Source organism: Pontibacter locisalis (assembly GCF_042684605.1).
Lineage (GTDB): Bacteria > Bacteroidota > Bacteroidia > Cytophagales > Hymenobacteraceae > Pontibacter > Pontibacter locisalis.
On the sequence record NZ_JBHULU010000002.1, the window covers coordinates 1 to 115,343 of the forward strand.

Annotated in this window: 104 protein-coding genes (1 of these 104 running past the window's edge); 64 read left to right on the top strand and 40 right to left on the bottom strand. The window is 45.5% G+C overall.

Annotated elements, in window-relative coordinates; all coding sequences use genetic code 11:
• Positions 1–148: 148 nt before the first annotated feature.
• Positions 149–1,264, bottom strand: coding sequence for an NAD(P)/FAD-dependent oxidoreductase (locus ACFSRY_RS01050; protein ID WP_377502519.1), 1,116 nt, complete (start codon positions 1,262–1,264; stop codon positions 149–151).
• A gap of 610 nt (positions 1,265–1,874) precedes the next feature.
• On the opposite strand from ACFSRY_RS01050, the gene ACFSRY_RS01055 reads away from it, so the two are divergent.
• From ACFSRY_RS01055 to ACFSRY_RS01070, 4 genes are all read left to right on the top strand, one after another.
• Positions 1,875–2,942 carry a DUF5700 domain-containing putative Zn-dependent protease gene (locus ACFSRY_RS01055; protein WP_377502521.1) on the top strand — a complete coding sequence of 356 codons (1,068 nt, stop codon included), beginning with the start codon at positions 1,875–1,877 and terminating at the stop codon, positions 2,940–2,942.
• A gap of 88 nt (positions 2,943–3,030) precedes the next feature.
• Entirely contained in the window at positions 3,031–3,639 is a 609-nt protein-coding gene (locus tag ACFSRY_RS01060) for a hypothetical protein (protein ID WP_377502523.1), read from the top strand.
• A gap of 840 nt (positions 3,640–4,479) precedes the next feature.
• Positions 4,480–5,901: a hypothetical protein gene (locus ACFSRY_RS01065; protein WP_377502525.1), complete on the top strand. Its 1,422-nt coding sequence runs from the start codon at positions 4,480–4,482 to the stop codon at positions 5,899–5,901.
• A gap of 126 nt (positions 5,902–6,027) precedes the next feature.
• Positions 6,028–6,171 (top strand): hypothetical protein, encoded by a 144-nt coding sequence (locus ACFSRY_RS01070; protein WP_377502527.1) that lies wholly within the window; start codon positions 6,028–6,030, stop codon positions 6,169–6,171.
• Between the two features lie 8 nt (positions 6,172–6,179).
• Here the strand turns inward: ACFSRY_RS01070 and ACFSRY_RS01075 are convergent, their stop codons facing one another.
• The gene (locus ACFSRY_RS01075; protein ID WP_377502529.1) at positions 6,180–7,076 is read right to left on the bottom strand and encodes a gamma-glutamyl-gamma-aminobutyrate hydrolase family protein; all 897 of its coding nucleotides are present in this window, start codon (positions 7,074–7,076) and stop codon (positions 6,180–6,182) included.
• Complete coding sequence (locus ACFSRY_RS01080) at positions 7,076–8,080, bottom strand: amidoligase family protein (RefSeq protein ID WP_377502531.1); 1,005 nt, start codon at positions 8,078–8,080, stop codon at positions 7,076–7,078. Before ACFSRY_RS01080 ends, ACFSRY_RS01075 begins: the two co-directional genes overlap by 1 nt.
• An 86-nt stretch (positions 8,081–8,166) precedes the next feature.
• Here ACFSRY_RS01080 and ggt point away from each other — a divergent pair, with 86 nt between their 5' ends.
• Positions 8,167–9,879: a gamma-glutamyltransferase gene (gene ggt / locus ACFSRY_RS01085; RefSeq protein ID WP_377502533.1), complete on the top strand. Its 1,713-nt coding sequence runs from the start codon at positions 8,167–8,169 to the stop codon at positions 9,877–9,879.
• Here the strand turns inward: ggt and ACFSRY_RS01090 are convergent.
• From ACFSRY_RS01090 to ACFSRY_RS01110, 5 genes are all read right to left on the bottom strand, one after another.
• A complete protein-coding gene (locus ACFSRY_RS01090) occupies positions 9,876–10,136 on the bottom strand; it encodes a hypothetical protein (protein WP_377502536.1) in 261 nt (86 codons plus the stop codon). The genes ggt and ACFSRY_RS01090 overlap by 4 nt on opposite strands.
• A gap of 25 nt (positions 10,137–10,161) precedes the next feature.
• Positions 10,162–11,016 carry a metallophosphoesterase gene (locus tag ACFSRY_RS01095; RefSeq protein WP_377502538.1) on the bottom strand — a complete coding sequence of 285 codons (855 nt, stop codon included), beginning with the start codon at positions 11,014–11,016 and terminating at the stop codon, positions 10,162–10,164.
• Positions 11,017–11,492: 476 nt separating this feature from the next.
• Entirely contained in the window at positions 11,493–11,816 is a 324-nt protein-coding gene (locus ACFSRY_RS01100; RefSeq protein WP_377502540.1) for a hypothetical protein, read from the bottom strand.
• A gap of 243 nt (positions 11,817–12,059) precedes the next feature.
• Positions 12,060–13,079 (bottom strand): SDR family oxidoreductase, encoded by a 1,020-nt coding sequence (locus ACFSRY_RS01105; RefSeq protein ID WP_377502542.1) that lies wholly within the window; start codon positions 13,077–13,079, stop codon positions 12,060–12,062.
• 191 nt (positions 13,080–13,270) lie between these two features.
• Positions 13,271–13,822 (bottom strand): NUDIX domain-containing protein, encoded by a 552-nt coding sequence (locus ACFSRY_RS01110; protein ID WP_377502544.1) that lies wholly within the window; start codon positions 13,820–13,822, stop codon positions 13,271–13,273.
• A gap of 2 nt (positions 13,823–13,824) precedes the next feature.
• Here ACFSRY_RS01110 and ACFSRY_RS01115 point away from each other — a divergent pair, with 2 nt between their 5' ends.
• On the top strand, positions 13,825–13,956 hold the full coding sequence (locus ACFSRY_RS01115; protein ID WP_377502546.1) for a hypothetical protein: 132 nt from the start codon (positions 13,825–13,827) through the stop codon (positions 13,954–13,956).
• 9 nt (positions 13,957–13,965) lie between these two features.
• Here ACFSRY_RS01115 and ACFSRY_RS01120 read toward each other — a convergent pair whose 3' ends face one another.
• From ACFSRY_RS01120 to cphA, 4 genes are all read right to left on the bottom strand, one after another.
• Positions 13,966–14,256 carry a hypothetical protein gene (locus tag ACFSRY_RS01120; protein WP_377502548.1) on the bottom strand — a complete coding sequence of 97 codons (291 nt, stop codon included), beginning with the start codon at positions 14,254–14,256 and terminating at the stop codon, positions 13,966–13,968.
• 408 nt (positions 14,257–14,664) lie between these two features.
• Positions 14,665–15,282: an OmpA family protein gene (locus ACFSRY_RS01125; RefSeq protein WP_377502550.1), complete on the bottom strand. Its 618-nt coding sequence runs from the start codon at positions 15,280–15,282 to the stop codon at positions 14,665–14,667.
• Positions 15,283–15,448: 166 nt separating this feature from the next.
• Entirely contained in the window at positions 15,449–15,640 is a 192-nt protein-coding gene (locus ACFSRY_RS01130) for a hypothetical protein (RefSeq protein ID WP_377502552.1), read from the bottom strand.
• A gap of 45 nt (positions 15,641–15,685) precedes the next feature.
• Positions 15,686–18,319 (bottom strand): cyanophycin synthetase, encoded by a 2,634-nt coding sequence (gene cphA / locus ACFSRY_RS01135; RefSeq protein ID WP_377502554.1) that lies wholly within the window; start codon positions 18,317–18,319, stop codon positions 15,686–15,688.
• Between the two features lie 476 nt (positions 18,320–18,795).
• Between cphA and ACFSRY_RS01140 the strand changes: the two genes are divergently transcribed.
• The 9 genes from ACFSRY_RS01140 (at position 18,796) to ACFSRY_RS01180 (ending at position 26,625) form a co-directional block, all read left to right on the top strand.
• A complete protein-coding gene (locus tag ACFSRY_RS01140; RefSeq protein WP_377502556.1) occupies positions 18,796–19,152 on the top strand; it encodes a hypothetical protein in 357 nt (118 codons plus the stop codon).
• Between the two features lie 463 nt (positions 19,153–19,615).
• Complete coding sequence (locus ACFSRY_RS01145) at positions 19,616–20,467, top strand: TIGR02587 family membrane protein (RefSeq protein ID WP_377502558.1); 852 nt, start codon at positions 19,616–19,618, stop codon at positions 20,465–20,467.
• 9 nt (positions 20,468–20,476) lie between these two features.
• Positions 20,477–20,905, top strand: coding sequence for a hypothetical protein (locus ACFSRY_RS01150; protein ID WP_377502560.1), 429 nt, complete (start codon positions 20,477–20,479; stop codon positions 20,903–20,905).
• A gap of 33 nt (positions 20,906–20,938) precedes the next feature.
• Entirely contained in the window at positions 20,939–21,832 is an 894-nt protein-coding gene (locus tag ACFSRY_RS01155) for a cyanophycinase (protein ID WP_377502562.1), read from the top strand.
• Between the two features lie 276 nt (positions 21,833–22,108).
• Entirely contained in the window at positions 22,109–23,050 is a 942-nt protein-coding gene (locus ACFSRY_RS01160; protein ID WP_377502564.1) for a manganese catalase family protein, read from the top strand.
• Positions 23,051–23,074: 24 nt separating this feature from the next.
• Positions 23,075–23,893 carry a DsbA family protein gene (locus tag ACFSRY_RS01165; protein ID WP_377502566.1) on the top strand — a complete coding sequence of 273 codons (819 nt, stop codon included), beginning with the start codon at positions 23,075–23,077 and terminating at the stop codon, positions 23,891–23,893.
• A gap of 19 nt (positions 23,894–23,912) precedes the next feature.
• A complete protein-coding gene (locus ACFSRY_RS01170) occupies positions 23,913–24,218 on the top strand; it encodes a hypothetical protein (RefSeq protein WP_377502568.1) in 306 nt (101 codons plus the stop codon).
• Positions 24,219–24,276: 58 nt separating this feature from the next.
• A complete protein-coding gene (locus ACFSRY_RS01175; protein WP_377502570.1) occupies positions 24,277–25,650 on the top strand; it encodes a PQQ-dependent sugar dehydrogenase in 1,374 nt (457 codons plus the stop codon).
• 114 nt (positions 25,651–25,764) lie between these two features.
• Positions 25,765–26,625: a formate/nitrite transporter family protein gene (locus ACFSRY_RS01180; protein ID WP_377502572.1), complete on the top strand. Its 861-nt coding sequence runs from the start codon at positions 25,765–25,767 to the stop codon at positions 26,623–26,625.
• Between the two features lie 13 nt (positions 26,626–26,638).
• On the opposite strand, the gene ACFSRY_RS01185 is transcribed toward ACFSRY_RS01180, so the two are convergent.
• Positions 26,639–26,860 carry an SHOCT domain-containing protein gene (locus ACFSRY_RS01185; RefSeq protein ID WP_377502575.1) on the bottom strand — a complete coding sequence of 74 codons (222 nt, stop codon included), beginning with the start codon at positions 26,858–26,860 and terminating at the stop codon, positions 26,639–26,641.
• Positions 26,861–26,953: 93 nt separating this feature from the next.
• Positions 26,954–27,955 (bottom strand): potassium channel family protein, encoded by a 1,002-nt coding sequence (locus ACFSRY_RS01190; protein WP_377502577.1) that lies wholly within the window; start codon positions 27,953–27,955, stop codon positions 26,954–26,956.
• Between the two features lie 286 nt (positions 27,956–28,241).
• Here ACFSRY_RS01190 and ACFSRY_RS01195 point away from each other — a divergent pair, with 286 nt between their 5' ends.
• From ACFSRY_RS01195 to ACFSRY_RS01215, 5 genes are all read left to right on the top strand, one after another.
• The gene (locus ACFSRY_RS01195; protein WP_377502997.1) at positions 28,242–30,704 is read left to right on the top strand and encodes a multicopper oxidase domain-containing protein; all 2,463 of its coding nucleotides are present in this window, start codon (positions 28,242–28,244) and stop codon (positions 30,702–30,704) included.
• 68 nt (positions 30,705–30,772) lie between these two features.
• Positions 30,773–31,141, top strand: coding sequence for a nuclear transport factor 2 family protein (locus ACFSRY_RS01200; protein WP_377502579.1), 369 nt, complete (start codon positions 30,773–30,775; stop codon positions 31,139–31,141).
• A 110-nt stretch (positions 31,142–31,251) separates the two neighbouring features.
• Positions 31,252–31,470, top strand: coding sequence for a hypothetical protein (locus ACFSRY_RS01205; protein WP_377502581.1), 219 nt, complete (start codon positions 31,252–31,254; stop codon positions 31,468–31,470).
• A gap of 257 nt (positions 31,471–31,727) precedes the next feature.
• Positions 31,728–32,534 (top strand): PepSY domain-containing protein, encoded by an 807-nt coding sequence (locus tag ACFSRY_RS01210; RefSeq protein ID WP_377502583.1) that lies wholly within the window; start codon positions 31,728–31,730, stop codon positions 32,532–32,534.
• Positions 32,535–32,574: 40 nt separating this feature from the next.
• Entirely contained in the window at positions 32,575–33,189 is a 615-nt protein-coding gene (locus ACFSRY_RS01215; protein WP_377502585.1) for a DUF2911 domain-containing protein, read from the top strand.
• A 47-nt stretch (positions 33,190–33,236) separates the two neighbouring features.
• Here ACFSRY_RS01215 and ACFSRY_RS01220 read toward each other — a convergent pair whose 3' ends face one another.
• From ACFSRY_RS01220 to ACFSRY_RS01240, 5 genes are all read right to left on the bottom strand, one after another.
• On the bottom strand, positions 33,237–34,595 hold the full coding sequence (locus tag ACFSRY_RS01220) for a hypothetical protein (protein ID WP_377502587.1): 1,359 nt from the start codon (positions 34,593–34,595) through the stop codon (positions 33,237–33,239).
• Positions 34,596–34,654: 59 nt separating this feature from the next.
• Positions 34,655–35,125, bottom strand: coding sequence for a hypothetical protein (locus tag ACFSRY_RS01225; protein ID WP_377502590.1), 471 nt, complete (start codon positions 35,123–35,125; stop codon positions 34,655–34,657).
• A gap of 79 nt (positions 35,126–35,204) precedes the next feature.
• The gene (locus tag ACFSRY_RS01230; protein WP_377502592.1) at positions 35,205–35,669 is read right to left on the bottom strand and encodes a hypothetical protein; all 465 of its coding nucleotides are present in this window, start codon (positions 35,667–35,669) and stop codon (positions 35,205–35,207) included.
• 26 nt (positions 35,670–35,695) lie between these two features.
• On the bottom strand, positions 35,696–37,828 hold the full coding sequence (locus ACFSRY_RS01235) for a copper-translocating P-type ATPase (RefSeq protein ID WP_377502594.1): 2,133 nt from the start codon (positions 37,826–37,828) through the stop codon (positions 35,696–35,698).
• Positions 37,829–37,980: 152 nt separating this feature from the next.
• Positions 37,981–38,670 (bottom strand): DUF2231 domain-containing protein, encoded by a 690-nt coding sequence (locus ACFSRY_RS01240; protein ID WP_377502596.1) that lies wholly within the window; start codon positions 38,668–38,670, stop codon positions 37,981–37,983.
• Positions 38,671–39,146: 476 nt separating this feature from the next.
• On the opposite strand from ACFSRY_RS01240, the gene ACFSRY_RS01245 reads away from it, so the two are divergent.
• The 14 genes from ACFSRY_RS01245 (at position 39,147) to ACFSRY_RS01310 (ending at position 53,988) form a co-directional block, all read left to right on the top strand.
• On the top strand, positions 39,147–39,692 hold the full coding sequence (locus ACFSRY_RS01245) for an RNA polymerase sigma factor (protein ID WP_377502598.1): 546 nt from the start codon (positions 39,147–39,149) through the stop codon (positions 39,690–39,692).
• Positions 39,692–40,240 carry a hypothetical protein gene (locus ACFSRY_RS01250; protein WP_377502600.1) on the top strand — a complete coding sequence of 183 codons (549 nt, stop codon included), beginning with the start codon at positions 39,692–39,694 and terminating at the stop codon, positions 40,238–40,240. Before ACFSRY_RS01245 ends, ACFSRY_RS01250 begins: the two co-directional genes overlap by 1 nt.
• Positions 40,233–40,694 carry a Spy/CpxP family protein refolding chaperone gene (locus ACFSRY_RS01255; protein ID WP_377502602.1) on the top strand — a complete coding sequence of 154 codons (462 nt, stop codon included), beginning with the start codon at positions 40,233–40,235 and terminating at the stop codon, positions 40,692–40,694. Before ACFSRY_RS01250 ends, ACFSRY_RS01255 begins: the two co-directional genes overlap by 8 nt.
• 131 nt (positions 40,695–40,825) lie before the next feature.
• Positions 40,826–41,704 carry an alpha/beta fold hydrolase gene (locus ACFSRY_RS01260; protein WP_377502605.1) on the top strand — a complete coding sequence of 293 codons (879 nt, stop codon included), beginning with the start codon at positions 40,826–40,828 and terminating at the stop codon, positions 41,702–41,704.
• Between the two features lie 26 nt (positions 41,705–41,730).
• Positions 41,731–43,188, top strand: a complete 1,458-nt coding sequence (hemN, locus tag ACFSRY_RS01265) for an oxygen-independent coproporphyrinogen III oxidase (protein ID WP_377502607.1) — start codon at positions 41,731–41,733, stop codon at positions 43,186–43,188.
• Between the two features lie 453 nt (positions 43,189–43,641).
• Positions 43,642–46,044, top strand: coding sequence for a heavy metal translocating P-type ATPase (locus tag ACFSRY_RS01270; protein WP_377502609.1), 2,403 nt, complete (start codon positions 43,642–43,644; stop codon positions 46,042–46,044).
• 36 nt (positions 46,045–46,080) lie between these two features.
• Positions 46,081–46,257, top strand: coding sequence for a cbb3-type cytochrome oxidase assembly protein CcoS (gene ccoS, locus ACFSRY_RS01275; protein WP_377502611.1), 177 nt, complete (start codon positions 46,081–46,083; stop codon positions 46,255–46,257).
• 148 nt (positions 46,258–46,405) lie between these two features.
• Complete coding sequence (ccoN, locus tag ACFSRY_RS01280; protein WP_377502614.1) at positions 46,406–48,598, top strand: cytochrome-c oxidase, cbb3-type subunit I; 2,193 nt, start codon at positions 46,406–46,408, stop codon at positions 48,596–48,598.
• 87 nt (positions 48,599–48,685) lie between these two features.
• A complete protein-coding gene (locus ACFSRY_RS01285) occupies positions 48,686–48,880 on the top strand; it encodes a hypothetical protein (RefSeq protein WP_377502616.1) in 195 nt (64 codons plus the stop codon).
• Complete coding sequence (locus ACFSRY_RS01290) at positions 48,877–50,082, top strand: c-type cytochrome (RefSeq protein WP_377502618.1); 1,206 nt, start codon at positions 48,877–48,879, stop codon at positions 50,080–50,082. The genes ACFSRY_RS01285 and ACFSRY_RS01290 overlap by 4 nt, the downstream gene beginning before the upstream one ends.
• A gap of 277 nt (positions 50,083–50,359) precedes the next feature.
• On the top strand, positions 50,360–51,766 hold the full coding sequence (gene ccoG, locus ACFSRY_RS01295) for a cytochrome c oxidase accessory protein CcoG (RefSeq protein ID WP_377502620.1): 1,407 nt from the start codon (positions 50,360–50,362) through the stop codon (positions 51,764–51,766).
• A 46-nt stretch (positions 51,767–51,812) separates the two neighbouring features.
• Positions 51,813–52,283 carry a FixH family protein gene (locus ACFSRY_RS01300; protein ID WP_377502622.1) on the top strand — a complete coding sequence of 157 codons (471 nt, stop codon included), beginning with the start codon at positions 51,813–51,815 and terminating at the stop codon, positions 52,281–52,283.
• Between the two features lie 2 nt (positions 52,284–52,285).
• Positions 52,286–53,017 carry a sulfite exporter TauE/SafE family protein gene (locus ACFSRY_RS01305; RefSeq protein ID WP_377502624.1) on the top strand — a complete coding sequence of 244 codons (732 nt, stop codon included), beginning with the start codon at positions 52,286–52,288 and terminating at the stop codon, positions 53,015–53,017.
• 56 nt (positions 53,018–53,073) lie between these two features.
• Complete coding sequence (locus tag ACFSRY_RS01310) at positions 53,074–53,988, top strand: universal stress protein (protein WP_377502626.1); 915 nt, start codon at positions 53,074–53,076, stop codon at positions 53,986–53,988.
• A gap of 32 nt (positions 53,989–54,020) precedes the next feature.
• On the opposite strand, the gene ACFSRY_RS01315 is transcribed toward ACFSRY_RS01310, so the two are convergent.
• Positions 54,021–54,530, bottom strand: a complete 510-nt coding sequence (locus ACFSRY_RS01315; protein ID WP_377502628.1) for a universal stress protein — start codon at positions 54,528–54,530, stop codon at positions 54,021–54,023.
• A gap of 238 nt (positions 54,531–54,768) precedes the next feature.
• On the opposite strand from ACFSRY_RS01315, the gene ACFSRY_RS01320 reads away from it, so the two are divergent.
• The 6 genes from ACFSRY_RS01320 to ACFSRY_RS01345 all read left to right on the top strand — a co-directional run bounded on the left by ACFSRY_RS01320 (position 54,769) and on the right by ACFSRY_RS01345 (position 62,143).
• Positions 54,769–56,316, top strand: coding sequence for a PAS domain S-box protein (locus tag ACFSRY_RS01320; RefSeq protein WP_377502630.1), 1,548 nt, complete (start codon positions 54,769–54,771; stop codon positions 56,314–56,316).
• A gap of 10 nt (positions 56,317–56,326) precedes the next feature.
• Complete coding sequence (locus ACFSRY_RS01325) at positions 56,327–56,773, top strand: response regulator (RefSeq protein ID WP_377502632.1); 447 nt, start codon at positions 56,327–56,329, stop codon at positions 56,771–56,773.
• Positions 56,774–56,787: 14 nt separating this feature from the next.
• Positions 56,788–58,011 carry a hybrid sensor histidine kinase/response regulator gene (locus tag ACFSRY_RS01330; RefSeq protein ID WP_377502634.1) on the top strand — a complete coding sequence of 408 codons (1,224 nt, stop codon included), beginning with the start codon at positions 56,788–56,790 and terminating at the stop codon, positions 58,009–58,011.
• 69 nt (positions 58,012–58,080) lie between these two features.
• Entirely contained in the window at positions 58,081–59,145 is a 1,065-nt protein-coding gene (locus tag ACFSRY_RS01335; RefSeq protein ID WP_377502636.1) for a response regulator, read from the top strand.
• A 200-nt stretch (positions 59,146–59,345) separates the two neighbouring features.
• Positions 59,346–60,623 (top strand): glutamyl-tRNA reductase, encoded by a 1,278-nt coding sequence (gene hemA / locus ACFSRY_RS01340; protein WP_377502638.1) that lies wholly within the window; start codon positions 59,346–59,348, stop codon positions 60,621–60,623.
• A 230-nt stretch (positions 60,624–60,853) separates the two neighbouring features.
• Positions 60,854–62,143 (top strand): acetyl-CoA hydrolase/transferase family protein, encoded by a 1,290-nt coding sequence (locus ACFSRY_RS01345; RefSeq protein WP_377502640.1) that lies wholly within the window; start codon positions 60,854–60,856, stop codon positions 62,141–62,143.
• Positions 62,144–62,236: 93 nt separating this feature from the next.
• Here ACFSRY_RS01345 and ACFSRY_RS01350 read toward each other — a convergent pair whose 3' ends face one another.
• Complete coding sequence (locus ACFSRY_RS01350) at positions 62,237–64,543, bottom strand: nitric-oxide reductase large subunit (protein ID WP_377502642.1); 2,307 nt, start codon at positions 64,541–64,543, stop codon at positions 62,237–62,239.
• Positions 64,544–64,855: 312 nt separating this feature from the next.
• Here ACFSRY_RS01350 and ACFSRY_RS01355 point away from each other — a divergent pair, with 312 nt between their 5' ends.
• The 7 genes from ACFSRY_RS01355 to ACFSRY_RS01385 all read left to right on the top strand — a co-directional run bounded on the left by ACFSRY_RS01355 (position 64,856) and on the right by ACFSRY_RS01385 (position 71,332).
• The gene (locus ACFSRY_RS01355) at positions 64,856–65,392 is read left to right on the top strand and encodes a c-type cytochrome (RefSeq protein ID WP_377502644.1); all 537 of its coding nucleotides are present in this window, start codon (positions 64,856–64,858) and stop codon (positions 65,390–65,392) included.
• 28 nt (positions 65,393–65,420) lie between these two features.
• Positions 65,421–67,463, top strand: a complete 2,043-nt coding sequence (gene nosZ / locus ACFSRY_RS01360; protein WP_377502646.1) for a Sec-dependent nitrous-oxide reductase — start codon at positions 65,421–65,423, stop codon at positions 67,461–67,463.
• A 77-nt stretch (positions 67,464–67,540) separates the two neighbouring features.
• Positions 67,541–68,152, top strand: coding sequence for a hypothetical protein (locus ACFSRY_RS01365; protein WP_377502648.1), 612 nt, complete (start codon positions 67,541–67,543; stop codon positions 68,150–68,152).
• Positions 68,149–68,610: a nitrous oxide reductase accessory protein NosL gene (locus tag ACFSRY_RS01370; protein WP_377502650.1), complete on the top strand. Its 462-nt coding sequence runs from the start codon at positions 68,149–68,151 to the stop codon at positions 68,608–68,610. The genes ACFSRY_RS01365 and ACFSRY_RS01370 overlap by 4 nt, the downstream gene beginning before the upstream one ends.
• A 112-nt stretch (positions 68,611–68,722) precedes the next feature.
• Positions 68,723–69,892, top strand: coding sequence for a nitrous oxide reductase family maturation protein NosD (locus tag ACFSRY_RS01375; protein WP_377502652.1), 1,170 nt, complete (start codon positions 68,723–68,725; stop codon positions 69,890–69,892).
• Positions 69,855–70,562 (top strand): ABC transporter ATP-binding protein, encoded by a 708-nt coding sequence (locus ACFSRY_RS01380; RefSeq protein ID WP_377502654.1) that lies wholly within the window; start codon positions 69,855–69,857, stop codon positions 70,560–70,562. The genes ACFSRY_RS01375 and ACFSRY_RS01380 overlap by 38 nt, the downstream gene beginning before the upstream one ends.
• Positions 70,563–70,564: 2 nt before the next feature.
• On the top strand, positions 70,565–71,332 hold the full coding sequence (locus ACFSRY_RS01385) for an ABC transporter permease subunit (RefSeq protein ID WP_377502656.1): 768 nt from the start codon (positions 70,565–70,567) through the stop codon (positions 71,330–71,332).
• A gap of 508 nt (positions 71,333–71,840) precedes the next feature.
• On the opposite strand, the gene ACFSRY_RS01390 is transcribed toward ACFSRY_RS01385, so the two are convergent.
• From ACFSRY_RS01390 to ACFSRY_RS01400, 3 genes are all read right to left on the bottom strand, one after another.
• The gene (locus ACFSRY_RS01390) at positions 71,841–73,640 is read right to left on the bottom strand and encodes an FG-GAP-like repeat-containing protein (protein ID WP_377502658.1); all 1,800 of its coding nucleotides are present in this window, start codon (positions 73,638–73,640) and stop codon (positions 71,841–71,843) included.
• A 407-nt stretch (positions 73,641–74,047) separates the two neighbouring features.
• Positions 74,048–74,497: a 6-pyruvoyl trahydropterin synthase family protein gene (locus ACFSRY_RS01395; RefSeq protein WP_377502660.1), complete on the bottom strand. Its 450-nt coding sequence runs from the start codon at positions 74,495–74,497 to the stop codon at positions 74,048–74,050.
• 3 nt (positions 74,498–74,500) lie between these two features.
• Positions 74,501–76,315 carry a hypothetical protein gene (locus tag ACFSRY_RS01400; protein ID WP_377502662.1) on the bottom strand — a complete coding sequence of 605 codons (1,815 nt, stop codon included), beginning with the start codon at positions 76,313–76,315 and terminating at the stop codon, positions 74,501–74,503.
• Positions 76,316–76,694: 379 nt separating this feature from the next.
• On the opposite strand from ACFSRY_RS01400, the gene ACFSRY_RS01405 reads away from it, so the two are divergent.
• The gene (locus ACFSRY_RS01405) at positions 76,695–78,047 is read left to right on the top strand and encodes a hypothetical protein (RefSeq protein WP_377502664.1); all 1,353 of its coding nucleotides are present in this window, start codon (positions 76,695–76,697) and stop codon (positions 78,045–78,047) included.
• Here the strand turns inward: ACFSRY_RS01405 and ACFSRY_RS01410 are convergent.
• Together ACFSRY_RS01410 and ACFSRY_RS01415 are read right to left on the bottom strand one after the other, a co-directional pair.
• Positions 78,037–78,429 (bottom strand): group III truncated hemoglobin, encoded by a 393-nt coding sequence (locus ACFSRY_RS01410; protein WP_377502666.1) that lies wholly within the window; start codon positions 78,427–78,429, stop codon positions 78,037–78,039. The genes ACFSRY_RS01405 and ACFSRY_RS01410 overlap by 11 nt on opposite strands.
• A 130-nt stretch (positions 78,430–78,559) precedes the next feature.
• The gene (locus ACFSRY_RS01415) at positions 78,560–81,841 is read right to left on the bottom strand and encodes a vitamin B12-dependent ribonucleotide reductase (protein WP_377502668.1); all 3,282 of its coding nucleotides are present in this window, start codon (positions 81,839–81,841) and stop codon (positions 78,560–78,562) included.
• Positions 81,842–82,044: 203 nt separating this feature from the next.
• On the opposite strand from ACFSRY_RS01415, the gene ric reads away from it, so the two are divergent.
• The 6 genes from ric (at position 82,045) to ACFSRY_RS01445 (ending at position 86,510) form a co-directional block, all read left to right on the top strand.
• Positions 82,045–83,004, top strand: a complete 960-nt coding sequence (gene ric, locus ACFSRY_RS01420; RefSeq protein WP_377502670.1) for an iron-sulfur cluster repair di-iron protein — start codon at positions 82,045–82,047, stop codon at positions 83,002–83,004.
• A 76-nt stretch (positions 83,005–83,080) separates the two neighbouring features.
• A complete protein-coding gene (locus ACFSRY_RS01425; RefSeq protein ID WP_377502672.1) occupies positions 83,081–83,575 on the top strand; it encodes a hemerythrin domain-containing protein in 495 nt (164 codons plus the stop codon).
• Positions 83,576–83,590: 15 nt separating this feature from the next.
• A complete protein-coding gene (locus ACFSRY_RS01430; RefSeq protein ID WP_377502674.1) occupies positions 83,591–84,403 on the top strand; it encodes a DUF2249 domain-containing protein in 813 nt (270 codons plus the stop codon).
• Positions 84,404–84,405: 2 nt separating this feature from the next.
• Positions 84,406–85,713, top strand: coding sequence for a hypothetical protein (locus ACFSRY_RS01435; RefSeq protein ID WP_377502676.1), 1,308 nt, complete (start codon positions 84,406–84,408; stop codon positions 85,711–85,713).
• On the top strand, positions 85,694–86,008 hold the full coding sequence (locus ACFSRY_RS01440) for a metal-sulfur cluster assembly factor (protein WP_377502679.1): 315 nt from the start codon (positions 85,694–85,696) through the stop codon (positions 86,006–86,008). Before ACFSRY_RS01435 ends, ACFSRY_RS01440 begins: the two co-directional genes overlap by 20 nt.
• Positions 86,009–86,039: 31 nt before the next feature.
• Complete coding sequence (locus ACFSRY_RS01445; RefSeq protein WP_377502681.1) at positions 86,040–86,510, top strand: RrF2 family transcriptional regulator; 471 nt, start codon at positions 86,040–86,042, stop codon at positions 86,508–86,510.
• Between the two features lie 111 nt (positions 86,511–86,621).
• Here ACFSRY_RS01445 and ACFSRY_RS01450 read toward each other — a convergent pair whose 3' ends face one another.
• A complete protein-coding gene (locus ACFSRY_RS01450; RefSeq protein WP_377502683.1) occupies positions 86,622–86,912 on the bottom strand; it encodes a hypothetical protein in 291 nt (96 codons plus the stop codon).
• A gap of 266 nt (positions 86,913–87,178) precedes the next feature.
• On the opposite strand from ACFSRY_RS01450, the gene ACFSRY_RS01455 reads away from it, so the two are divergent.
• Entirely contained in the window at positions 87,179–87,559 is a 381-nt protein-coding gene (locus ACFSRY_RS01455; protein ID WP_377502685.1) for a hypothetical protein, read from the top strand.
• Positions 87,560–87,675: 116 nt separating this feature from the next.
• On the opposite strand, the gene ACFSRY_RS01460 is transcribed toward ACFSRY_RS01455, so the two are convergent.
• The 5 genes from ACFSRY_RS01460 to ACFSRY_RS01480 form a co-directional block, all read right to left on the bottom strand.
• The gene (locus tag ACFSRY_RS01460; protein ID WP_377502687.1) at positions 87,676–87,936 is read right to left on the bottom strand and encodes a hypothetical protein; all 261 of its coding nucleotides are present in this window, start codon (positions 87,934–87,936) and stop codon (positions 87,676–87,678) included.
• A gap of 241 nt (positions 87,937–88,177) precedes the next feature.
• Positions 88,178–89,269: an ABC transporter permease gene (locus tag ACFSRY_RS01465; RefSeq protein ID WP_377502689.1), complete on the bottom strand. Its 1,092-nt coding sequence runs from the start codon at positions 89,267–89,269 to the stop codon at positions 88,178–88,180.
• A complete protein-coding gene (locus ACFSRY_RS01470) occupies positions 89,266–90,648 on the bottom strand; it encodes an ABC transporter permease (protein WP_377502692.1) in 1,383 nt (460 codons plus the stop codon). Before ACFSRY_RS01470 ends, ACFSRY_RS01465 begins: the two co-directional genes overlap by 4 nt.
• A 9-nt stretch (positions 90,649–90,657) precedes the next feature.
• Positions 90,658–92,274, bottom strand: a complete 1,617-nt coding sequence (locus ACFSRY_RS01475; RefSeq protein WP_377502694.1) for an ABC transporter substrate-binding protein — start codon at positions 92,272–92,274, stop codon at positions 90,658–90,660.
• A 166-nt stretch (positions 92,275–92,440) separates the two neighbouring features.
• Positions 92,441–92,620 (bottom strand): hypothetical protein, encoded by a 180-nt coding sequence (locus tag ACFSRY_RS01480; protein WP_377502697.1) that lies wholly within the window; start codon positions 92,618–92,620, stop codon positions 92,441–92,443.
• 385 nt (positions 92,621–93,005) lie between these two features.
• Between ACFSRY_RS01480 and ACFSRY_RS01485 the strand changes: the two genes are divergently transcribed.
• The 3 genes from ACFSRY_RS01485 to ACFSRY_RS01495 are packed head-to-tail and all read left to right on the top strand — an operon-like array spanning position 93,006 to position 97,320.
• Complete coding sequence (locus ACFSRY_RS01485; protein ID WP_377502699.1) at positions 93,006–94,409, top strand: hypothetical protein; 1,404 nt, start codon at positions 93,006–93,008, stop codon at positions 94,407–94,409.
• Between the two features lie 29 nt (positions 94,410–94,438).
• The gene (locus tag ACFSRY_RS01490; protein WP_377502701.1) at positions 94,439–95,938 is read left to right on the top strand and encodes a hypothetical protein; all 1,500 of its coding nucleotides are present in this window, start codon (positions 94,439–94,441) and stop codon (positions 95,936–95,938) included.
• 53 nt (positions 95,939–95,991) lie between these two features.
• Complete coding sequence (locus ACFSRY_RS01495) at positions 95,992–97,320, top strand: MFS transporter (RefSeq protein WP_377502703.1); 1,329 nt, start codon at positions 95,992–95,994, stop codon at positions 97,318–97,320.
• A gap of 75 nt (positions 97,321–97,395) precedes the next feature.
• Here the strand turns inward: ACFSRY_RS01495 and ACFSRY_RS01500 are convergent, their stop codons facing one another.
• A complete protein-coding gene (locus tag ACFSRY_RS01500) occupies positions 97,396–99,057 on the bottom strand; it encodes an amidohydrolase (RefSeq protein ID WP_377502705.1) in 1,662 nt (553 codons plus the stop codon).
• Positions 99,058–99,068: 11 nt separating this feature from the next.
• Complete coding sequence (locus ACFSRY_RS01505) at positions 99,069–99,842, bottom strand: AMP nucleosidase (protein ID WP_377502707.1); 774 nt, start codon at positions 99,840–99,842, stop codon at positions 99,069–99,071.
• Between the two features lie 88 nt (positions 99,843–99,930).
• Between ACFSRY_RS01505 and ACFSRY_RS01510 the strand changes: the two genes are divergently transcribed.
• On the top strand, positions 99,931–100,377 hold the full coding sequence (locus ACFSRY_RS01510) for a type I restriction enzyme HsdR N-terminal domain-containing protein (protein ID WP_377502709.1): 447 nt from the start codon (positions 99,931–99,933) through the stop codon (positions 100,375–100,377).
• Positions 100,378–100,379: 2 nt separating this feature from the next.
• Here the strand turns inward: ACFSRY_RS01510 and ACFSRY_RS01515 are convergent, their stop codons facing one another.
• From ACFSRY_RS01515 to ACFSRY_RS01525, 3 genes are all read right to left on the bottom strand, one after another.
• Positions 100,380–102,296: an LTA synthase family protein gene (locus ACFSRY_RS01515; protein ID WP_377502711.1), complete on the bottom strand. Its 1,917-nt coding sequence runs from the start codon at positions 102,294–102,296 to the stop codon at positions 100,380–100,382.
• Positions 102,297–102,394: 98 nt separating this feature from the next.
• A complete protein-coding gene (ald, locus tag ACFSRY_RS01520) occupies positions 102,395–103,507 on the bottom strand; it encodes an alanine dehydrogenase (RefSeq protein WP_377502713.1) in 1,113 nt (370 codons plus the stop codon).
• Positions 103,508–103,746: 239 nt separating this feature from the next.
• Complete coding sequence (locus tag ACFSRY_RS01525) at positions 103,747–104,529, bottom strand: DUF1573 domain-containing protein (RefSeq protein WP_377502715.1); 783 nt, start codon at positions 104,527–104,529, stop codon at positions 103,747–103,749.
• A 205-nt stretch (positions 104,530–104,734) separates the two neighbouring features.
• Between ACFSRY_RS01525 and ACFSRY_RS01530 the strand changes: the two genes are divergently transcribed.
• A complete protein-coding gene (locus ACFSRY_RS01530) occupies positions 104,735–107,143 on the top strand; it encodes an alpha-ketoacid dehydrogenase subunit alpha/beta (protein WP_377502718.1) in 2,409 nt (802 codons plus the stop codon).
• An 82-nt stretch (positions 107,144–107,225) separates the two neighbouring features.
• Here the strand turns inward: ACFSRY_RS01530 and ACFSRY_RS01535 are convergent, their stop codons facing one another.
• The gene (locus ACFSRY_RS01535) at positions 107,226–107,834 is read right to left on the bottom strand and encodes a hypothetical protein (RefSeq protein ID WP_377502720.1); all 609 of its coding nucleotides are present in this window, start codon (positions 107,832–107,834) and stop codon (positions 107,226–107,228) included.
• A 76-nt stretch (positions 107,835–107,910) separates the two neighbouring features.
• On the opposite strand from ACFSRY_RS01535, the gene ACFSRY_RS01540 reads away from it, so the two are divergent.
• Positions 107,911–108,906 (top strand): acyl transferase, encoded by a 996-nt coding sequence (locus ACFSRY_RS01540; RefSeq protein WP_377502722.1) that lies wholly within the window; start codon positions 107,911–107,913, stop codon positions 108,904–108,906.
• 33 nt (positions 108,907–108,939) lie between these two features.
• Positions 108,940–109,857 (top strand): zinc-dependent peptidase, encoded by a 918-nt coding sequence (locus ACFSRY_RS01545; protein WP_377502725.1) that lies wholly within the window; start codon positions 108,940–108,942, stop codon positions 109,855–109,857.
• Positions 109,858–109,917: 60 nt separating this feature from the next.
• Here the strand turns inward: ACFSRY_RS01545 and ACFSRY_RS01550 are convergent, their stop codons facing one another.
• The gene (locus tag ACFSRY_RS01550; protein ID WP_377502727.1) at positions 109,918–111,084 is read right to left on the bottom strand and encodes a sigma-54-dependent transcriptional regulator; all 1,167 of its coding nucleotides are present in this window, start codon (positions 111,082–111,084) and stop codon (positions 109,918–109,920) included.
• Positions 111,085–111,370: 286 nt separating this feature from the next.
• Here ACFSRY_RS01550 and ACFSRY_RS01555 point away from each other — a divergent pair, with 286 nt between their 5' ends.
• Positions 111,371–112,024 (top strand): 7-carboxy-7-deazaguanine synthase QueE, encoded by a 654-nt coding sequence (locus tag ACFSRY_RS01555; protein WP_377502730.1) that lies wholly within the window; start codon positions 111,371–111,373, stop codon positions 112,022–112,024.
• 7 nt (positions 112,025–112,031) lie between these two features.
• Positions 112,032–113,960 carry an OmpA family protein gene (locus ACFSRY_RS01560; RefSeq protein WP_377502732.1) on the top strand — a complete coding sequence of 643 codons (1,929 nt, stop codon included), beginning with the start codon at positions 112,032–112,034 and terminating at the stop codon, positions 113,958–113,960.
• A gap of 158 nt (positions 113,961–114,118) precedes the next feature.
• Here the strand turns inward: ACFSRY_RS01560 and ACFSRY_RS01565 are convergent, their stop codons facing one another.
• A protein-coding gene (locus tag ACFSRY_RS01565) for a citrate synthase (protein WP_377502734.1) crosses the window boundary here: on the bottom strand, positions 114,119–115,343 show its 3' portion. It continues 62 nt past the right edge of the window; the window shows 1,225 of its 1,287 coding nt (coding positions 63–1,287); the start codon falls outside the window, past its right edge — the gene reads right to left on this strand; it ends in the stop codon at positions 114,119–114,121.

The window sequence follows — 115,343 nt, forward strand, 5'->3', positions numbered from 1 at the left end:
GCACCGACAGCAGGAACTGGAAATAAAACAGTGGAAAAAGAAAACCTCCAACACAAACGCATTGGAGGTCTCAGTTTAAAGAGTAATTTCGTCTAAAATCCGTCAACTTATTTCAGGACGAGACATATTGACTTCTAAGTTGAAGGCATTAAAACGGCTGTCCGTGGGTCTGCCGCATCACACCCCATGTAGCAAAAGGGAGATACTTAAGAGTGCTGACAGCAATCTCTGATAATACTGTGCTGCCAAAGAGCTGCTGAACGGTTCGCCCAACAGTCATACGGTTGGCAAATTTCTTTTTCCAGGCGAGGGTGTAATTTATTTCCATTTCCTGACGGTTGCGGCCATTGCTGAAGTAGGCCAGCACATGATCTGTTGCGATTTTACCAGAGTGTATAGCCATTGCCATTCCATTGCCACAAAGCGGGGTGATCATGCCGGCCGCATCTCCGCACATCAGCATGTGGTTTTCAACTGCGGTTTTTGTAGCAAAGTTTATTTCGTTTATCACTTCAGGCTGTTCATACAGAAACTCCGCCTCTTCAAAAATCTTTCGCAGGTGCGGGTTCTTGTACAGGATTGCCTGTTCCATAGCTGGTATGCTCCTGTGCCTTTTCAGGTTCTCACGGGTTGTCAGGTAGCAGAGGCAGTAGCGATCATCTTCTATAGCTGAAGTACCGGCATAACCGTCAGCAAAGTTGTGTAAGGCAATCAGGTCCTTTGGGAAATCATGTTTGATATGGTACTTAATGCCGATGTAGGGGGAGCGTTTCTTAAAAAACTGCCGGTTTAACTGGCGGTCCAGGTTCGTGCGCTTTCCGTATGCCCCTAAGACAACTGCAGTGCGCAGGCTTTCCCCGCCAGATAACGCAACATCAAACCCATCGCCATCGAAGGTAACATCCTGCACCTGACGCTCCAGAATAAACTGTACTCCCTGTTGCTGTGCAAGCTGGTACAGATAATGGTCAAAAGTATAGCGGCTGACACCAAATCCACCTAAGTCTAATTTTGCCTCCAATGTTTTGCCTTTAGGCGAGGAAAGTAGAAAGCGGCTGATGTTAGCAGGTTTGAGGGAACTGATATCAACCCCCAGGCTTCTCAGGTAAGGTAGGACCTCATTAGAAACATACTCGCCACAAACTTTGTGAAAAGGGTAAGCTTTTTTCTCAACCAGCGTTACCTGTAAGCCAGCCTTTGCCAGGCCCAGTGCGCTTACCAGGCCAGCAAGACCACCTCCTATAATTACTACATCCTTTGCCAACGTTACTTAATAAGTGTGTTAAGTGATACTGATTTTATATTTTTCAGTAGCCACTCCCTACTTACGATAAGGCTTGTAGTTAGGGCTGCCTTTCCTGTACTCTTTCTTAAGGTTCTTCGTTTGCCTTCCGTTTCAGGGGGCTCTGCAAACGCAAACCACCTATTTACTTTTCGCCTGGCCTGATCAAACAATTATGGCGAAAGTGTCCTGGTAAGTTTTCTTTGTATGTTTAAGAATCCAACAAATGATTCTCGCTATGGTTTTCTATCTGTTTAGTAATGGCTTCTACTATTCTCTGAGTAGGTTTGGTAGAAGTGGGTGGGTTGAGAGGGCCACCAAATATAATTGCTTCTAACACCACTCGCTCCTTAAATAACCTTAAAAAGCACCAAATGTAGAGATATCTGTAGTCCCCAATATTCTACTTGATAATCTGCAAATAGTACCTATATTAGCTAAAGAATATACTATAGAGCATGGAAGAAACGGCTTATCGGAAATTTTGGTACTGTAAAAAGGAGTTTTTACAACTTCATTCAAAGTGCCAATAACCGGAACAGCTCCTTATACACTATAGTTAGCAGAAATAACTAAAATTAATTAACAATACATGAAAACACTCTTTACACTTATTTTCTTTCTTACATGTGGCCATTTCATACAGGCACAAACCATAGATGCAACAGCCGCAGTCCGCTACTTTGAACTAACCGACAGCCTTCGCCAAGGAAAGCCAGTTAGCGATGAGTTATGGAAAAGCTTTCTAAGTCTAGAAGGTAACGCTCAGTACATCCAGAACCAAGTATACAATGAGAAGTACCTGAACCGTTTCCGGAAAGACCTTGAAGTGGTGTACATGCCGCAGCACGACAGCCTCCTACTTGAGCGCCTGAAAGACCCTCGGCAGCACTATAATACTTATCTAATACACTTTTACAAAGCCAACGAACCACAGTTGCGTGAGTACCTGCAAAACATACTGGCCGATAAGGATGCATACTTGGCTTCGCTTTATGCCGAAACGTATACCATGTTGCCTAAGCGGATGCACCATACCAAACCAGAAGCTACTTTATACTTTAATGCCTTAGGTAACGACGCGCTGGCAAACAAAGGTAATGTGGTGCTCACGCTGTGGGCGACTTATATGTATGACAAAGTGAAGTATGGCATTTTAGGCGGCCACGAACTTCACCACCTAGTATGGCAAATGAAAAAATATAATGTGCAGGAGAAAGATAAAAGCCTACTCCTGATGTTGGGACTGCTGCTAAATGAAGGTGCTCCTGACCTAATTGACAAATACTATACTATGGCGGAAAGCATGCCCGAAGATATGAAGTTTGGCAGTTACATGCTACAACTTGGTGAAGCGCAGATGCCAAAAGTGGACGAAGCCATACGGTACATAGCATCAGACACCAAAACTTATACAAGCCAGGAAATTAAGCAGCAAGTTATTGGAATGAGCGGGCATATACCAGGTTTTTATATGGCTGATGTGATTGAGCGTAACGGCCTAAAGAAAAAGCTAATCACCAACATCGACAATCCTTTTCAGTTTGTTTACCTCTATAACAAAGCTGCAAAAAAAGACAAGGCAAAACCCTTCCTTTTCTCAAATGAAGCCATTGCTTACCTTAAGAAAGTAGAGTCAAGCGCAAGAGTAAAGGACTAATCCTGCCAACGGATCGGACAGGCTCCATTCTCGGCTACGCCTCGTTCGCAGCCTGTCCGATCCGTTATAGCCAATTTTAAATATTAAAATGAAATCAAACTTTTTCCTCTTAGCCTTATCAATGTTTAGTTTTAGTGCGCTTGCACAGTCGAACGAGCCAGTTCAATCAACAGAATTGGTAAGTATGACAAAGCTTGAAGTCGGACTCCACGGAATTGGGGTAGGCTATGAAGTGCCCTTTAGCCATAAGTGGTCTGTAAACCTGAGTGCTGGTTTGGGTGGTGGATACTCCATTGATAAGAACAGCTATGCCAATGGATTCAAAAGCACTTTCATCGTGAACGAACCTGTCGCTTATGTTAGGTCTGAGTTCAGGTATATCTATAACCGAAACAAAAGAAGTATTAAGTCAAAGTCTCTACTTAACAACGCAGGTAATTACATTGCCTTTCAGACCAAGTATACCACAGGTAGAGTTTTCGAAAGCGACGAGTGGAGCCAGATAAACAATCCACTTAATAGAACTCTTCTAAATGAAGTACATTGGGGTATGCAAAGGCCTCTCGGTCAGAAGTTTCTTTACAACCTTCACCTAGGTTTGGGTTATGCCGCAGACTTTGATTTTAAGAATAGCCAGTTTTATCCAGCAGTGGGTCTTCAGTTTGCCTACGTGATTTCTAAGAATCAAAGGTTATAACCCACCTACACGGTAGCTATGCCACCATATTGCCCAGTCCGTTGGCGAAAGCTCAAAAAAGCACGTGGATAAAAAGTGCAGCCTAGTTGCAATAGGCTAAATGTCTATCTTCTATAATTACCTAGGTTGGTATTATTTGCTTGTAGGAGATAGCTTTTCCTTTTGAAAGGAGAGTGAGTATTGGAGTGATTTTACTGATTGTAAAGTATTAAACTCAAGGCTACACAAATGTACCGTACTCTGAAATTAGCATTCATCAAGATAGTTTTAATGGGTTGTCTAAAAACATCGGATGCTTTGATCTGGTTTTCCTTCCTCTTTCAGGACGATGGATTTAGACACAAATCCTATTGATCTATATGGCATAGCCCCGGACGTTTACTTTGATAAAAAGGTGGATGTATTAGCCTATGCTATTGCTCATATGAAGTAGGTAGTTAAAAATATGAGTATCATAAAGTTAGATTGACAACAAAGACCGAGAAGCGCCAGCTGCCAACCGCATATACCACTAGGCTAAATCTAGAGCTTAGGCGATATTAACCGTCTTCCTTTTCGCGTAGTTTCTTTAAATTAAAGGCCGCTTCTTTTGAGGTGGCCTTTTAGCTATTTTTAAACTACCTTCCAATCTCCTCCTCATACACCGAGGAAAACCTGTAACAAATACGCACACATGTATCGCAGAGAAGTGTAACAGAAGCGGACACTGTAAAGTAATGCGAATTGTTTATCTATTGATACTCATAGTGATAGGTGTTTGGCATAAACATTTCTTATGCGTTGTAGAGCAGCAGCATTATTTTGCTCTACCAGATGATAAAAACACCTAACACACACTCTATGAAATTTCCTTTACTCTCTGTTTTGCTACTACTTATAGTATCACTTAATGTATGCTACGCGCAACAACCTACCTTAAAAGGAGAAATAAACTTCTCCGTAAAAAAAGGCACGTTCGAAGCAGACCTTGTCCTGACGGATATTCCTAAAATAGAAGACTATGAAATTCTGATAAACTCCGGGTTGAACATCAGATACTTCCGCAACATAGAGGATGATTATAGCTATAACTACAAGAGAAAATACGACAGTAAGGTATCTTATGAGAGTTTCCTCTATTCTCTTCCGGATAATACCGGTAAAGCGAAGTTTTTGCCCGAAGGGCTGAGGCTTAGCTATGTCGGCTCTTTTCCTGTAATCTCAGATACATCTAAAGCGGCAAACGCAGGAGACTGGAAAGGGAACATTGCCTTCAACGGAAAAACAATCAGAACTGACGGAAGGCAGACAGCCTGGTACCCGATCCTGTATGACGTAAAGCAGGATAAGAAGTATGACAGGGTTAAGTATGATATTAAAATCAACTGCGACGACTGTGAATCTATTTACCTGAATGGCAATGTGCCTGTCAGAGGCAAGACTGCACAATTCAAAAGCGACAAACCTACCGAACTGGCGTTATTTGCAGGGGATTACCAGTTTACACAAATAGATAATTCTTACTTCCTTAACCCGGATATTTCAGAGGAACAAATCAAGGAGTTTGGAGAGATGACCAGGGATTATAAAAAGTTCTATGAGAAGAAGACTGGGATTGCCTATAAGGATAATATTACTTACATAGCAACAACACCCATCAGCAAAAGAAATGCTTGGTTCTTTGTTTCCTATCCTACTATCGTTAGTATCGGGCATGGAGAAGATGGTTTGAAAGGGCTGTTTAGTGATGAGCGAAAGAACTTGTTTAAACCCTTCATCGCACACGAGCTCGGGCACTACTACTTTGGGTCAATCACAGAATTTAATTCTGAACTGGGTGATATGATCTCTGAAACATTTACAGAGTATATGGCCTGTAAGTTAACAGAGGCTTATTTTGATAAAGCTGTTTACCAGGAGAAGATCAATACCAAGATCAGGAACCTCAAAGAGTTTAAGGCTGTCCCTTTTGCCAAGGTTACATCAGAAGCCGACTATGGCAGCAGGGAGCGCTATGTTTACAACTATGGTCCTATTATCCTAATGGCAATAGAAAAGGAAATAGGAGAAAAGCATATGTGGAGGTGGATAAGAACGCTGTTGGAAACCAAGGCAGATTTTACAGACTACGCTTTTCTGGAAAGCACTTTGAGAAGCGTGGTTAAGGATGAAAAGAAACTAAAGTCTGTTAAAGAAAAATACTTTGAGTCTGAGAACTCATTAGAAAATGCAGTTACAGCAGTAGCAGGAAAACAAGTGTATGTTTCCAGTGTAAAACAGTAACTAGCTTAAAAATTTACTTATAAAGCTGACGGTTAGCAGTCTTTAAATTAATTTGCTGCTGTTTGTTTATTAAGCCCCTGGAAGTGTAATACTTGCAGGGGCTTAAGTTTTTGTACTTCTGAACTAATGATTAAGATCATTATTACTGATGACCATAAAATTATCAGGGAAGGACTGATGTCGCTACTTAAGCAGGAAAGTAAAATAAATGTGGTTGATGATGCTTTATTTTTGCCACTGCCATCCGGTCTAGGCTTTCATGAGTGTTAAGTAGGCATCTAAGGTTCCTCTGTTGCCTTTAGTACCTCTGCCTTAGGTTGGGAGAGAGCTTCCTGCATGTCTTTGTCTTCTATCTGAACCTGTACCTGGCATGCCTGCTTTACCAGGGCCTGGAAAAGCCGGCGCTGCGGCTCAAACTGAGGCAGATACTCGGGGTGCCACTGAATCCCAACCATAAAATCGTGCCTGGTGCTTTCAATACCCTGTACTACTTCATTCTGTTCACGGGCTACAATTCTTATGTCTTTGCCAGGTTCTTTTACAGCCTGATTATGCAAGGCGTTTACCTCAAGGTGCTGCGTGCCCAGTGCTTCAGCCAGTTTGCTGCCGGGTTCTATGAAAACCTCCTTAACCGGAAATATACTGGAGGGATTAGGCTCTTCAAGGTAAAAAGTGCTGATACTTTTATAGAGTGTGCCGCGGAAGTATACATTCATCAGTTGGGAGCCACGGCAAATCCCCAGCACAGGCAGGTTCTTTTTTGCGGCCTGGTCTATCAACTGAAATTCAAGGTGGTCCCGGTCGTGGTCAAGGCCGAAGGTAAGCTTCCGGCTAAAAAGTTTTCTGATAAAGAACAGGGCAGGGTAGTAGACCCAGCGGGTAAAACGGCCAATTCTCTGGAAGATATTTTTCCTGGGGTGGTTCAGGGTTTTGGCCAGGTATTCATCAATCACATGCTCCTGTTCGTACGTAGTGGGATCTACATCTGCACCACCACCGATTATGAGTGCCTGAAGACCATCTGCTGTACGGGGTCTAGAAGGAGTAATTCTGACTGGTTTTCCGCCGGCAATCCAGACGCCAAGTGCCGTAAAAAACCAGGCCGCACCCCCACCTTTATCGGGTCCGGTAATACCAATGGTTGGCCTGTTACGATTTATTTTATACCTCTTCATCAGCTAAGCCATTTTCCTGTTCTTTTAGCCCATTGTGCCTCGAAGCCAATCAGGGTGTTGTCTTTTAACTCAAGATACGCTTCGCTCATTTTCTTCAGTCGCAACCGGTCGTTTGCCAGTTCTTCTACCGCTACCCAGTTGTTCCATTCCTCCGCCAACGACCACTCCGGTTGTGAAATAGAACTGTTTGGCAAACGGTAATGGAAAGTTTCCCGGGCTTTCACTTTTCCTATCTCAGTGTATTGCTCCTGCATCCCTTCCTTAAGCGCAGCAAACAAAGGATACATGTCTAGGGGGCGGTTTCGATCCGGGTTGAACTTGTGGTAATCTTCAATGAGTTCTTCCATGGATGGCTGATAGCCCGGACTCAGTAAAAGCGCTGCATAGCCGGAAGGGTAGGGGTCAATAAAAGGGCTTACCCTACGTGCAAAATCAGTCTGACCCACCTGGAGCAGCCAGGGGTAGAGCAGTATCAACGCACGTAAATAACGAATGATAGTTTCCGGCTCTACATCCGGCACTTCTATGTTTATGTGTGTGCCAAAGGCATTTTTTAAGGAGGCCTTGGTACCTTCTGCATGGTGCTCATATAAAGCCTGTCGCAGCTTTTCAAAATGATCTATTTGAGTGCAGGGCACCGGGGGCGTGGCTATCTCATAAGGAAACACAATACCGGTGATCCCCTCCAAAAGCGTTTCTACTTCATCCTCCAGGGTGTTTTTACCTACCCTGATATCGGCCAGGCGAATGTTGTACTTGTCAAAGGCTTTTTTATAATTCTTTTCAGTTAGTAGGGTCAGGTCGAATTCTATGTTGAAGTCACCCAGGGCAGTGCCCACTACTTTTTTCGAAAATCGGTTTTCCGGTTGTACTTCTCCTCCATAAAGATCTTGTATGATTTTCACAGCCTCATCTATCCCAAGATTTGAGAACTCCAGTTCAAAGCCAACTGTGCGGAGTTTCCCATGCCTGTTATAGCGTACCGGAAGTGGTTTGTATTGCATAGTTTATGTTTAATACCATTAGTTAAAACGTAGAAAGCCCGAAGCCGTTTAGGTTCTAAAACGGATTATACCAAAAACTAAAAGGAATGATTGGTCTGAGACCCAAGGTAAACAGTGCTATATACTTACTTCTTATACTAATCACAGCAAACAGCTGCGTAGAGCGGGACCTGTACGAAACAGGACTTATCACGAATAAAGCAATGGTAGTTACAGCCCATCCACTTGCCTCCGCAGTGGGGGCCGAGATAATGCAACGGGGAGGCAATGCAGTGGATGCAGCGGTAGCTGTAGAATTTGCCCTGGCTGTAGTATACCCGGATGCGGGGAACATTGGCGGCGGCGGCTTCATGGTGCTGCGCATGCACGATGGCAGTACGGATGCCCTGGATTACAGAGAAAAAGCACCGGCAGCAGCTTACGCCGATATGTACCTGAACGAAGAAGGAGAAGTGATAGAAGGGTTAAGTGAGAAAGGACATTTAGCGGCAGGTGTTCCTGGTACAGTGGCAGGCATGGTGAAGGTACATGAAAGATATGGCACCATGCCCTGGGCAGAACTGGTGGCGCCAGCCATTGCGCTGGCAGCCGAAGGTTTTCCTTTAACGGAAAAGGAGGCTGAGAAATTCAACAGGTACAGGGGGGAGTTTATCAAGTACAATACCATCAGGCCCGAATTTGTACTAAAAGACAGGTGGAGGCCCGGTGATACGCTGCGGCTACCGGACCTGGCTACTACGCTGGAGCTGATCCGGGATAAAGGTAGAGCCGGGTTCTACGAAGGCCCAACAGCAGAAAACGTTGTAGCAGAAATGCAACGGGGTGGCGGCATAATTTCCCGGGAAGACCTTGAAGCCTATGAAGCAGTATGGCGGGAGCCGGTGACAGGCGACTACAAAGACTACAAGATCATTTCCATGCCGCCGCCATCCAGTGGGGGGATTGCACTTATTCAGCTATTGAACCTGACAGAAGAATACCCTGTGGCTGAGTGGGGGTGGAACACTGCAAAAACAGCGCACCTCATGATCGAGGCAGAAAAGAGGGTATATGCGGACAGAGCCATGCATCTTGGTGATCCGGGATATTATGATGTTCCGGTGGCGGGTTTGTTAGACACCGCTTACATACAAAGCAGGATGGACGATTTTTCCCTTAGCAAAGCGACAGATAGTGATGATGTTTACGCCGGTGATCCTGCTCCCAAAGAGAGTAACCAAACCACGCACTACTCTATTGTAGATCCGGCTGGAAGCGCAGTGTCTGCTACCACAACCCTAAATGCTACTTTCGGATCAAAGGTGTTTGTGGCTGGATCAGGCTTTCTGTTGAATAACGAAATGGACGACTTTAGCATGAAGCCAGGAGCTCCAAACATGTACGGGTTGATAGGTGGCGAGGCAAACGCCATAGAGCCCGGAAAGCGGATGTTAAGTTCTATGACGCCAACCATACTGGAGCAGGACGGAGAACTGTTCATGGTTGTAGGAAGTATGGGGGGATCTACGATCATTACTACTGTTTACCAGATCATACTAAATGTTATTGAGCATAACTTTCCGATGCAGGGTGCGGTTAACGCAGGCAGGTTCCACCATCAATGGAGGCCTGACTGGGTGCTGTCGGAGTGGGGGGCTTTAGGTGCAGGCACAGGCCTGCGGTTGTGGTTGAAGGGGCACGAAATAGCACCCAAAGTTTCTGGTGGCATCGGCAGAGCGGCTGCCATACTCGTTTTGCCAGATGGCAGGCTGGAAGGAGGGGCTGATCCGCGTGGCGACGACGCAGCGGCTGGTTTTTAACCTCTCGTTACTTTGCCCTTTAAGTCCCAGTGGCTCCTCAGAATTTCATTGCTTTCTGGCTTCCTGACAATCTTGCGTACATAGCGTTCTCCGGCTATATCCCCGTCTTCGCGGCGCTTGCCGATATAGAGGGTCACCGGTTCTCCCAGTTCATTGGTGATGTAGCTGATATCCTTGCCGAGGAGTTTTGTGTCATACCTTTCCTGCGGTGCACATACTTTATTGAGCAGCTTCTCGATCTTGGGACTCAGGGGCATGGGTGTTAATTGATTTATGGTTTATTTACACATAGTAGTTAAAAAGCGTTACCTCAGAATTTGCAAAGAAGCGAAGAGGTATAGAGGAAGTGCCAAAGCCTTTAGAGACGTACAGGTACGGAGCACTGGTGTTGTACCAACCATTCACATAGTCACCCGATTTATCTGGAAGTACCGGAACGTAACCGGGTAGCCGTACCTGCCCACCATGAGTGTGGCCGGCAAAAATATAACTGATGTTGAGCTTATTGCCCTCACTTCTTTCGTTGTTTAGCTTTTCTATTTGATTCTTTGCGTTTTCCTGTTGAAGGGGACTATGTACAAGCAGGAGGTGATGCTCTTCTCTTCCGACTCCCTTCACTGCATCAGTAAAGCAACTATCGCCCTCCAGAAGATCATCCAAACCTGTTACCATTACTCTTGTTCCTTTTATGTCGAAGGGCTTTGATTCGTTTACAAGAAATTCACAGTTATGTGTTTCCAGCACCTCCTTTAGTTTACCTATACTTGGGCTTGCTTTATAGTCATTGTTACCTGCTATAGCCACTTTCTTAATCTGGTGGTCAAGCATCGCAAAGAAGTTCTCTACAGGTGCCATCTCTCCGGTTGAGTCAAGGGTGTCGCCGGTGATCAGGAGCAGGTCTGGCTGCATTTTATTTAATGTATTTGCCAGCTTTTTGTGATGCGGAAGAACAAGTTCTTTAAAATGAAGGTCAGTTATCAGAACAAGCTTCAGCTTTTTTCTGCTGCCCTTATTCCCAATATCGAACTGCTTTATGTCAAAAAAATATTTCTCCAGGACCAGCGCATCCAGCAGAATTCCTGCTGCGCCTGCAACAGCCAGGCCCGTACCAATCCATAATATGTTTTTTCGTTTCATTTAGTTTGGGTGCTTATGAAAAGGTATATACTACGCTCTTTGATGGCATGTTTCTGATGAAGCACTTTCTGTGCAAACCAAGCTAAGTAAAAGGATTAGGAAGTGCATGAGCTCTATTAATTTCGAAGGGTTGTAAGTGTATACACTGATGGTTGCGTAAAGACTGTATTCTTATGAATTACATGGTATATCTGCGTGTGATGCTGGATGGCGCAACCTGTTTGGCGTATACTAGTGTAGCCAGGCTACTGCAACCAACACTGTTTAAACTTTTGCGTTTTCCTGGTTTTTAAAAGATCAGGAGTGACCATTCCTTTTCGGGTGCTAAGGCTGTGGTCCTCCTGTTTCTTTTTGCTCACCTAACAACGTTGTCTCAAAAATCGGATCCTTAGCATTATTGAAATTCATGGCAACAACAATAAGATAGCTTCAAATTCATGGAGCTGAAGAGAGATCCTATAGCGATTTTATTTCCTTCAACTATGGAGAAGTACAGGAGAGGTAGCAGAAATAGTGGTCCAGTAGGAGACAAGTGCACCCTCTGCCAGATAGGAGGCTTTTCCTTTGAGTGTAACAAATCCCAGTACCTGTAGTAGCAACATTGTCAGGGCTGAGGCGGCCAGTAATGCACCGTAGCCTTTTAAAGTATCTGTCACACCTCTTTTCCAGGCAACATTGTCTGTTATGATTCCCAAGGGGATGCGCACTATCGGCTCAAAGCCTGGGGCAACAACCATGGCTCCAACTACCAGGTGCAATGCGTTCGTACTAATACCTACTGCGGCAATGATGCCAGCCATAACCATAATCTGAAATTTACAATTGGTAAGACGAGAATTAATAGCGGGAGTTGTTGTAAAAATACAACTCAGGTACTGTGCGTTAGTAGGGGCTGACAAGTGGTGTTACCTCAGTACCATTAGCTGGATCTCATACTATTCAGCTACCATGCCAATGGTGAAATAGGTGCACAAAAAGTGTGGCCTCTGGTCAGGAAAGATCGCTGGTCAGAGGCCACGCCTTCTTTGATTTTTTCTAAAAAGTCACGACCTGTTATTGTTACGGCGTTTACTGCCAAGGTAAGCAATGGCAGCGGCACTGGCCGCTGCTACTACTGCACCTGTAACAACGGGGTGCATAGTGGCACGTGTGTAAAGACTTTTCTTTCTCACATAGCCTTTATGATTGCCATGCACGTGGCCATCCTCGCCAGGTTCATGTAGTGAACCTTCATGATGACGTGCTGCTGTATCGCGCACCTGCATACCGGTCATAAATTTTTTGTTTACCCAGTCTACAAGCCCCGGAGCAAACTTGTTGAGGCTGCTCATCATTTTTGAAGCACCCCCAACATAGATTTCACGCTCCGGATGAGTAGCGGCATGTAAAATGGCATTGGCCACTTCCTCTGGCTCATAAACCGGAGGAGGAAGTGTAAGCTCATGCTCAGTATAGTTTTTGGCGTGGTCAGGATATGGGGTGTTTATACCCGCTGGTTTTATGAGTGTCACTGATACAGGGGCTTCATCTTCCATTAACTCCATTCGTAAAGAGTCCGTGAATCCCTTCACAGCATGCTTGCTGGCAGAATACATCCCTTGCAGCGGAATAGCTACATCAGACAGTTCACTGCCCAGATTAATGATGGCACCGCCATGTTTACGAAGATAGTCTGCGGCTATCAGGGAGCCGGATACTACGCCCCAAAAGTTTGTGTCGAAAAGGCGACGGTTGTCTTCTTCGCTAATATCAGCCAGTTTGCCATACATAGAGATTCCTGCGTCATTGATCCAGGTATCGAAGTGCCCGAAGCGGTCGATCGTGGTCTTTGCGATGCGCTGTACATCCTCTCGATTGCCCACATCAGCTACCACATGTATTACTTCTGCTCCTTCCTGCTTTAGCTCCTGCTCAATTTGAGTAAGTGCTTCACCATTACGTGAAGCCAATACCAGCTTAGCGCCTTCTTTAGCGGCGGCACGTGCTGTTGCCAGTCCAATACCACTGGAGGCACCAGTGATAACAATTACCTGCTCGTGAAGAGGTTTAAGTGAAATTGCCATAGAAATTAAGTTTGTTTTGAAATGCTCAATAGTTATATGTATTAAGCACATACGAAAACTTTTTTGCTACCAGCTATTTTGCTTCTGATAATCCGTAAACAGGTGGCATGGGCTAGGGTGTGGCTGTGGTTAAGTGGCGCAGTGTAAAAAGGGAGCGCCTGGTAGATAGTTCCAGGCGCTTGAAGTAGCTATCATTGGCTCTTGGTCCAGGTAGGCAGGTGACTTGATTTTTTTCCCAGTTTTGCCACTAACCATTGCACTGCAATAATGGTTTTTGCATCACGGTATCGTTGGCCCACGAGTTCATCTTCTGTAAGGGCTTTGATTTCTATCTTTTCATGCTCTTTATCTTTGCCGCCACCTTCCGCTTTTTTTCGACTTACTTCGGCATAAAATAAATACACTACCTCCGTGCAGGCTCCTGGCGAGGTATAGAAATCCCACACATGTTCCAGGTTATCTACTGCATAACCGATCTCTTCCTCGATCTCTTTACGAATAGTTTTCTCCGGATTATTTTCCTCCAGCACACCACCTACTATTTCTAACAGGTCTTGTTCGGCACTGTAACGGAACTGCTTTACAAATAAGTAGTGCTGTTTGGCGGTATCATATACCAGGGCTGCTGCAGCTCCGCCACTGTCAAACTGTTCCCGCTCAATAGTCTCTCCTTTGTCCTCTAAGAGAACTTTCCTGAAAGTATAAAAGCCGTCGTATATAATTTCCTTCCCTTTTATTTTCATAGGTGAGTGTTGACTTCCTTCTGCTGAGCCCTGACCTTAATAGCCGATTGGTTGCTGCAGGAGTAGACCGTGAGTTTAGAGGTTGGGAAAAGACAATTGATTATGCTCCGGTGTGGGTTGAGCTGGATATTTAGAGCTGATTTTTATTCACTTACCTTCTCGCCCAGCATTTTATCGAGCATTGTTCGTGCGTTAATAAAGCTTTTAAGGCTGACGTAATCATGAGTTCTGTACTCGATTCGTTCAATCTCCTGGAAGAATGCCGCAAGAGATTCGCACAAATCTTTCCCTAAGGGTACTATCCGTTCAATAGGGCTGTGTGCGGCTTTTATCCGGAGACGATTGCTATGGACTGTAACCCAGAACAGGTCTATCTTACCTTCTTTTACGAACTTTTCGAAATCATCCAGTGCCTGTGTTACATTTTCTGCCATTTGCTTTCTCCTTATTCTTCAGGCTTGATTGTATCCATAAAGGTAACATAAGCTTTTTTATAACCAAAATGTTATAAATACTCAATTTTATATGTATTTATACTGTATTACAGGCATTCATCCTCAAGTTGTATAGCTTACAGGCTATCGGGCACGTCGGAGCCATTGTCTGCGTGAAATTTGGGCATTTCTCTCAGTAAATAAATGAGGCTTCTGTTAGTGCTGATAATTTCAAATTATTGGAGTTTGTTGCAAAATAGTTCTTCAAGGTTGTATAGAAGCTGTAGGGGGAAGGAGCGAGAACAACAAGCACGACTCCAAGAGTGAAGAAATATCACTGCTTAAAGTCGTGCCTATTACCTAAGATATCTGGAAATATTTTATGGTCTTGATACTTCCAGCTATTCTCTATTTTTCTACGACTACTATTTCAACGCGGCGGTTCTGCTGCCTTCCGCGAGCCGTCTCATTGGTTGCCTCAAACAGGTGCTCGCCTACCGGTACTAGCTTCATTCGGGCCGTATCCAACCCACTGTTCTTACGTAACCAGTCTTCCACAGACCTGGCCCGCTCAAGTGCCAGTTGCTTGTTGTAAGACTCACTTGCCAGAGAGTCTGTAAAACCATACACCCTGATCAAGCCCTGTGAGTTTCTTTCCTTTATTGCCTTAGAAATTTCCTGTAGCTTCTGCTCACCGCTTGGTCGAATTTTAGCTTTATCAAGATCAAACATTACATCTTCTCCCACAGAATAAATACGATATCCTTCAACTCCCCGAACCTCTATGTCGGCAGCTTGTAAAGATGGTTCTCTTAGCACTGGCGCATCGAAATTTACTTCCTTAAATTCCATCTCGTCAGCTTCAAGAGCATTACCAATTGCGTCTTCACGGTACATTACAGCTGTGTCTTCTGAAGCGATCGCACTTAATTCTGCTGCACTGTCTATTTTTTCTTCTTTTACTTCATTGCAGCTCATCAGCATACCGACGGCAGCGAATACTGTTAATGTGAGATTTGATTTCATTTTTACGGGTCTTTAGTTTACCTAACAGTACGTGCCCACGAAATCATCGTTACCTTTCTAAAGTGGCAGAAGCTATCAATGTAGCTGACCTTCTAATTGTTTAACTGTAAAATGACACCATGCTGATTTTTTGCTGTCCGGTGCGGGAAGTTGAATTCCTCTTTCGTCATATCTCTGAGGTCCGGGTTTTCACCTTTAGAGCCTTTGCCACTCTTATCTTGATGGTACTGCTTCTCGCGCTACCTTTAACACCGAACCCCTTCACGTGGTACTCCACTTTGTCTGCTTTAACTTCCTCATCGGTAGGTATTGCCTTCTTTTTATCATCACGCTCAGTAGGAAGCCCTTGTGGCAGCACCTGGCGCTCTTTCAGGACAGACCATAGGTGGACCTATAATCCGCTTTAACTCTGATCAGAGGCAGACTTTCTGTGCTGAATAACCCGGAAGTTCTCCACCAGTTTTACCGCCCCAGGAATGTCCTCAGAAAAAAGCGCAATAAATGATCCTTCAGGAGCATACTCAAGTGCATGTGCCAGGGCTTTTATTTCCTGGTTTATTTCTTTCGGTTCCAGTTCTGGTTTTACAGAGAAAATACCTTCTTTGATCAGTTTGTTAAGTTCCTTGCCGCTACGCCCACGTAGGTCTTTGTCCTGCCTTATTATAATATCATCAAACACTTCAGCCGCAATCCTGCCAATTTGCTTGGTATCCTCATCCCGTCGGTCGCCAATGCCTGCTATTATGCCAATTTTGTAAGAGGCTTCTGTATTGTTGATAAAATCACTGATTGCCTCCATACTGGCAATGTTATGTGCATAGTCAACCAGCACGTCATACTGCGGCAGCTTAAACAGGTTCATTCGGCCTGGCGTGGTTTCCGGAGATGGTATAAATGTGCGGAGAGCGGTTTTAATCTCGTTTATTTCCATATGGGAAACATACCCTGCCAGCGTTGCAGCCAACACGTTGTAAATATTGAATTTTGCCTTACCTCCAAAAGTCAGAGGGATGTCTGCCACACGGTCTACCCGTATTTTATAAGTGTTCTTAAAAATTGAAACGAAGCCATCCTCAAACACAGCTGCCAGTCCACCTTTTGAGATATGTTCTGTTATGCGGGGGTTGTCTTCGTTCAGGCTAAAGAAGGCTACTTTACAATGCAAGCCGGCAGCCATATCAAATACCAGGTCATCATCTGCATTCAGAATGGCAAAGCCTTCGGAACAAACAGTTTTGGGAATAATGGCCTTAACCCTGGCCATGTCTTCTACCGAATGGATATCCCCCAGCCCGAGGTGGTCTTCCGAAACATTCATCACTACCCCGATATCACATTGCGTAAAGGCAAGGCCGGAGCGAAGCATGCCTCCCCGCGCGCATTCCAGAACGGCAAAATCCACGGTAGGGTCTTTTAATACAAACTCACTGCTAAAGGAGCCGGTGGTATCGCCTTTGATGATTTTTTTGTCCTGAATATAGATGCCGTCGGTTGTGGTGTAACCTACTTTTTTCCCTGTGAACCTTAAAAGGTGAGCAATAAGCCGGGTAGTGGTGGTTTTACCGTTTGTACCCGTTATGGCTGCGATCGGTATTCTGGAAGGGCAGTTGTGCGGGAACAACATACTTATAATCGGGTCGGCTACATTACGTGGAAGTCCCTCGGTAGGGGAGATGTGCATCCTTAGCCCTGGTGCAGCATTTACTTCAATCACTGCGCCCCTTGTCTCCGGAAGTGGAATAGCTATGTCTGAGGTCATTACATCTATGCCGCAGATATCCAGCCCGATTATTCCTGCCACGCGCTCCGCCATTAACACATTATAAGGATGTACAAGGTCAGTAACATCTGTGGCAGTACCACCAGTGCTTAGGTTAGCAGTGCGCTTCAGGTAAAGTGTCTCTCCGGCCGGGAGAATTGACTGTAGCGTGAGTTCTTTCTCACGCAGAATAGCCCTGGTAATCTTATCAACTTTAATGTGTGTAAGCGCCTTTTCGTGACCGATACCGCGTCTGGGGTCCTTGTTCACCTGGTTAATGAGTTGCCGTATAGTAGAGTTGCCATCTCCTACAACAAGAGCAGGCGTACGTTTGGCAGCGGCTGTGAATTTGCCATCTATCACCAGTATTCTATAGTCAAAACCTTCGATAAGCTGCTCTACCATCACTTCCGGGGAGTACCGGTGGGCCTCGGCCAGACCCTTTAAGGCATCCTTCCAGTTCTGGATGTTTATACTTGCGCCTTTTCCCTGATTTCCGAAAAGTGGCTTTGTCACAATGGGGTAATCCAGCGCCTCAATAGCCTCCTCCAATTCACGGGAGTTGTGAATAATCTTACCCCTTGGTACTGGTACCCCTGCCTCTTCCAGGATGAGCTTTGTTTTATTTTTATCTCCGGCGTTCTCGACAGCAAAGAAGGAGGTGCTACTGCTCATAGCGGCTTGAATATGCTTTTGGTAAATGCCATAACCCAACTGAATAACCTCAGCCTGCCGGTTCTGAATGTAAGGGATGTTCCGGTTCATGGCCTCCCATACAATGGCTTCAGTACTTGGCCCAAAATACTCATCTTCCCGTATCTGGTGCAGCCTGGCCACATCCTGCACTATGTTCACCTTTTCTCCTCTGCCAAGAGCTTCTGTTATGCGTACTGCCGCGTGTGCGGCATACTCTCCTGCACGTTCCTGTTGGTAAGAGAAGATAACGAAGTCAATACCTTCCTGATCAGAAGCATAACACCTTCCGTACCCGCTTTCCATACCCCCCATTGTCTGTAGTTCAAGAGCTATGTGTTGTACTACTTTGCTGAATGTGGTGCCCAGTTTCACGAGCCTAAGGAAGCCTCCTTCCAGACCTTCAGAAGAACGATGATTCTGAAGACCGGGCATTAACTTCTGAAGTCGTTGCGTAAGGTTTTCCACCTCGTTTGTCTGCACATCATACAAATCCAGCTGATCCAGCTTCAGTACAATTACCTTAGGGTGCTTAATGGACCAGTAGTTTGGCCCGCGCATGATCTTAAGTTCTTTTATTTTCATGCTTTTATCCTAATCCCTGCTCTGTAAAATGATACTGGCAGGTTTATTTGTAGAAAATTTATAGAGTGGTGCTTCTATGAGCTATACGATTTACCAGGAATAGTGTCTGCTGCATTGTTCAGATAAGAGCACTAAATACCGTACATGCACCCGAAAGGACGGCAAAGGGAAATTGTAATGAAGGTGATTCTTTCGGGTTTGTTTAACGAGGTGCCAGTACGCGGCTAATCCTGGAGTATCAGAACCTGTCCTAAGTATAAATACTTAGTAATTGCTTATAAAGCGCGAAAAGTTGGTATTTAGGTGCAACAAAATACCATATAGGTGTAAAGTTATAGCCATTCGCTTCTGTCAGAACGTTAAACTAATATGAACTCCGGTGGCAGTACATAGTGCTGTATTTCCGGGTTGTAAGGTGTAGGAGTGACCATACCTATTTCGGGTGCTGAGGATGGTCCTCCTGCTTTCCTATCACTTTGGGAGGAAACCTCAATGAAGTAGCCAGTCAGTTGATTTTAACTTTAAATAGGATGGTAAAAGTGGTGAGATTGGTAGGTGTCCTGGAGGAGGACAAGGTAACTTCGCATCGCTCTGGTTTGCGGTATGATAGAAGCATTCACTCCAAAGCTGTTGGAAGCGGATGTATGCGGGGCAATGACACTTATAGTTGCAATGGCAGTGCATCGGCAGGTATTTATTCCGTACATCAGGAGCCAGACCATAATATGGAAAGCTACAGTGAATTTATAGCCTTTAACTATGGGCAAATAAACGAGCGACAGTATGATTCCTCTGTCAGAAAGAAATATAAAAGGTACTTAAGACAGGAATAAGAAAGAAGTAAAGAACAAAATGTTATCATAGTTAATGTTGTTAAAAAGGAAAGCGCTGGTGTATTTACTGGCGCTTTCCTTTTGTATGGAGCTTAAGGTTTTTTTTCAGGAACAGTACTTTATGATTTTCAGGTCAGCTTCTGATGGATCGTTTATACCCTTTTTGTCGAGAATTAATTTCCTTCAAGGATAGCTGGGAAAGTGAGCTTCAACATCTTTTGATAAGCACTTGTTAACCTGAATCTACAATATTAGTTCCTTTGATTATGCTCAAACCTATGATAAAATTTACATGTATAAATATTTTAGTTTAAAAAGCTTTCTGAAGCGTAAAAGGTAAAGAAACGGGGATTTTGGTTTCTGTAAACCTACCTATAACCGAACACAAATAAGTTTAAAAGAGTAACGATTTTGTGCCTAACTCTGCCATCTTATGTAGAGCTCCAGGCATTTTTATAAAAGTATGGCAACAGAAAGAAATGGAAGGCCAGTCCGGAAATCACTTAAGGAGTATGCCCGTGGTATTGCAGGCGGACTGCTGTTCAGCTTCCCGCTGCTGTATACTATGGAAGTATGGTGGGCGGGCTTTATTGCAGAGCCACTTGAGCTTCTGATACTGGTCTTGGTTACTTACCTTCTTCTGCTTGGCTATAACCGCTTTGCCGGAATGCACCCTGACGCTTCCTGGCCTAATGTTTTTATTGATTCCGTGGAAGAAATGGGGCTGGGGCTTCTGATATCCTTTGGTGTGCTCCTGATGCTGAATAGGATAGATCTTTATGGCATGGGGCTGGACGAGTTGATGGGGAAGGTAATCATAGAGGCGATGGCCGTATCGATAGGAGTTTCTATTGGCACGGCCCAGTTAGGAGCAGGCGGACAGGAGGATAAGGAAAAGAAGGAAAAAGAATCTAAAAGACGCAACTCCAAGCTAGGGATGTTCGTGCTAGGCCTCTGCGGTGCCATTGTAGTGGGCGGCAACGTGGCGCCAACGGAAGAGATCCTGGTGATTGGAGTAGAGGCTAAGCCGGCACATATCCTGGCTATGGCTATTTTCTCGCTGGTGCAAAGTGTGGTGGTTTTGTATTTTAGCAATTTCAGAGGCACAGCAGGAGGTAAGAGTGACAACATATTCTTTGACATAACTTTTGATACATGTATGACCTACCTCACAGCGCTGGGAGCCTCTGCTTTTGTACTGTGGTTTTTTGGTAGGTTTGATGGTGTTAGCTTTTGGATAGCCTTTTCACAAGTCATAGTATTGGGGGTACTTTCCTCGCTCGGAGCCTCGGCAGGGCGCTTGTTAATTAAGTAAATCATCGAAATGGAAAACGATAACAAACAGGAAGATCAACTGGAAGAGGGGGAGCACAAGGAAAAAAAGAACTGGCTGGAATGGACAATCTTTGGTATCGGCTTGATTCTACTGCTGGCTATATTAGGCTATCTCGGCTACCAGACCTACACCCATGAACCGACCTCACCCGATTTGCATGTGCAAAGCTGGCCTGACCCTTCAACAGGATCTCCCAATCGTTACCACGTTTTAGTGCGGAACAAAGGCGGTGCCACAGCAGAGGAGGTGCTGATAGAACTGGCACTCATGAAGAACGGTAAAGAGCTGGAGAAGGCGCAACTACAGATTCCTTTTGCTCCTCAAGAGTCAAAACGGGAAGGGTGGGTTGCCTTTACCAATAATCCGGGTAAGGCCGATACAGTGTTAACAAGAGTAGTAAGCTATAAGAAACCTTAGTTCTATAATTAACTATTTACAGGTCAAAGTAAAATGGCAAAAAAGAAAGTGTCAAATAAGCATAAAGGCCATCAGGAGGCTCCAATACCAAAGGGTCGCCTACTGGCTATAGGTGGCCACGAGAGCAAGGGAGAAGGGGATAAGAATAAGGAACAGGAACGCAACAAAGAGTTCGAGAGCGAGGAAATCCTCAAGTTCTTCGTGTCTAAGCTGAGCGGTGAGAAACCTATGGTGGTCGTTATACCTACCGCCTCTAACATTCCCGAGGAAATGGCTAAGGACTATGTAAAGGTGCTAAAAGAGCTGGGTGTGGAGAAGGTGGAGGTGCTCGACATCCGGAATCGGGAGGAGGCAAAGGACCCTAAGAACCTGAAGGTAGTGGAGCGGGCTTCCGGTTTCTTCTTTACCGGCGGCAACCAGCTGCGGCTGACCTCTATACTTGGAGGGACAGACATGCTGCAGCTGATGCGGGAGCGCTACACCTATGAGGATATTCTCATAGCAGGAACCAGTGCCGGGGCCGTGGCTCTTTCCACGCCTATGATATACGAAGTTATGACCCACGGAGGCTTTATAAAGGGGGACGTGCGTGTTACCACCGGCCTGGAGTTCATGAAGGATGTGGCAATTGATACTCATTTCATTCAAAGAGGACGAATGGTGCGCATGGCCCAGTGTATTGTAACAAACCCCGGCTGTATCGGCATTGGTTTGGAAGAAGATACGGCAGCCTATGTAACGGAAGGGCGGGAGATGCTGGTGATTGGCAGCGGGCTTATGACCGTGGTGGATGGGATGGATCTGACTAGTACAGACATCTACAAGATCGGCACGGGAGACCCCTTCTCCGTCCGGGGCCTGAAAGTGCACTTGTTGGCAAAGGATGAGACATACTCCGTTCCTACCTATGATCAACTGCACTTATAAGCCAGACCTATGGCTTTGTTTCTTACAAGGTCAGGCACAGACTTGGTTGCTGTCTTACAGGGACTCTTCTGGTTACCCTCTATGTCCACTCGTTTCTGCTGCGGTAGGTCTTCTTACCATTATTTACTTACCAGCAGCCAACGTCCTCTTACCACTAATAAACAGAAACTGACTGTAGTTTCTCACCTCATTCACCCTTTACAAGAAACTGCTGCTCAGTCACCTCGTTTTTAAGAGTTGCAACTCTGATTGTTACACTTTTAGAAAGGAGGACAAATGTTTTATCACGTAAAGGAATTACAATTTAACGCCCGAGTGTCTAAACCAGATCCGGCTTTTGCCAGCTTGCTACTGGAGCAGTTTGGTGGCGCCAACGGTGAGCTGAAGGCAGCGATGCAATACTTTACCCAGGCTTTCGCCATGCGGCAACCGCATCCGGACAAGTATGATCTGTTAATGGACATTGCTACGGAGGAATTCAGCCATTTGGAGATAGTGGGGGCCACTATTCAAATGCTGCTGGGTCCGATAAACGGAGAGCTGAAGAACGCGGCCGAAGAATCCGAGATCATGCAGCTGCTGGATGGTAAGGCGAAGAAGGAGGAATTCATTCATAATGCTATGATGAACCCGCAGTTCTTTGTGCTGAGCGGTGGCGGACCAACCTTAACCAACAGCCAGGGCGTTCCCTGGAATGCGGCTTATGTAACTGCCAACGGAGACCCGACGGTGGACCTTCGCTCCAATATCGCGGCAGAGTCCAGGGCAAAGATTGTATATGAGTACCTGATGCAGTTCACGACAGACCCTTACGTGAAAGAAACGCTCAACTTCCTGATGACCCGTGAGGTAGCGCACTACCAGATGTTTGAGGCGGCCCTTGAAACCATACAACCTAACTTTCCGCCGGGTGTGCTGCAGGGAGATCCGCGTTATAGCAACAGCTACTTTAACATGAGTAACGGTGCCGATGCCAAAGGACCCTGGAACGAGGGTAAAAGCCCTGGCCTGGGAGAAACCTGGCAATACTACCATGAGCCGTTCGAGCACGTGGTGGAAACAAATGGTATGCTTGACCACAAAATAACCGGCACAGACCGCACCAGGAAATCTGTGGAGGCCAAAGACAAAGCATTAAGCCAGGAACGCAGCAAAAAGGTAAAAGCTGCCGTACCTAGTGGGGAGAACCACTGGTGTGAATATCCGCATAACTGCTAGCAGTGAGCGGGTTAAAAATAACGTATGACTGAAAAAGGAAATAAACTTAAGAACATTGTAGAACAAGAAGCAGGGTCGGTGGAGGTAGAATACTTCACCGACCCTCTTTGTTGCTGGAGCTGGGCCATGGAGCCGCAGTGGCGCAGGCTACGCTTTGAGTACAAGGGCAGGATTAAGTGGCGCTATCGTATGGGTGGGCTCATACCAAACTGGGAAAATTTCAATGATCCCATGAATTCCGTAGCCCGTCCGCTGCAGATGGGGCCGCTCTGGATGGAGGCAAAGCATGTATCGGGTATGCCCATTCAGGACAGGGTCTGGTACGAGAACCCTCCTGCATCCTCTTATCCTGCCTGCATCGCGGTTAAGGCTGCGGAGCAACAGTCGCCGATAGCGGCAGAGAACTACCTGCGTAGAGTGCGTGAGGCGGTAATGTTGCACGGACAGAACATTGCGGAACGTGACGTTTTGCTACAGACAGGTATAAAACTAGCCGAAGCATTACCAGGTGTTTTCGATGCAGAAGCCTTTAGGGAGGCCTTGGGTGGAGAAGAGGCTCACAAAGCTTTTAAGAAGGACCTTGTGCAGGTACGGCTACATGGAATCAGCCGTTTCCCAACCTTAACAATGCGACAGGAGGGTGAGGAGAAGGGAGTAATGATAGTGGGATACCGACCATACGAGGCACTTGAGCAGGCTTTGTTGCAGGTGGCGCCAGGCCTGGAGCCAATACAGCATACCACCGATGAAATAGAGTACAGGAGGTACTGGGGGAGTGCTACAGAACGTGAGGTGAGTGAAGCTTTGAGACAAGAAAGAGCAGAATCCCGTAAGCCTGAATAACCATACTTAAACGAGACCCATGAAAACGATAGAGCTTACCGAAACAAATGCTACGCTGAGACTGGACGGAAGTGAAGCCACCAGAAGCATGGACATAAAGAATATTACCATCAAAAAATGGCCTGCTACAGGAGGCCACATCAAAATGATTGTGCTGGATGAGAAAGACGTTCCTATTTATAGCCAAGTGCTTGAACTGTCGGAGGCGATGGAGAATGGTGCTGTTGCAGTTAATAAGCGGTTTGTCTTCTATGATCACCTCTCTGTTCAGTTCATGACGGAAACCGGTGAAGGCTCCTTTAATCTGGTTGTGAACTTTGAATGATAGCAGCTTCGAAAACTTTGAACGAATCAAAAAGCTACTTTAAATACAAACTTGAACTATGAGAAACAGAGAACTATCATACATATACATTTTAGCAGGGCTATTGCTATGCTACTCCTGTACCTCAACACCGGTTTCTGAAGAAACTGCCAACACAACAGCCACAGCTGCTAATGAAAAGGTAACTGTAGACTCCGTTAGTTTGCAGTTAATAGCGTCTGACCTGGTTTCACCTGTCTTCCTGACGCAGCCACCTAATGATGACAGACTCTTTATTGTGGACCAGATTGGAGAAGTGAGGGTAGTGAAAGACGGGAAACTTCAACCAGAGCCTTTTTTAGATATAAAGAGTAAAGTAATTAACCTCAAACCGAAACACGAAGAACGGGGGCTGCTTGGCCTGGCGTTTCACCCGGACTTCCAGAACAACGGAAGGTTTTTTGTGTACTACAGCGCTCCGCTCCGCCAGGAAGCGCCTGACAACTTTGATCATACTACTACAATAGCAGAGTACCGTGCCACAGGAAATAACCGGGAGAAGGCTGACCCGACTTCTGAAAAAGTTTTAATGTATGTGGCACAGCCGCAGTCTAATCACAATGCAGGAACACTTATGTTCGGTCCGGATGGCTACTTGTATATCAGTATTGGTGACGGTGGAAACAAAAACGATATTGGCACTGGCCACGTGGCAGACTGGTACAACGAGAATGATGGCGGCAACGGTCAGGACATTAAGCAAAATCTTCTGGGCAGCATCCTGCGCATCGATGTAAACAGTGGATCTCCGTATGGTATTCCTTCCGATAATCCTTTTGCAGCTAACCAGGGTGGCATGAAAGAAATATTTGCTTACGGACTTCGTAATCCTTACCGCTTCTCCATTGATAAAGAGACAGGGATGATTATAGCGGGTGATGCGGGACAGGTGCTGCGCGAGGAAATTAACGTGATTCAGAAAGGCTCCAACTACGGGTGGAATGTAAAAGAGGGAACCCTTTGCTTTAACGCTGCAAACAATGAAAACCCGCTGCCAGATTGCCCGGACCAGGATAGCCTTGGTAATAAGTTTATCAATCCTGTGATTGAGTTTAAGAACAGTATGTCGTACCCGGAAGAGGGTTTGGGTATTGTAGGAATCGGTGGCTATGTGTACAGGGGTGATAAACGCGCTGCATTGAATGGCCACTACCTTTTTGGCGTCTGGACACAGCATCATGATAAACCGGCCGGAGCTGTGTTTGCCGCTGAGGTTGCAGGAGAAGAGGGGCCCTGGCAGTACAGAAAACTACATTTCCAAAACAGGCAAAACAACGATCTTGGGCATTACCTCCTGAGCTTTGGGCAGGATAACACCGGAGAAACTTACGTATTGACAACAGATGAACATGGCCCTGTTGGAAAGACAGGAAAAGTATACCGGATTGAGTAGAGCTAAGAAAAAAGGAATCTAAAGCTTCCTGTACCTGCGTTTTAGCTTAAACAATGCCCAATACTAGAAGTTGTAGTAGGATAGCATTTTTTGTGAGTGCAGGTAAGCTTGTGCGTGAGCAAAAAGGATGTTGCAGAATGGCATAAGGAACAATATATGACTGATACCAGGCACTCAAATAAAGAAGAAGAGGAGAAGAAAATAGACCGGTCTCCCTCTGCTAAGGCTATTCATGATGTTATTTTCGAGGAAGCTGAATCAGAACTCGCACGTCCATCGGCAAACCTTTTTTGGTCCGGATTGGCCGCAGGTCTTTCTATGGGTTTTTCCATGTTCACGGAAGGAATGCTGGAATCATACATGCCTGAGGAGAATTGGACGATTCTGGTTTCCAGCTTTGGGTACAGTGTTGGTTTTGTAATTGTTATACTTGGTAAACAGCAACTCTTTACGGAGAATACCCTTACACCTATTCTGCCGCTCCTGCACGATAAGACCCTTAAGAAGTTTTGGAATGTAATGCGGCTTTGGGGAGTAGTGCTTTTTGCCAATTTATTAGGAGCCTTGATCGTTGGTTTAGTAACGGCACATACTCCAGCCTTTACGCCCAATGAGTTAAAAGCTTTTGCAAAAATCGGACATACGGCCTTGGAGCCCGGATTTGCGACTGTTCTGTTGCGTGGGATTTTTGCCGGCTGGCTTATCGCGCTGATGGTATGGCTCCTGCCCTCTGCAGGAAAAGCACGCATCTTGATCATCATACTGATCACTTATGTTGTTGGTATCGGGCACTTCAGTCATGTGATTGCAGGTGCTGTAGAGATGTTTACGCTTGCCGCAATGGAAGAGAGGTCATGGGGAGATGTAATTATATATTATATCATTCCATCGCTTATTGGAAATATTTTGGGCGGTGTAATTCTGGTAGCAGCCATCAATCACGCACAGATAAAGTCTGGTAAAAAAGAGGTGTAGCTTTCAGCCGTTGCTACCTGCGTCTCTCCAGCTCTCGCCTCTTGGCTTTATATTCCTCTGTGTCGATCTCCCCGGCGGCGTACCTTCTTTCCAGTATGTCGAGGGGCGTTTCCGAATTTTTTCGGGTGCGCCGGATAAACCAGAAAAGAGCAAAGATCACCAACGCTACTATAATCCAAACTATCCACCAGAACCAGTGCATTTGCCAGTGGTACTCATCGTGCATGGGCCACATGTGCTAGCATTTTAGGTATAACATGTATTATTTTACGACAACAGAAAATCTGTGGGCGCTTCACATGCACTCAATCCGTGGATAGATGGTAAATTAGGGTTTATACACTTCTTTCCACGTCCAACCGTCTTTCTCCAATAGTGCAGTCAGCAGTTGGCGATGTTCCTGCAGCTCTTGCTCAAACACCTGCTTTACCTGCTCTGGTTCTTTGACTGGTATTCCTGCCTTATATAGCTGTGTAAGGTCTGGTGTAGGTGCCGCTCCATGGGCTTTGGCGTTTTTAAGAAAGCTCTCCTTCATCGTTTCCTTGTACGTCTTCAGCGTAGTCTGGAGCATCTCTATCTTTAGCTTATCTTTTGCACCGGTAAGCTCCAGAAGGTGATAGGATTCGTCAAGCAACACGATGGCTGGTGCAATAGCCAGTTTAACTTTACTGTTGTGAAAGTAGTGAATCACAGGGTAGGAGTGGTGGTTCATGGTGTGCTGCATCAGCATCTGGCAAAGGTCAGACACATTGTCATAGAAAGAAGAAAAGTCTTTCCCATTCCAGCTGTTGAGCAGGAGCTGCTGCGGCGTTTTACCCATACTGCTGATGTATAAACTTAGTTTGCTCTGTAAACCTACCGCAGAGAGCACGGGAACAAAGTAAGTAATGGAAGCAGTAATGAAGGCCAGTCCGGAAAAAGCCACCAGGCTGGTTACGATGCGCCAGGCATCGGTAGTAGCCTTATAGTCTCCCACGCCCAGTGTCGAGAGCGTGAAGCCGGCGTAGTATAACTTTTCAAGAGGTGAGGTAGCTGTGAGGGTGCTGCTGTTCACGATGGAGTCTTTATCAGAAAGCAGCATGAGAAACAGTCCGGACCAAAGGCCGATGATCCAGACCAGGAGGATGGAGATCAGCACAGCAGGGCCAGCGTAACTGAGCAGCTTTGGTCTGCCGTTTTTTCCTGAAGCAACGAAGAACAGTTTCCAGACCCCTTTGGAGACCGCACCGGTTATTTTGCCGCCGCCGTTGGAGGAGAAAGTTGTCTTGATCAGGTCCATCACAGTCAGTACAAAAAGAAGGATGCCCAGAATCAGGTATAGGTAGTTCATGTAGTAAAACTTGTTCTTGTCAGGTAAACGGGAGGAAAGGCTTAGGAGTTGAGAGAGCTGAAATGGGACTGTGCCAGAGCTACAGAAGTAGAGCTTTAAATGTAGCCTCAGCCATATTTTGTTTTATTCATAACATGGGGTTAGCCCCATGAGTATAACTATGTAAGCTGATTTGGGAAATTGTACCTGAGGGGTGCCGAAATTTTGCCCTAAACAGTTTGATGTTTAGAAGTTATAGGAGGCACATATTGTGAAAAGTTCATACACTTACATCCTGGTCTTTATCATGATCGCCCTTTTTTCATTTTCTCCCAAAGATGTCGCAGCACAATCCGATACTGTTGTCTACAACCTGACCATTGACCAGGAGCAGGTGAAGATAGCCGGGAAGAAAAGTATGGGCATGACCATCAACGGTTCCATCCCCGGCCCGACCCTGCGGTTTAAGCTGGGCGACTATGCTGTCTTGAATGTTACCAACAAGATGGATAAAGAGACCTCTATCCACTGGCACGGCATTCTGCTACCTAACTTTTATGACGGGGTTCCTTACCTGACCACACCACCCGTTGCGCCAGGCACCACCTTCAGGTATGAGTTTGAGATGACGCACACCGGTACCTATTGGTACCACTCGCATACCGGCTTACAGGAGCAGTCGGGTGTGTACGGCTCTATTGTGGTGGAGGACCGGGAGCAAAAGCTGGGCTACCACTCAGACCTGGTGATCGTGCTGTCGGACTGGACCTATGAAAAGCCAACAAATGTTTTGAAGACACTGAAACGCGGGCTGGAAATATACGACATCCAGAAGGGTACTTCTGTGCCGCTGAACAGGGTAATCGCCAGGGGAGCGCTTGGTGCCCAGCTAAACTTCTGGAAACAGCGCATGGAGGGTGCCGACATCGCAGATATTTATTACCCGGCCTTTCTGAGTAACGGACAGCCTGTGCGGGAGTACCCGGAGTATGAACCAGGGCAAAAGGTAAGGCTGCGGGTGATCAACGCTGCTGCCTCCAGCCAGTTCTGGCTCACCTTCGGAGGTGACACGCCGCTACTGGTTGCCGCCGATGGCCCGGATGTGGTACCTGTGAAGCGCGATAAAACCTTTATTGCGGTAGCCGAAACCTACGATTTTATAGTAATTATTCCCCAGAACGGAAAGCTGGAAATGAAGGCCACCGCGCAAGACGGCTCTGGCTATTCTTCTACCTTACTTGGCCAGGGCCCTGTTATACCTGCACCCGATGTGCCCCGACCTGATAAGATAGCCATGATGCAACAGATGGCAGCCATGGATATGAAAATGGGCGCTCCGGCCATCAAGTTCAACCCCAGCGAGGTGGAGCCTTACGAGATGATGAAGGAGTGGGGGATGCAGATGGACGGTGACATGCAGATGAAAGAGGGCAAGCACATGGACCACGGGAAAAGCATGGAGCATAAGCCGAAACCTGACGAGCAGAAGAAGCCCATGCATCAGCATGAGATGGAGATGAAGCAGGATACGGCGGGTGCTAAAAAGATGAACCATTCTAAAATGGATCACTCAAAAATGCAGCATCAACAAGCACAGAAAGACACAGCTGCTGCCATGGGAATGGATCATTCAAAAATGGACCACAGCAAACATGGTAAAGCTGCCGATAAAGCACAGATGAATCAGCCGGACGTCAGTAAAGGGATAGGGATGCAGCATGAGGGAATGCCCGGCATGGATATGTTTGCGGAGTACAACTATAACTATTTAAAAGCCCCCAAGCCTACGGACTTTGCTGAAGGAAAGCCTGTGAGGGAGATACTACTGAACCTTACCGGAAACATGGTACGCTATATCTGGAGTATGAACGGGGTTCCGCTGAAAGAGGCAGACAAGATCAAAATTTTGCAGGGGGAGGTTGTTCGCATAACACTCAACAACCTGACCATGATGCACCACCCGATGCACCTGCACGGACACTTCTTCCGGGTGATAAACGAGCATGGGGAGTACTCTCCGCTCAAGCACACCGTTAACGTGGCGCCGATGCAGAAGGTGGTGATCGAGTTTGATGCCAACGAGTACGGCGACTGGTTTTTCCATTGCCATATCCTCTACCACCTCGATTCCGGTATGGCCCGTATTTTCAGCTACGACACGGTCCGCGACCCGCGGCTGAAAGGCTATCCGCTCCGCATCCTGACAAACAAGAGCAATCATTTCTTCTTCTGGGGTGCAGTTGACGCAGCCTCTCATATGGGGGAGACAAGAATGGTGCTGTCAAATTTGCGCAACCAGTTTACCTTGTCGGCAGAGTATGGCTGGAACAGGAACATGGAGGCTGAATTTACCTACGGCAGGTTCCTGTACGATTACCTTAATGTTTTTGTGGGTGTAAACGCGGAGAACGAGGAGGAGGATAGTATGGATAAGATTGAAACGACCGCCATTGCCGGCATCCGGTACCTCACGCCCTACCTGTTTAACCTGGACCTGCGGGTAGACAACAAACTGCGCCCGGAGGTAAGGATAGGCCGGGAAGTGCTTATTTTCCCGCGCACTTTCCTGTTTGGCGAGTATGAGTACCAGGCAGATTTTGGCTGGGTGAACGACTTTGAACCGGAGGAAGGCACGGGTAAAGTAGATAGCTACAGAAGCGAAACAACCTGGAACGTGGGGCTTGAGTACCTCGTGTCCAAGACTTTTTCGCTGATGGGCAGCTACGACAACCGCTTTGGGGCGGGCGGCGGCCTGACAGTGAGGTTTTAATTTTAGCCTTGTCTCAATGGTTTACTCAGGTGTTGGTTCACAGCCGAACTTTATACCTTATTCACAATATGAGCAACGATACTATGCGAACCCCCAGACAAGTGCTTGAAGACCACCTTGAAAAATCGAAAACAGGCTCCGTGGAAGAAGATCTGAAGCTTAACTTCGCTAAAGACGTTGTGATGCTGACAACATTTGGGGTCTACAGAGGGCATGAAGGAATGCGGGAACTGGCCAAACTCCTGCAGGAACAGCTGCCAGAGATGACCTTTGACTATGAGAATTTTCAAGTGGAGGGAGAAGTTGGTTTTCTGGAATGGTCGGCAGATTCTAAAAACGCCTTTGTTAAGGACGGGGCTGACTCCTATGTGGTGCGCGATGGCCTGATTGTGGCGCAGACGATACACTATACTGTTCTTAACAAGGATCAGGAGTAGGTCAATTTGCCTTTTTTGCGCTCATGCTATGCCTTAGTAGTTTTAGTGCTTTAACCTTGTGCAGTACTTTCATAAACAATGCTGAGGCCAAACAAGATTTAATAGAAAGTATGGAAACAAAGACTGAAACTACAAAAGAAACTTTAGAAGGATATGTGGTTGACATCGCCTGTCTCCGAACGATTCCATCGGTTCGGTTAGGAGAAGCAGCCAAAGAGCATACCACAGAATGCTCTTTGATGGGCCACTGTATGGAGAGCGGCTACGGGCTTGTAGAAAAGATGGTAAAACCACACTCCTTGACTCGAAGGCTACAAAGCATGTGGTAGAGGCCCTGATGAAGACCTCAAGAGAAAAAGGCGCCCGTTTGCGGGTAGAGCGAGAGGGAAACAGTAGTGAAATGGAGACAGTGTCTGTGTCGGAGGTTCTTAATAAATAAGCTCCCTTACCCTGAACTGCTCCAATACTGAATTTTGCTTACGCTCGGTTTCATTTCACCAGAAGGAACGAACACTTTAGCGGCGATAGCATCACTCATAGGTTACGTAACACGAGGCAATTGTGGATTTAGTGTTATATTAGCCTTATGAAGCTAAAAAGTAAACAGTACTATATCCGCAAATCTCACCGCTACCTGGGCCTTATCCTGGGTGTTCAGTTTCTTTTCTGGACAATTGGGGGGCTTTACTTCAGCTGGAACGACATAGACGAAGTGCACGGGGATCATCTTCGGAGCGAGAAGAAGCATTTCCCCGCCTCCATGAACATGGTATCGCCGCAGCTGGTGCTGGAGAACCTGCAAGCAAAAAGCCAGGTGGACTCTGTACTTTCTGTTCAGCTTATTGAGGTTGCCGGTGTGCCCACTTACCAGGTACGCTACTTCTCGGGAGGCATGGACCATGCAGCCCATGAGGCGGGCGGACATATGCCGGCTCACTCAGGCAATGTAAAAGTACAACTGGCGAATGCAGAGACAGGAGAATTCATTTCACCCCTTTCTGAAGATGTGGCTGTAGTCGTTGCCAAAAACCAGATGGCTAATCCCATCAAGGTGGAGAATGTGGAGTACCTGACAGAGGTCGGTTCGCACCATGAATATCGCGGCAGACCTTTACCTGCATGGGCTGTTACCTTTAGCCAACCGGATAACTGCACGGCGTATGTGTCGGCAGAATTGGGTACTTTCCAGACGATTCGCCACAACCAATGGCGCGTGTTCGACTTCTTCTGGATGCTGCACACCATGGACTACGAAGGGCGTGATAACTTTGGGAATATTTTACTCAGAGCTTTTTCTATCTTTGGCTTGTTTACCGTACTTTCCGGTTTCGTGCTATACTTTGTTTCATCACCGTCGGTGAGAAAGGTAAAGAAGCGAGTACAGAAAGCTTAGTGTTACATAGTAAATCCTTATCTAAAGAATTAATTTTAACGTGAAAAAAAAGACATTCCTTTTAGGGGCTGCAATCGTGACTGCAGCGTTTACAACAAGTTGCACAGGTACAATGGAGGAAAACCAGCAGGAGCAGGTTGCCTCAACTGAAGTAGAAGTAGCAACTGAAGTTGAGCCGCAGGTTGCCCAGCAGGATACCATCAAGGGCAGCATTCCATCCGAGGCTACCGGGCAGGTAGGCGCTGCCAGCCTGAGGATCAACTACCACGCGCCGGGGGTAAAAGGGCGTGTTATCTGGGGTGGGTTAGTGCCTTACGATCAGGTATGGGTGACGGGGGCGCATATGGCCACTACGCTCGAGACTGACAAAGACCTAGTGATTGGAGGAAAGGAAGTGCCAGCCGGCAAGTATGCCTTATTTACCATACCTGGTAGGGAGGAGTGGACATTTATCATCAATAAGAACTGGAAACAGCACCTTGCCGATGACTACGATGCCAAGGAGGATCTGGTGCGGGTACAGGTAAAGCCTGAAGAACTGAAGCAGCACCAGGAGCGACTGAAGTACGAGATTGTTGAAGAGGCTGATACGGAGGGAGCCATCCAGGTAGCATGGGATAAGGTGGGTATCACAGTGCCAGTGGAAACAAAATAGTAATGAGCAAAAAAGGGGCGGTTAAGATATCTTTACCGCCCCTTTTTTTACTTATAAGGAAACATTGCGGCCGGGAACACGCGAAGATACACCTGTGCACTTACTGGCAGTTCACCATAGTACGGGTGCAGGGCATTCTCGGTCCTGAACACATTTACCTGTGCCCCCAGGTTAAAATTGACAGTCCCGATTTCCAATATCTGTCTGTTTGCCCCAACAGTCAGCGCATTTACATTAAAGAGCTCATCGTGCCCGAAGGCGTCCTCTTCAAAGCCCAACTCCTCCGACGACTTCTGAACAAACTCGTAGCGCCCATAAACGGAAAACTTGTCGCTTTGGAGGTTAGACTCCAGCAGGAAAGAATGCTCCTTATGGTGCTCATCCACATAGTTGTAGCCCCAGTTCAAAGAGCCGGTCAGGAAGCGGTTATCGCCAGTGAGTTTCTTGCCGTAGAGCGCGGAGGCGGTAGTGCGGTAAACGTCTTCGTCTGGTTCTGACACCTCAGGACTCTTAACGAATGCATGGGAGGCCTGCAGGCTCCAGTTATCTGATGGGTTGTAGGTCAGGCGAGCGGAGCGGGAGTCGAAGCGGGGCTTATCAAAATCGTAGCGCTCCTCGTCCGGCTCACGACCCGTGAAGGAGGATCCTTCCAGTTTCCAGTTACGGTAGCGGAAACCAAGAGTGGCCACCCCAAAGGAAATGTGGGTGGCGTCCTGCCAGTGGTGGCCGAGGGGTGAGTCGGGGTTGTTGAGCGCCGAAGGCCTGTGCATGAACGCCACATTGCTTAATGCCGGCTCACCTGGGTAACCTAGGTACACGAACACGTCTGCTTCCTCAGAAAGCAGGTGTGTATAACCAACTGATAGCTCACTGAACAGGTCGTGCGGATGCTGGCGGTCTATGAGCGGCTCATCCTCAAATGTCTCACCAGTCTGGAACAGCAAAGGGTAGCCGTCGCCGCCCACCGTGAGCGGGTCCAGCGAAACCATGGTGCTGAAGCGGAACAGCCCCTTCTCGCCCACAAAGCGCTGGCCCATCAGCATGACCCAGTTAGGCGCATCAAACTGTCTGTCGCCCCGGTTTCCGTCCTCAAACACATCCTGGTTGTTATAGCGCAAAAAGAGGTTGTAGTGCAGCATGAGCATCCAATCTCCGGTATGAAACATGTTGCCGTACATGGGCGAGGCATCCGGAAGCCATCCCGTACCGGACCCATTGCGGTTCATGGGCAGGTTCCGGGAGAAAGCATGTGACATGGGCATCGTCCCGTGCTGCATGCCCATGTGCTGCATGTGCATTTTAGCTGTGTCTTGCTTTGGCTGGTGGTGCTCATGCTCCTGTGCCGCCGCTGGCCATGCAAGGAGCAGTGGCAGTACAAGAAATAAAATTGGTTTAACTGTTTTCATAGCTCTATGTATACTTACTATTAAGTTTACATAGAGCTAAAACTTTATGTTCGGGAAAACTACCGCTGCTGATTCTTCATGTTCTGCATCATTTGCTCATAGCAGGCGTCATCCATCATGTTCTGCTGGCGCATTTGCTGCATCATCTGCTGCATCATCTGGCGGTGGTTCATCATCATCTGCGACATCATGTTGCAGTTGGCAGAGTCCTCGGCGCAGGCAGCCATCATCTGCTGCATCATGTCGCGCATCTGCTGGCGGTCCATGCGGCCCATCATGCGGGCACTGTCGCCCATCATCATCTGCCCCTGACCCATCATGTGGCCCTGCCCCATCATCATGCCACCGTCCGGGTGCTCGCGCATCATCTGCATCATCTCCTGGCGCATCTCCGGGTTATCCATGATAGTGGAGTACACTTCTTTGCGTTGCTCCTCCGTGTCCATCACCTCCTGCACGGTGGCTTCCCGCTGACAGGCCGCTACGGCCAACAGGAGAAGAAACAATGTTGCCAATTTTATATTTCTCATAATTTCATGGAAGTTTATTGGGATAAAACTTATGTTTTATTGTACGCTTGGTATCAGGTAAGGTGGTGTAGTTTACCTTTTATCTGGCCAGGTTTGCCCGCGCCACATGCATGCTAACCCAAAAAGTAGCGAAAGGGAGAAACATTAACTGCAGAACAGGAAGTAACCCTATATCAAGTATGGGGATGATGGGCATGGCTTCTGCATAACCCCACTGTTCCACATTCAAAGCCCACTTCTCAAACCACACAGCTAGCAAAACTCCGGCAATAACCAAAAGCAAACGCTGCCAAAAACCTGCAGCTAAGGGCCAGTACAAGTGCTGGCTGTAAACCAAGAACAGCAGGTAAAGCAGCAGGATGACCAGCGCATCAACCACAGCGGCTACAAAGCAGAGCCAGAAGTGACCGTAGAACCCCTTGTACCCTTCGTATAGCGGTGCCTGCGCATTCTCCCAGATCAGGTTTAGCAGAAACCCCACTACAAGCACAAGGCTACTTACTCTAAGAATGTCCTGAATGCCGGCAGCATGCTGTTTCTCCATGAGCAGCTTCTTTATAAATCCATCGTTTACTTTATCTCCCGGCGCAGCAGCTGTGCATTTATGGCGACAATCACGGTGCTCAGGCTCATCAGGGCAGCCCCAACGGCAGGCGACACCATGATGCCCTGTTGGTAGAGCACGCCTGCCGCCAGCGGTAGCGCTATAACGTTATAGCCCGTTGCCCAGATCAGGTTCTGAATCATCTTTCTATAAGTAGCCTTACCAAAGAGAATGAGGGAGGCGATGTCCTGCGGGTTGCTGTTCACAAGAATAATGTCGGCAGTCTCGGCGGCCACATCGGTACCGGAACCTACGGCAATGCCTACGTCTGCCTGGGCAAGGGCAGGTGCATCGTTCACACCGTCGCCGGTCATGGCTACAAACTCTCCCTGCGCCTGCAACTCCTTCACTTTCTCCTGTTTCTGGTGAGGCAGCACATTGGCCATGTAGCCGTCCATCACCAACTTGTCGCTCACGCTTTTGGCCACGCGCTCATTGTCGCCGGTGAGCAGCAGGTTTTTGATACCGTTCTCCTTCAGCACCTTTATGGCGCCGGCAGACTCTTCGCGAATCTGGTCGCGCATGGTGATGTAGCCAATCGGCTGCCCGTCCACGAGCACGTAGACTACTGTTTCCACGCCTTCCTCTGCTTCGCTGGCAGGTACTTTAATGTTGTACTCCCTGATGTAGTTTGGCCCGACTACCTTCACTTCCTTGCCTTCCACCACGCCTTCCAGACCTTTGCCCGGCAGGTAGTTGAAGTTTTCGGAAGGGGGTACGCTGATGTTTTCGGACTTTGCTTTCCTGAGGATGCCCTGTGAGATAAAGTGTTCTGAGTTTTGCTCCACACCTGCCGCCAGCCGCAGCATCTCCCGCTCGTCTGTAGTATCTGAAAAGGTGATCAGGGAGGCAATTTCGTGGGAGCCTTGCGTCAGAGTACCGGTCTTGTCGAAAATGACTGTGGTGATCTTGCGGGAGTTCTCGAAGGCCGTCCGGTTACGGATAAGCAAACCATTGTTGGCTGAAACAGCTGTAGAGATGGCCACCACCAGTGGGATAGCCAGGCCTAGCGCATGAGGGCAGGAGATGACCATCACCGTCACCATGCGCTCCAGGGCAAACGCAAACTCCTGACCAAGCAGTAGCCATACGGCAAGTGTTCCAAATCCTGCAGTGAGTGCAATGTATGTGAGCCATTTAGCGGCACGGTCAGCCAATCGTTGTGTTTCAGACTTCGTTTTTTGCGCCTCCTGCACCAGGTTGATGACCTTGTTCAGGTAGCTGTCCTTGCCTGTGCTGGTAACCCGTACCTGCAGGGATCCGTTGCCGTTGATGGAACCACCAATTACTTTGTCATCCTTCTTTTTCTGCACGGGCTTGCTCTCTCCGGTCAGCATGCTTTCGTTCAGGTAGCTTTCCCCTTGGGCCACGACCCCGTCGGCAGGTACTTTTTCACCGGGTCTTATCAGTATCAAGTCCTCCGGCTGCAGCTCTTCCACCTTTACTGTTACTGTTTCTCCGCCTCTGACTACCTGAGCCTCAGAGGGCATCATGCTTACCAGGAGCTCCAGTGCCTTGGAGGCACCGAGCACAGAGCGCATCTCGATCCAGTGCCCCAGCAGCATGATTACAATCAGGGTGGCCAACTCCCAGAAAAAGTCCATGCCGGGCAAACCAAAAGCAACTGCAGAGCTATAGAGGTATGCCACGGTGATGGCTACCCCGATCAATGTCATCATACCCGGCGCGCCCTTTTTTACCTCCTCCACCAGCCCCGTCAGGAAAGGCCATCCGCCATAGAAGAAGATGATGCTGGACAGGGCGAAGGCGATGTACATATTGTAAGGGATATGGAGCGAGTATCCTACAATATCCTGTATCATTGGACTGATGATAATAACAGGGATTGATAACACCAGTGATACCCAAAACTTCTTCTTGAAATCGGCAATCATCATGCGGTGATGGTCGTGGTGACCTCCAGTATCATGATCTGAATGTGTTTCGTGGGGAGGATGGCCGGAAGTGTCTTTGTGCATGGCTTCTGTATGGCCGTGCAGCGTCTTCTCTTCCAGTCTTTCTTCAGTGCCTTCTACTTTCTTTTCAGCATTCCCCTTGGCTCCGTGGTGAGGGTGTTGGTGTTTATCCTTATTCTTCATGTTGCATTAAGGTTGAGTAGCTATAGCCTATTTTTGCTTCCTAATAGTATTCCGGGTTTACCTGTATGTCTCTGGTGCCTAAGTCCACACCTCTAAACGAAACGAGGCGCAGTAAAGATTACTGCGCCTCGTTTCGTTTACGTTAAACAAGTTTAATGGGAGTGGGCAGAATCAAGGTATTTGCCTTGAGGGCCTATGCCTTCCAAGTACACGAGTTGTGCTCCATAATGACCTGCCATCGAAACAGAATAAGCCGCAACAGCCAGAATTATTGCCACCACGGCAATACTCCACCGCCTGCCTTTAAGCAGGAATTGGTTAAGGAACTGAGCAGCAAGAGCTGCACCTGCGAGATAGATAGTCCAGATAGCATACAGGTCATGCTGTTCCAGTACCAGTTTAGCATGTTCCGTTAGCCCATCAGTGTGTGGGTGATCGATAAACGTAACGTAGTAGGCAGAAACGAAGCTGATAAGAACTGTAAAGGTTGTTATCCAGTCCAGTTCTTTTCGGACAAAGAAAACATTTGCCATTTGAACAGCAGCGGCCACTAACAGGAGCACAATTGGAAAGTGAACGAACAGCGGGTGCTGGTTAGGGAAATCAGCCAGATCAGCGTGTACGGAGGAAGGTTTCTGTACGTGTTGAACATGTTCTTCTTCCGTTAGGTTTTGCTGTGTGGGTGCCACCGTGTCGTGAATCATTGCTGCAGCTTCCTCTGATTTTAACGCCTCTGTTTTCGACTTTTTACCGTGCTTTTCCCCACCATGGGCAAATGAATCGCTGCAGGGTATCAGGATAGAAAACAGTGTAATTATTGAAAGAATAATGTTCTTCTTCATTGGTAGTGTCAAATTCTCAGGGAGCTTTTATTTATTTGAGGGATAAATATAGGTAAATATTTAAAGTTTTAATTTTTCGGCCTTTCAGTGAAAGCATAATAAATTAGAAGCAGGAGAAAGAAATATTACTGTAAAAGAGGTAGGGTTTAAGGCGATGTTAGTACGGGCACCAGGACCTCCGTGCAGCATTATGACTGTTTCCTTATCTGGATTTAAATAAATGGTAGTAATAAGCCTGGTGTTATCATCTTTTTATAAAACATCCATCTTCTTTTTACGGCAATAATGCCCTTCCAGTACTGCCTGTTCTAGGCTTGGCAGAAATCAAGCTTTTGTTATATTGTTTTGACTAGCTCAGATCTTTTCTAACCACACTTTTAAAATAAAATAAGGAAAATATTCAGGTAAGTCATTTAACTTTTAACCTAATTGTGCCTCTAAGAAATGAGAGAATAATTTAATAGCAACAGGACTGAATGGTAGAGACAACAGACGAAGAGATTTTGTCGATGTTTCGTGAGCAGACCACAAAAAGCAGAAGCTTTACCCTGTTAATGGACGCGTACAACGAAAGAATTTACTGGCATATCAGGCGCCTGGTGGTGTCGCATGAGGATGCCCAGGATGTTCTTCAGGAAACGTTCATTAATGTATATAACAACCTGGACAAGTTTGCCGGAAAAAGCAAGATTTATACCTGGCTCTATCGGATCGCTACAAACGAATGCATCAGGTTGTTACGGAACAGGCAAAAGTTTCTGTCGTCTTACGACGAAGTCAGTGAAAAGCTGATTAGTCAGCTTCACGACAACAGTATAGAGGAAAGTGATAAGATTTTGATAAAATTTCAGGAGGCAATTCTCAGCTTACCTGAAAAACAAAGACTGGTTTTTAATCTTCGCTATTACGATGAGTTAAGCTACGAGGAAATCAGCCAGGTGCTGGACAGTTCGGTTGCCACACTCAAAACCAACTATCACTATGCAAGCAACAAGATCAAAGACTATATGATTAATGCGTGATGGAAAAGGAATTTGATTTTAAAAAAGTTGGAAAACGGATGCCATATAAAGTGCCTTCTGACTTTTTCGGCAATATAACAGAGGAAACCTTAGCAGAAGCAGAAAGGCGCTCAGGCAATAACAAAAGGCATAGTTCATCCATGTGGTGGATTGTATCTGTAGCTGCCAGTGTGATTTTATTGATAGCTGTAGGCTACTTTGTTTATACAGGTAAAAAAGAGGAAAAGGTGATGGCAACAACAAAAGGCACACAAGCACCTGTCGCCTCGCTACCACAGGTGCGGGCGGACCAGCAAAACGCTGATACGATGACAAGACCTGAGGTCAGTGTGACTGAGCAGAGACTTCCGGTTACTTTACAAGCGGATTCTGATAAGGTATCCGTGCCGTCTGAACAAGCGTCTGAACAAAAGCAATTAGCGCAGGTCGATAAAGAAGAATCTTTTGATGAGATACTACGGAGTATTTCGGATGAGGAACTTCTGGAAATGGCTGCAGTGGCGGAGGCAGATTTATATCTTTATGAAGAAACATTTGGTGATGAATAAAATTAACAGGCTACTAATATTTTCTGCCTTGCTGTTATGGACTGTTACAACACATGCCCAGAACTTCAGAAATAATCCTAAGTTACAGGAGCGGATAACGCAGGCAAAACTTACAGAAATTCAGCGTGGGCTTAATTTAGATGAGGCTCAAATGAAAGAGTTATCTCCCATATACAAACGTTATGAGGCTGAGTTAAACTCCCTGCGAACTGCCGGGCAAGGAAGGTTGTTGCAGACTAACCCGGATAGCCTTTCAGCTGAAGAAGCTGATAAGATCATTAGCTCCCATTTAGATAACGCTATAAAAATGGGCACTATCCGCAAGAAGTATTATCCTGAATTCCGGGCCGTACTCTCTCCGCAACAAGTAATGCGCCTGTACCAATCTGAAGCTAAACTACGCCGAAGAGTTATGATGGAACTTCGGAGAAGGTTTGGTGAACAGAGCAGGTAAACATATCTTCATTTAAATAATTACTGATTACCGTTGACCATACAGCTGGTATTCATTTGTGTCGGTTAATTTTTCTCCCTATTGCTTATCAAACCGTATGTAAACAAAGTACTACGTTTTAAGATAAAGCTATGGGAGAAAATCAGACTGTTGATCAGGTAATAGAGCAGCATAAAGCTGCGGGTAGGTTCATTGATGTTGATGGTACCCAAACCTTTGTACTCGACGAGGGGCAGGGAGAGGTCGTTTTTTGTATTCATGGAGTGCCCACTTCGTCCTTTCTGTATAGAAAGGTAATTAAAGAACTGGCAGCCAAAGGGATGCGCGGGATATCTATTGATTTACCCGGCCTCGGTCTCTCTGACAGGCCTGAAGATTTTGAGTACACCTTTCACAACTTTGCACGGTTCTGTGCACGTGCTGCCGAGGTAATGGGTATAGAAAAGTATCACCTGCTAATCCATGACATAGGTGGTCCGATTGGTTTTGCGATGGCAGCGGAGAACAAGGAAAAGGTGCTTTCTATCACAATTCTCAATACCTGGATTGAAGTTGATAAGTTCAAGAAGCCATTGCCGATGCGTCCTTTTGAAGTGCCGCTTCTGGGAGAGGCAGAGCTTAAAACAATTACGCACCCAACCTGGTATCTGCTTTTCTCCAAGATGGGAGTGAATAATGCAGATGCTTTGCCCAAGGAAGAAACATACGCTTATGTGGACTTGCTTAAGCGGGATGACGGGGGCAAAGCGTTTCTGAAAATCATGCGCAATTTTCAGAAGTCAGAGGAATTTAAAAGACTCTGTTACCAGGCAGTAGAGGGAGTGAACTATCCGGTTCAAGCGATCTGGGGCGCAGATGATCCTGCCCTGGATTATGAGCATTTCGGAAATGAAATAAAACAGGCTGCAAACCTGAGTACTGTTCACAAGTTGGATTCCAGACATTTCTTGCAAGAGGAAAAGCCGGAGGAAATTGCCAGTTTAGTAGTTGCGCAAGCAAAAAGCCGCTGATAAAAGCTTAAGGTAAAAGTTGACAATTGTCATTTTATCGCCTGCTGTACATCATTTATAAGCCGGTTGTTTTCCCTGAAATTTGCCTTGAATTAAGTATTTCAGTGATGACCATAAATGAGCAGCAGGAGTTCCTGATACAAAAGTATAATGTGCCGGCACCGCGCTATACCAGTTATCCAACCGTCCCTTTCTGGGATAAGGAGATACCGGATACAAAACGCTGGTTGCAGGTGGTGAAACGTACTTTTGAGGAATCCAATGCAACGAAAGGTATAAGTTTGTACCTGCATCTTCCGTTTTGTGAAGTGCTTTGCACTTACTGTGGCTGTAACACGCGGATCACTAAAAACCATAGCGTAGAAGAAGGTTACATTGATGCAATTCTTGCTGAATGGCAACTGTACCTGAATCAGTTTACTGAAAAGCCAGTAATACGAGAATTGCATTTGGGGGGAGGAACGCCAACTTTTTTCAAACCAGAGAACCTACGGAAACTTTTAGAAGGGATTTATGCAGGATCTGAGCTTCATTCTGAGAAGGAGTTCAGCTTTGAAGGGCATCCTAATAACACAACCACAGCGCACCTGCAAACACTTTACGATCTTGGCTTCAGAAGAGTAAGTTATGGGATTCAGGATTTTGACCCGAAAGTACAGCTTACGATTAATCGTATACAGCCTTTCGAGAAAGTGAAGCATGTAACGGATGAAGCCCGCAGGATTGGTTATGAATCTGTAAACTTCGACCTGATTTATGGCTTACCATACCAGACGCAGCAGAGTGTTAGTGAAACAATAGATAAGGTGGCCGAACTGATGCCAGATCGGATTGCCTTCTATTCCTACGCACACGTACCGTGGGTGAAGCCAGGGCAGCGTAGCTACTCTGATAAAGATCTTCCTGATAATGCTGAGAAGCGTGCCCTTTATGAACTGGGGCTACAGAAGTTCAAGGCGCTTGGCTATTCTGATATTGGTATGGATCACTTCGCCTTACCAGAGGACACCCTTTATAAAGCACTGCAGCAAAAGGAACTTCACAGGAATTTTATGGGCTATACCACCTGTCAGACGGATCTGCTGATTGGCCTGGGTACATCCTCTATCAGCGACGCCAAGTATGGTTATTTTCAGAACCTGAAGAAAGTAGAAGCCTATAAAGAAGCTGTTTTAGGTGGTGAACTTGCCGTATTAAAAGGACATTTCCTAACGGAAGAAGATTTGATGTTAAAAGAAGCAATTCTTAGCATTGCCTGCAAAGGACAGCTTATACTGGGTAAAAAGTTAAAAGCTCTTTTACCTTATGATGCCTTCATTGAGCTAAACAAAATGGAAGAGGAAGGGTTGATAAGGTTATCAGAAAATGAATTATCTGTAACAGCCTTAGGTAAGGCCTTCACAAGGAATATCTGTATGGTATTCGACCTAAAACTGAGGAATAACGAGCCGGCTGAACAACAGATATTCAGTAAAGCAATATAGTTAAGTTAGACATAGTGTTTTGATGCTATAGCCCGGGTCCTGAGAGAGCCTGGGCTATTTCTATTTCAACCCCTTATCTTCTTATTTCCATGTCAAAAGGGGAGAGATAGATCATTTCACATAATCAGAAGCTACAGCCTATAAATGGAAAAACAGGCTACAAAATAGCCTGCTTTTAAAACGGCCGGGGCCGAATATATACCAAATACTAAACTTTAAACGATCTTAGGCACGCAGCCTGTATTTTCATCTTACCCATCTGATTTCACGCCATGCGCTACACTTTTTGTATAAACCAGACTGAAGTCTTTTTCTTCATCATTTTGATAGTACAAATGTAGCTAACCCATCAGCTGATTCTGGTGATATGAATCAATCCAGTTAATGACATTGGTCATCCTTTAAGGGTGCCTTGCCTTCTACTTTTGTAAAGTACCTATTTAAGAAATTGAGATGGAAGCCGCACTCCAAACCAATGTTCAGAACTGCTATCATTGCGGGGATTCCTGTGTTGATGAATTGATTGTTGCACACGACAAAGCCTTTTGCTGCGCCGGGTGCAAAACTGTTTATGAACTGCTGGAGGAAAATAACCTCTGTACATACTATAACCTGGAGCAAAACCCTGGAATCACAGGAAAGACACCTGTTTCCGAAGCTCGTTTTGCTTACCTGGACGATGCCGGGGTAGAAGCCCAACTGATCAGCTTCCGAAACGACACTATCTGCAAAGTAACTTTCTATGTGCCTCAGATGCACTGCAGTTCCTGTATCTGGCTTCTTGAAAACCTCTTTAAACTTAACACAGGAGTTTCGGAGTCTACCGTAAACTTCCTGCGCAAGGAAATATCGCTGACATACTTTCATCAGAAAATCAGCTTACGAGGAGTAGTGGCTTTACTTACTCGCCTGGGGTATGAACCCGATATCACACTAGCCGATACTGACGGCAAGAAAGTTAAGAAACAGAGCCACACCATCATCTACAAACTGGGTATTGCAGGTTTCTGCTTTGGTAATGTTATGCTGCTGGCATTTCCTGATTATTTGGCAGTCGCAGGAGATTTACATTGCACATTCGGCTCTTTCTTTGGCTATCTGAGCCTTGTTCTTTCGCTGCCGGTGTTAGTTTATAGTGCCCGTGGATTCTTTACATCGGCATGGGAAGGGCTAAAGCAGCGTTTCGTGAACATCGACTTTCCAATCTCACTCGGTTTAACTGCCCTATTTGTTGTGAGTGTTTATGAAGTCCTTACAGGCACTGGGCCAGGCTATCTCGACTCCTTTACCGGCTTGGTATTCTTCATGCTGATTGGAAAATACTTTCAGCAGAGAACCTACGACTCCCTTTCTTTTGACAGGGATTACACTTCTTATTTTCCTGTATCTGTTACAGTGTTGAAAGATGGTAAAGAGGAAGCTGTAGCGGTTCGGAATTTGAAAATAGGAAACCGAATCAGAGTTAGAAACCAGGAGCTAATACCAGCTGATGCCATACTTTTGCGCGGGCAGGCCATGATCGACTATAGCTTTGTTTCAGGAGAATCAGAGTTGGTTGAAAAAGTAGCTGGTGAGGTTATCTATGCAGGCGGCAGGCAGGTTGGAGAAAGTATTGAGCTAGAGGTAGTAAAAGAGGTGTCGCAGGGGTACCTGACGCAACTCTGGAATGACAGTGCCTTTTCGAAGGAGAAAAAACAGTCGGTTGGAACCTACGCTAACACAGCAGGGAAGTGGTTTGTGATCGTGACACTGATTGTTGCTGCAGGTACACTTATTTATTGGGTGCCCCGCGACACAGACATGGCCATGCGCGCCTTTACATCTGTGCTGATCATTGCCTGTCCGTGTGCGCTTTCTTTGGCTACTCCGTTTGTTCATGGCCATACAATGCGCGTGTTCGGCAAGAATAAGTTCTACCTCAAAAATACTTCGGTAGTAGAAACACTGGCTAAAATAGATGCGGTTGTTTTCGACAAAACAGGTACGCTTACAGAGCCAAGTGCAGCTGAAGTTACCTGGACAGGTAAGGCCTTGACAGCAGAGCAGGAGAGGAGTATTCTCTCGTTGCTGCGCCACTCCACACACCCGCTTAGCCAGCGCATCAGCGAGAATCTGAAAGAGAAGCCGTTGCAGGTGGAAGACTTTCAGGAAGTTGCCGGGAAAGGACTTAATGGCAGAGTTGATGGGCACTTTATTCGTGTTGGTTCTGCCGTTTATTTGGGAGTGCCTTCTGATAAAGCCACAGATACATTGAAGACGACTGTTTATGTGTCACTCGACGGGACGTTGCTGGGCTATTACACCTTCTATAACGTGTACCGCAAAGGCCTGAAGAATATCCTGCATGATCTGAAGGATAAAAGCATTGCTGTGCTTTCCGGGGACAATGACCACGAAGAGGCAAGGCTCAGAGAGCTGCTGGGGCCAAATGCAGCACTGGTCTTTAATAAGTCACCCGTTCAGAAGCTACAAAGTATCCAGGCATTGCAAGCCAAACAGCACCAGGTTTTAATGGTAGGGGATGGGCTGAATGATGCCGGTGCCCTGAAGCAAAGCGATACCGGGATTGCCCTTACGAACAGCGTTACCAACTTCTCACCGTCATGTGATGCCATTCTGGATGCGACAGCTTTTGACAAGCTAAGCCGATTCCTGGCCTTCTCTAAGAAGTCGATGAACATCATACTGGCTACTTTCGCAGTATCGCTGGTGTATAACGTGATCGGCTTGTCATTGGCTGTGCAGGGGCTGTTTTCACCTATCGCTTCGGCTATACTTATGCCGATCAGCTCATTAAGTGTAATTGTGTTCGCGACCTTATCAGTGAGGTTTGCTTCTAAGAGAGCAGGTCTCTAGTTATCAAATAAATCTCTCATTCATAAATAAGAAGCCATGTATATCATCTTTTTAATGATCGCCATCAGTATCTCAGTTGCAGCTTTGTTTCTGGGAGCGTTTCTGTGGGCTGTTCGGTCAGGGCAGTACGACGATGACTACACACCTTCTGTGCGCATGCTTTTCGACAATGACAATAGTGCTACCACAAAGCAGGCCCCGAAAGTGAAATAACGTCGGCTGCCACTGCTGATATCAATCAGCAAGGGAAGTGACATCCGTCATCTTTTTGCAGGGTGCACTTGCAGAAATTTGCAGCTGTAGTAATTGATAGAACATCAAAACAAACAATAATTAACTTAAACTAAAGAGGACACCGCACATGTCAAGTAATGTAGCTGAAGTCTTGGAAAATGCGCCCGACCGGGTGGTGCCAAAGGGCAGGGATCGGGGGTTAACCGATACGTTTTTTTATGACAATAAGATCGTTCGGGATTTTGGTATAGCCACTGTGTTCTGGGGCATTGCCGGTATGCTGATAGGGGTGATCATCGCTTTCCAGCTTGCAAACCCGGATGTGAACATGGGTAACCAATATACCACTTTTGGCCGCGTGAGGCCATTGCACACGAACGCTGTCATCTTTGCCTTTGTGGGTAACGCCATCTTTATGGGTGTTTACTACTCGCTGCAGCGCCTTTGCAAGACCCGTATGTACAGCGATATTCTTAGCAAGATCAACTTCTGGGGTTGGCAGCTGATCATCGTTTCTGCCGTTATCACACTTCCGCTTGGTATTACAACGTCAAAAGAATATGCTGAGCTGGAGTGGCCAATTGATATTGCCATTACTTTGATCTGGGTGGTATTTGGCTGGAACATGTTTGGTACGATTGCCAGGCGCCGTGAGAAGCACATGTACGTTGCTATCTGGTTCTACATTGCTACCTTCCTGACAGTTGCTGTGCTGCACATCGTAAACTCTTACGAAATGCCTGTTAACTTCCTGAAAAGCTACTCTGGCTATGCTGGTGTACAGGATGCGCTGGTACAATGGTGGTATGGCCACAATGCGGTTGCGTTCTTCTTAACAACGCCGTTCCTGGGCCTGATGTACTACTTTCTGCCTAAGGCTGCTAACCGGCCGGTATACTCCTACAGACTTTCTATTATCCACTTCTGGTCGCTGATCTTCATCTACATCTGGGCTGGTCCGCACCACTTACTTTATACTTCATTGCCAGACTGGGCACAGTCACTGGGCGTGGTATTCTCTGTGATGCTGATTGCTCCAAGCTGGGGTGGTATGATCAACGGTTTGCTTACGCTACGCGGTGCCTGGGATAAGGTGCGCGAAGAGCCGGTGCTGAAGTTTATGGTAGTTGCCATTACCGCTTACGGTATGGCTACGTTCGAAGGCCCGATGCTGTCGCTTAAAAACGTGAACGCCATCGCACACTTCACCGACTGGATCGTAGCACACGTGCACGTAGGTGCCCTTGGCTGGAACGGCTTCCTGACATTTGCAATGCTGTACTGGTTATTCCCACGCCTGTATAAAACGCAACTGCACTCTAAGAAGCTTGCCAATGCGCACTTCTGGTTAGGAACACTGGGTATACTTTTCTATGCTATACCAATGTACTGGGCTGGTTTCACACAAGGTTTAATGTGGAAACAGTTTACAGCAGAAGGTACACTTCAGTACTCTAACTTCCTGGAAACAGTATTGCAGATCGTGCCAATGTACTACCTGCGTGGTATCGGTGGCGTGTTATACTTAGGTGGTGTTTTCCTGATGGTATACAACCTTTATAAAACTGCCAAGTCTGGTAGCTTAGTTGCTAACGAGAAAACCGAGGCCCCTGTAATCGTTCCAACAGTTAGTAAAAACGCCGGACACTGGCACTCCTGGATCGAGAAGCGTCCGACTCAGATGGCCATTTTTGCTACAGTAGCGATTATGATCGGCGGTCTGGTAGAGTTTATACCTGCCTTCGTGATTAAATCAAACGTGCCTACTATTGCCAGCGTGAAGCCTTATACTTCGCTGGAGTTGCAGGGGCGCGACCTGTACATCAAAGAGGGTTGCGTTAACTGTCACACACAAATGGTTCGTCCGTTCAGATCGGAGACGGAGCGTTACGGCGAGTACTCTAAAGCAGGCGAGTTCGTGTACGACCACAACTTCCTGTGGGGCTCTAAGCGTACCGGACCGGATCTTCACAGAGTTGGAGGTAAGTATCCGCACAGCTGGCACTACCACCACATGATGGACCCAACTTCCATGTCGCCAGGCTCTATTATGCCAGCTTACCCATGGTTGTTTGAGCAGGACATAGACTTGAGCACAACACAGGACAAGCTGAAAACGCTGAAAACCTTGGGTGTACCTTACGAGGATGAATATATCGCCAATGCCAACGAAGAGCTGATGAAGCAGGCTAATGGCATTGCGGCTGATCTGAAGAAAGAAGGCATCGAGGTAAAACCTGAAGCCGAGATCGTAGCCATGATTGCTTACCTGCAGCGCCTGGGCACTGATATTAAGGTGAAAGAAGAAGTTGTAGAATAAAGAACCTGACAAAGGGCAAGTCGGCAAAGGACATAGGAAAAGCTCCAGGTCCTTTGTCACAAGTCCAGCGTCTTAATTTCTAAGAAAATGTATAAGAATGTTTTGCAAGCCATAGACGGCATCGAAATATATCCGCTCATCTCGTTTGGCATCTTCTTTCTGTTCTTCCTGGGTCTGATTGTATATGTGGCCCTAATGGACAAGGAGCATGTGCAGGACATGAGCTATGTAGCCTGCGATAACGAAGATGACAACACCACAAGGGAAGGAGTAAGACAATGATCTCACTAAAAAATGTTTTCCGAAAAAGCAGCTTAGCTCTGGTAGCAGGCTTGCTTCTGGTAAATTCACCAGTAGTGCAGGCACAGGATGCCGTTGCCGGTAAGGCCATTTTTGAAGGTAACTGCCAGGCCTGCCATAGCATTGATGCTGATGTGGTGGGGCCTGCGCTGAAGGATGTTCACCAGCGCCGTGGCGATGAGTGGCTGGTAAAGTTTATCAAAAACTCACAGGAACTGGTGCAGGCTGGCGATAAAGACGCTGTTGCCCTGTTCGAGCAGTTTAATAAAGTGCCAATGCCGGCTTTCAGTAGCTCACTGTCTGATGAAGATATTGCCAATGTGATTGCTTATATCAAAGCAGAAAGCGAAAAGCCGGAAGCCGTGGTTGCAGAGAATCCGGTTACTCCAACAACAGCCGACCCATCTGCAACTACAGCAGAGGCAGAAGTAGCTTTCCTGGATCTTCCGCCAATGTTGCTGTTTACTTTTGCACTGGCAGGGGCAATTATTATCCTGACAATCCTGGTGCTGGTGATGCTGTTCCGCATCTTTGTGCCGATGCTTGGTGATTCAATCTACGATGAGGATTTCCGTAGCTCATTCGCTGGACGAGTGCTGTTTCTGATGCGTGGCGATGCAACATTAATGACTGGTGTAGCAAAAGACCATATCCATTCTGATCACGACTTCGACGGTATACAGGAGTATGATAACGACCTGCCGCCATGGTGGAAAATGATGTTCTACGTTACCATTGTGTTTGGTATAGGCTATATGCTGCACTTCCACGTGTTCCGCACCGGGGCACTTCAAGAAGAGGAGTATGAGATGGAGATGCAGCAGGCTGCTCTGTTCGCAGCTCAGCACGCAGATGATCCGAATGCTGTGACAGACTATGAAGTGTTAACAGATGCCGCCGCACTGGAGTCAGGTAAATCATTATTCAACACTAATTGCGCTGCCTGCCACGGTCAGGAAGGGCAAGGTACAGTAGGACCTAACCTGACAGACGAATATTGGCTGCACGGTGGTGATGTGAACGACATCTTTAAAACAATTAAGTTTGGTGTTCCGGCTAAAGGCATGGTGCCTTGGCAGGGTAAACTGACGAAAGATCAGATACTGGAAGTATCAAGCTACATTTTGAGTCTGCAGGGTACTAACCCAGCGAACGCGAAAGAGCCGCAGGGCGAGAAAGAGTAGCCAAAGTAGTAAAAGTAAAAAAAGGTGCAGGCATACATAGAGTGCCTGCACCTTTTTTGTTTTAAACTGAGCTTTGCTCGACATAGCTTGTATAAAACTGATCAAAAGCTAAAGTAGGCAGGCGTTGTTGATGATAATCACCTGGATTAATGACTTTAGTCATCTTTTAAGAGGGGCTGATTTCTGAATTTTGTAACAGCAGATTAATGTAATCTCAAAGCAAAATTTTCAATTAAATAAACAGGCAGGAGTAATATCCGCACAAATTATCACTGCCATGGCAAGTAAAATTCAGACGGCTCCTGATGAATTTCGGGACCACATTTCAACTGTAGACGAACAGGGTAAACGTCTTTGGGTATATCCTAAAAAGCCCAAAGGTAAGCTGTATAACTACCGTAAATATGTAAGCTACCTGTTGTTGGCTTTACTGTTTGCAGGTCCTTTTATCAAAGTAAATGGTCTCCCGCTACTTATGCTTAATGTAGTGGAGCGTAAGTTCGTGATCTTTGGTGTACTTTTCTGGCCACAGGACTTCTTCCTGCTGGTGCTGGCATTCCTGACTCTTGTTGTTTTCATTATTCTCTTTACAGTAGTGTATGGCCGGATCTTCTGTGGGTGGATATGCCCTCAGACGATCTTTATGGAGATGGTGTTCCGTCGTATTGAGTACGCGATAGAAGGTGATTACACGAAGCAGCGTGCTCTTAACAAGATGCCTTGGAATACCGAAAAAGTTCTGAAAAAAGGAGCTAAGATCACCGCTTTTCTACTAATATCTTTTATCATCTCAAACCTGTTTCTGGCTTACATTATTGGCATAGATGAGCTTAAGAAAATCATTGCTGAAGGTCCGTTGGAGCACAAGGCAGGTTTTGGTGCTTTGCTTGCTTTTACTGCAGTTTTCTTCTGGGTATTTGCCTGGTTCCGTGAGCAGGTTTGTACCATTGTTTGTCCGTATGGTCGCTTGCAGGGTGTAATGCAGGACAAGAAAACAGTAGTAGTGGCATATGATTATGGTCGGGGTGAGCCACGGGCCAAGCTGCGCAAAAACCAGGAGCGCACCGAAGGCGATTGCATCGACTGTAACCAATGTGTGCAGGTTTGCCCCACAGGCATTGATATCCGTAACGGAGCACAGCAACTGGAATGCATCAATTGCACCGCCTGCATTGATGCTTGTAACGACATCATGCGCATGATTGAAAAGCCGGAAGGACTAATCAGGTATGAGTCTGAAGAGGCACTGGAAGCAGGTAAGAAATGGACCTTCTTTACAACGCGTGTGATGGGGTATACTGCTGTGCTGGCTATACTTCTCACAGCCCTCACCACACTGCTGCTAACGCGCGATGAGGCCGAGGCGACAGTACTTCGCACTCCGGGGCAGCTATACCAGAAAACAGAACAGGGGCACATCAAGAACCTGTATAATATCTCTGTTATCAATAAGACAAACCACGAGATGCCGCTTACACTAAAGTTAATAAACAAAAACGGCACAATAAAAGTGGTAGGGAATGAGCTGGTGCTGCCGGCACAAGGCATAGCAGAGGGCGTGTTCTTCGCAGAGATCGCAAAAGAAGAGCTTGACAGAATGAATTCGGAAATAGAGATAGGGGTATACCACGGAGGCGAACTGATCACGACTACAGACACGAAGTTCTTAGGTCCGGCTAATTAAAAAGCTTCCCTTTGAAAAAGGACAGAACTTATAACCAGAAATCAATATGAAAACCGCACACAATAATAAAAGCTTCACACTCTGGCCATACGCTATCATTGCTGCTATCGTGTTGTTTATGAGTTACATTGCTATGTTCGTGTACAAGGCTATGCAGCAGGACGTGGACCTGGTAAGCAAAGACTATTATGAGCAGGAGATAAAGTACCAGGACCAGATAGACAGGATAGACAGAACGAAAGCTGCCGGTGATGTAGCCATCAGGTATAATGCGGAGATGCAAGGCATACTGGTGCAATTGCCAGAGAGCTTTAAGAACAAAAGTGTAGAGGGAAAAATAAACCTTTTCCGTCCGTCTAATGATAAGCTGGACCAGGAGCTGCCGCTGCAGTTAGGGCGTGACCTGAGCCAGTTAGTAGAAACAGCTGAGATAGAAAAAGGGCTTTGGAAAGTACGCGTAAGTTTTACGGCTGCTGACGAATCCTACTATGCTGAGCAGACAATACAGATAAAGTAGCCATGATTTGGGCTGGATTTATATTTGGATTAGTTGGTAGTTTCCACTGTGTTGGGATGTGCGGCCCTATAGCAATGGCGCTACCCTTTGTTGGGAGTACCGGCTGGCGTTATTACGTCGGCCGGCTCCTATACAACAGTGGCAGAATAATAACTTATGCTTCACTGGGAGCACTTGCCGGTGCCTTTGGTGAAACATTACAGATGGCCGGGCTCCAGCAGACAGTGTCTGTTGTGTCTGGGGTGCTGATTTTTTTATTACTCGTTTTGCCTGCTGTACTTAAAGGAAAGTCTGCTGGTATACTTGGTACCGAAAAGCTAATGAACTGGGTAAGGCAAAAGCTGGGGTACTACTTCCAAAGAAACTCACTTGGTTCGTTATTTATGGTTGGCCTGCTAAACGGTTTGCTACCCTGCGGATTTGTTTATATCGCGCTTGCTGGTGCCATCAGTGCGCCAGGTATAAGTGGTGCCATGCTGTATATGGTACTTTTTGGCCTCGGCACTTTTCCATTAATGTTCCTGGTATCCTTATCCGGCAAACTGATCAGCCTGAAAATGCGCAGTTTGTTTAACAGGGCAGTACCCTATGTGGGCATGACGCTGGCCATCCTTTTTATCGTTCGCGGCCTTGGTCTGGGTATCCCCTATTTAAGTCCGAAAGTTGTTGAAACCGAAACTCACAAAACGGAAATGAGCTGCTGTACAAAACCTGCAGTAGCAAAAGCTAAATGATTCTGTTGCCTCTTACTAAAGAAGAATTTCAAATATACCTCGATCTATACTAAACCATGTGCAAGACTAATAATGTAAAAAGGGTGCTGGTGCCCATTCAGTTTAACAAAGCAGGTAAGAAGCTGCTCCGTTATGCATGGCACCTATCTAACAAACTTGGCGCAGAACTACTGCTGCTCCATACAAGCGGAACAAAGGATCTGACATTTACGCAGCAGAGCAGAGGCATTCAGAAACTGCGTACGTTCAGCGATAGTATAATGCGGGAAGAGCGAAAGCCAAACGAGCAGCTGGTGCCTTTTGAATGTATGGTGTTGCCCGGCATGTTGCGCGAAAGTATAAATGATGTTGTTGCTGCACATAAAGTGGATATGGTGGTGATGGAGAACTGCGTGCTTCACCAGGAGGACGAGAACAATGATCCGGATAATGCTGCTGCCATTATGGAACTGGTAAGTTGCCCTGTAATGGTGGTGCCTTGTACAGTAACTTACAAAAAGCTACAGAACCTGGTTTTTGCAACGGACTTCACAGACCAGGAAGATCATGTGCTGAAGCAGATCGCAGATTTTGCAGAGCAGGCCCAGGCAAACCTAACATTAGTGCAGGTTTACACAAAAGCAGAGCGCCGGCAACTCAGTAGCTATAAAGCGGCCATGCAAAAGATGGAACAGCAGCTAAAAGGAAAGAATGTTACGTTCAAGCTTCTTGAAGAAGAAGATGCGCTGGAAGGGATCAGTGATTTTGCAGAGAACTCTGCAGCAAACATGCTTATACTAGCTACCCAGGACAACTACCTGATGAAAAGGCTGTTTAGCAGCAACTATGTCAAGACGATGGCTTACCACACCCGAACTCCAATTCTTACTTTCAGGCAAGAGAAAAAGAAGCCTTGCTCTGGCTGCTGTACCAATTGCGCAAAGAAAAAAGCAGAGCAACAGGTGCTTCACTCTCTAAGCGTAAACGGGTAAGGACTGGTTTAAGAAGTTTTTATTTACTAACATTAAACAGCATCTAGAAGAGGTGATGTGTCATACCCCTTTAAGTTTAGGAGCTCAGCGAGGGCAGGCTTAATACTGTCAGGGTTTGGGTTATTTGTGGAAGACATGGTTATAGTAGGAGTGTTGTTCGGATGGGTGTATCTGAGAGAAAGAGGCGAATCTAGCAACAGGGTAGGTAGGTTTAGAGCCTCGTCCTGACATAAGATGATAATGTCGGCCTTTACTTTTGATGTTACTTCATAAGTAACATCCTGTAGGTTGCCAGGCTTCAAAAGGCGAGTAACAGAAACCGTTGTTTCTTTACGTATTTTGCCCGCTAACCTATCAAGACGTGCTTGTGCCCATCTCTCGCTAATGCTTTGATTATCTTCTTCTCCGTTTGCAGGAGGCGTTGGATTATATGCATAAAAGAGAATGAGGCGGGCCTGTGCTTGTTGGGCTAACTCTGCTGTAAACAGCGCAACTTGCTCAGCGTATTCTGAAAAGTCTATGGATAACAGTATATTCTTCATGGGTGCAATGCCGGGTAAATCTCTGGACGCAACATATAGCTTGAGCTAAAACAGCCGTGTAATTTCATAACATTGCTGGTCCAGAATAGCTTATGGGTGTAAAATTAAAGTTTGGTGCCTGCTTTTCTAATGATGATAAGCACCCACAGAAGTGACTTTTGTCATCTATCCTGAATGAGTGCTCTTATCTTTAGCATTTCAAAGCCGAAGTGGTTATTTTTAACAAAACATTGAATCTTTGGAAAGACCATATAACGATCACGACGACTTGAGCCTTGATAACAGCACCAGGTTAAAGGCTATTATAGACACAGCTATAGACGGTATTATCACCATTGACAGCAAGGGAATTATTGAAACAGTTAACCCGGCGGCCGGTAAAATATTTGGTTATGCTCCTGAAGAAATAATTGGTAAGAATGTGAATGTGCTGATGCCGGAACCAGACCATGGCCTGCACGACCGTTACATCGAGAACTATCACCGTACCGGGGTTGGTCAGATTATAGGTAAAGGCCGTGAGGTGCTGGGTAAGAAGAAAGATGGAACAGTGTTTCCCTTTTTGCTGAGTATAAGTGAAGTAAGGCTAAAAGATAAGCAGATTTTTACAGGCATCGTGCATGATATCTCGGAACTGAAGAAGGCTGAAGAGGCCCTGCGAGAAAGTGAGAACAAGATTAACTCTATCATACAAGGTGCTGTTGATGGTATTATTACCATCAACACGCGGGGCATAATAGAAATGGTAAACCCGGCGGCGGCCAAACAGTTTGGATATGAAGCTGACGAACTCTTAGGCAAAAGCATAAACATACTGATGCCGGAACCAGACCGAAGCTTGCACGACAGCTATATGCATCATTACCATGTAACGGGAGAGAAACGGATTATTGGTATTGGCCGTGAGGTTACGGGAATGCGCAAAGACGGCTCCATTTTCCCATTTTACTTAAGTATCAGCGAAGTTATGTTGTCTGATAGGAAAGTATACACCGGGTTTGTACACGACATCACAAAGCAGAAACTAACGGAAGAACGTTTACGCCGTTATACTGCTGAACTGGAGCGCAGTAACCGCGAATTGCAGGATTTTGCCTATGTTTCGTCTCATGACCTGCAGGAGCCTCTTCGCAAAATCCAGGCTTTCGGAGACAGGCTGAAAATTAAAGAATATGAGAATCTGAGTGACCAGGGGAAAGACTATGTGGACCGCATGCTGAACGCTGCCTCGCGTATGCAGAATCTTATAAATGATCTACTGAATTTCTCGAGAGTAACGACAAAGGCAACACCATTTGTAAAGGTAGAACTGGATAATATTCTGGATGAGGTGATTTCAGACCTGGAGGTAAGTATAGAACGAACGAATACAGAAATCATTCGCTCTCCACTGCCAGTGATAGAAGCCGAGCCTACACAGATGCGCCAGCTTTTTCAGAACCTGCTAAGCAATGCTATTAAGTTCAGAAAAGAGAATGAAAGCCCGATCATCAATATTTATGCGAAGAATCTGCAGCGACAGGCGCACCTGACAGCCACACCCGGCGATGAGGTGACAGAGATATACGTGGAGGATAACGGCATAGGCTTCGATGAAAAATACCTGGACCGTATCTTTAATATTTTTCAGCGCCTGGAAGGGCAGAAGTATGAGGGCTCAGGTATAGGCCTGGCCGTTTGCCGAAAAATTGCAATACGCCATGGTGGTGATATCACAGCCCGTAGCCAACCGGGAGTAGGTACCCGTTTTATTATTACACTTGCACTTAAACATCCGGAGGAATAATGCCAAAACAATGTCAGATAAAAGATCAATCGTGATACTAATTGCCGACGACGACGCTGAAGACCGAATGCTGGTTAAGGACGCGCTGGAAGAAAGCCGGCTAAAGAACAGCATCCAATTCGTTGAAAACGGAGAGGAATTAATGGATTATTTGCACCGCAGAGGTAAGTTCTCTGATGAGCAGAAGTATCCTACTCCAGGATTAATACTGCTGGATCTGAATATGCCCAAGAAGGATGGCCGTGAAGCTCTCCGGGAGATAAAGGCAGACGAGCGTCTGCGCCTGATTCCGGTGGTGGTATTGACTACTTCTAAAGCTGAAGAGGATATTCTGCGAACCTATGACCTTGGAGTCAGTTCCTTTATAACCAAACCGGTAACTTTTAGCTCGTTGGTGGATGTGATGAAGACCTTGAGCAAGTATTGGTTCGAAATAGTAGAATTGCCAAAGATCTAGTCAAAACTTTAAAAATGCCTGATAAGATCCGTATTCTGTTAGTGGATGATGATGAGGATGATTACATCATCACCAGGGATATCATTGACGATATACCGGGACGGAACTATGTGCTTGAATGGACCTCTTCTTTTGATGAGGCCCTGGAAATTATTTCAGAAGGAAGGCACAGCATTTACCTGGTTGACTACCGCCTGGGTGCCCACGATGGACTTGAACTGATCAGAGAAGCGATAAAACTAAGAAGCAATGCCCCTTTCATCCTGTTAACCGGCCAGAGTGATCGCGAAACAGATGAGAAAGCAATGCGGGCTGGTGCTTTGGATTATCTTGTTAAAGGTACTATCAGTCCTAATGAGCTGGAAAGATCTATTCGCTACAGCATTGAACACGCCAAAAGCCTAGATGTTATACAGCGGCTGAACAGTGAACTGGAGCAAAGGGTAAAGGAGCGGACGCAAGAGTTGGGAGCTGCCATCCGAAAGCTTGAGGAAACCAACAGGAGCTTGTACGAAGCAGAACAGGAAGTACGTAAGGCGCTGCAAAAAGAGAAGGAGCTTCATGAGTTAAAATCGCGGTTTGTAACAATCGCCTCGCATGAGTTCCGGACTCCTCTCAGTACTGTTTTGTCTTCGGTATCGCTGATCGGAAAGTATAAAACTACCGAAGAGGATGACAAGCGCATGAAACACGTGGACCGGATCAAATCAGCGGTTAGTAACTTAACAGGCATCCTGAATGACTTCCTGTCTATCAGTAGAATCGAAGAAGGTAAGATCTACAATGTACCCACTACATTTGATCTGAAAATTTTTGCCTCTGAGGTGGCCGATGAGGCACAAGGAGTATTAAAACTTGGGCAGAAGATTATCTACCGGCATCTAAGCCCTGAAACCACTGCCGTGCTCGACAAACAATTGTTAAAGAACGTGCTGTTTAACCTGTTGTCTAATGCCAGTAAGTATTCTGCTGAGCAGAAAGAGATACACTTTACCACGGAGATAAAAGAAGATGCTATTTCGGTTGTGGTTCATGACGAGGGAATAGGAATACCAGAGGCTGACAAGGTGCATTTATTCACACCTTTTTTCAGGGCACAAAACGTTACAAATATTCAGGGAACGGGTTTAGGGCTGAACATTGTAAAGAAATACGTGGACATAATGGGAGGCACTATCGATTACAGAAGTGAGTTCGATAAGGGTACAACTTTCTTTGTAACATTGCCACAAATATAAGCTTGCCTGCTTGTATCAGGCTGTTGAAACAGGAATTATATCAGTCAAAAAACACTAAATGGTCATCTTATGAAAAAGATACTGCTGATTGAAGATAATCACGAAATACGCGAGAACATTGCTGAAATTCTGACATTAGCCAATTATGAAATATTAGAGGCCGAGAATGGCAAAGTCGGAGTAGACCTGGCTAAGCGGGAACACCCGGATCTGATCATATGCGATATTATGATGCCACAACTCGACGGCTACGGTGTACTGCGCATGTTAAGCGGAAACACAGATACGGCAAGTATTCCTTTTATATTCCTGACTGCAAAATCAGAAAAAGAGGATTTCAGGAAAGGCATGAACTTAGGGGCTGATGATTACCTGATAAAGCCATTTGATGATCTTGAGTTGCTGGACGCAGTGGAGATGCGCCTGAAGAAAAATGAGAACCTCAAAGCAGGCTTCAAAAAAGACGCCGAAGGTCTGAGCGATTTTCTGCAGGAGGCTAAGGCGCAGGAAAACCTGGAGATGCTAACCTCAGACAAGCAAAAGCTACAGCACTTCAAAAAGAAGCAAACCCTTTTCCTGGAAGGAAATTATCCACATGCGCTGTACTTTCTGAACAAAGGGAAAGTAAAGACCTATAAGTCTAATGAAGAAGGTCGCGAGTACATTACCAACCTGTATAAAGACGGTGATTTTATAGGGTATTTGGATCTTATTGAGGATAAAGCCTACCGTGAGTCAGCTGTGGTAATGGAAGACTCTGAGATTTATGTGATCTCGAAAGAAGATTTCTTTATGCTGTTGCATAACAACAGGCTGGTGGCAAACCAGTTTATAAAGATCTTATCTGACAACCTGGCTGAGCGGGAGGACAGGCTATTAAAGCTTGCTTATAATTCCGTTCGGAAACGAGTTGCCGAGGCCTTGTTGTTTGTAGAGAAGCAGTACGTTGACAACAACAAAAGCCCCGAAACGCAGGTATCTATTTCCCGGGAAGATCTGGCAAGTATTGTTGGCGCGTCCAAAGAAACTGTTATTCGTACGCTTGCCGATTTCAAGGATGAAAAGCTGATCAAGAGTCAGGGAAGTAAGATTACTATCATCAACAATGAAAAGCTGAGGAAGATGCGGAATTAAGATTCCTGCTTTCTCATGGCTACCCTTGACTGCTTGTTACGGCCCCTTCCTCAGAAGATACGATAACAAGCAGTTACTTTTTAAATGGCAGTTTGGCTTGTAAATCCTTCTTCACCTGCGCAATGTCATTCCTCAAACTGATAAACATCATCTTTTTGTACTCCTGATTTGTTCAAATTTGCATCAAACAAGAGAGAAAGATGCAAGGCACGTTCAAAGTACTCACACTATCCTATAAAAACGCACCTATTGATATCCGGGAAGCAGTAGCCCTGAACGAGATTGGCTGCCGGAATTTATTAGATAAGGTGAAGGAGTTCACAGCATGTAAAGAGGCGATGGTACTATCAACCTGTAACCGTACCGAAGTCTACTATTCTTCTGAGAAAGACCTTACCCAGGAACTGGTGAAGCTGATCGCACTGGAGAAGGGGTTTATTGCAACTCAAAAAATTACGCCATACTTTCAGGTGATTACTGATAACGAGGCTGCCGTTACGCATTTATTCAGAGTAGCTGTAGGGCTGGAGTCTCAGGTAGTTGGTGATATGCAAATCATGAACCAGGTGAAGAGTGCCTACCAATGGGCCATTGAGGCCGACTTTGTGGGTCCTTTTATGCATCGTTTACTACATTCTGTGTTCAATGCTAATAAGCAGGTAGTTAATTCCACCAGCTTCCGCGATGGAGCCGCTTCTGTTTCATATGCTACTGTAGAGATGGTGGAGGAGCTTAGCTCAAACATTCTTAATCCGCGTGTGCTGCTGATTGGAGTGGGCGATATTGGTCGTGATGTTTGCCTGAATTTCCAGAAGTCGCACATAAAAGAGCTTACAATTATAAACAGAACACACCATAAGGCCCTGGAACTGGCAGAGCGTGTAGGTGCAAAGGCTGCGTACTGGGAAAATATTAGGCAGGAGATGGAGCAGGCTGATGTTGTTATCAGCAGCGTGCCGGGAGACTGTTTTTTTATCAATCAGGAGGAGGTAAAGCAATTGCATAACCTGGAAAGGCAAAGAATATTCCTGGACCTGTCTATGCCCCGAAGCATTGACGTGGCGCTGGAGAATCTTCCGAATGTTTCAGTTTATAATATAGATGATATACGCACGCGAACTACGGAAGCCCAGGAGCGGCGACTTGCTTCTATTCCGGCAGTTGAAAATATCATAACAGTATCTGTTTCTGATTTCATAGCCTGGGTTGGAGAACTTACTTTTTCTCCGGTCATACAACAATTCAAAAACCATTTGGAGCAGATCAGGCAACAGGAGTTAGCCCGGTATGTGAAGAAGCTAAGCCCTGAAGAAGCTCAATTAGTTGAAACGATTACGCAGCGTATGTTGAACAAAATTATAAAGCTGCCTGCCATTGAATTAAAAGCTGCCTGCCAGCGAGGAGAACCTGAAAGCCTTTTAAACAGCTTAAGCATTTTGTTTGACCTGGATAAAAGCAAGGAAGTTGCAGAGGCTTAATCAACAGCTCTAACAGGCTCTTCTATATTAATTTAAAATCTGAGTTTAAGGTGATACTAATCATAAGAAAGAAAAGCTGCCAAGTTCTGTTTGGCAGCTTTTTAGTTTTACCTGCATAAGCAAAGCTTTGCTTTAGCGGGTACAGGTGTAAAAACTTTTAGGCTTTTAACTAGTAATAAAATGCTAAGGTAAGTGCCCGGTTGTGGCACAAAACAACTAACACACATAGTATGGCTAATAAGAAACCAAATTATCTGAGTGCCGAAGAAGCATTGTCTGTAATAAAATCCGGAGACAGAGTGTTTCTGCATGGCAGTGCAGCTACACCTCAATATCTTATTAAAAAGCTCACAGGGCGGGCGGATGAGCTGCGTGATGTGGAGATTGTAAGTATCAGTACCTTTGGAGAGATGCCTCTTGCCGAAGAGCGTTATAAGGACTCCTTCTTTATTAACTCGTTGTTTGTTTCTGCCAATGTGCGTGAAGCTGTAAACAGTGGCCGGGGAGACTATGTACCTATCTTCCTGAGCGAAATTCCACAATTGTTCCGGAGTGGTATTATGCCGCTTGATGTTGCCATTGTACACGTGTCGCCTCCCGATAGGCACGGCTTCTGCTCCCTTGGTGTTTCAGTGGATATTGCACGGGAAGCTGTGCTGAGTGCAAAACATGTTATTGCCCAGGTAAACCCGCAAATGCCGCGTACGCATGGGGAGGCGCTCATCAACACCCGAAGGTTTGATGCCATGGTGGAGGTAGATGAACCCCTCCCGGAGGTGGATTACAGCCTGAAAATTAGTGCTACAGAGCAAAAGATTGGAGAGTACATAGCAGAACTTGTTGATGATGGAGCCACCTTGCAGATGGGTATCGGTGGTATACCTGATGCAGTACTGCGTAACCTCACCAACCATAAAGAGCTGGGAATTCATACCGAGATGTTCTCTAATGGTATCATGCCTCTGTTTGAAAAAGGCGTGATCACAAACGAGCACAAAACAAAACATCCTGGTCGCATTGCAACGGGTTTTATAGTTGGAAACCGGCAGCTTTACGATTTTGTGGATGATAATCCGCTTATCACCATGTTGCGCACAGACTATGTGAACGATGTTTCTGTTATCCGAACCAATCCTAAAGTGACAGCTATAAACAGTGCTATTGAAATTGATCTGACAGGGCAGGTAGTATCCGATTCTATCGGGACCTACCAATTCTCGGGTATTGGCGGGCAGATGGACTTTATGCGGGGTGCAGCGCTTTCGGAAGGTGGTAAACCAATTCTGGCCCTGCCATCTGTTACAGCAAAAGGCATTTCACGTATTACGCCTTACATTAACCAGGGAGCAGGAGTGGTAACTACAAGAGCGCACGTGCATTATGTGGTCACGGAATATGGTGTAGCTTATCTATATGGTAAAAATCTCCGGCAGCGTGCGCGGGCATTAATAAATATTGCGCACCCGGATCACCGCGAAAGGTTAGAAGAAGAAGCGCGGAAGCGTTTTACATCATTCTAAACTTTTTTAAAAGGTAAACAGAACCAAAAAAATAGAAACAGAAAAGGCCACTCAAATCCTGAGTGGCCTTTTCTGTTTCTGAACTGTTGCAGGCTATTTGCTCCCTGCCATTCTTTCCTTATTCATCTCTAACAAGTCGGCATCCTGCACATCTTCTTCTGTTTCAAGTGACCAGCCTGTTTTAAGGCCAATAATAAACCAGGCCAGGGCTACAATGCCACCCGCGAAGATGGTGTCGCCGATCACGCGCAGCCAGCGCAGGGTTTCCATCGTGTCGGTCTGCATGAACTCCATAGAGCGGGCATACCATAAGCCATACTCCACACTTGCCCAGGTCTGCATCAATCCGATAGGCAAAACACTAATCAGTACCATCAGGATAAGACCAATGTTTATAGACCAGAAGGCAAAGCTGATCACCCCATCTTTCCAGCGACGGCGGCCGGAAAGGCCTTTCAGTACGAACAGCATCAGGCCAATACCGAGCATACCATATACTCCGAACAACGCAGTGTGCGCATGAACAGGAGTCGTGTTAAGGCCTTGCATGTAGTAGAGCGCAATAGGCGGGTTAATTACGAAACCAAATACACCAGCACCCACCAGGTTCCAGAAAGCTACCGCCACAAAGCTGTAGATAGGCCATTTATAGGCTTTTATCCAGAGCGTTACACGGCTGATCTTCAGGTTATGGTAAGCTTCGAAACCAATCAATACAAGTGGTACCACTTCCAGTGCACTAAAGGTCGCACCAAGGGCCATTACCGCAGTAGGAGTACCGCTAAAGTACAGGTGGTGGAACGTACCGATTATACCGCCGAACAGGAAGATGATGGTAGAGAAAAGCACTGTTGCTGTTGCCAGCTTTGTATCCAAAAGTCCCATGCGCACAAAAAGGAAAGCAATCACCACAGTAGCAAATACTTCGAAGAAGCCCTCTACCCACAGGTGAACAACCCACCAGCGCCAGTACTCGGCAATAGCCAGGTTCGTATGCTGACCCCACATCAGACCGGAGGCATAGAAAATGGCAATAGCAGCAGATGAGATCAGGAACATGCCCAGCAGGTGACGACCTTCCACATCATTCCGGAAGGCTGGCAGGATGGCGCGAACCATTAGTCCAAGCCACAGGAACAGGCCCACCAGCAGGAATATCTGCCAGAAACGGCCCAGGTCAACATACTCATAGCCCTGGTGACCAAACCAGAAGTTTTCTGTGTAACCTAACTTCTGCATAATGCCATACCATTGACCGGCCAGTGAACCGGCTACAATGATCAGCAAGCATATGAACAGAAAGTTAACACCCAATCGCTGGAACTTAGGCTCGTGGCCCGAAACGGCAGGCGCTATGTACAAACCAGTTGCCAGCCAGGAAGTCGCTATCCAGAAGATGGCCAGCTGCACGTGCCAGGTACGGGTAATGGAATAAGGCAGGTACTCAGCTAGCGGAAAACCATAAAGCGCCTGGCCTTCCACACCGTAGTGTGCCGATACAACGCCCAAAGTTACCTGCACTAAAATAAGCGCCGTCACGATCCAGAAGTACTTCAGGGTTGCCTTCATGGATGGCGTTGCGTTTAACCCCAATAATGGATCCTTCTTTGGTAGTTTAGAGTAGTCGATCTCATCTTCTTTATTAGATGCGTAATAATAGGCAAGCATACCTACACCTGCAATCAGGATGATCACACTGAAACCAGTCCAGATGATCAGGTCGCTGCTTGGTTCATTTGCAACCAGTTTTTCGGCAGGCCAGTTGTTGGTATAGGTGATCTTTTTGCCCGGCCGCTCCGTAACACAGGCCCAGGAGGTCCAGAAGAAGAAAGCATTCAGCTTCTGCATGCGCACGGGATCTTTCACAGTATTATCGGCCATGGCATAGGCATCGCGGTATTCAGCCAGCTCCGGGTCATCCATGAAAAGGCCGGTGTAGTGCTTGCTCACTTCGGCAATGGCCTCGGCACGTAGGTCAGATATTGTTAAGACGCCTGTTTCAGGATTATAGGTATTGGCGCGTATCTGCTTCTGCAGGCGAGCTTTTAACATAGCCTGTGCTTCTTCATCCAGCGCATCAAAGTTTACGCTTTTCTCCTGCTGTGCCCAGGTATCCAGAAAGAACATCGCTTCCTTGTGCAGCCAGTCTGCACTCCAGTCAGGTGCTACGTAGGCACCGTGGCCCCAGACAGAGCCCAGCTGTTGCCCGCCGGTAGACTGCCATACATTCTGCCCGTCTTTGATGTCCTGTTCAGTAAAAATTACTTCACCAGATGCAGTTACCACCTTTAATGGTATAGGCGGTGCTTCTCTGTAGATCTCGATTCCATAGTAGCCGAGTACGGCAAAGGAACCAACAATGACGGCTATGAATCCCAGCCAGAGGTTTCTGTATTTCATATAGATATAGGATTATGTGAATAATATGTCTGCTTAAAACTCACGTGCAGGAGTTGCTGCTTTTATCCTAAGTAAAGGGCAGGGGATGAAAAAGTCATCTGTCTCTGGTTTTATAGGCTAACAGCACGCTCTAACCAAATGAGTTACACCTGATAATCCCAAAGGTCCTGATGCAAAAGGGCTATAAAAATGACATGTATCAATAATTAAAGAGATAAGCGTCTTTTATTTTCTTTACTCTGAAGTCTAATTTTGGCCTATAAACAATCACCAAAAACTACTGAACAGGGAGTTTTTAAAATTTACAAAACCATGAAAAACAAGAGCATAAAAGTAAGCAGCATCCTTAAAAGCAGGTGGGCAAAACCTGCTAAGTTGAGTGCGATGACTCTCCTTTGCGGAACTATCCTTTTTAGTTGCTCATCAGGAGAAACTGAAACGGCAGCAGTTAGCGAGGAGCCAGGGCTGGCACACGAGTCAACCACAACAGAAGTAGCCGTTGCTGATGATGGTAAAGGAATCGGACCTGTAAAAACTGTAGAAGTTGGACCGGGTATCGAAGAGGCTTTAGCCGCTGAAGGCCAAACACTCTTTGAGGGTAAGTGCTCGGCCTGTCACCAGTTATCAGATCAGAAGGTAGTCGGACCTGGTCTGGCGGGTGTAACAGAAAACCGCAAGCCGGAATGGGTAATGAACATGATCATCAACCCGGAGGAAATGACGAAAAAAGACCCGATAGCTAAAAAGTTGCTGGCAGAGCACTTAACGCAGATGACAAACCAAAATGTGAATGAGCAGGATGCCAGAGCCATTCTGGAGTTCCTGAGACAAAATGACCAGTCTATTTAATAGTAACAACTCTACAAACCATAAACTGATGGAAACATTGATCACTAAATTTAGAAAAGCAGCACCTAAGGCGGCCTTGCTGATGGCAGTGGCTGCTGGCGCAGCGCTACAGGGATGTAGCCAGATAGGTGCAGGCGATTCCGCCAGTGCAACAGCAACTGCTCTTTCGTCTGACGCAGCCTCAGCTGTATACGTGGCACCAGGCAAACACGATGAGCTTTACTCTTTCCTTTCTGGTGGCTTTAACGGACAGGTGTCAGTTTATGGCCTTCCTTCCGGCAGGTTGCTGAAGATCATTCCGGTGTTCACGCAACACGGTGAAAACGGCTACGGCTACAGCGAAGAGTCAAAAGCGATGCTGCAGACATCACACGGTTTCGTGCCTTGGGATGACCTGCACCACCCGAAGCTGTCCCGTACAGACGGACAGACAGATGGCCGCTGGTTGTTTGTAAATGGTAACAACACGCCACGTGTAGCCCGTATCGACCTGACGACTTTCGAGACAGTAGAGATCATGGAGATACCTAACTCAGCCGGTAACCACTGCTCTCCATACCCAACCAACAATAACGAGTATGTAATTGCGGGTACACGTTTCTCTGTTCCGCTGGACATGAAAGGGGGTACAAGCGATATCGCTCTGGATAAGTACAATGAAGAATTTAGAGGTTCCATTTCTTTCATCAAGGTGGATCCGGAGAAAGGCGACATGGACCTGGACTTCCAGATCCTGGTACCTGGCTTCGACTATGACCTTGCCAACGGTGGTAAAGGCCCATCAGAAGACTGGGTGTTCTTTACAACTTATAACTCTGAAAAAGCAGGTACTTTAAAAGAAGTAGGTGCTTCTCAGAACGATAAGGACTACCTGGCAGCCATCAACTGGAAACTGGCAGCTAAGTATGCCAAAGAAGGCAAGGCACGCGAAATGCCTGCTAACTACTACCATAACAAGATGGACAAGGACACGCACATGGCTAAATCCACAGTGAAGAAGAAAGTGCGTTACCTGTTACCAGAAGAGTGCCCAGGTATGATGTACCTGCTGCCAGCTCCTAAATCACCGCACGGTATCGACGTGGACCCAACCGGTGAGCACATGGTAGTAAGTGGTAAACTTGCTTCCTCTATCCCAGTGTTCTCTTTCTCAAAAATGCAGAATGCTATCAAAAACAAGCAGTTTGATGGCGAGAAGAATGGTATCCCGGTGCTGAAGTACGAGTCTGTGCTGGCAGCTGAAGTGAAAGAGCCGGGCTTAGGGCCATTGCACACGGAGTTCGACGGTAAGGGCAACGCTTATACTTCTATGTTCGTGTCTTCTGAAGTTGTGAAATGGAAACTGAGCGACTTCACAGTAGTTGATAGAATCCCGGTTTACTACTCCGTTGGTCACTTAATGATCCCTGGTGGTGATACAAAAGAGCCGCATGGCAAGTACCTGGTGGCGATGAACAAGATCACCAAAGACCGCTACCTACCAACTGGTCCTGAACTGGCGCACTCTGCCCAACTGATCGACATCTCCGGCGAAAAAATGAAGCTGTTGCTTGACTTCCCGACAGTGGCAGAACCGCACTACGCACAGGCTATAGTTGCTGATAAAGTAGCTCCTAAGAGCGTGAAGTTCCATAAGCTGGATGAAAACAAGCACCCGCACGCCGTGAAGAAAGAAAGCGAGGCAAGTGTGACACGTGAAGGCAAGAACAAGATACGCGTGAAAATGACAGCCATCCGTAGCCACATGACCCCGGATAACATCGAAGGTGTGCAGGTAGGGGACACCGTATACTTCCACGTTACTAACCTGGAGCAGGACTGGGATGTACCACATGGTTTTGCCGTGATGGGAGCCAATAACGCAGAGACACTGATCATGCCAGGCGCTACCCAGACCCTGAAGTGGGTACCGAAGAAAGCAGGTGTGTATCCGTTCTACTGCACAGACTTCTGCTCTGCTTTGCACCAGGAAATGCAAGGATACATCCGAGTGTCTCCAAAAGGATCTAACGTTCCGATTACCTACTCAACTGGTAAGAAGAAGACAGCACCGGTAGCCTCTGCAAAATAAGGCTTAACTGGAAAATCAGCGGAGGCAGCCCCGGCTCCCTCCGCTGATTAATTATTTTCACCTTAACCCATACAAGGATGAAAGCTTACAACAGAGTGCTGATGATTGTGGCAGCATTATCTCTTGGCTTGCTGTTTATGTTCCCGATGTGGAAGATCTACCTCAAAGCCCCACAATACCCTGAAGGACTTGAACTGCACATCTGGGTGAACAAACTCGGCGGTAGCTCCGACCACGTGCTTCAGAATTTTAACATATTGAACCATTACATTGGGATGAAACCGATTCATGCCGACTCTTTTGCTGAGCTACAGTACATGCCCTACATCGTTATCTTTTTTATGGTAACAGGGGTGCTGACTGCACTGATAGGCAAAAGGAAACTGGTACTGGGTTGGAGTGGCTTTTTAATGGTTGCCGGTGCGGCAGGTATACTTGACTTTTACCTCTGGCTGGTGGATTTCGGTACCAACCTGGATCCGAAAGCTGCCATCAAAGTGCCTGGCATGACTTACATACCGCCGCTGCTTGGCAACAAAACACTGCTAAACTTTGAGGCGCTTTCTTTACCTGCGCTGGGTAGCCTGGGTATTTTCCTGGGGATAACAGTTTCGTTGCTGGTGTACTTTCTTAGCAGGAAGACAGCCACAAAAGGTCAGGCAGCAAATACAAAACGTGCATTGGTATGAAAACTTTAATTTATTCATTTTGCCTGATGCTGGTAATTGCCCTGATGGGTGGTTGCCAGGTGGAGCCAAAGCCTATAGCTTATGGCGCTGCCAACTGCGCGCATTGCAACATGACCGTGGCAGACAATCGCTACGGGGCTGAACTTGTGAACGACAAGGGTAAGCCATACTTCTTCGACTCTTCGGAGTGCCTGATGGCCTATGTGCATGAGCAGCCGGAGCAAAGCGAGAAAGCCGCTTTTTTACTGGTTACGGATTATACCCGGCCAGATGAACTGATCGATGCGCGCAGCGCACATTTCTTACAAACCAAAGCACTGCCAAGCCCCATGGGTATGTATCTGACAGCCATTGCCGACAAAGCTGTCGCTTCTAAAATACAGCAGGAGCAGGGCGGTCGGCTGTTGAGCTGGAACGAGGCAGTTAAAGCCGTTCAGAATAATGAAAGACCTGAATAGACATAACATATTTTTCCTTGCCACTCTGGTGTTACTGCTGTGGGCTAGAACTGCCTTCAGCAGTACATTAGAAGTGTGCAAAACCTGTATATTTACTTCGGTAAAACAAGCCGTGAAAAAAGCCAGACCTGGCGACACAGTGGTAATCGACGGTGGTGTGTACAGGGAATTTGGAATAGAGATCAACAAGCCGCTCACGCTTATCGGGCAGAACAACCCGGTGATCGACGGAAACTATAAAGGCCAGATAATGACTGTTACAGCAGACAATGTAACGATACAGGGCCTAACCTTTAAAAACATCGAAACAAGCTATACCCGAGACGATGCCGCCATCCGCGTGATCGAGCGCAGCAACATCCGGATCCTGAACAACACCATCCTCAATACTTATTTCGGGATTTACCTGCAGAACTCCGACCACTGCCTGATCGAAGGAAACACGGTAATTGGAAAGGACGTGAAAGGCGTAAATGAGTCGTCGCTAGGAAATGCTATTCATCTTTGGTACACCAGCAACTCAATAATCAGCAACAACAGGGTGGAAGGCCACCGTGATGGTATTTACCTGGAGTTTGTGCAGGACAGCCGCATCAAGAATAACCTTAGCCATAACAATCAGCGCTACGGTCTGCACTTCATGTTCTCAGATGGCAACGTATATACCTATAACACCTTCCGTAAGAATGGTGCCGGTGTGGCAGTAATGTACACTAGAAATATCCGTGTGGAGCACAACAAGTTTGAGGATAACTGGGGTGCCGCTGCCTATGGCCTGCTGTTAAAGGAAATTACAAACAGTGTCATCTATAACAATACCTTCCGCCGCAACACTGCCGGCATCTATATGGAAAGCTCCAGCCGCCTGGATATTCAGCGAAACACGTTTGACCGTAACGGATGGGCCGTAAGGTTGCTGAGCAGCTGCATGGACGATACCTTTAAACACAACAACTTCACCGGTAACTCCTTCGATGTGAGCACCAACGGTAACTCCACGCTGAACAAGTTCGAGAACAACTACTGGGATAAGTACAGCGGTTATGATCTGGATAAAGACAAAATTGGCGACGTGCCTTATCGCCCCGTGAGCCTGTACTCGATGCTGGTGGAGAAAGTGCCGCCTTCGGTAATGTTTATGCGCAGCTTTATGGTGGACCTGATGGATAACGTGGAGAAGGTGCTGCCAAGCTTTATACCTGAGAATATTATTGATGAACAACCCCTGATGAGGAAGATAGATCATGATAACGATAGAAAACTTACGCAAGTCCTACGGTAAACTACAGGTGCTTAACAATGTAAGCGCAAGCTTCGGGGCAGGTAGAGTCATCTCCATTATCGGTCCGAACGGGTCGGGTAAAACGACTATGAGCAAATGTATACTTGGTATGGTGCTGCCCGATGATGGTGATATAAAAATAGGTGGTGAAAGTGTGCTGAACAAGCACGCCTACCGCAGCCAGATAGGGTACATGCCACAGATTGGCCGTTACCCTGAGAACATGAAAATACGCCAGGTGATCGGTATGATCCGCGACATCCGCAAAGATGTAAAGCAGATCGATGAAGAGCTGATCGGGCTGTACGGACTGGAAGCGATGTATGAAAAACGCATGGGGGCTTTGTCTGGAGGTACCAAGCAGAAAGTAAGTGCAGCGCTGGCGTTCATGTTCAACCCGCAGATACTTATACTTGACGAACCAACTGCCGGCCTTGATCCTATCTCAGCTGAAATCCTGAAGTGCAAAATCCTGAAAGAGAAAAAGAATGGGAAACTGATCCTGATCACCTCGCACATCATGAGTGAGATCGAGGAAGTGGCCGATGAAGTGCTGTGCCTGATGGACGGGCAGCTGAAATTTCACGAGACGATTGCCGGTATCAAAGCCCAGGCCAACGAGGAGCGCCTGAGCCGTGCAATTGCCAAAATTATGAATGAGGAGGACTAGCCATGAATAAGATCATCAAATACGTTTTCTACGACATCATCCGTAACAAAATAGTGCTGGCTTATACCTTGTTTCTGCTACTGCTGTCAGTTGGCTTGTTTAACCTGGGGGGCAGTCCGGACAAAGGTATACTCAGCCTGCTGAACCTGGTGCTGCTCACGGTGCCGCTCATAAGCATTGTGTTCGCCACCACGCATTTCTACAACTCCTATGAGTTCATGGAACTACTGGTAGCGCAGCCTATTAACCGTACCAAAATTTTCATGAGCGAATACCTGGGCGTGGCGTGCTCCTTATCAGGAGCTTTTGTACTTGGAGTTGGTTTGCCGGTACTGCTTTTCGGAGCTAGTATAACTGGGCTATACCTGCTGCTGACGGGTGTTTTCATTACCTTCATCTTTGTGGCGCTGGCTTTTCTGGCTTCAGTAATTACCCGCGACAAGGCCAAAGGCATAGGCATAGCGCTGCTGCTGTGGTTCTATTTTGCGCTGATCTACGATGGCATTGTACTGTTCATACTTTACTCCTTCAGCGATTACCCGCTGGAGAATGCAACGCTTGCCCTTACAGCCTTTAACCCGGTAGATCTGGGAAGAATCATCGTGCTGCTGAACCTGGATGTGTCGGCGCTGATGGGCTATACCGGGGCACTGTATAAAAGCATATTGGGAAGCCTGTGGGGGATAGGGCTAGCTTTTGGCCTGCTGCTGCTCTGGGTTTTAGTTCCGGTACTTAGTTCAAGAAGAATCTTCTCTAAAAGAGATATGTAGATAACTGCTGACTCCGGTTAGCAGAAGATGAGTGTTTTGGTGTTTTAAGAGGAGCGCGGGCTTAGGCTTTGCGCTCTTTTTATTAATAAAGGTTAGATTAGGTAACTATGCGGCAAATAATAACGCATCGTTACTTCCACCTTGAATTGGATTATCTTAGATTAGGTAAGAGCATTTTCTAATTTAATCTTAAATATTCACCTTGTAAAACAAAAATCAAAAAAGTTATTGAGATGGCAATTAGTGAAGTATTGAGGAAGGTACAGTTAGCTGTCGAGGCTCAAACCGACCATTTAAAAGGCAACAACTTTAATGACAGTAGCATCAATCCATGGCAAATCAGTGCACACAGGACATGAAGTTTTGCTCCCTTGGAAAAGCTGATGGAATCCGTTGAAGAGAACAAGCTCAGTGTGCTTTTGCTGGAATGACAGCAAACCAGACTCCATTCATAGAAAGCTTTCTTACCAATTAAACTTTCTACCTGTCAAAGCCAAAGCATGCTTTCTTACCTAATTACCTCTACCCATCCCCGGAGGCTCACAGTCTCATTAGAGCATTCGTCACGCTTGTTCACCTGGTAAAAGTAAATGCCATTAGGCAACCCGTTAGCACTCCAGCCGTTCCGATATTCCTCTGCACTGAAGACAAGGTTCCCCCAACGGTTGTACACCTTCAAGGACACAGCATCAGTTCCTGTGCTGATAACGAACCTGTCGTTAAGCCCGTCGCCATTTGGCGTGATGATGTTGGGCGGCGCAGCATTCTCAGCCAGCGGGGCACCAGCTACCTCGAAAGCCCCTCCCTCAGTAAAGCGGGAGCCTGCAAATGCTCCATCCACTGTCTGTACACCCCAGTAGTAGTAACCCTTTGGCAACCGGAGCTCATGCTTCAGAGCTTGCCCCACGTTTCCCCCTAAGACAACCTGGCGATAGCCCGTCTCTGTGTCTGCCATGGGCGAAAGAAGAAAATTACCAGCCCCGTCCTTAACGAAGACATTGTAAGTGAGAGCCTTTGTGCCCGTCTCTTTGTCTGAGCCGGCCTCCCAGGTAAGTGTGACGGCGCCTTCCTGAACCTGTGCCAGCAAGCCTGAGGGAGGCGCAGGGGGAGTGTTGCTTTCAAAGGCGGCACTGTTAAGGTTGTTTATGTAGAGCCTGGCGAGGAAGGAACTGTCAGAGCGCCGTACCCCCGTAACAACAAAGTCAAGGTCGCCGTCGTTGTCATAGTCAGCCCAGGCAACCGACCCATTGTGCAACTGGACAAAGCCCAAGCCGGCGCTTATAAATTCCCCCTCCTGGTTGCCGTAGATGCGGGTGACCGAGGCGACAAGGTCCCTGCAGGGGGCACAGTCTCCACTGGCAAGGATGTCCAGGTCGCCATCATTGTCATAATCCCCCCATGCCACTTCACCAAATCCTCCTAAATCATCGATCTGATGGCGCACAAAGCCACAGGGCTGGTTTTCGTAGAGGCGCACCTTTGCGCGGTCGCGGTTCATTAGGGGAAGCTGATCACCGCCTGTGACAACCAAGTCAAGGTCCCCGTCATTATCGTAGTCGCCCCACTTGGCTGAGCTGTTGACAACGGGGATGAAAGCCGGCACCTCCATTTGCCGAAAAACTCCGCCATCATTCCTAAAAAGCATAAGCACGTAGGTATTGTGATGAAACCCAGTGATCACCAGGTCAGGATCTCCGTCGTTGTCATAATCCCCCCAGTCGCCTTGCCCCTGGTGTGTGTTGAGTATCTTTGTCTTTATATCACTAAACCTGCCCGCGTCATTGCGGTAGATCTTGGCATACTCATAGGTACCAGCTGCAGCATAGATGCCGCTGAGGTACACGTCCAGGTCACCATCTCCGTCATAGTCAACCCAACGGACGTCGCCCGAGATCAGAGAGGGCAGCCCAGCCTCATAGTGGGTAAACGTCCCCCCATCGTTCCGGTATATCCGCGTCAGGAAGTACTCCAGGTCTGTCATAGTGGCGGTAGTGCCGCTTACCAGCAAATCCAGGTCACCGTCCCCATCAAAATCGCCCCAGTCCAGGGCGGCAAAATCCAGAGCTGGCAGGGAAGTTTCTTTATGGACAAGGCGCCCCCTGATATTCTCGTACAACCTCGTGGTGGGCCTGTCAAGGCTGTCCCCACCGGAGATGATAAGGTCTACATCCCCATCCCCGTCAAAGTCTGCCCACTTTGCGGCTGAGTGCCTAACGCCCAGTAGCAGGTCAGCTGACTCTGTGATGGTTTGAGCTAGCAGAACCTGGGGTAAGAATAACAAAAAGGAAAGGAGTACAAGTGTTTTCATAGGTTAGGTGTTGGACTGCCTGATTTGGTCAAAGGTATCCTTACAGGGGTTCCAGCTTTTTTTGCCCTATACCTGATTAGCCAGCATAAAAAGCTTAACCTTTAAGTAACAGAGCTACTGCCTTGGACTTTAGTTATGTCAACGTATTTCACCAGTAATATAAAGAAAAAATTATAGTCAGTATAGAAATTACCCTCGTTGCTAAATACAATAATAGGTAGTTCACTAAATGAGGAGTAACTAAGAATATATCCGCGCCTAATTACTTAAAAGTTTATTTGATAAGTATTAACTACAAAATTAATATTGTCCACATATTAAGCATTTTATATAGGGAGGTTATTTAAGCAAAACAGCTCTGTCTTTAACTAAAGACAGAGCTGTTTTGCAGGTGTGTTATAAGTAATTCAACCTTCATCGGAAGCGTACCACTCTGCAAAAGAGTTTTGGGTTTCCCAAAGTTTTAAGCTGTGCAACATTACATGTTCAGGCATTACTTTACGGAGCCTTGATTTAAAGTCGATGAGCATGTTCTCGCATGTTGGCTGATATGGAGTTAACAGTAGCTTGTGGTGTAGCTTTCGTAAAGTTTCCACCAGATCTTTATCTGTGTCAGCTTGTAAAAGCAACCCATGATCCAAGTCCTCCAGAATGGTTTCCTTTACAATTTTCTTTAGATCTCCAAAGTCCAGCACCATGCCGTTCTTTGGGTGATTCTCATCTATAAGTGGAGTGCCAATTATGGTTACTTCTAATGTATAAGAGTGTCCATGGATATGACGGCAGGGACCATCGTAGCCCTGCAGTGCATGCGCCATCTCAAAGATAAACAGGCGTGTTAATCTTATCTTACTCATTTCTTAAACGGTAGCAACCTGCTCTAAACGGCCAAGGAGTAGTTGATCTTCTGCATCTAATAATTCATCCAGCATGATCACCTGTCGCTCCAGTTCATCCCTGAACATGGTCGGAAGAAGTTGCTTGTAATATTGAATCCCATGCTGCAGATTATCCCAAAAGCTTTGCAGGTATTTATATTGTTTGTCTGTCAGGGTTTGCAGTTGTTCTTCTTTCTTGCTTTTCCAATAGTCTACGTACATCCTCAGTTCATTTACGAACACGTGTGGCCGATAGGTATTATTTAAAGCATTGAAACGTCCGTAAACATGGTCCACCATTTCCTGTAGCTTAAATATGCCGGAGAAGTAAGCCAGGTTTGGGCCAGGGCATATCGTTACAGCCTTTGTCGCTGCTTTTTTGCTTGAGGTAAACAGTTGTGTGGCAGAGTTAGCCAAACCATCACAAAGGCACTCTTTGGTCAGAATCCTTGCCTCTTCCAACAGGTATGCTACAGGGTTTAGATCCTGCTTTTTTAGATCTTCCAGCTTGCGACGCTGGTACTTGCGTGATGCCGTGCAGATGGGTTCATCTGTAAACTCCGTGTTAGATACCAGGTGCTTTTTTATGCAGGGGCTTCCAGGCTTGCCACGCTCGGCCCTAAGGTTTTTTAATTGTTCACTTGATGTGTTGCGCAATGCGTTAAACGGTACACCCAACGGGGAAATAGGACTTAAATACAAATCTTCCTCTTTAGCCTCTACTAATTGCTGTAAGGTTTCTTCGTCTACAGTGGTAGCTTCTGGTACAAGTAAGAAAGGGGTTCCCCAACCAACGGAGTCGACACCGTACTGATGCATGAGAAATTCATGCTCCTGGGGAGTTCCTATACCACCTTGCACCGTTAGTTTTTGTGCCGGAATATCCAGCGGTACAGGTATACCTTTACTTGCCAGTGCAGAACTGAAAATACTGTAAAGCTCTTTGCGGAGTGCCTCACGATTCTGTTTAAACTCTTCGAGTATCGGACCTAAAAGATAGCCATCTGTGGCAAAGGCATGTCCACCACAGTTCAGGCCAGATTCTATTCTGAACTCTGACACCCACAAACCTTTTTTCGCTAATATCTTACCCTGCACCATGGCAGAGCGATAGTCACTCACTTTAATGATAATTTTTTTATCAAACTTATCAGCAGCATCTGGAAAGAAGCAGTTGAACTGGTCCATGTAGCCAAAAAGGCGCATGTTCATACCTGCTGAAAACACTACAGCCGCGTTAACTGTACTATTTGCAAAGCCCCGTAAGGCTGCCATGGCATCTGTGTATTCCTGTGGTAGGGCGTCACCATTTTCGTCATAGTTGGTTTTGTCGAGCTTTGTCATGATGTTGACATCAATGCTGCCAGCGACTAGTGATGCCCGAAGTTCGTTCTGCAGAAGCAGTCTGGTGTCTTCATCTTCGGAATGTAACATCTGCCTATACAACATTTTTAGTGGTGACTGTTCTGGTAACAACAGGAAATACTTTGTTAACTCTGATTCCGGAACAAACTCTTCCTGCTGAAGTTGCTGCATTTGTAGCTTTACAATCTCATCGATCATATCGAGGCAGGCAGTAATGCGCCTGGCCCTGTAATCTTCTTCTTTAGCTGTAATGGGCTGATAAGGCAGAAAATACTGTTGACTGTAGTATGCGCGCATTTGCTCGAGTAATGAGTCATCGCTTAGAGAAACAACTGATGAGATACCGAACCGAGCTACTTTAAGGGGGGAGTCAACGGAAAAAGCCAATCCCATTACAGGTATGTGAAAAGTATGCGGTGTGTTAGGTGACATAAATTGAGAGTTGATACTGGTTATGAATTTATATTCAGGAGTTAGCATGATATTTAAAGCTTTCGGCCCACCTTTCCGGCATCAAATCATTTAAAAATCTGTTGTAATGTTGCCTGAGTCATAGCCTTATTTTGCCTTCACAAGGTACACCGGGTCTGATAGTTCAAAAATGAGGATTTACAGTCCTTTGAATGATCAATGTCATTTTATGCTAAAAGGGTTTAGGTTACACTTGTAAAAAACCCAAGGCAGTAGACTCATCTTCTCATACTTCTCCATACTTTGCAAAAGCACTTATCTATGGAGCTAGGGTCAGGTTGGTGAAGTAACTGGTAGTGCAGCGCAGAGAACACTGGCAGTACATATACTCTAGAGGCTGATGAAGATGATACCTGTGACCTTTCCAGATTACCTTAAACCGGACTTACACGCGAAACGAAACTGGCTGCTGGTGGCGTTTCTCAACCTGGTGATAGTGGCTTTCCTGGGGCTGCTGCTGCGATGGATGTTTGTGGGGGCGATTAAAGAAATCAACTATAAGTTTTTATTGCATGCACATTCGCATGTGGCATTGCTAGGGTGGCTTTATACTGCAGTCTTTGTCGCCTTGCTTGTTACTTTTCTCCCCCAGGAATCACGAAATCAAAAAACGTATACCTGGCAATTCTGGCTGTCTCAGGGGGCGGTGCTTGGGATGCTTTTCAGTTTTCCGGTACAAGGTTATGCAGCAGTTTCCATCACTTTTTCAACGGCTCACATGCTGCTAAGCTACTGGTTTATTTATCAGTTTCTGAGAGATGCAGGAAAGGCAAAGATAAACATGGGAGAGCACAGATTATCACTGAAGTTTGTGAAGGCGGCCCTGTTTTTTTTAGCTATTTCTTCTTTGGGACCCTGGGTAATGGGACCAATTATGGCATTGGGGCATATCGGTAGTGAAATGTACTTCAATGCCATCTATTTCTACCTGCATTTTCAGTATAATGGGTGGTTTACCTTCTCCGTGCTGGGCCTTCTTTTCTGGCTGCTGGAGTACTACCAGGTTTCTTTTAACAGCAAGTTAGCTGTCCTGTTTTTCAGACTAATGTTTTGGTCATGTATACCTGCTTACCTGTTGTCGGTACTCTGGACAAAGCCGGATGCCAACATATACCTGGTAAGTGGAGTGGCTGCTTTTGTACAGGTAGTGGCATTGATTATTTTACTCGTTATGCTGGTGCCCCTACACAGGCAGATCCTGATATTGTTTGGCAGATGGAGCCGCAGATTATTTATACTTGCGGCTGTGGCTTTCTTATTTAAAACAGGAATGCAGTTCGCTTCAGCTTTCCCTTATATGGCAGAATTAGCCTTCCGGCTTCGCCTTTTTATTATCGGCTATCTTCACCTGGTACTCATTGGGTTTATCAGTATTTTTCTATTTGCTTTTTTTACGCAGCAAGGGTGGCTAAGCTTTAAGCATGGAATAAGCAGGTGGGGTATGGGTCTGTTTTTACTCGGTTTTATAAGCTCAGAGTCAATGCTCTTTGTGCAGGGGCTACTCTTTTGGTTAATGGCGGGTGCAATTCCCTTTTACAATAACTTTCTTTTTGGAGTGAGTATTCTTTTACCTGTAGGAATACTGCTGTTTTTCCTGGGCCAGTTAAGCGGAAGTAGGAATAATGAAGCGAAAGTCCGGGATGAAATTAGGCTACAGAGAGAATGTGCCGAGAAGAAATGCGTTAAAGTATAGCACCCGACCGGCTTTTAAAATACGCGATTTTGGAAGAGAACATTTCAGCCATTCTTTCCGCCCGCCACTTTGCTTCCACTGCTTTTTCACCGGTAAATAACTCGTCTAAAGTTTGGTAGAAGATGTTGAGCCACCTCTCAAAATGTGCCTCATCTACAGGCAAGGTAATATGTTTTTGGCCAGGACTACCCTGGTAAGTTAACTCTCCGAGAAGTACCGTTTGCCAGAAGCGGTACATGATATCCAGATGCCTGGCCCAGTTATCCTTGATCCTCTCCTCGAAAACTGGTCCCAACAGGTCGTCTGCTCTTACTCTGGTGTAGAATGTGTCTACTAATAGCTTGACATCATCCAGGTGTAGAATTTCTTTTTTATCTGCCATTTGATTTAGCTGAAGGTAATCATTTAACATTCTTTTCAACTGGGTAATTCAAATTTGAAGCGAGAGAATCAGAACTTACCTGCCAGAAGTCTATTCTACAAGTAAGTTCTGATTTTCTGATTCCTGCAAATTAACTACATCCCAAGCTATTTCCACAGTTCAAACACTTGTAACAGGTGCCGGAGCGAATGGTAATATGTCCGCAGACATTACATACGGGGGCATCTCCCATCATGGAGGCCAACACCTGTTGGGTTTGCTCCATAAGAAGTGTGCGGCTTTGTGTCACTACTTTGTATTCTGCCTCGTTTCCAGCTGGCCCAGCGTTTGTTTGAGCCAGTGTTGCCGGAGGTGTTAAGTTTTTATCTATAGAATCTTCGGATTTTTCTGATTTTACATGCACCAGATCATCCCTGTTGAGGTACTCGTAACCCAGCAAACGAAACAAGTAATCAAACACGGAGGTTGCTGATTTAATGTTGGGGTGCTCCACACGACCAGCCGGCTCAAAGCGGGTAAAGGTAAAACGGTTTACAAATTCTTCTAGCGGAACGCCATACTGTAGGCCCAGCGATACGGCAATGGCAAAGCAGTTGAGTATGGACCTGAAGGAAGCACCTTCTTTGTACATGTCGATGAACACTTCGCCCAGAGAGCCATCTGCGTACTCGCCTGTTCTGATGTATACAGTGTGTCCGTCTATCTTAGCTTTTTGGGTAAAGCCGTTACGTTTGTCTGGTAACTTGCGGCGTTCTACCATATGCGAGAGCTGCTGCCGGAATTTCTCGTTTGCTGAGTTGGAAAGAATGGCCTGGGCTGCTTTTAGAACCTGTTCTGCATCCTGACTGATTTGTAAATGATCAGACTGCTTGTCTTCTCCTTTTTTACTGTTACCGGAAGAGAGCGGCTGTGAGAGCTTGCTGCCGTCACGGTAAAGGGAGCAGGCTTTCAACCCAAGTTCCCACGATAACTCATAGCAAGCAGCTACATCCTCCACTGTTGTTTCGTTAGGGAGGTTAATCGTTTTGGAAATGGCTCCGGAAATAAAAGGCTGAACAGCTGCCATCATCCTGATATGTCCTTCTGCTTTTATAAAACGGGTGCCTTTGTTGCCGCAGCGATTGGCACAGTCAAACACAGCATAGTGTTCTGATTTCAGGTATGGTGCACCCTCTGTGGTCATGGTGCCGCACACAAAATCGTTAGCCTCTTCTATTTGTTTCTCCGTGAAACCCATTGCACGGAGCAGGCTGAAGCCTGGCTGGCTGTATTGCTCAGGGGCAATGTTCAGGCGCTGCATCGTGTCCTCTCCCAGAACGTGCACTGAGAGAGCAGATGACAGATCGTAAGCAGTTGGGAGCCTGCGTTCCAGTGCAGCCAATTCTTCTTTTGTAAAGCCCAATGCCTGTAGTGAGGTAGGGGTAACGTGTGGGCACCCCTGTAAGGTAGCGTGGCCTTTGGCGTAACTGACAATTGCCTGAATCTGCTCCTGATCATAACCCAACTGTTTGAGTGCAATCGGTATAGAGTGGTTTATGATTTTGAAATAACCACCACCCGCCAGTTTTTTATACTTCACCAGGGCAAAGTCAGGCTCAACGCCAGTCGTGTCGCAATCCATTAGCAAACCAATGGTGCCAGTGGGGGCTATTACTGTAGCCTGTGCATTTCTGAAGCCATGCTTTATACCAAGGTCCACGGCCTTTTCCCAAGCCTGGCAAGCAGCATTGTATAGACTCTCCGGACAAAGCGCCGGGTCAAGTGGTTCGGGATTTATGGAAAGACCATCATACTTTTGGGGAGTGTTATGTGCAGCATAGCTGTGATTAAGAACCACACGAAGCATAGACTCTCTGTTCGAAGCATACTTTGGGAAAGCACCAAGTACGGCTGCCAGTTCAGCCGATGTCTTGTAAGCTGTGCCTGTCATGATAGCGGTTAGAGCACCAGCCACTGTGCGTGCTTCTTTGCTGTCATACGGCAGGCCCTGTATCATGAGCAGAGCACCTAAGTTAGCATAACCTAAGCCAATGGTGCGGTAATCGTAAGAGCGTTGTGCCACAGCCTCAGATGGGAATTGCGCCATCTGCACAGATATATCAAGCACCACTGTCCAAAGACGGCAGGCATGCTCGTAGGCTTCTACATCAAATTCTTTTTTTGCTGAATCATAGAACTTCGTAAGGTTTAAAGAGGCGAGGTTACAGGCGGTATTGTCCAGGAACATGTATTCGGAGCAGGGGTTAGAGGCTCGTATAGGTCCCTCGGCAGGACAGGTATGCCACTCGTTAATGGTCGTGTCGAACTGCAGGCCCGGATCTGCGCAGGCCCAGGCTGCTTCTGAAATTTGCTCCCATAATTCACTTGCAGGGATAGTTTTTACCACATGCCCATCCGTACGTGCTGTCAGTTTCCAGTCACCATTCGTGTGTAAGGCCTTGAAGAAACTGTTAGGAATACGTACTGAGTTATTTGAGTTTTGTCCTGATACCGTTTGGTAAGCCTCTCCGTTATAGTCAGAACTATATCCCGCGGCTATCAATGCTGCTACTTTCCTTTCTTCCTCCTTCTTCCAGTTTATAAATTCTATGATCTCCGGGTGATCCAGATCAAGGCTTACCATTTTTGCCGCCCTTCGTGTAGTACCTCCTGACTTGATGGCACCTGCCGCTCTGTCCCCGATTTTGAGGAAAGACATGAGGCCCGATGAAGTACCCCCGCCTTCTAGTTTCTCATCTTTTCCCCTGATACTGGAAAAGTTGGAGCCTACTCCTGAACCATATTTGAAAATACGTGCTTCCTGTACCCACAGGTCCATAATCCCCCCTTTATTAACCAAATCATCCTCTACGGCCAGGATAAAACAAGCATGTGGTTGTGGGCGCTCGTAAGCTGATGCTGATTGTGCTACTTTACCTGTAGCCGGATCAACATAGAAATGCCCCTGGGCCTTTCCTTTCAACTTATAAGACTCATAAAGGCCTGTATTAAACCACTGTGGTGAGTTGGGAGCAGCATACTGCCCCAGCAGCATATAAACCGTCTCATCATAGAATACCTGCGCATCCTCTTCAGTTTTGAAATAGTTGTACTGCTTCCCCCACTGTTGCCAGCAACTGGCTAACCGGTGTACAACTTGCTTTATTGAAGTCTCAGGTCCTGTGCTGCTATCCGGCTGCGGTACTCCTGCTTTACGCAAGTATTTCTGTGCCAGAATATCAGTCGCAATCTGAGACCACCCAGCCGGAACCTCCACATTATTGATCTCGGCGACTACGCTGCCGGAGGGGGTTCTGATGGTGGAAGACCTGAGTTCATAGCTGAACATGTCATAAGGTTGTTGCTGTGCTGAAGTAAACAGTCTCTTAATGGATATGCCTTTTTTAGGAACGGATGAAGAGCTCTTTTTCATGAGGTAGAGAGGATCTTATTGTGACTTTAGAATTGATAGAGGTCTTCAAAAGTCCTGTAAAATCAGCGGGAAAAGAATGATGAAGATCATTTTAATAAAAGACTTTTGTGTCTTTTATTATCTGAAGCAGTCTATACTTTTGTTATCTGAAGCAGTCTATACTTTTGTTATGGTGATTGAGTACAGACTTTTAATCTTAAGACATGGAAACCACAGAAAACATTGAAAAGCTGGATGTAACAATCCTTGAGCCACGCATGAAGCATCCTACCATTTTTGAATGGTTTGACAACCGTAAAGGTGGGGAGGCTTTCGTTATTCATAACGACCACGATCCGAAGCCACTCTACTACCAGTTGCTTGGAGAACGGGGCAATACGTTTAAATGGGAATACCTGCTGCAAGGGCCCGAAGTATGGGAAGTGAAGATATCCAAATTAACACCAGAAGAGGGGGAGACAGTGGGAGAGTTGGTGGCGAAGGACTACCGCAAAGCACAAGTGTTTAAAAAGTATGGGATTGACTTTTGTTGTGGAGGTAAAAAATCGGTAAAACAGGCTTGTGAAGAAAAGGGAGTCAACCCTGACCAACTGGAGCAGGAGTTGTTAGCAACAGAAAAGGCTGAGAAAGGCCGTGAAGCTGATTTTGACAAGTGGTCACCTTCCTTTCTTGCGGATTACATAGAAAACATGCACCACACGTATGTGCGGGATGCAATTCCGGCAATTTATGAGTATACAGCCAAAATAGCCCGGGTACATGGCAGTCGGCACCCTGAGTTATTGGAAGTAGCGAAGCATTTCACAAACATAGCCAATGAACTGGAGGCGCATATGCCTAAAGAAGAGCGCGTGCTTTTCCCATATATTAAGCAGCTGGAAGAAGCCAGGAAAAATAATGTAAAACTTGAAAAGCCTGCTTTTGGCTCTATTCAGAATCCTATAAACATGATGGAAATGGAGCATGAACATGCAGGAAATGAGCTGGAGGCAATACGTGAACTAACTAACAATTACATTTTGCCAGCTGATGCATGCGCCACTTACACAGTGGCTTTTAAAAAGCTCCAGGAGTTTGAGGATGACCTTTTCAGGCATATCCACCTGGAAAACAATGTGCTGTTTCCTAAAGCACTTGAGCTGGAGAAAGAAGTGCTGAAGTAGTTTAAAGGGTAGGCTGTTTTATAAATCAAGCGGCCTACTCTCCTTAATATTTAAAAGGGATTATCCCACCGAAGCGATGGAAAAGGCTATCAAACCACAAAAGCGAGACAAGAGCTTGGTTCCACTTTCACGTGAACACCATTTCGGACTTTTGTTCTGCTGGAAAATACGGGAGGGAATAAAAAACGGAGCTGACTTGCAGGTAATCGGAGACTATGTTTGCTATTTCTGGAACAACATACTGAAGGAGCATTGCGAAGAGGAGGAGTGGCTCCTGCAAAGATTGCTGCCAAAGAATGATACAGCCCAGATCAGGATGGAAGAAGAGCATCGGCTACTGCATGAAATCATCGAAATCATTTGTGAGGGGAAAAAACTTAACCTGACACAGGATCTCTTCCAGACCTTACAGCAGGACCTGATTGATCATATTCGTTGGGAGGAGCGTGAGCTGTTTCCTTACCTACAGGCTGTAGTTGGTGCCGGAGAACTAGAAATCACAGGAAAACTCCTGGAACAAAAACATCAGCTAAAGAAAGACTCTTTTACTCCTGAGTTCTGGATTAAGTAAGATCGCATCATAGCCATGGAAATAGCAGCTAATACTAAGATTTCAGCTATACTTAAAGCCAATCCTGATGCGATAGAAGCTATTGCTTCTATTAACAGGCACTTTGATAAGTTGCGAAACCCGCTGTTGCGTAAAGTACTGGCTTCACGCGTTACCATTGCTGATGCTGCACGCATTGGCGGGTGCTCCATAGAGGAATTTTACAAGTGCCTTGAGCCGCTGGGATTTAAACACAACTCAGCTCCTGAACCTCTTGCTAAGCCAGGAGTAGTAGCCGACAAACCATCTTACCTGAGGCAACTGACACAGGAAAACTTTCAGGTACTGGATGTAAGAGAAGATATTTCCTCAGGTAATGATCCTTTTCTGAAGATTATGGATTCGTTGGATAAGGTGAAGGGAAATAAGGCTTTACAGCTTGTAAATACCTTTGAGCCTACACCACTTATAGATATCCTGAAAAAGAAGGGCTATGAGTCTTACACAGAAGTGTTAAACGAGGACTTGGTACATACTTATTTCTGGCTAATTATGTCTTCCGGAGCAGAAGCGCATGTATGTGAACCAGAGACTCCAGACTTTGATGTTATAGTGAACAACTATGAAGGCAGAATTAGGAACCTGGATGTGCGCCACCTTGAGATGCCCCAGCCAATGGTTACAATTCTTAATGAGCTTGAGATCTTACCGGCTACTGAGGCGCTTTTCGTGACACACAGAAAGGTTCCACATTTTCTACTGCCGAAACTGAAGGAACGGGGTTATGAAGTTGCTGTGAAAGAGGCCGCACCTCCCGATGTTCATCTACTGATTTATAGAAAGCTATAACTATGAGCACAGCATCTGTTTCAAACTCTCCTGCTAAGTGGGTTGTATTACCACACTATGCCTTTGCTGCCCTTTCTTTTGTGGTGCTCAGTATGCTGCTGTTGTTTTCTACTGATGCCTTCAATGGCCATTACTTTCATCCAAAGCTGCTCACCCTGACGCATGTTGCTGTATTAGGATGGGCCACAATGATTATTTTCGGAGCTCTTTACCAGTTGCTACCTGTAATACTGGATTGCAGATTGTTTAGTGAACGGCTGGCAGCTTATACATTCCTTTTGCTGGGTGCAGGAACCGGAATACTGGCTTACTCCTTCTGGCACTTCCAGGTGGGATGGACAATGCACCTGTCTGCTTGCCTGCTGTTTATGGCTTTTCTTCTTTTTAACTTAAATATCATTCAGACAGCCAGAAGAGCACCCAAATGGACGATTGAGGCAGATTTCATTGTAACATCTTCTATCTGGCTTCTCATAACAGGGTTGGTTGGCCTGCTGATGGCCCTGAACTTTACGTTCGCTTTTCTACCTGAAGAACATGTGCATTATCTGAAACTACATGCTCATATAGGTATGGTAGGTTGGTTTCTGCTTCTTATCATCGGGGTAGGAGCCAAACTTATCCCGATGTTTCTGCTGATGCACCCAAAGGGGCCTCAAAAGCTGAACTGGGCCTATAACCTGATTAATGGTGGACTGGTGTTGTTTGTTTTCGATCATATGCTGTTACGCTTAGGAGCCTCACTTTTATGTGCAGGTCTTGTAGCTGGTGGCTTGCTCCTTTTTCTGCTGTATTTGATTGAAGCTGTAGGTACTATGCAACGCAAGGACATGGAGCTTGGAGTGAAGCAAACCTTTGTTGCACTTGCGCTCCTGCTTTTGCCCTTAGTGCTTGTAATCTTTGTAAGCGGTGACTTTGGAATTTCACAGCAAATAATGTCTTCGGTTTATTTAGTATATGGCATTTCCGTTTTTCTGGGCTTTGTGACTGCGCTCATCCTGGGGCAGACTTTTAAAACTCTCCCTTTCATTGTCTGGATGCATGTATATGAAACTCATGTTGGAAAGTGCAAGACTCCCCTGCCGAAAGACCTGTACAACCACCACCTTTTGTGGTGGCAAAACATCTGCTATCTGGTTGGACTCCTTGGCTTGATATGCGGAGTAATGCTAGGCCAGGAGTCAATTATACTTGCCGGAGCTATTGCTTTCACGCTTACATCTGTTTTATACACTGTCAACGTTTTTCAGATACTGTTACACAAAGCGAGAGATCTTAAACCCTTTACTTATGGAAAAGCAGGAGTTTAATATAGCATCTGATGCTTACGAAGCACTGAGGATGATTATAGATCCTGAAATCGGGATTAACATTGTAGATCTTGGACTTGTTTATAAAGTAAGCCTTAAAGAGAATGTCCTGCAGGTGGAGCTTACCCTTACTACTCCCGGATGTCCTATGAGTGGTACTATAAAAACCGCTGCGGAACAGGTACTGTTAAGGTTATTTCCGAACCTGGAGGTAAAGGTGGATCTGGTTTGGTTGCCTCTCTGGACGACTGACAGGATAAGTGAAGAGGGGATAAGGCAACTGAACAATAAGTAACATATATTCGCAGCCGCAAATCGAACGGAAGATGATACTTTCAAAGACAACTGAATATGCCTTACGTGCCATTGTGTATATCGCCATGCAGAGCAGGGGAGGGTACAACGTAGGAATAAAAGAAATAGCAAAGGAGCTTGAATTACCTGGTCATTTTATAGGCAAGATTCTCCAGGACCTGGTAAGAAAAGATGTGATAGCCTCCATTAAGGGTCCACATGGAGGGTTCTATATGCACAGGTCTGCCGATCAGATTAGCGTGTTGGAAGTTGTAAGGACAATAGATGGGCTTGGTGCATTTAAAAAGTGTGGAATGGGCATGAAACATTGTTCAGACACGCACCCCTGTCCGCTCCATAACGATATCAAAACATATCGGGATCATCTGCTAAAGATCTTCAAAACAAAGACTATTCAGGATTTGGTAGATGGAATAGATACAGGAGAGTTTTTTATAACTAACATAAGAGAGGAAGAAGCCCCGGACAAACAAGCTGTTTGATTTTTCGGCTTTGGAAGAAAAGCATAAAAAAATTCTTAAAGGTATTAAACCAGAAAGAGGAGGCATTTGCCTACTCTTTCTGGTTTAAGTATAAGTAATCCATCTCTGGGATTAGTCACTTCCTAATTGTTTTACAAGTTTGTTGTATATACCTAACAGTAAAAAAGAAGGCGCCCATTGTCCAACAAACAAAGCTTCCTCATCTTTTCTCATTACTTTAAGCGTGGCAGATACACCCATTGATCCTAAAGCAGCCCACAAATACACATCGGATGGTATCTTGGCGGTATACTCTTCAATAGTTCTAGCTACAGGTCCTTCCTTGTGCTGTGGATTATAACTGTCTGCTTTGGTCTTTAAGTCTTCTGCTTTGTTTTTCAAATCTCTCGCATTTGTTTCCATAGGTTTTATTTTTTGGTTTTACAATATGTATATCCAAACTTGAAAAATGGCATAAATGTTTTACTAATTTTTTAACAGAGGGTATATGGTTCCTGAAAAATTACGTAAGAGCCTGTAGCCAACGTGAACAATATTCAATTATTTATACAAATATGTAGTAATACAACTTCTATGACTAAGGTGAAAGCAACTATAACAAAGCACGTATAGAAGGGTTTGATAACAATTTGAGGGGTATGCATTTTACAAAACCTACAAATAACTACATGATAAAGTACAATGAAGCTTTAAGCTTATTGGAAATCATGTGGTACGGATACATTACAGATGATAACATTCAGGAAGCAATAGACAACGTAGCTAAAGTGTTGACAACAAGGCAGGTAAAGTTTTTTGTTTCAGATGTTAGAAATTCTAACACAACTAGAGTTACAGAAGAAGCCTGGCTTCTGAATTATTGCTTTCCCTTGCTTGAGTATAATGGAATTAAGCGGATGGCTAGAATTTCAGACGGTTGTACACTCGGGCAAATGGTGATGGGTAACATTGTTGATGTTATGAGCAAAGAAGAACAGTATCATTTTACCGTTCAGAGTTTCGCAGAGCGTGAAAAAGCAATGGATTGGTTACTTAACGCTCAGGCATAATAGCAAAAGCCCTGCAGAGGGGACCACAGGGCTTATCGCCTAATTAACACAAACAACTAACAAATTAACTAACCAATTAAATAAAGGGATTTTAAAGTCTTTTTATGTGAAGTACATTAGTACCGTACAAAAGGTAAATTGCTGATGGATTGGTAGCTGTCACTAACTCCTACAAAATAGTCTCCTATAAAAATTCCTGATCCACTGCTGATTGCCAATGATCCGGCATTATGATTTACCATACCTCCATCTATAGTGGAGAAGTCAAACATCTCCTCTTTCTGCTCCTGACTAAGCTTTCCTGACAAAAGAGACCTGCCAGTAGCAGTGTAGCTATTAGTAGGTTCTGCCAATAGTGTTTTTCTTATCAAGCTCATGTTTCAGTGGGTTTGGGTTCATACTTAATACAAGTATAGGTAGTATCTCATTTATGAAACAGGAAAAATTGAGTTTAAAGGTAACATTGCTTGTAAGGCCTGAAAGAGGGTTTAATTTGTTGTATTATGCTGTCATATCGCCGTGAGCTTTAACTTTAGCAATATTAGTTGTGCTATATATTTAAAATATACTATTTATGAGCTTTTAAAAGAGGAGTAAAAACGCTAAAAAGTAACTTTGTTAATGCTTTTTCTCCTGAATAAGATTTAGCAGGTGGTAGCTAATAGTTTGTAGAGCCAGTACGGTTAGGGCTAAAGCAGCCCCAGGAAATGCAACCAGCCACCAGGCCGAAGTATTAGACTTAATTCCTGCAATGGTTCTTCCCCAACTCACGAAAGTAGTAGGTAAGCCAATCCCGAGAAAAGAAAGAGTTGCCTCCAGGGCCAGTAAACCTGCCAGTCCGAAACTAAAACTCACCACAACAGGACCTAATAAATTAGGTAATACATGCTTAACAAGTAAACGCTTCTGGGGAACGCCCAGGCTTTTAGCAGCCTCAAAATAAGGAAGTTGTTTTATCCTTAAAGTTTCGGCGCGTGCTAGCCTGGCGGTAGAGGTCCAGCTTACAGTAATAATTAAAATTGAAAGCAGAAAAATAGAGGGGGGTAGAAAAGAAGCAATCACCAGGATCAACAAAAGACTTGGGATGCTATTTAAAGCCTCTATTATTCGTAAAACAAGATAATCAACCGGGAAAGGAAAGCTAGAACTGAGGAAGTTCCATTTTGTTATAAGTGGATGTATTACTTTAGTTAATAGTGTAAATATTATGATAAGTATAGCAATGCTTAGAAAGATATAATCAAAGCTAAAGTGAAGGGAATAGAGGTTTGAAGGAAGGTAAAGGCCAAAGTAAAAGAAAGACAGAGCAGCAAGACAAGCGACTACAAGACCCGCACGGCTAATAGTAAATACTGAATCCCCAAAATAACCTGCGCCTATACCCAAAACCAAGCCGATGCCTGAAGCAATCAGCATAATGGGGAAACTTATGAAAAAGGCAGAACGTGCGCCAAATAGAACGTTTGCCAGCACATCCCGACCAAGGGCATCTGAGCCCAGCCAATGTACATGGCCTGTAGCGCTTTCAGCGTTCCAGTCAAATGGTCTTTGAAATGGGTTTTCCAGATCCAATTCATTTGGACTGAAGGGTAAGGGTATAAAAGGTAAAAGAACAACTACTGCTATGATAAGAGACAGATAAATAGCTGCTGCCTTAAAGCCTGTCTTCTCCTCCCAGAGGTGTTTTATTTCTCTAAGTAGCTGTTTCATACGTTCTGTTGCCTGGTTCTGGGGTCTGCCAATCCATAACCAATATCTGCTAACAAATATACTAACACCCTGAATGTTGCTACTACAAGCACAATGGCTACTATTACAGGGTAGTCACGGGACATAACTGAATTAACCAGCAACCTTCCCATTCCTGGTATGGCAAAAATAGTCTCTACTACCACTGTTCCTGCTATCAGAGCCGGTAGTGCATCGGTTAATATTGTGATAACAGGTAGTAGAGAATTGCGAAGTACATGGCGTCTGATTACCTGTGATTCAGTCAGGCCTTTAGCTCTGGCTGTTCTTGCATAATCTGTTTTCGCCTCCTCTGAAATCTTTCTATAAATAAGGGTAGTAAGAAAAGGTATGTTTGCCAATATGAGGCATATAGCTGGTAAGGCCATATGAGGTAACTGGTTATACAAGAGTGCCAGCTTTGAGGTGGAAGTTGTGCCAGCAGGAATGCTCATCCCAAAAACAGGAAAACATTGCACAAACGCAGGAGAGGCAAAAAGCACCAGTAGGAGGAGGGCAAGCAAAAACAATGGAATGCTATCCATTAGAAAAAGGGATGGAAGGAGAATCTTTTTTAGCGTCTTCACCTTTCCGATGGTCATTTGCAGGCTTAATTCCAGCGATATCCCAAATGCTACTATTATGCTAAATAATACTAGCCAGAAGGTATTTCCAATAGCCTCAAAAAGTACATCGTGAACTGGTCGCAAATCTCTGTACGAGTTGCCCGTGTTGCCGGAAAATAAATCTGTTAGCCAGCGGTGATATTGGTTGTCATAACCGTGCCACTGAAGGGATGGAGTTAGAAAGGCCAGCTTGTTTTGCTGATCAATAAGTTTTGCGGCGGCTATTTTCAGTTCCTGTATTTCTGCTGTTGCCTGAGAGCCAGCAGTAGTTCCAGCCAATGCGTTAAGATGAGCTTGTATGTATTCCGGGCTGGTACTTGTATAGAGCAACTCTAACTCCTGAATAGAGCTGGCGTGGCCTAAAGCTACCTCTACGTTCTTAAGACTTTTAAAATAAGCAGCTACCAAGGGCCAATTCCCATAATGCCAGCTCAGGCGCTGCAGAAGCAGGCGATCAGATTCCGGAAATACAAGGTCGAGCGTGTCAGGCTGTGTGCCTGCTTTCAATGAAAAATAAAAAAGAGGCAAATCTTGCCCTGTTCTCTTGAGATAGGACCTGTAGGCTTCCTGTCTACTCTCTACGCTCCCTTTGTTGTAATAACCTCCATTCTCTTGCAGGATTTGTTCAGCACCCGAGGGACCTGGTAAAAGCCTGCTGAGTACAAAAATAACCGTGGCCAGCAACCAAAGGGCTGGTAAGGCTAAGAGAAGTCGCTTAAGCAGAAAAGGCAGCATCAGGTGCTGTTAATTTTTCAGGGAAAATGAACTTACGTCGTAATTTGGGCTTAGGCCGGAAACTTTGATGTTATCAAAACGCCTGTGTACCGCTAGCTTATCTTTATGGTAATACAGTGAAATGAAAGCAGCCTCTTCGTAAAGTACTTCCTGGAGCTTCTTTAGCAACCTTGATTTCTCTTCAGGAGTAGAAGCCGCGTTTATCTCATCTAAAAGCTTATCGCTCATCTCGTTTCCAAATCCCGTATAGTTCAGGCCGCCAATACCTGCAAAAGAGGTATGTAGTAGTGGTTTGAAGTTAAAGATGAAGGGGTTTCCCGATAGTGAGCGAAAGAACATTTCAAATTCATGTGCCTTAGACTTTTGCCCAAACAGGCTTGCTTCCATCGCCTGAACTGTAACAGGTATTCCGGCTTTTGCTGCGCTTTGCTGAAAAATCAGTGCGGCGTTTTCAAAACCGGTATTACCTGCACGATAATTTACCTCCAACGTAAGCTGGGTTCTTTCTCCGTTGATAAGTTTAAACCATCCATCACCTGACCACTCCCAACCAGCTGCTTTTAGCAACACCTTAGCTTTATTGATATTAAAATCTACAGGCTTAAGGTTTGTGTTATAAAGAGACTTTGAAGTGGGAGGTACAGGTCCAACGGTAGGAGAGGCATACCCCTGTTGCGACACCTTGATCATGCTGTTCACATTCAGGAGATGGGAGATAGCCTGGCGTGTGCGTTTATCAGATAGTTTTGGCAGGCGACTGTTTAAGCCTACATAAGCAAATTCATAGGAGTTAGGAGCATAAAGGGCGTAATCACGGATAAAGGAGCTGTCCTTTCGGAGCTGGTTAAACTCAGCAGCTTCTATTTTCTCCAGAACATCCAGTTGCCTGTTTTTTAAAGCGAGAAGCGCAGTTGTATTGTCGGGAATAATATGAAAGCTAATTAGCTCAGGATTGGCTGTGAGATGATCTGCATCAATATCTTTTGCCCACCAGCCAGCTTTGCGGCGGAGCGTAATATATTGACCAGGCACCCAGTTCTCCACCAGGTAACCGCCGCTCCCCTGGAGTAGTTCTTTGCTCCGGTTAAAGTCGGCGCTGTTGAACCTGCTAGCGAAGGCTTCTAGGTTCTGTTTGTTTTCTAGCTTGGAAAGATCGTCCTGCAGTTCAGAAAGCTTGTAAGCATTTAGTAACCCTTTTGGGTCAAATAAATAGGCCGGAAGAATAAAAAAGTCTCCCGTCATCAACTCCATTTCAGGAGCATAACCTTCACAAACAAAGGTAAACTTACGGGGATTAGCCTCATCCGGCTGTATATCCCTGATAAATTCAACCTGTGGCTTTAAACGCTCATTATTTAACAAAGGAGCTTTTAAAACCTTCAAAGTAAAAGCAACATCTGCTGCCGTTACAGGTGATCCGTCAGCCCAGGTGGCTTCCTCTCTAATTTCATATGTATAAAGTGTCGTAGAGTCACTTCTAGACACTTCAGGCATACGGGCAGCCAGAACCGGTTTAATCTGATCTCCTGCCAGGTCTGCACCTAGCAGGCTCTGGAATAGCAGATTAATAATTTGAATAGCTCCAACGTCGCTGTAGTTTACCGGACTAAGCGTTTCAGGCTCCATAGCCAGCCGTACTCTAACTTCTTCTGGCTGGCGTTCTGGTTGGCTGCAAAAGCTTAATAGGAATAAAAAACTAAGTAGGAGTAAACTTATTCTTCGCATTTAAATCACCCTTTGGCTAGATAATTAACTAAGGGCAATATAGAGAAAAAATAAATTAGAATATAAATCAACCTTCAGCCCAGTGACCGGTTCCACCCATTGTTCCTAGTGTAGGATCAGATGTCTTGCTCTTCTCCTTGGCAGGCTTTTCAGTAGTGTTTCCTGTGTTAGGGTTTTGGTTAGCTGGCAAGTCTGTAGAAGTGCCAACAGTGAGGCTTACAACGATTGCAACAATAAGTGATAGCATATTAATAGTTTTAGGGTTAATGGTATGACAAAAGTGTTTAACTTTTTGAATAAAAAAAAAGAATATTAAAGTCTATAGGTAACTATCATCAATAAAATAAATAATTATAAAAATGGCTAGTAATAATTAATATATATATATTAGAGGTCATTTTTAACGAAATTTATTTGAAAATAAACCTTAAAAAGTAACTTTTAAACTGAGTCAAAAACATCTTGAACTTATTGTCAGGACTAATATTTTGACGCCTGCACTCCACTATCTTCAAATATAGCTATGTTTAATAATTATTTAATTATCTACTTTATTTATGAATGAGCTAAATGCCCTTTCTAGAATGCTAATGTTTTGTAACAGTGTTACTTATTCCTTTCCAGATCGAAATATGAAAGGGAAGGAAGGGAACTTTGTTTCTAAGCTATTAAACAGAAGTTATGAAACGGATGAACAGGCAGCTTTGGATTTATATGGTACTAATCCAAATGATGTGCGGTATAAGATGCTGAAGCATAGGGTAAAGAAAAAATTTTATAATAATCTTTTCCTGCTAAACTACCAAAAGCTCAAAGTAAAACCTTACGTTAAGCATGAACAGGAGTGTTATATGCTTTTGCATAATGCTAATCTTTTTTTGAAGCAGTATGATTACAAACTGGCGGAACTTAATGTGAAGAAAGTTATCGCAGCAGCTAAAGAATATGATTTAATTAATCAGGAAATAGCTGCACTAGAGATAATTTTGTTTTGTAATTCAGAACTAGGCTCATTGAAGGACTTTCAGAAGCACAAACAGCGCTTAGATGAACTGCTTAGAAAGAAAGCTTTTGATAGAGAAGCTGTTAGTTTGTTTCAATTGATAAAGATACAATTAAATAAATCTGTTAAATCAAGAAGAGAGTACTTGCCTCAACTCAAAAATGATGTTAAGCAGCTGGAGAGACTTTGGAGATTAAGTAGAACATTTGATTCTTTTAACTCTTACTATAAAGCATATATATGGTATTATGAGTTAATAGGGGACTTTTCTAAAATTGTTGAATTAACTGTTCTATCTGAGAATTTAGTAGAAAAAGGTGAAGTTTTAAGTTCAAGGTTTGATGCCAACTACAACAAGTACATATTAGTATACTCGCATTTAAGAGCTTTGAAATATGATAAGGGGTTATTTTATGCAGAAAGATACTTAATTGACTTTAACCAAAATTCTATAAACTGGTTTGCCTACCTGGAGAACTACTTCCTTTTGGCTCTTCATTCTCAGAAATATGATCTGGCTAAAGTTTTACTAGATAAGGTATTTAACAACAACTACTATCAAAGAATCACTCCTGTTGCCAAAGAGAGATGGCAGCTTTATCAAGCATACTTATCTATCATAAGTGGAGATAAACAGTTTACAAAGGCGTCAAATCCTTATTTAATTTCTTTACCAGAGCAAAGTAAGGATAAACAAGGTTCTAATGTTGCTATACTCATTCTTCAATTTTACTTCTTCCTGCAGAAGAAAGATCTTGAGGCTCTAATTTACCGGATTGAAAGCTTAAAGAAGTATATTCATACGCACCTTAAGGATGCCTTCAGCCTACGAAGTAAGCTTTTTCTGAAACTTTTGGTACTTACTGTAACAGAAGATTTTAATCCTGAGCTTTGCCGAAAGAAGGGGCAGAAGCATTATGATAAGCTACTATCTACTCCTCCCCCAGGAGACGCTTACTCAGAAATTGAGATAGTACCATATGAGCATTTGTGGATGTCTATTTTAGAGATTTTAGAAACTCATAATACCTGATTAAGGCATTCATGCTTAAAGTAAGATAAATGGAAGAGTTGATAAGATTGGTGAGGCTTGTTCAGAACTATAACTCAAAATTGTCTCCATTAATTAATTTCCAGGACAGTGGTAATTTAGATACTAGGCTCTTTAATTTAGTTAGAGACGCTGAAGTAAAGACAGATGAAGAGGCTGCATATAAACTATATGGAGCAAAGAATCTTTCTGCAAACTACAGAATGCTTAAGTCTCGGATTAAGAAAAAGCTAATAAATCATGTTCATTTTTTAGAGCTACCTGAGAGTAAGTTTTCCCCTATTAACCTTGTAAAGGTGCAGTGTGCCTCTATGCTTTTTGAAGTTGAGAGCTTGAAATCTGTAAGTGAATTCAAACTGGCTGATAAAATACTTGATCAGGCATTAACACTTGCTAAAGAAAATGAGGTAAATGAGTACATTGTTCCAATTCTGGAGCAGAAACAGTGGATTAGCAATTCACTTTGTGATAAGAAAAAGTATTCCCAGGGGATAAAAAAGCTTGAACATTATTATGTAATAGAAAGAGCTGAGCGAGAAGCTAATAAAATTTTCTTAGATAGAACTATGAATGCGAAAGCATTCGATGGTGTTCGCTCGAAATTGCTAGACAATTTGCCAAAGGATATAACTAAGCTGGAACAGCTTTGGACTACAACCAAGTCATCCCGAATATTTCACTATTACCATTTTTTTAGCATACAGTATCAGGAGTTGCAAGGTAATTATACTGCGGTTGCAGATATTATAAGTAAAGCTGAAGAACTGGTTAAGCAGGGAGTTGTGCATACAAACTGGTTTAACTATAGATTCAACAGTTATGCAATGGTATATGCACATTTACAGACAAAGCAGTATGGAAAAGGATTACAGTTAGCAGAACAATACCTTCCTCATTTCCATGTAGGTTCAATAAACTGGTTTGCCTTCCTTGAAAATTACCTGCTTCTGGCTTTGCACTCAAAGAATTATACGCTGTTTTATCAAAAATACAGAACAGCAGTAGATTGTAATAGCATTCTGAACCTGCCGGTAGCACATTTAGAGAGATGGGAGATATTCAGACGCTACTGTTTAGTTATTTTGACATATCGAATTAAGATTGACTTTGTAGAAAAAGATTATCAAGCTGTTTCTGCTTTTTCTGTACTACCAAAAGACAAAGAAGGGTATAACATTGCGATCCTTGTGCTTGATACTTTTGAACAACTATCCAATCCTGATATTGAGGATCATGAAGCGAATGTGGAGAGACTGAGGAAGTATATATCCAAGTATCTACGCGGACCGAAGGCAGAGAGAGCAAGGCTGTTTTTAAGGTTCCTTATACTTGTTTTCAAAGAGGACTTTAATTGTCAAAAAATAAAGAGCAAAGGAAACAAAATGTTTGAAAAGCTTAGTAATACACCGCTGCCAGGCGATGCCTTCTCTGAAGTTGAAATTGTGCCTTATGAACACCTGTGGGAGCTGGTGATAGAAATTGTTGAGGAGCGTAGTAAAACCTTAGCTTAAATATGCTGTAGCAGTACAATAGGTAGTGTTATTATTTTTGCTATTTTTCACTTATGGAAAAGAACAATCCCACCACTACCCGCGCCTGGTGCTTTTATGATTGGGCAAATTCAGTTTACTCGCTGGTTATCATATCCACTATTTTCCCTATTTACTATAGCGCTGTAGCTAAGAATCCCGATGGATCTACCTGGGTTGACTTCTTTGGGTTCAGACTTGAAAGCTCAGTGTTGTTCTCTTATGCCATTTCGGGATCTTTTCTGATGATCGCGATGCTGAGTCCTTTTCTTACAGCGATTGCAGACTACAGTGGACGCAAAAAGCTGTTTTTGCAGTTATTTTGTTACCTAGGATCCTTGTCTTGTGCAGGACTCTTTTTCTTTACACGGGAGACCTTCAGCATCTCGCTTATTTTATTTGTACTTGCCTCCATAGGCTTCAGTGGTAGCATTGTGTTTTATAACGCCTACCTGCCTGAGATTGCCACCGAAGACCAATACGACAGGCTAAGCGCCAAAGGATTTTCGATGGGGTATATTGGAAGTGTGCTTCTACTGATCTTTAACCTGGCTATGATTATGCAACCGCAGTGGTTTGGTATAGCAGCAGAAAATACGTCTTTGCCACCGCGCATTGCCTTCCTTACAACAGGCATCTGGTGGCTAGGCTTTGCGCAGTATACTTTTTACCATCTGCCTGGTAATGTATACCAGCGCAAACCTAAAGGGAGTTGGATATTAAACGGATTTAGAGAGCTACAAAAGGTCTTAAACCAGGTAAAAGAACTGCCGATGCTAAAGCGTTTCCTGCTTGCCTATTTCTTTTACAATATGGGTGTTCAGACGGTAATGTACGTGGCTACCCTCTTCGGTATTGAAGAGCTAAACCTGCCAAGTGAGGCGCTTATTATTACTATCCTTATCATACAATTAGTGGCTATAGGTGGCGCATACGCTTTTGCTTTTCTATCGGGTAGGTATGGAAATATCAGGGCACTTATTGTAGCTGTCATTATCTGGATTGGCATTTGTGTGGCAGCGTATTTTGTGCGCGGAGAGTTTGATTTCTATGTACTAGCGGCAGTAGTAGGGTCCGTGATGGGTGGTATCCAATCCTTGTCCCGGTCTACGTATTCCAAGCTTATCCCGGCTACCACTTTAGATCATGCTTCTTACTTCAGTTTCTATGATGTTACAGAGAAGGTATCTATCGTACTCGGTACACTGGCTTACGGGGCAATCGCTCAAATAACAGGTTCTATGAGAAACAGTGTTTTGGCACTGGTAGTTTTCTTTGCCATAGGGTTAATTTTCCTGTTTATGGTTAGAGGACGAAGGTTGATGGAACCTCAGGTGCAGGAGCAGGAGCCGGTAAGGGTCTAAATCAAAAAGCCCGCTGAAATTTAATTCAGCGGGCTTTTTGATTTAAAATGAATGTTTTCTTACAATACTAATGGCTTATTTTTTATAAACCTGTCTGCCACCTACATAAGTCTGAAGTACCTGCGTTTCTCGCATCTCTTCTGGCTTCACTTTCATCAGGTCTCTATCTACAATGATAAAATCGGCAAATTTACCTGGTTCTATACTTCCTTTCTCGTTTTCTTCGAAGTTAGATTTAGCCGCCCAGATTGTCATGCCTCTAAGCGCATCTTCACGTATTAAGGCATTCTCCGTTTGGAACCCCTTTGCAGGCCAGTTCTTCGCATCCTGACGCGCAACAGCGGCATGGAAAGTATAGAATGGGTTAATGCTCTCTACAGGAAAATCTGAACCAAGTGGAATGTAACCGTTTTGTTCCATCAGTTCTTTAAAAGGATAAGCATGCTTGATGCGCTCATTTCCCAGCCTGTCACCAGCCCAGTACATATCAGAGGTAGCATGAGTTGGCTGAACAGATGGAATAATGCTGTACTGGCCAAACTTACTCATATCAGCCGGATTAACTATCTGGGAGTGCTCTATTCTCCAACGCTTGTCATTCTTGCCCCCAAGCACCTCTCCATAGATATCCAGTAAAAGGCGGTTTGCGGAGTCGCCGATAGCGTGTGTGTTCATCTGGAAACCATGCTCATTCAGCTCTTTTGCAATGTCACGGAACTCCTGCTCAGAGGCCAGTAAGAAGCCATAGTGCCCGTGCTTGTCAGCGTAAGGCTTTAGCAGATTAGCGCCTCTTGAGCCCAAAGCACCATCAGCATAAACCTTGAAAGAACGCACATTTAACCGATCCGTCTTATAAGGGCCGTTCTGGAAGTAATAGTCCTTATTCGTCTTGGTAGGGTTAAGCATAGCATATACGCGCATCTGCAATTCTCCCTTTTTATGCATGTCATCTATTAAGTCAACGGTTGACTTATCCAAACCGGCATCATCTACTGACGTTAATCCAACGGCAAATGTATTGGTTTCGGCATTCTTGAGTGCCTGGCGTTTTTCTGCCTCGGATGGCTCCGGTATTTTAGCGGTTACCATGTCTATGGCATTGTCGATCAGGATACCGGTCATTTTGCCGTTTTCTACCTCTACAAGACCACCAACCATTTTAGTTTGAGGAGTTACCCCAGCCAGGTCCAGCGCCTTCTGATTTGCTAATGCCGCATGTCCGTCAATGCGGGTAAGTATAACCGGCGTATCCGGGAAAAGCTGGTCCAGTGTGTCTTTAGTCGGAAACTCCTTTACTGCCCAATCGTTCTGATCCCAGCCACGACCTGTTATCCAGGCTGCTTCAGGGTACTTTTCGCGCTGCTCTACTACCTTCTGTACAACTTCTTTGAAGGACTCAGTATCTACTAATTCTGCGGACTGTAAGCCTAAGCCATAACGGAAAAAGTGTGCATGTGCATCAATAAGACCAGGATATATTGTTTTACCTTCGGCATTCAACTCCTTAGTGGCTTTGTACTTCTCACGAATCTCTTCCGAGGTACCAACAGCTATAATTTTACCGTCTTTTACAGCAAAGGCTTCAGCCTTATCAAAGCTGTTATTCACAGTGTAGACGGTGCCATTGTATACGATTAGATCTGCGGCTTCATTGCCCGATTTCATACTCGTGCAACTGCCAAGAAGTGCTCCACCAAGCAATAAAGCTGCAGCAAGGGAACGTAGGGTGTTCGTCATGATTGATTTAATTATTCGAAACGCATGTGTTTTACGGAGTCACCGGTGTCGATCAGCTCTTGAAGTGAGTCAATGCCAATGCTCAGGTGTTTCTCTACAAAATTTGTGGTAACTAACTTATCACTCTCTGATGTTTTCACTCCTTCCGGTATCATCGGGTTATCAGAAACCAGCAGTAGAGCTCCATGAGGTATTTCATTGATGAAACCAACAGTAAAGATAGTGGCTGTTTCCATATCGATACCCATGGCACGGATCTGGCGAAGATACTCTTTAAAGTCCTCGTCATGCTCCCACACACGGCGGTTTGTGGTATAAACTGTACCTGTCCAGTAGTCCATCTCATGCTTTTTGATCATGGATGACACGGCTCGCTGTAAACGGAACGATGGAAGGGCCGGAATTTCAGGTGGAAGGTAATCATCAGAAGTACCCTCGCCGCGAATAGCTGCGATTGGAAGGATAAGGTCGCCTATTTGCGTCTTCCTCTTCAGACCACCGCATTTGCCTAGGAAAAGTGCGGCTTTTGGCTTCACAGCAGAGAGCAGGTCCATTACGGTGGCAGCCATGGCACTTCCCATACCAAAATTGATAATGGTAATGTTATTGGCAGTAGCCGTTTGCATTGGCTTGTCTAAGCCTCTTATCTCTACACCGAAACGATCGGCAAACATTCTTACATAATTAACGAAGTTAGTGAGCAGAATGTACTCACCAAACTCATCGAGTGGAACGCCGGTGTACCGTGGCAACCAGTCATTTACAATTTCTTCTTTAGTCTTCATAATGGTAATTTGATAACAAGATATAAAAAATCCGCCTTGGTAGCAGTATCTACTAGGGCGGAGCATGGGAAAATGGCTAAATTGCAGTATGGATGCACTTAATTTGCCACCGTTTGATTTCAAAATTACAAAATCCGGCGCTAATTACCTGATCTTTGATGCCCTGCGTCGGAAAAATGTGGTACTGACGCCGGAAGAGTGGGTAAGGCAGCATTTTGTACATTACCTAATAGGTCATTTAAGTTATCCTAAAAGCCTGATCAGCATAGAGCGCGGCACCAGTTATAATAAGCTTCAGAAACGCACAGACCTATGTGTGTACAACAACGAAGGTAACCCTCACTTGCTGATTGAGTGTAAAGCTGCCCATGTGCCCATTACGCAGGAAGTAGTAAAGCAGGTTTCGGTGTATAACCAGACTTTACATGCAAAGTACGTTGTCATTACAAATGGCCTGCAGCATTTCTGCTGGGAAGTAGACTTTAAAACCCGACAGTTCAAGGCGCTTCAGGAGGTGCCTGTTTGGGAGGCGTAGATTTAATCATTCCAGAAATACAGTTTGTTATGTACCATCGCGTTTCGGTAATACTGAACATATGCTTTTAATTTTTGTTCAGCCTCCGGGTTTAAAGAAGGTGAAGGAGTTAAGTCAGGAAAACTGTAAACCTTTGCCTGGTCCTCCTGATCCAGCTCAACAACCTGGTCCTGCTGTACCAGGAAATAGGAGTTATTGTTGTAGAGAATAGCGTTTCCTGTTTTACCTGTGTCAAAAACAGACCTCCCGAAAGGTAATACCTTGTCTGTTTTTATGTTGAGGTAGTCTACTATAGTAGGATAAAGGTCAGCGTGCTGTACGACCTGCTTTAGATTTATGTTCTGTAGATCCTGGGTGGGGTGAAATATTATCAGCGGCACCCGATAATGGCCTAATTCGTTTTGATAAGCCGGGTCTGCGCTTTTTTGTGTATGGTCGGCTGTAATTATAAAAAGGGTATTGCTGTACCATGGCTGCTTTGAAGCAGTCTTGAAAAACTTCCGAAGGGCATGGTCAGCGTACCCAATGGATTCATGTATTTCCAGCTCTCCTTTCGGAAAGCGACCCTTGTACTTACCAGGAATGGTATAAGGGTGATGAGAGCTTAAGGTAAAGAGGGTAGCAAAAAAAGGCTTTTTATACTCTGTTAATGTACGGGATACATACTGCAGGTAAGGTTCATCAAATATTCCCCACTGGCCATCAAAATCCTTTTCCCGAAGTTCCTCAGGGTACTCATCCAAACCATAGTACTCCTGCACCCCCGCAATTTTGGAGAAGTTGTTAAACCCCATTGTGCCGTTTGCCGCGCCATGAAAGAAAGCGGTGTGATAGCCTGCATCCTGTAGTACAGTGCCCAAGCCAACTAATCTATTGGCCTGGTAAGCAGAAGTAATATAAGGCTCCTGCATAAGCGATGGTAAACCGGCTAGCACGGAGGGGAGTGCTTCAATTGATTTGCGGCCATTAGCGAAGGCATTATGAAATAAAAGCCCTTGTGTAGAAAGCGAGTCCAGGAAAGGAGTATAGCCCTTTCCATTGTTCAGCGCACCCACATATTCTGCGGAAAAACTCTCTAAAATAATGACTACCACATTTTCCTGCCTTTGTTCTTCAGTAGGATGACTAAACTTACCTGGATCGAAAGCCATGGCAGTCACCAAGCTTTGTTCATCCGGGAAGAAATGCTTTTGCTCCAGCTGTGGCTGTCCGATTCCTTTGATAAAGGTAAAGGGGCTGTTCAGCGACAAGTGCCCCAGAGAAGCAGGCTCCAGCACAAAGGCATGGTTTACGCGCAGGGGCTTTAACTGTATGCCACCCCTTATAGCCATTACTGCAAGCGCAGCGACTAAGAGCAGACGCAGAGACCGAACCATAATGTTCTTCTGTACAATTACAGGAGCGGTTTGCTTGGGGTAAATCTTGCTAAGGAGAATTAGGAATACTACAAAAGCTAAAATCAGGTACCAGTAGTACTGTGCCAGTTGGCCCAATTGATCCAGTATGTCGCCTGTGATGGTTGCTAACTCATTACTGGAACGTTTGCCAATAAATTTAAAAAACTCCACATCAACTAAAGCCAGGGCAATAAACGGAGCATTTGTAACTATAAACCACACCTTCAGAAAGCGCTGATAGGAAGGATTCAGGATATTGCCTATAGGGAAGAGCGAGAGAAGTATAAAAGGTGCATTAACGGCTGTGATGGCAGCCAGATCAAAGCGGAGACCATATACAAATGCCAGGAACGTTTGTCCTGAAGAGGCATCAGCAAAGGCACTGTAGTTAAAAATATAAAATAATAACCGTAGCAGCATGTAGAGGCACAGCATCAGGCCCAAACGGCGCAGCAACAGCTTAAAAGCACTATCGAACATTATTGTAGATGTATAAGAAGGGTGGCGAAAGTTTGTCGCCACTGTAACTCAGTCGCAAAGATACAGCTAAAACTTTGCCTAAAAGCAAAACGCCTTCCCAACATCAGCTGGGAAGGCGTTACTATGTAAAAGCTTATCGCTTACAGAACATTCTCAACTGGTACATACTCCAGGTCAAACGCTTCAGCAACACCTTTGTACACCACTTTTCCTTGAACAACGTTCAGGCCAAGTTTAAGCTCATTGCTGTCAGCGCAGGCTTTCTTCCAACCTTTGTTAGCTAACTGAATAGCGTAAGGCAAGGTAGCGTTTGTAAGGGCCAGAGTAGAAGTATAAGGAACGGCACCTGGCATGTTCGCAACACAGTAGTGAACAACATTATCAATAATGTAAGTAGGATCCTGGTGCGTAGTTGGCTTACATGTCTCGATGCAACCGCCCTGGTCAACTGCAACGTCAACCACCACAGTACCAGGACGCATCTCCTTCAGCATGTCTCTTGTGATCAGGTTCGGCGCTTTCGCTCCCGGGATAAGCACTGCACCAATGATCAGGTCGTGCGTTGGGAGTAGCTCACGAATATTGTATTCATTAGACATGAACGTGTTCACGTTAGCAGGCATAATGTCATCCAGGTAACGCAGACGCTGCAGGTTGTTGTCCATGATAGTAACATCAGCACCCATACCAGCGGCCATCTTGGCAGCATTGGTACCTACCACACCACCACCAATAATCAAAACCTTAGCCGGACGAACACCTGGCACACCTCCTAACAGGATACCGCGACCCTGCATTGGTTTCTCCAGGTATTTAGCTCCTTCCTGAATTGACATACGGCCTGCAACCTCAGACATAGGTATAAGCAACGGAAGGCTTCTGTCAGCTTTTTCCACTGTTTCATAAGCCAGGCAAACAGCCTTCTGCTTAATCATAGCGTGTGTAAGAGGCTCGTAAGAAGCAAAGTGGAAATAAGTGAATAACAACTGATCTTCTCTGATCAGGTTATACTCGGATTCGATAGGCTCCTTAACCTTGATGATCATTTCAGCGATACCGTATACTTCCTCAATGCTAGGAAGTATAGAAGCACCTGCAGCTATATAATCATCATCCATAAATCCACTACCTTCTCCGGCCGTAGACTGTACATAAACCGTATGGCCGTTACGCACAAGTTCGATTACACCTGCAGGGGTAACACCTACACGGTTTTCGTTATTCTTAATTTCCTTAGGAACACCAATTATCATGTCGTTCTTAAATATGGTATGTGTGATACTAGTTTGGTAAAGTTGCGCAAATATACCACAAGTTAATTGAAATAAAAGGTCTGCGGCAGGAAGCTTGCTAAGTGAGTGATTATGAAGAAAAAAAAGGTAAAGTCAATGCAATTTTCGGTTAGTTTAACTTATGAACGAAAGGGGGTATAAATGAAAAAAGGCAGCGATAAAATCACTGCCATTAGTACAAAATAAAACTATGAAAAAAACTATCTGAAAGGTACCGGCTGTTTGCCCTCCCTTAACATATTCTGTGTTGCCAGGCTCTCGACTACATTAGCTCTTAGTGTAAGCCTGATGTCTGGCATTATGATATCATTCGAAAGAATGTTTACTACCTCATTTTGATCCTTTAACACCATCGGAACGTACGTTAGTTCCAAAGTTGCCGTCTGTCCTGCTTTTATATTCTGCTCTGAAACCTTAAAGCTTACACAGTTGCAGGAACTCTTTACACCTTGTATTACCAATGGCTCACGTCCATTGTTTTTAACTGTGAACTTAGCCACTGCTTTTTGGCCTTTTTCAAGTTTTCCAAAGTTATACGTTGTGCTTCCAAGTGCCAAACGCGGTGACATCGCCTTTTGTTCCGGAGTGTAATTTAATTTTAAATCTTTTGGCCCAACATCTCCTTTAATGTACAAAACCTGCGTTGGCGTAGCAGCGTTCGTTGTTACAGTAATTGACTTATGAAACGGGCCCGGCCGGCCTGTGCTGTTATACATTGCCTTAATTAAGCCTGTTTTACCCGGCTGAATAGGCTCTCTGGTCCATTCTGGGGTAGTGCAGCCGCAAGATGGCTGAACAGCTGAAATAATTAAGGGCTGGTTACCCACATTTTTAACCTTAAACTCGTAAGAAGCCTGCGTGCCCTCGGCAATAGTGCCAAAATCATGTGTTTCTTTTTCGAGCTTGATCTCAGCCTGCGAAAATGCTTTATTAGCTGTAAAAGCCAGGCAAAAGATAAATAAAAAGTAAAGCTTTGTCTTCATATGCTCAAAGGAAGCGAAAAAATAATAAAAAGTTCTGTTAAATCCAGAGCAAAACAAATATACAAAAATATTTTTTCAAAATAACTGTTCCCAATATTGTGCCAAATATGTCCAAAATGGCGCTTAATTTGATTTTAGGCTAATCTTCTGTACTTTTGATCAGAAATTAGACGTGATATATACTTTTGATTTATAAAGAGAAAACATGCAAACTGTTGAAGCATCTATAACTCAGAAATTAACAACTGAAGAAATTCTGAACGACTACCGGATCGGTTGGGAAAGCCGGCATGCCAGCCTTGCCGGGCGCAAGGAGGTGTTCATGGGGAAGGCCAAATTCGGGATTTTCGGAGACGGTAAGGAAGTAGCGCAAATGGCTATGGCTAAGTTCTTCCAGAACGGAGACTTCCGTTCTGGCTATTACCGCGACCAGACGTTTATGTTCGCTATTGGCGAGCTGACACTGCAACAGTACTTCGCACAACTATATGCGCATACCGATGTGGATGCGGAGCCGTCTACAGCTGGTCGTGCTATGAACGGCCATTTTGGAACCCGGTCTTTAGATGAGGATGGCAACTGGAAAAACCTGATGGAGCAGAAAAACTCCAGTTCAGATATTTCTCCTACTGCTTCACAAATGCCGCGCCTGGTTGGCTTGGCGTATGCCTCTAAACTTTATCGCCAGAACCCAAATCTCCAAAATCTGAAAAGCTTTTCCGTAAATGGGAATGAAGTTGCCTTCGGAACTATTGGAAATGCATCAACATCAGAGGGGATGTTCTTCGAGGCGATCAATGCTGGTGGGGTGTTGCAGGTGCCTATGCTGGTGTCGGTTTGGGATGACGGGTACGGAATATCTGTGCCGGCGGAGTACCAGACTACCAAAGGAAGTATTTCTGAAATTTTAGCCGGCTTCCAACGCAATGCCGAAGGAGAGCAGGGGTATGAAATATTTAAGGTTAAAGGTTGGGACTATGCGGCTCTTTGTGAGACGTATGAGGCTGCAGTACGTGTTTGCCGTGAGCAGCACGTGCCGGTGCTGGTACACGTTGAGGAGCTCACACAGCCACAGGGGCACTCTACTTCTGGCTCACATGAGCGCTATAAATCCAAAGAGCGCCTGGAGTGGGAGGCTGATTTCGACTGTCTCAAAAAGATGCGTGAATGGATACTTGAAAGTGAGATTGCTACAGCAGAGCAGCTAGACCAGATAGAGGCAGAGGCAAAAGATGCCGTGCGTACATCACGTACCAATGCATGGAATGATTTTATCGGTTCTGTTAAAGCAGATCACGAAGAAGCCCTGCAACTGTTAGATAACATGGCAGCGGCAAGCGACCACATAACAGAGGTTGCTACCATTGCGGAAGAGTTACGCAAAACATCTACTCCTATTAGGAGTGATGCTGTTCGAGCTGTGCGTAAGGCGCTGCGTTATGTGCGTGATGAAAACAACCAGGCTAAGCGTGAGCTGGTAGGTTGGCTGGAGCAAACGCTGGGGGAGAATGCCGATCGCTTTAATTCTTATTTGTACAGCCAGTCAGAGGAATCGGCGCTGTTGGTAGAGGAGGTGAAGCCTGAGATAGATGAAAACTCTCCTGTTGTTGATGGTCGCGAGGTGTTGCAGGCATGTTTTGATGCCATGCTTTCCCGTGATCCACGCGTTTTTGCCATAGGCGAAGATGTTGGCTTCATCGGGGACGTGAACCAGGCTTTTGCCGGATTACAGGAGAAGCACGGCGAACTGCGTGTAACGGATACAGGTATTCGGGAGTGTACTATTGTCGGTCAGGGAATAGGATCCGCTTTACGCGGACTTCGCCCTATCGCTGAGATTCAGTACCTGGACTACCTGTTATATGCAATTCAGATCTTGTCTGATGATGTGGCGTGCCTGCAGTACAGAACCAAAGGTGGTCAGAAGGCTCCGCTTATCATTCGTACCCGTGGACACCGTTTAGAGGGTATCTGGCATTCCGGATCACCGATAGGTATGATCCTGCACAGTATCCGTGGTATGCATGTGCTTGTGCCGCGGGATATGACACAAGCAGCAGGATTCTACAACACCATGTTGAAGTCTGATGAGCCTGCGCTTATTATTGAATGCTTAAACGGGTATCGTTTAAAAGAGCGTATCCCGAATAACATTGCAGAGTTTACGGTGCCTTTAGGAAAGCCGGAGGTTCTGAAGCAGGGTACAGATATTACAGTGGTAACCTACGGCTCTATGTGCCGCATTGTAATGGAGGCTGCCAAACAGCTGGAAGAGTTTGGCGTGTCAGTAGAGGTGATAGATGTGCAGACGCTACTGCCGTTTGATATTGACCATACGATCACAGATTCCATCCGTAAAACAAACCGTGTGTTGTTTGCTGATGAGGACGTGCCAGGTGGCGCCACAGCTTACATGATGCAGCAGGTAGTGGATGAGCAGGGCGCCTGGAGATGGCTTGATTCCAAACCGCAGTGCCTTTCAGCACATGCCCACCGTCCGCCATACTCATCAGACGGGGATTATTTCTCCAAGCCAAATGCTGAAGATGTGTTTGAGGCTGTTTATGACATCATGCACGAAGCAGATCCGGAGGCCTATCCAACGATTTATTAGACTCAACTATAGATAGTAAGTCCTAAAACAAATTCCCTGATAGCTTTCTCTACCGGGGAATTTGTTTTTTGTTTAAGTAAGTTTAATTAAAGTTGAGCTTGATTGGTGTTGTTTCTACAATGTTACTTCTGTTAGGCACAGGAGTGTCTCGATCGTAAATGTAAATCTGAAACTTTAGTATATCTCCTGTATTAAAGAATTCTGAAGTAATACCTGTTAAGGTATATTTGATTTCCCCTTCCAGTGGTTCTACCCGGTCATCTGTGGTTAATCTCTGAAAGCGCCCGCTAAAGTCAAAGCCCTGCACCGGAAACTCATACCTTACAAAAGCGGAATCAGTGGGATTACCCGGTACTGGCTTCTTGATGTACAGGTCAGTTACAAAATTATTTTCATAGGGAGAGCCGGGGTTGAAAGGAGCCTGACTATCAGGGTCAGTAGTGCCTGGTTCAAAGTCCAGGGGGTTTAGTCCAAGGTTGCCATCACCATCCTGAAAACCTACTACCATGGTTATAAGAGCAGTTGTGATGCCCGTTTCAGTTCCCTGATCATTTGTTTCTTTTCTGTAATCGACATCCACCCTCTTAAAGTTGATTTCAGGCTCATCAGGGTAATTCGGCTCTTCGCGGCATGAGCCCAGCACTGCCATCAAAGAAAGCAATGCCAGATTATACTTTAGCAGATATTTCATGTATGATTTTCGGAAAATGAAGCTAAATTTACTAAAACAAACGCTGAGAGTACAGGATTTGTTGTAAATTCTTTAGATGAACTTTAAAGCTCAATTCGTCCATAAACTTCACCAGGCAACAGAGATAAGTTTCTCTGAACTCGCCATGGAGTTGTATCATTACCAGGCAGAACACAACCCTGTTTACAAACTGTACCTTCAAAACCTGGGAGTAGCTACTCAGGGGGTAAAGGAGTTAACAGAAATCCCTTTCCTTCCTATTGAGTTTTTCAAAACGCATGAAGTTAAAACTGATTCTTTTGAGGCTGAAGTAGTTTTCTTAAGTAGCGGAACAACAAAACAAAACAGAAGCAAGCACCTGCTGTCAAACCTTGGGTGGTACACGCACAACACTAAGCTGATTTTTGAGCACTTCTATGGTCCGCTGCAGGATTACGTGGTGCTGGCGCTGCTTCCTTCTTACCTGGAGCAGGGTGGTTCGTCGCTGGTGGCGATGGTAGATTACTTCATAAAGCAAACAGGGCAGCAGGAGCAGGGGTTTTACCTTCACGAGCATAACAGGCTGCTGGAAACCCTTAAACTGGCGAGGGCGCGCGGGAAAAAAGTTCTACTGATTGGAGTATCTTATGCTCTTCTTGATTGGGCGCATAAATTACAAGGGCAGGAAGATTTCAGCCAGGTAATTATTATGGAAACCGGAGGTATGAAAGGGCGCCACCGGGAAATGATACGGGAGGAGTTGCACGCGCACCTCAAGCAGGGCTTTAGTGTAACTGCCATCCACTCAGAATATGGTATGACAGAACTTCTCTCACAAGGCTACTCCAAAGGCGAAGGAATTTTCTGGCCAGGTTATTCCATGCGTATCCTTCTCCGCGACCTCAACGATCCCTTCGATATTGGTCCTGGCCACCGCTCCGGTGGCATTAATGTTATTGACCTGGCAAACGTTGACTCCTGTGCCTTTGTTGAAACAAAAGATATAGGCCGTATGCATGAAGACGGCAGCTTTGAAGTGCTGGGGCGCTTCGACAATTCCGACATTCGGGGCTGTAATTTACTAATCTCTTAATATCCTTCTTCCGCATCTCCCGTTAAACCTGCCATGGGTTATATTGTTTTTTTTGTAATAGTGGCAGGCGTAGTCCTGCTTTTTTATAGATGGGCCACCAGGAAGGGGCGCAGAAGAAAGGAAGTACTGGCGCAGGAATTTCCGGCAGAGTGGCGAAAGATTCTGAATGATCGTGTAGGCTTTTACCATACTTTAAAAACAGAGGAGGATAAACAGCGGTTTGAGAAGATGCTGCAGCTCTTCTTGTCGGAAAAGCGCATTACTGGTATTGATGTTGAGATTGATGACACAACAAAAATATTGGTAGCCTCCAGTGCCATTATACCAATCTTCGGCTTTCGCGACTGGGAATATCCTAACCTGGGAGAGGTGCTTGTTTTCCCCGGCAGCATAAAGAAGTACCAGGACAAAGACAGTGAGGCTGTAGCAGAGATCCTCGGGCGTGTCAACCCTTTCCAGAACGACCATTACGTTACTTTGTCTAAGCCTGCTTTGGAGCGAGGGTTCAATGACATGGCCGATAGGAAGAATGTCGGTATTCATGAGTTTGCCCATATGCTGGACCAGGCCGACGGGGCGATAGATGGAACACCTGCTGCCTATCTGCCTGATGATCTTATACAGCCCTGGCAGGAACTGATGTACCGAAAGATCAAGAAGATAAAAGCAGGTGATTCGGATATCAACAGCTACGGGGCTACCAGCGAAGCAGAATTTTTTGCAGTGGTTACAGAGTACTTTTTTGAGCGGCCCGGGCAATTGGCTGAAAAGCACCCTACTTTATACAGATTACTAACAAAGGTGTTTGTGCAGAACCCTAAGGGGCGCTTCCGTTTAAACTTCAAAGAACTTCTGAACCCGTATGGCAAGCGGGTAGGCAGGAATGAACCATGCCCCTGTGGCAGCGGAGAAAAGTATAAAAAATGCTGCATGCTGAAAAAGAAGGCCTAATTACAAGAGAGCCCCTGCCATATATAACTGCAGGGGCTCTCTTGTACTTAGGAAAGGCTCTTAAGACACAACAGGTCTTGCATAAGCTTTTGCGTCTTCAAGCGATATCTCAGGTCCGCTCATGATAACCAGGCGCTCCACTACATTTCGCAGTTCACGTACATTGCCACGCCAGTCAAGCCCCTGGAGATACTCTAAAGCATCCTGACTGATAGTTTTAGGCTTGTTGCCATAGTCGTTGGCAATGTCGTTCAGGAATTTGCTTACCAGGTCCGGTATGTCTTCCCTGCGCTCGTTAAGTGGCGGCACGTGGATCAGGATCACACCCAGGCGGTGGTACAAGTCTTCCCGGAACGTTTTGGCTTCGATCTCCTCCAGCAGGTTCTTGTTTGTGGCTGCCAATACACGCACATCCACCTGAATGTCCTTGTCGCCACCTACGCGGGTGATCTTATGCTCCTGCAGGGCACGCAACACCTTGGCCTGGGCAGATAAACTCATGTCACCAACCTCGTCCAGAAAGAGTGTACCGCCATTAGCCTGTTCAAATTTACCAATTCGTTGCTTTACAGCGGAGGTAAAGGAGCCTTTCTCATGGCCAAACAGTTCACTTTCGATCAATTCACTTGGGATAGCAGCACAGTTTACCTCGATCAAAGGTCCATGGCTTCGGTTGCTATGTTCATGAATCGCGCGTGCTACCAGTTCCTTACCAGAGCCATTAGGGCCTGTTATAAGAACCCTTGCATCGGTAGGTGCAACTTTCTCAATGGCCTGTTTTACCCGGCTCAGTGCAGGCGAAGAACCCACCATTTCATAGGTCTTGGAAATCTTCTTCTTCAGGATCTTCGTCTCTGTCACCAGCACAGATTTATCCAGTGCATTTCGAACAGTAACCAGCAGGCGGTTCAGGTCTGGTGGTTTTTGCAGGAAATCGTAAGCACCTTTTTTAGTGGCCTCTACGGCTGTATCTATCGTTCCGTGGGCAGAAATCATGATGAAGGGAGTATCTGGGGTCATCTCCATCGCCTTCTCCAGTACCTCAATGCCGTCCATGCCGGGCATTTTGATGTCGCAGAGCACCACATCATACTTGGTTTTTCCAAGTAGATCAAGCCCCTTTTCTCCATCCTCGGCCTCATCTACATTGTAGTTCTCAAACTCCAGGATTTCTTTTAGTGTGCTTCGAATAGCACGCTCATCATCTATAATCAGAATTTTGGGCATCTTTTCTTTTTAATATCTGGCTAAGTATAGGAAATAAACAGCCAACAATCAAGAAGACTGCTGGCTATAGATCAGATTCACTTTTAACTGATTTGTGGTATACGAGGTTACAACAGCTTTGCTTCCTTGTTTTCGGGCACTACGGAACAGAAGACACTGTTTACCTTGTTTCTTTTTTACCTAACTTTGCAAGTTCTGCACAGATTTGAATTTTTGAAGGCAGAGAAAAGTTTTGCAAATATACATATAGGTCAGCCTGCAAAGGCAGGGCCGCATTCACAAAGGTTTGGAAGAGACTAAAGCTTATAAAACCGCCTCTATTCTTACAGTGCCCAAAGATGGAAGCGAATTGCCCCTGATGGAGGCTTTTTATACTATTCAGGGAGAAGGGGCTAATACCGGAACCGCTGCATACTTTATCAGGCTGGGCGGCTGCGATGTAGGGTGCCACTGGTGTGACGTGAAAGAAAGCTGGGATGCGGAACAGCACCCGCTTACTTCTGTTGAAGAAATTGTAAATACAGCTTCTGAATTTCCTGGTAAGGCTGTTGTTGTAACAGGGGGAGAGCCTCTGCTTTATAACCTGAACCCACTTACTTCCCAGCTGCAGGAGCAGGGTATCAAAACCTACATTGAAACTTCCGGGGCTTATCCTTTAAGTGGCTTCTGGGATTGGATCTGTCTGTCGCCGAAAAAGTTTAAGGCACCTGATGCATCTGTTTATCCTTTTGCACATGAGCTGAAAGTGATTATATTTAACAAAAGTGATTTTAAGTGGGCAGAGGAGCACGCGGCAAAAGTAGGGGAGCATTGCAACCTATACCTGCAGCCGGAATGGAGCAAAGCCAACGAAATTACGCCACTTATAGTAGAATACGTCAAAACCAATCCGAAATGGCGTGTGTCTTTGCAGACACACAAGTACATGGATATCCCTTAACAAACTTATGATCAGAAAACTGCTTTCCACTTTATGCATCACACTTTGCCTTGCTACTGCAGCCCTGGCACAGAACCAGAAATTAACAACCACTAACGCTAAAGCGGAAAAATTATACCATAAAGCGAATGATTATGCGCGGGCCCGTGATTTTGATCGTGCTTTAGATGCCTTGGCGGAAGCAGTAAAAAGAGACCCTAACTTTGCAGAGGCATATTTGCGCGCTGCCAACCTGTTTAAAATGATGGGTAATAAGTCTGCTTCTTTTGGGAATCTTAAGAAGGGCCTGGAGCTTATGCCATTCAACCCGGCTTATGCCAATTACTACTTTGATTTGGCAGATCTTTATATGGGAGAAGGGGAGTATGAAGCTGCGAAAAGTAACTTTGAGCTTTACCTGAAGGCAAACCCAAAGAATGCGAAGCTGGTTGATTGGGCCAGAAACCAGATAAAAACTGCTGACTACGCTCTGGAAGCTATTAAAAATCCGGTTAACTTCGATCCGGTACAGATGTCGGGGACTATTAACAAATTCGGCTTACAGTATTTTCCATACACTACAGCTGACCAGCGTCACTTTATCTATACAGCCCGCATTGGCACACGCCCGGATCACGACGAGAATATCTTTCTTACAGAGATGAAAGGGGGCGAATGGACCGTTCCTGTTTCTATTTCTGATAATATCAATACAGCGGCAAATGAAGGGGCTGCCACTATCTCCGGTGACGGTAAGACACTTGTGTTTACTTCCTGTAACCGACCTGATGGTATAGGCGACTGCGACCTTTACATCTCGTTCAGAACAGGCGATGAGTGGAGCAAACCTAAGAATATGGGTACTGCGGTAAATTCCAAAGCGTGGGATTCGCAGCCAAGTTTATCCGCTGACGGCCGTACTATCTATTTCAGTTCTAACCGTGGGGGTGGCGTTGGTAAAGAGGATCTGTGGGTAACCCATCAGCAGGATAACGGCAACTGGACAAAGCCGCTTAACATGGGTAAAACCATCAACACTACTGGTCGCGACATGGCACCCTCTGTTCATATGAGTGGCTCTACGCTGTACTTCGTGAGCGATGGGCGGTTAGGTCTGGGTGGGTTGGATGTGTATAAATCTGTGCTGGATAACAACTCCAGGTGGAGTGAACCTCAGAATTTGGGCTACCCGCTCAACACCTCAGCCGATGAAGGATCTCTCTTCATTACTCCTGATAACGAAACAGGCTATTATTCCAGGCAGGTAACCACAGACGCCGGTACTCCTTCTATTCAGTTATTCCGATTTAAGGTGCCGAAAGAGGCGCGCAGCCGGGACAACAGTACCTATGCTCAGGGCCGGGTATACGATGCTGTTACGAAAAAGCCAATCGCAGCACAGGTGCAGCTTTATAATGTGCAGGCAGACTCATTGGTGCAGCAGGTAAACTCAGATAAAGTTTCAGGAGAATATACTGTCGTTTTAACCGAGGGTAAGCCCTATGCCTTATACGTTGGCGCACCGGGCTACATGATGAACAGCCTTCGTTTTGATTATACTTCTCCAAAGAATTTAAGCCCTGTGGCATTAGATGTGTACCTGGAGCCAATAAAAGCAGGTGTGGCAGTGGTTTTAAATAACCTGTTCTTTGATACGGGGAAGTATGAACTTGAAAAGGAGTCTAAAACGGAACTGAATAAACTCATCAAGTTCATGCAGCAGAATGAAAAGGTGAAGATTGAGATTGCCGGTCACACAGACGATGTAGGGGCAGATAAGGATAACCAGGTGCTGTCTGAGAAGCGTGCCAAGTCTGTAGTGGATTATCTTGGAAGCCACGGTATCAGCAAAGATCGTATCCGCTACAAAGGCTACGGCGAAACGAAACCTGTAAAGCCTAACACGTCAGATGAAAATCGCCAGTTTAACCGTCGTATTGAGATGAAAGTCCTTTAGAAGAAATCAATTGTGAAAAAAAGCGCTACGGCAAATGAATTGCTGTAGCGCTTTTTGTTTGAAATGTATCAAACGTATGAATTAATCAGGCACATAAAACAAGAAAGGCTGATCTTAGGATCAGCCTTTCTTGTTTTATGTGTTCGAAAGCAGAACTATTATCTTTCCTGTAAAGGAACGTAGTTACGCTCTGTTGCTCCTGTATAGATCTGACGCGGACGGCCAATAGGCTCTTTATTCTCGCGCATTTCTTTCCACTGAGCGATCCATCCTGGTAGGCGACCCATGGCAAACATCACAGTAAACATATCAGTTGGAATTCCGATTGCACGGTAGATAATGCCAGAGTAGAAGTCTACGTTAGGGTATAGCTTACGCTCTACGAAGTAAGGATCATTCAGAGCAGCATCTTCAAGTTCTTTTGCAATATCCAGGATAGGATCCTGCACACCTAGTGCGGCCAGAACTTCGTCAGCTGATTTTTTGATGATTGTAGCACGTGGGTCGAAGTTTTTGTACACACGGTGTCCGAAGCCCATCAGGCGGAAAGGATCATCTTTATCTTTTGCTTTCGCAATATACTTCTTAGAGTCTCCCCCATCCGCTTTGATAGCTTCCAGCATCTCAATTACAGCCTGGTTAGCACCACCGTGCAGTGGACCCCAAAGGGCGCCCACACCAGCTGACACAGAAGAGTATAAGCTTGCATTTGCTGAACCTACTAAACGCACAGTAGAAGTAGAGCAGTTTTGCTCGTGATCAGCGTGCAGGATAAGTAGTTTGTTAAGAGCATCTACTACGACAGGGTTTACCTCATAATCCTCAGTTGGGAAGGCAAACATCATGTGCAGGAAGTTTGCTACATAATCAAGGTTGTTCTTAGGGTAATTAACCGGATGGCCTACAGAGTTTTTGTATGACCAGGCAGCAATAGTAGAGATTTTAGCGATCAATCGAATAATAGACAGATCAACCTCCTCTTTCTGCTGATTCGGATTGAGAGACTCAGGGTAGAAAGCAGTAAGTGAACTTACCAGCGCAGACAGAACTCCCATTGGGTGAGCGGTTGATGGGAAACCATCAAATATCTTGCGCATGTCTTCGTGTACCAGCGTGTGGTTCTTGATCTTGTTGCTGAAATCGCTTAATTCCTGCTCTGACGGAAGAGAACCATAGACAAGAAGGTAAGCAACCTCAATAAAGCTTGATTTCTCTGCTAGTTGTTCTATCGGATAGCCTCTGTAGCGGAGTATTCCCAGCTCTCCATCCAGAAAAGTGATGGCACTAGTGGTAGCACCAGTATTTTTGTAACCTGAATCCAGTGTGATGTAGCCTGTTTCAGCACGAAGAGAAGAAATGTCTATAGCTCTTTCATTCTCAGTG

Bases quoted from the DNA above. Each gene is read 5' to 3' on its own strand.
- ACFSRY_RS01055 (WP_377502521.1), top strand. From the start codon at position 1,875: ATGAAAACACTCTTTACACTTATTTTCTTTCTTACATGTGGCCATTTC.
- ACFSRY_RS01060 (WP_377502523.1), top strand. From the start codon at position 3,031: ATGAAATCAAACTTTTTCCTCTTAGCCTTATCAATGTTTAGTTTTAGT.
- ACFSRY_RS01065 (WP_377502525.1), top strand. From the start codon at position 4,480: ATGAAATTTCCTTTACTCTCTGTTTTGCTACTACTTATAGTATCACTT.
- ACFSRY_RS01070 (WP_377502527.1), top strand. From the start codon at position 6,028: ATGATTAAGATCATTATTACTGATGACCATAAAATTATCAGGGAAGGA.
- ACFSRY_RS01075 (WP_377502529.1), bottom strand. From the start codon at position 7,076: ATGAAGAGGTATAAAATAAATCGTAACAGGCCAACCATTGGTATTACC.
- ACFSRY_RS01080 (WP_377502531.1), bottom strand. From the start codon at position 8,080: ATGCAATACAAACCACTTCCGGTACGCTATAACAGGCATGGGAAACTC.
- ggt (WP_377502533.1), top strand. From the start codon at position 8,167: ATGATTGGTCTGAGACCCAAGGTAAACAGTGCTATATACTTACTTCTT.
- ACFSRY_RS01090 (WP_377502536.1), bottom strand. From the start codon at position 10,136: ATGCCCCTGAGTCCCAAGATCGAGAAGCTGCTCAATAAAGTATGTGCA.
- ACFSRY_RS01095 (WP_377502538.1), bottom strand. From the start codon at position 11,016: ATGAAACGAAAAAACATATTATGGATTGGTACGGGCCTGGCTGTTGCA.
- ACFSRY_RS01100 (WP_377502540.1), bottom strand. From the start codon at position 11,816: ATGGCTGGCATCATTGCCGCAGTAGGTATTAGTACGAACGCATTGCAC.
- ACFSRY_RS01105 (WP_377502542.1), bottom strand. From the start codon at position 13,079: ATGGCAATTTCACTTAAACCTCTTCACGAGCAGGTAATTGTTATCACT.
- ACFSRY_RS01110 (WP_377502544.1), bottom strand. From the start codon at position 13,822: ATGAAAATAAAAGGGAAGGAAATTATATACGACGGCTTTTATACTTTC.
- ACFSRY_RS01120 (WP_377502548.1), bottom strand. From the start codon at position 14,256: ATGGCAGAAAATGTAACACAGGCACTGGATGATTTCGAAAAGTTCGTA.
- ACFSRY_RS01125 (WP_377502550.1), bottom strand. From the start codon at position 15,282: ATGAAATCAAATCTCACATTAACAGTATTCGCTGCCGTCGGTATGCTG.
- cphA (WP_377502554.1), bottom strand. From the start codon at position 18,319: ATGAAAATAAAAGAACTTAAGATCATGCGCGGGCCAAACTACTGGTCC.
- ACFSRY_RS01145 (WP_377502558.1), top strand. From the start codon at position 19,616: ATGGCAACAGAAAGAAATGGAAGGCCAGTCCGGAAATCACTTAAGGAG.
- ACFSRY_RS01150 (WP_377502560.1), top strand. From the start codon at position 20,477: ATGGAAAACGATAACAAACAGGAAGATCAACTGGAAGAGGGGGAGCAC.
- ACFSRY_RS01155 (WP_377502562.1), top strand. From the start codon at position 20,939: ATGGCAAAAAAGAAAGTGTCAAATAAGCATAAAGGCCATCAGGAGGCT.
- ACFSRY_RS01160 (WP_377502564.1), top strand. From the start codon at position 22,109: ATGTTTTATCACGTAAAGGAATTACAATTTAACGCCCGAGTGTCTAAA.
- ACFSRY_RS01165 (WP_377502566.1), top strand. From the start codon at position 23,075: ATGACTGAAAAAGGAAATAAACTTAAGAACATTGTAGAACAAGAAGCA.
- ACFSRY_RS01170 (WP_377502568.1), top strand. From the start codon at position 23,913: ATGAAAACGATAGAGCTTACCGAAACAAATGCTACGCTGAGACTGGAC.
- ACFSRY_RS01175 (WP_377502570.1), top strand. From the start codon at position 24,277: ATGAGAAACAGAGAACTATCATACATATACATTTTAGCAGGGCTATTG.
- ACFSRY_RS01185 (WP_377502575.1), bottom strand. From the start codon at position 26,860: ATGTGGCCCATGCACGATGAGTACCACTGGCAAATGCACTGGTTCTGG.
- ACFSRY_RS01190 (WP_377502577.1), bottom strand. From the start codon at position 27,955: ATGAACTACCTATACCTGATTCTGGGCATCCTTCTTTTTGTACTGACT.
- ACFSRY_RS01195 (WP_377502997.1), top strand. From the start codon at position 28,242: ATGATCGCCCTTTTTTCATTTTCTCCCAAAGATGTCGCAGCACAATCC.
- ACFSRY_RS01200 (WP_377502579.1), top strand. From the start codon at position 30,773: ATGAGCAACGATACTATGCGAACCCCCAGACAAGTGCTTGAAGACCAC.
- ACFSRY_RS01205 (WP_377502581.1), top strand. From the start codon at position 31,252: ATGGAAACAAAGACTGAAACTACAAAAGAAACTTTAGAAGGATATGTG.
- ACFSRY_RS01210 (WP_377502583.1), top strand. From the start codon at position 31,728: ATGAAGCTAAAAAGTAAACAGTACTATATCCGCAAATCTCACCGCTAC.
- ACFSRY_RS01220 (WP_377502587.1), bottom strand. From the start codon at position 34,595: ATGAAAACAGTTAAACCAATTTTATTTCTTGTACTGCCACTGCTCCTT.
- ACFSRY_RS01225 (WP_377502590.1), bottom strand. From the start codon at position 35,125: ATGAGAAATATAAAATTGGCAACATTGTTTCTTCTCCTGTTGGCCGTA.
- ACFSRY_RS01230 (WP_377502592.1), bottom strand. From the start codon at position 35,669: ATGGAGAAACAGCATGCTGCCGGCATTCAGGACATTCTTAGAGTAAGT.
- ACFSRY_RS01235 (WP_377502594.1), bottom strand. From the start codon at position 37,828: ATGAAGAATAAGGATAAACACCAACACCCTCACCACGGAGCCAAGGGG.
- ACFSRY_RS01240 (WP_377502596.1), bottom strand. From the start codon at position 38,670: ATGAAGAAGAACATTATTCTTTCAATAATTACACTGTTTTCTATCCTG.
- ACFSRY_RS01245 (WP_377502598.1), top strand. From the start codon at position 39,147: ATGGTAGAGACAACAGACGAAGAGATTTTGTCGATGTTTCGTGAGCAG.
- ACFSRY_RS01250 (WP_377502600.1), top strand. From the start codon at position 39,692: ATGGAAAAGGAATTTGATTTTAAAAAAGTTGGAAAACGGATGCCATAT.
- ACFSRY_RS01255 (WP_377502602.1), top strand. From the start codon at position 40,233: ATGAATAAAATTAACAGGCTACTAATATTTTCTGCCTTGCTGTTATGG.
- ACFSRY_RS01260 (WP_377502605.1), top strand. From the start codon at position 40,826: ATGGGAGAAAATCAGACTGTTGATCAGGTAATAGAGCAGCATAAAGCT.
- ACFSRY_RS01270 (WP_377502609.1), top strand. From the start codon at position 43,642: ATGGAAGCCGCACTCCAAACCAATGTTCAGAACTGCTATCATTGCGGG.
- ccoS (WP_377502611.1), top strand. From the start codon at position 46,081: ATGTATATCATCTTTTTAATGATCGCCATCAGTATCTCAGTTGCAGCT.
- ccoN (WP_377502614.1), top strand. From the start codon at position 46,406: ATGTCAAGTAATGTAGCTGAAGTCTTGGAAAATGCGCCCGACCGGGTG.
- ACFSRY_RS01285 (WP_377502616.1), top strand. From the start codon at position 48,686: ATGTATAAGAATGTTTTGCAAGCCATAGACGGCATCGAAATATATCCG.
- ACFSRY_RS01290 (WP_377502618.1), top strand. From the start codon at position 48,877: ATGATCTCACTAAAAAATGTTTTCCGAAAAAGCAGCTTAGCTCTGGTA.
- ccoG (WP_377502620.1), top strand. From the start codon at position 50,360: ATGGCAAGTAAAATTCAGACGGCTCCTGATGAATTTCGGGACCACATT.
- ACFSRY_RS01300 (WP_377502622.1), top strand. From the start codon at position 51,813: ATGAAAACCGCACACAATAATAAAAGCTTCACACTCTGGCCATACGCT.
- ACFSRY_RS01305 (WP_377502624.1), top strand. From the start codon at position 52,286: ATGATTTGGGCTGGATTTATATTTGGATTAGTTGGTAGTTTCCACTGT.
- ACFSRY_RS01310 (WP_377502626.1), top strand. From the start codon at position 53,074: ATGTGCAAGACTAATAATGTAAAAAGGGTGCTGGTGCCCATTCAGTTT.
- ACFSRY_RS01315 (WP_377502628.1), bottom strand. From the start codon at position 54,530: ATGAAGAATATACTGTTATCCATAGACTTTTCAGAATACGCTGAGCAA.
- ACFSRY_RS01325 (WP_377502632.1), top strand. From the start codon at position 56,327: ATGTCAGATAAAAGATCAATCGTGATACTAATTGCCGACGACGACGCT.
- ACFSRY_RS01330 (WP_377502634.1), top strand. From the start codon at position 56,788: ATGCCTGATAAGATCCGTATTCTGTTAGTGGATGATGATGAGGATGAT.
- ACFSRY_RS01335 (WP_377502636.1), top strand. From the start codon at position 58,081: ATGAAAAAGATACTGCTGATTGAAGATAATCACGAAATACGCGAGAAC.
- hemA (WP_377502638.1), top strand. From the start codon at position 59,346: ATGCAAGGCACGTTCAAAGTACTCACACTATCCTATAAAAACGCACCT.
- ACFSRY_RS01345 (WP_377502640.1), top strand. From the start codon at position 60,854: ATGGCTAATAAGAAACCAAATTATCTGAGTGCCGAAGAAGCATTGTCT.
- ACFSRY_RS01350 (WP_377502642.1), bottom strand. From the start codon at position 64,543: ATGAAATACAGAAACCTCTGGCTGGGATTCATAGCCGTCATTGTTGGT.
- ACFSRY_RS01355 (WP_377502644.1), top strand. From the start codon at position 64,856: ATGAAAAACAAGAGCATAAAAGTAAGCAGCATCCTTAAAAGCAGGTGG.
- nosZ (WP_377502646.1), top strand. From the start codon at position 65,421: ATGGAAACATTGATCACTAAATTTAGAAAAGCAGCACCTAAGGCGGCC.
- ACFSRY_RS01365 (WP_377502648.1), top strand. From the start codon at position 67,541: ATGAAAGCTTACAACAGAGTGCTGATGATTGTGGCAGCATTATCTCTT.
- ACFSRY_RS01370 (WP_377502650.1), top strand. From the start codon at position 68,149: ATGAAAACTTTAATTTATTCATTTTGCCTGATGCTGGTAATTGCCCTG.
- ACFSRY_RS01380 (WP_377502654.1), top strand. From the start codon at position 69,855: ATGATAACGATAGAAAACTTACGCAAGTCCTACGGTAAACTACAGGTG.
- ACFSRY_RS01385 (WP_377502656.1), top strand. From the start codon at position 70,565: ATGAATAAGATCATCAAATACGTTTTCTACGACATCATCCGTAACAAA.
- ACFSRY_RS01390 (WP_377502658.1), bottom strand. From the start codon at position 73,640: ATGAAAACACTTGTACTCCTTTCCTTTTTGTTATTCTTACCCCAGGTT.
- ACFSRY_RS01395 (WP_377502660.1), bottom strand. From the start codon at position 74,497: ATGAGTAAGATAAGATTAACACGCCTGTTTATCTTTGAGATGGCGCAT.
- ACFSRY_RS01400 (WP_377502662.1), bottom strand. From the start codon at position 76,315: ATGTCACCTAACACACCGCATACTTTTCACATACCTGTAATGGGATTG.
- ACFSRY_RS01405 (WP_377502664.1), top strand. From the start codon at position 76,695: ATGAAGATGATACCTGTGACCTTTCCAGATTACCTTAAACCGGACTTA.
- ACFSRY_RS01410 (WP_377502666.1), bottom strand. From the start codon at position 78,429: ATGGCAGATAAAAAAGAAATTCTACACCTGGATGATGTCAAGCTATTA.
- ACFSRY_RS01415 (WP_377502668.1), bottom strand. From the start codon at position 81,841: ATGAAAAAGAGCTCTTCATCCGTTCCTAAAAAAGGCATATCCATTAAG.
- ric (WP_377502670.1), top strand. From the start codon at position 82,045: ATGGAAACCACAGAAAACATTGAAAAGCTGGATGTAACAATCCTTGAG.
- ACFSRY_RS01425 (WP_377502672.1), top strand. From the start codon at position 83,081: ATGGAAAAGGCTATCAAACCACAAAAGCGAGACAAGAGCTTGGTTCCA.
- ACFSRY_RS01430 (WP_377502674.1), top strand. From the start codon at position 83,591: ATGGAAATAGCAGCTAATACTAAGATTTCAGCTATACTTAAAGCCAAT.
- ACFSRY_RS01435 (WP_377502676.1), top strand. From the start codon at position 84,406: ATGAGCACAGCATCTGTTTCAAACTCTCCTGCTAAGTGGGTTGTATTA.
- ACFSRY_RS01440 (WP_377502679.1), top strand. From the start codon at position 85,694: ATGGAAAAGCAGGAGTTTAATATAGCATCTGATGCTTACGAAGCACTG.
- ACFSRY_RS01445 (WP_377502681.1), top strand. From the start codon at position 86,040: ATGATACTTTCAAAGACAACTGAATATGCCTTACGTGCCATTGTGTAT.
- ACFSRY_RS01450 (WP_377502683.1), bottom strand. From the start codon at position 86,912: ATGGAAACAAATGCGAGAGATTTGAAAAACAAAGCAGAAGACTTAAAG.
- ACFSRY_RS01455 (WP_377502685.1), top strand. From the start codon at position 87,179: ATGATAAAGTACAATGAAGCTTTAAGCTTATTGGAAATCATGTGGTAC.
- ACFSRY_RS01460 (WP_377502687.1), bottom strand. From the start codon at position 87,936: ATGAGCTTGATAAGAAAAACACTATTGGCAGAACCTACTAATAGCTAC.
- ACFSRY_RS01465 (WP_377502689.1), bottom strand. From the start codon at position 89,269: ATGAAACAGCTACTTAGAGAAATAAAACACCTCTGGGAGGAGAAGACA.
- ACFSRY_RS01470 (WP_377502692.1), bottom strand. From the start codon at position 90,648: ATGCTGCCTTTTCTGCTTAAGCGACTTCTCTTAGCCTTACCAGCCCTT.
- ACFSRY_RS01475 (WP_377502694.1), bottom strand. From the start codon at position 92,274: ATGGAGCCTGAAACGCTTAGTCCGGTAAACTACAGCGACGTTGGAGCT.
- ACFSRY_RS01480 (WP_377502697.1), bottom strand. From the start codon at position 92,620: ATGCTATCACTTATTGTTGCAATCGTTGTAAGCCTCACTGTTGGCACT.
- ACFSRY_RS01485 (WP_377502699.1), top strand. From the start codon at position 93,006: ATGAAAGGGAAGGAAGGGAACTTTGTTTCTAAGCTATTAAACAGAAGT.
- ACFSRY_RS01490 (WP_377502701.1), top strand. From the start codon at position 94,439: ATGGAAGAGTTGATAAGATTGGTGAGGCTTGTTCAGAACTATAACTCA.
- ACFSRY_RS01495 (WP_377502703.1), top strand. From the start codon at position 95,992: ATGGAAAAGAACAATCCCACCACTACCCGCGCCTGGTGCTTTTATGAT.
- ACFSRY_RS01500 (WP_377502705.1), bottom strand. From the start codon at position 99,057: ATGACGAACACCCTACGTTCCCTTGCTGCAGCTTTATTGCTTGGTGGA.
- ACFSRY_RS01505 (WP_377502707.1), bottom strand. From the start codon at position 99,842: ATGAAGACTAAAGAAGAAATTGTAAATGACTGGTTGCCACGGTACACC.
- ACFSRY_RS01510 (WP_377502709.1), top strand. From the start codon at position 99,931: ATGGATGCACTTAATTTGCCACCGTTTGATTTCAAAATTACAAAATCC.
- ald (WP_377502713.1), bottom strand. From the start codon at position 103,507: ATGATAATTGGTGTTCCTAAGGAAATTAAGAATAACGAAAACCGTGTA.
- ACFSRY_RS01525 (WP_377502715.1), bottom strand. From the start codon at position 104,529: ATGAAGACAAAGCTTTACTTTTTATTTATCTTTTGCCTGGCTTTTACA.
- ACFSRY_RS01530 (WP_377502718.1), top strand. From the start codon at position 104,735: ATGCAAACTGTTGAAGCATCTATAACTCAGAAATTAACAACTGAAGAA.
- ACFSRY_RS01535 (WP_377502720.1), bottom strand. From the start codon at position 107,834: ATGAAATATCTGCTAAAGTATAATCTGGCATTGCTTTCTTTGATGGCA.
- ACFSRY_RS01540 (WP_377502722.1), top strand. From the start codon at position 107,911: ATGAACTTTAAAGCTCAATTCGTCCATAAACTTCACCAGGCAACAGAG.
- ACFSRY_RS01545 (WP_377502725.1), top strand. From the start codon at position 108,940: ATGGGTTATATTGTTTTTTTTGTAATAGTGGCAGGCGTAGTCCTGCTT.
- ACFSRY_RS01550 (WP_377502727.1), bottom strand. From the start codon at position 111,084: ATGCCCAAAATTCTGATTATAGATGATGAGCGTGCTATTCGAAGCACA.
- ACFSRY_RS01560 (WP_377502732.1), top strand. From the start codon at position 112,032: ATGATCAGAAAACTGCTTTCCACTTTATGCATCACACTTTGCCTTGCT.